This is a genomic window from Paenibacillus sp. J31R30 (assembly GCF_059692115.1).
Genome location: NZ_JCAUAV010000004.1, coordinates 115,343 through 230,685 on the forward strand (window position 1 = coordinate 115,343; position 115,343 = coordinate 230,685).

The 115,343-nt window shown below is 47.1% G+C and carries 102 protein-coding genes and 2 riboswitches (2 of these 104 running past the window's edge); of the genes, 29 read left to right on the forward strand and 73 right to left on the reverse strand.

The window, feature by feature from the left end:
* Both ctaD and coxB read right to left on the reverse strand, forming a co-directional pair.
* Nucleotides 1-561 carry the 5' portion of a cytochrome c oxidase subunit I gene (gene ctaD, locus AC58QO_RS17465; RefSeq protein ID WP_497268143.1) on the reverse strand. It extends 1,272 nt beyond the left edge of the window, so 561 of the gene's 1,833 nt are visible here — the first part of the coding sequence; the start codon lies at nt 559-561; its stop codon lies off the left edge, out of view.
* 66 nt (nt 562-627) lie between these two features.
* Nucleotides 628-1,644 (reverse strand): cytochrome c oxidase subunit II, encoded by a 1,017-nt coding sequence (gene coxB, locus AC58QO_RS17470; protein WP_497267701.1) that lies wholly within the window; start codon nt 1,642-1,644, stop codon nt 628-630.
* A 279-nt stretch (nt 1,645-1,923) separates the two neighbouring features.
* On the opposite strand from coxB, the gene AC58QO_RS17475 reads away from it, so the two are divergent.
* From AC58QO_RS17475 to AC58QO_RS17490, 4 genes are all read left to right on the forward strand, one after another.
* Complete coding sequence (locus AC58QO_RS17475) at nt 1,924-2,619, forward strand: YhcN/YlaJ family sporulation lipoprotein (protein WP_497267703.1); 696 nt, start codon at nt 1,924-1,926, stop codon at nt 2,617-2,619.
* Between the two features lie 210 nt (nt 2,620-2,829).
* On the forward strand, nt 2,830-4,845 hold the full coding sequence (locus AC58QO_RS17480) for a DEAD/DEAH box helicase (protein WP_497267705.1): 2,016 nt from the start codon (nt 2,830-2,832) through the stop codon (nt 4,843-4,845).
* Between the two features lie 154 nt (nt 4,846-4,999).
* Nucleotides 5,000-5,587: a guanylate kinase gene (locus AC58QO_RS17485; RefSeq protein ID WP_497267707.1), complete on the forward strand. Its 588-nt coding sequence runs from the start codon at nt 5,000-5,002 to the stop codon at nt 5,585-5,587.
* A gap of 114 nt (nt 5,588-5,701) precedes the next feature.
* Nucleotides 5,702-6,841 (forward strand): virulence factor, encoded by a 1,140-nt coding sequence (locus tag AC58QO_RS17490; protein WP_497267709.1) that lies wholly within the window; start codon nt 5,702-5,704, stop codon nt 6,839-6,841.
* An 87-nt stretch (nt 6,842-6,928) separates the two neighbouring features.
* On the opposite strand, the gene AC58QO_RS17495 is transcribed toward AC58QO_RS17490, so the two are convergent.
* Entirely contained in the window at nt 6,929-8,176 is a 1,248-nt protein-coding gene (locus tag AC58QO_RS17495; RefSeq protein WP_497267711.1) for a M48 family metallopeptidase, read from the reverse strand.
* 189 nt (nt 8,177-8,365) lie between these two features.
* On the opposite strand from AC58QO_RS17495, the gene AC58QO_RS17500 reads away from it, so the two are divergent.
* The gene (locus AC58QO_RS17500) at nt 8,366-9,238 is read left to right on the forward strand and encodes a C39 family peptidase (RefSeq protein ID WP_497267713.1); all 873 of its coding nucleotides are present in this window, start codon (nt 8,366-8,368) and stop codon (nt 9,236-9,238) included.
* 201 nt (nt 9,239-9,439) lie between these two features.
* Here the strand turns inward: AC58QO_RS17500 and AC58QO_RS17505 are convergent, their stop codons facing one another.
* From AC58QO_RS17505 to AC58QO_RS17520, 4 genes are all read right to left on the reverse strand, one after another.
* Complete coding sequence (locus AC58QO_RS17505) at nt 9,440-11,698, reverse strand: golvesin C-terminal-like domain-containing protein (protein WP_497267715.1); 2,259 nt, start codon at nt 11,696-11,698, stop codon at nt 9,440-9,442.
* A gap of 104 nt (nt 11,699-11,802) precedes the next feature.
* Complete coding sequence (locus AC58QO_RS17510) at nt 11,803-13,365, reverse strand: extracellular solute-binding protein (protein WP_497267717.1); 1,563 nt, start codon at nt 13,363-13,365, stop codon at nt 11,803-11,805.
* A gap of 41 nt (nt 13,366-13,406) precedes the next feature.
* A complete protein-coding gene (locus AC58QO_RS17515) occupies nt 13,407-14,267 on the reverse strand; it encodes a carbohydrate ABC transporter permease (RefSeq protein WP_497267719.1) in 861 nt (286 codons plus the stop codon).
* Entirely contained in the window at nt 14,261-15,145 is an 885-nt protein-coding gene (locus AC58QO_RS17520) for an ABC transporter permease (protein WP_497268144.1), read from the reverse strand. The genes AC58QO_RS17515 and AC58QO_RS17520 overlap by 7 nt, the downstream gene beginning before the upstream one ends.
* Nucleotides 15,146-15,422: 277 nt before the next feature.
* Here AC58QO_RS17520 and AC58QO_RS17525 point away from each other — a divergent pair, with 277 nt between their 5' ends.
* Nucleotides 15,423-17,693: a helix-turn-helix domain-containing protein gene (locus AC58QO_RS17525; RefSeq protein WP_497267721.1), complete on the forward strand. Its 2,271-nt coding sequence runs from the start codon at nt 15,423-15,425 to the stop codon at nt 17,691-17,693.
* 122 nt (nt 17,694-17,815) lie between these two features.
* Here AC58QO_RS17525 and AC58QO_RS17530 read toward each other — a convergent pair whose 3' ends face one another.
* Nucleotides 17,816-20,095: an FAD-dependent oxidoreductase gene (locus AC58QO_RS17530; protein ID WP_497267723.1), complete on the reverse strand. Its 2,280-nt coding sequence runs from the start codon at nt 20,093-20,095 to the stop codon at nt 17,816-17,818.
* A gap of 111 nt (nt 20,096-20,206) precedes the next feature.
* Here AC58QO_RS17530 and AC58QO_RS17535 point away from each other — a divergent pair, with 111 nt between their 5' ends.
* Nucleotides 20,207-21,019 carry a helix-turn-helix domain-containing protein gene (locus tag AC58QO_RS17535; protein WP_497267725.1) on the forward strand — a complete coding sequence of 271 codons (813 nt, stop codon included), beginning with the start codon at nt 20,207-20,209 and terminating at the stop codon, nt 21,017-21,019.
* Nucleotides 21,020-21,084: 65 nt separating this feature from the next.
* Here the strand turns inward: AC58QO_RS17535 and infC are convergent, their stop codons facing one another.
* On the reverse strand, nt 21,085-21,570 hold the full coding sequence (gene infC / locus AC58QO_RS17540; protein WP_497268146.1) for a translation initiation factor IF-3: 486 nt from the start codon (nt 21,568-21,570) through the stop codon (nt 21,085-21,087).
* Between the two features lie 119 nt (nt 21,571-21,689).
* Between infC and yxiS the strand changes: the two genes are divergently transcribed.
* Nucleotides 21,690-21,998, forward strand: a complete 309-nt coding sequence (gene yxiS / locus AC58QO_RS17545; RefSeq protein WP_497267727.1) for a protein YxiS — start codon at nt 21,690-21,692, stop codon at nt 21,996-21,998.
* Between the two features lie 12 nt (nt 21,999-22,010).
* On the opposite strand, the gene AC58QO_RS17550 is transcribed toward yxiS, so the two are convergent.
* The 4 genes from AC58QO_RS17550 to AC58QO_RS17565 all read right to left on the reverse strand — a co-directional run bounded on the left by AC58QO_RS17550 (nt 22,011) and on the right by AC58QO_RS17565 (nt 25,216).
* Nucleotides 22,011-23,042: an LLM class flavin-dependent oxidoreductase gene (locus tag AC58QO_RS17550; protein ID WP_497267729.1), complete on the reverse strand. Its 1,032-nt coding sequence runs from the start codon at nt 23,040-23,042 to the stop codon at nt 22,011-22,013.
* 124 nt (nt 23,043-23,166) lie between these two features.
* Nucleotides 23,167-23,724 carry a class I SAM-dependent methyltransferase gene (locus AC58QO_RS17555; RefSeq protein ID WP_497267731.1) on the reverse strand — a complete coding sequence of 186 codons (558 nt, stop codon included), beginning with the start codon at nt 23,722-23,724 and terminating at the stop codon, nt 23,167-23,169.
* A 78-nt stretch (nt 23,725-23,802) separates the two neighbouring features.
* The gene (locus AC58QO_RS17560) at nt 23,803-24,510 is read right to left on the reverse strand and encodes a phosphatase PAP2 family protein (protein ID WP_497267733.1); all 708 of its coding nucleotides are present in this window, start codon (nt 24,508-24,510) and stop codon (nt 23,803-23,805) included.
* A 40-nt stretch (nt 24,511-24,550) separates the two neighbouring features.
* Nucleotides 24,551-25,216, reverse strand: coding sequence for a TVP38/TMEM64 family protein (locus tag AC58QO_RS17565; RefSeq protein WP_497267735.1), 666 nt, complete (start codon nt 25,214-25,216; stop codon nt 24,551-24,553).
* 338 nt (nt 25,217-25,554) lie between these two features.
* On the opposite strand from AC58QO_RS17565, the gene AC58QO_RS17570 reads away from it, so the two are divergent.
* The 8 genes from AC58QO_RS17570 (at nt 25,555) to AC58QO_RS17605 (ending at nt 33,831) form a co-directional block, all read left to right on the forward strand.
* Nucleotides 25,555-26,985 (forward strand): FAD-binding oxidoreductase, encoded by a 1,431-nt coding sequence (locus AC58QO_RS17570; RefSeq protein ID WP_497267737.1) that lies wholly within the window; start codon nt 25,555-25,557, stop codon nt 26,983-26,985.
* 1 nt (nt 26,986) lies between these two features.
* Entirely contained in the window at nt 26,987-27,544 is a 558-nt protein-coding gene (locus AC58QO_RS17575) for an MFS transporter (RefSeq protein ID WP_497267739.1), read from the forward strand.
* Between the two features lie 256 nt (nt 27,545-27,800).
* On the forward strand, nt 27,801-28,826 hold the full coding sequence (locus tag AC58QO_RS17580) for a BMP family lipoprotein (protein WP_497267741.1): 1,026 nt from the start codon (nt 27,801-27,803) through the stop codon (nt 28,824-28,826).
* A 95-nt stretch (nt 28,827-28,921) separates the two neighbouring features.
* Complete coding sequence (locus AC58QO_RS17585) at nt 28,922-30,421, forward strand: ABC transporter ATP-binding protein (RefSeq protein WP_497267743.1); 1,500 nt, start codon at nt 28,922-28,924, stop codon at nt 30,419-30,421.
* Nucleotides 30,414-31,481, forward strand: coding sequence for an ABC transporter permease (locus AC58QO_RS17590; protein ID WP_497267745.1), 1,068 nt, complete (start codon nt 30,414-30,416; stop codon nt 31,479-31,481). Before AC58QO_RS17585 ends, AC58QO_RS17590 begins: the two co-directional genes overlap by 8 nt.
* On the forward strand, nt 31,465-32,388 hold the full coding sequence (locus AC58QO_RS17595; protein ID WP_497267747.1) for an ABC transporter permease: 924 nt from the start codon (nt 31,465-31,467) through the stop codon (nt 32,386-32,388). The genes AC58QO_RS17590 and AC58QO_RS17595 overlap by 17 nt, the downstream gene beginning before the upstream one ends.
* A 32-nt stretch (nt 32,389-32,420) precedes the next feature.
* On the forward strand, nt 32,421-33,098 hold the full coding sequence (locus AC58QO_RS17600) for a sulfite oxidase-like oxidoreductase (RefSeq protein WP_497267749.1): 678 nt from the start codon (nt 32,421-32,423) through the stop codon (nt 33,096-33,098).
* A gap of 1 nt (nt 33,099) precedes the next feature.
* Nucleotides 33,100-33,831, forward strand: coding sequence for a nucleoside phosphorylase (locus AC58QO_RS17605; protein WP_497267751.1), 732 nt, complete (start codon nt 33,100-33,102; stop codon nt 33,829-33,831).
* Between the two features lie 333 nt (nt 33,832-34,164).
* Here AC58QO_RS17605 and AC58QO_RS17610 read toward each other — a convergent pair whose 3' ends face one another.
* Nucleotides 34,165-35,016, reverse strand: coding sequence for a sugar phosphate isomerase/epimerase family protein (locus tag AC58QO_RS17610; RefSeq protein WP_497267753.1), 852 nt, complete (start codon nt 35,014-35,016; stop codon nt 34,165-34,167).
* Between the two features lie 143 nt (nt 35,017-35,159).
* Here AC58QO_RS17610 and AC58QO_RS17615 point away from each other — a divergent pair, with 143 nt between their 5' ends.
* Nucleotides 35,160-36,011, forward strand: coding sequence for an AraC family transcriptional regulator (locus tag AC58QO_RS17615; protein ID WP_497267755.1), 852 nt, complete (start codon nt 35,160-35,162; stop codon nt 36,009-36,011).
* 145 nt (nt 36,012-36,156) lie between these two features.
* Entirely contained in the window at nt 36,157-36,474 is a 318-nt protein-coding gene (locus AC58QO_RS17620) for an MmcQ/YjbR family DNA-binding protein (RefSeq protein ID WP_497268148.1), read from the forward strand.
* Between the two features lie 76 nt (nt 36,475-36,550).
* Here the strand turns inward: AC58QO_RS17620 and AC58QO_RS17625 are convergent, their stop codons facing one another.
* From AC58QO_RS17625 to AC58QO_RS17660, 8 genes are all read right to left on the reverse strand, one after another.
* A complete protein-coding gene (locus tag AC58QO_RS17625) occupies nt 36,551-37,666 on the reverse strand; it encodes an aminopeptidase (RefSeq protein WP_497267756.1) in 1,116 nt (371 codons plus the stop codon).
* Between the two features lie 3 nt (nt 37,667-37,669).
* Nucleotides 37,670-38,281: an ArsR/SmtB family transcription factor gene (locus AC58QO_RS17630; RefSeq protein ID WP_497267758.1), complete on the reverse strand. Its 612-nt coding sequence runs from the start codon at nt 38,279-38,281 to the stop codon at nt 37,670-37,672.
* 573 nt (nt 38,282-38,854) lie between these two features.
* Nucleotides 38,855-39,508: a thiamine phosphate synthase gene (thiE, locus tag AC58QO_RS17635; protein WP_497267760.1), complete on the reverse strand. Its 654-nt coding sequence runs from the start codon at nt 39,506-39,508 to the stop codon at nt 38,855-38,857.
* On the reverse strand, nt 39,505-40,347 hold the full coding sequence (gene thiD, locus AC58QO_RS17640; protein ID WP_497267762.1) for a bifunctional hydroxymethylpyrimidine kinase/phosphomethylpyrimidine kinase: 843 nt from the start codon (nt 40,345-40,347) through the stop codon (nt 39,505-39,507). The genes thiE and thiD overlap by 4 nt, the downstream gene beginning before the upstream one ends.
* A 235-nt stretch (nt 40,348-40,582) precedes the next feature.
* Nucleotides 40,583-41,350 (reverse strand): thiazole synthase, encoded by a 768-nt coding sequence (locus tag AC58QO_RS17645; RefSeq protein WP_497267764.1) that lies wholly within the window; start codon nt 41,348-41,350, stop codon nt 40,583-40,585.
* Nucleotides 41,351-41,354: 4 nt separating this feature from the next.
* Nucleotides 41,355-41,558, reverse strand: coding sequence for a sulfur carrier protein ThiS (gene thiS / locus AC58QO_RS17650; protein ID WP_056608183.1), 204 nt, complete (start codon nt 41,556-41,558; stop codon nt 41,355-41,357).
* The gene (gene thiO / locus AC58QO_RS17655) at nt 41,542-42,768 is read right to left on the reverse strand and encodes a glycine oxidase ThiO (RefSeq protein WP_497267766.1); all 1,227 of its coding nucleotides are present in this window, start codon (nt 42,766-42,768) and stop codon (nt 41,542-41,544) included. Before thiO ends, thiS begins: the two co-directional genes overlap by 17 nt.
* Nucleotides 42,768-43,388 (reverse strand): thiamine phosphate synthase, encoded by a 621-nt coding sequence (locus AC58QO_RS17660; RefSeq protein ID WP_497267768.1) that lies wholly within the window; start codon nt 43,386-43,388, stop codon nt 42,768-42,770. Before AC58QO_RS17660 ends, thiO begins: the two co-directional genes overlap by 1 nt.
* A gap of 144 nt (nt 43,389-43,532) precedes the next feature.
* Nucleotides 43,533-43,631: riboswitch (TPP riboswitch) on the reverse strand.
* A 128-nt stretch (nt 43,632-43,759) separates the two neighbouring features.
* Between AC58QO_RS17660 and hflK the strand changes: the two genes are divergently transcribed.
* From hflK to AC58QO_RS17675, 3 genes are all read left to right on the forward strand, one after another.
* The gene (gene hflK / locus AC58QO_RS17665; RefSeq protein ID WP_497267770.1) at nt 43,760-44,770 is read left to right on the forward strand and encodes an FtsH protease activity modulator HflK; all 1,011 of its coding nucleotides are present in this window, start codon (nt 43,760-43,762) and stop codon (nt 44,768-44,770) included.
* A complete protein-coding gene (gene hflC / locus AC58QO_RS17670) occupies nt 44,767-45,639 on the forward strand; it encodes a protease modulator HflC (protein ID WP_497267772.1) in 873 nt (290 codons plus the stop codon). The genes hflK and hflC overlap by 4 nt, the downstream gene beginning before the upstream one ends.
* 181 nt (nt 45,640-45,820) lie before the next feature.
* Nucleotides 45,821-46,804 (forward strand): bile acid:sodium symporter family protein, encoded by a 984-nt coding sequence (locus AC58QO_RS17675; protein ID WP_497267774.1) that lies wholly within the window; start codon nt 45,821-45,823, stop codon nt 46,802-46,804.
* Nucleotides 46,805-46,823: 19 nt separating this feature from the next.
* On the opposite strand, the gene AC58QO_RS17680 is transcribed toward AC58QO_RS17675, so the two are convergent.
* The 3 genes from AC58QO_RS17680 to AC58QO_RS17690 all read right to left on the reverse strand — a co-directional run bounded on the left by AC58QO_RS17680 (nt 46,824) and on the right by AC58QO_RS17690 (nt 49,642).
* A complete protein-coding gene (locus tag AC58QO_RS17680; protein WP_497267776.1) occupies nt 46,824-48,353 on the reverse strand; it encodes a methyl-accepting chemotaxis protein in 1,530 nt (509 codons plus the stop codon).
* A 75-nt stretch (nt 48,354-48,428) separates the two neighbouring features.
* Nucleotides 48,429-48,520: riboswitch (cyclic di-GMP riboswitch) on the reverse strand.
* Nucleotides 48,521-48,728: 208 nt separating this feature from the next.
* Nucleotides 48,729-49,367, reverse strand: coding sequence for an SdpI family protein (locus AC58QO_RS17685; RefSeq protein WP_497267778.1), 639 nt, complete (start codon nt 49,365-49,367; stop codon nt 48,729-48,731).
* A complete protein-coding gene (locus tag AC58QO_RS17690; RefSeq protein WP_497267780.1) occupies nt 49,364-49,642 on the reverse strand; it encodes an autorepressor SdpR family transcription factor in 279 nt (92 codons plus the stop codon). The genes AC58QO_RS17685 and AC58QO_RS17690 overlap by 4 nt, the downstream gene beginning before the upstream one ends.
* Before the next feature lie 170 nt (nt 49,643-49,812).
* Here AC58QO_RS17690 and AC58QO_RS17695 point away from each other — a divergent pair, with 170 nt between their 5' ends.
* The gene (locus AC58QO_RS17695; protein WP_497267782.1) at nt 49,813-51,153 is read left to right on the forward strand and encodes an MFS transporter; all 1,341 of its coding nucleotides are present in this window, start codon (nt 49,813-49,815) and stop codon (nt 51,151-51,153) included.
* A 78-nt stretch (nt 51,154-51,231) separates the two neighbouring features.
* On the opposite strand, the gene AC58QO_RS17700 is transcribed toward AC58QO_RS17695, so the two are convergent.
* A complete protein-coding gene (locus AC58QO_RS17700; RefSeq protein WP_497267784.1) occupies nt 51,232-51,687 on the reverse strand; it encodes a DinB family protein in 456 nt (151 codons plus the stop codon).
* A 129-nt stretch (nt 51,688-51,816) separates the two neighbouring features.
* Here AC58QO_RS17700 and AC58QO_RS17705 point away from each other — a divergent pair, with 129 nt between their 5' ends.
* Nucleotides 51,817-53,790, forward strand: a complete 1,974-nt coding sequence (locus AC58QO_RS17705; protein ID WP_497267786.1) for a hypothetical protein — start codon at nt 51,817-51,819, stop codon at nt 53,788-53,790.
* Nucleotides 53,791-53,837: 47 nt separating this feature from the next.
* Here the strand turns inward: AC58QO_RS17705 and AC58QO_RS17710 are convergent, their stop codons facing one another.
* From AC58QO_RS17710 to AC58QO_RS17735, 6 genes are all read right to left on the reverse strand, one after another.
* On the reverse strand, nt 53,838-54,380 hold the full coding sequence (locus tag AC58QO_RS17710; protein ID WP_497267788.1) for a GNAT family N-acetyltransferase: 543 nt from the start codon (nt 54,378-54,380) through the stop codon (nt 53,838-53,840).
* Between the two features lie 30 nt (nt 54,381-54,410).
* Nucleotides 54,411-55,499, reverse strand: a complete 1,089-nt coding sequence (locus tag AC58QO_RS17715) for a low temperature requirement protein A (RefSeq protein ID WP_497268150.1) — start codon at nt 55,497-55,499, stop codon at nt 54,411-54,413.
* Nucleotides 55,500-55,834: 335 nt separating this feature from the next.
* Entirely contained in the window at nt 55,835-56,236 is a 402-nt protein-coding gene (locus AC58QO_RS17720; protein ID WP_497267790.1) for a DUF1398 family protein, read from the reverse strand.
* Nucleotides 56,237-56,295: 59 nt separating this feature from the next.
* Nucleotides 56,296-57,516 (reverse strand): ATP-binding protein, encoded by a 1,221-nt coding sequence (locus AC58QO_RS17725; RefSeq protein WP_497267791.1) that lies wholly within the window; start codon nt 57,514-57,516, stop codon nt 56,296-56,298.
* A gap of 111 nt (nt 57,517-57,627) precedes the next feature.
* On the reverse strand, nt 57,628-58,053 hold the full coding sequence (locus AC58QO_RS17730; RefSeq protein ID WP_497267793.1) for a GTP pyrophosphokinase: 426 nt from the start codon (nt 58,051-58,053) through the stop codon (nt 57,628-57,630).
* Between the two features lie 76 nt (nt 58,054-58,129).
* On the reverse strand, nt 58,130-58,600 hold the full coding sequence (locus tag AC58QO_RS17735) for a GNAT family N-acetyltransferase (RefSeq protein ID WP_497267795.1): 471 nt from the start codon (nt 58,598-58,600) through the stop codon (nt 58,130-58,132).
* Between the two features lie 130 nt (nt 58,601-58,730).
* Here AC58QO_RS17735 and AC58QO_RS17740 point away from each other — a divergent pair, with 130 nt between their 5' ends.
* From AC58QO_RS17740 to AC58QO_RS17750, 3 genes are all read left to right on the forward strand, one after another.
* A complete protein-coding gene (locus AC58QO_RS17740; RefSeq protein WP_497267797.1) occupies nt 58,731-59,456 on the forward strand; it encodes a hypothetical protein in 726 nt (241 codons plus the stop codon).
* Nucleotides 59,457-59,915: 459 nt separating this feature from the next.
* Entirely contained in the window at nt 59,916-60,236 is a 321-nt protein-coding gene (locus AC58QO_RS17745; RefSeq protein ID WP_497267799.1) for a transposase, read from the forward strand.
* A gap of 35 nt (nt 60,237-60,271) precedes the next feature.
* Entirely contained in the window at nt 60,272-61,168 is an 897-nt protein-coding gene (locus AC58QO_RS17750) for an IS3 family transposase (RefSeq protein ID WP_497267801.1), read from the forward strand.
* A gap of 412 nt (nt 61,169-61,580) precedes the next feature.
* Here the strand turns inward: AC58QO_RS17750 and AC58QO_RS17755 are convergent, their stop codons facing one another.
* From AC58QO_RS17755 to AC58QO_RS17800, 10 genes are all read right to left on the reverse strand, one after another.
* Nucleotides 61,581-62,102: a type III secretion system chaperone family protein gene (locus AC58QO_RS17755; protein WP_497267803.1), complete on the reverse strand. Its 522-nt coding sequence runs from the start codon at nt 62,100-62,102 to the stop codon at nt 61,581-61,583.
* A gap of 14 nt (nt 62,103-62,116) precedes the next feature.
* Nucleotides 62,117-64,027 carry a hypothetical protein gene (locus AC58QO_RS17760; protein ID WP_497267805.1) on the reverse strand — a complete coding sequence of 637 codons (1,911 nt, stop codon included), beginning with the start codon at nt 64,025-64,027 and terminating at the stop codon, nt 62,117-62,119.
* Nucleotides 64,028-64,071: 44 nt separating this feature from the next.
* Nucleotides 64,072-65,031 (reverse strand): eCIS core domain-containing protein, encoded by a 960-nt coding sequence (locus AC58QO_RS17765; RefSeq protein ID WP_497267807.1) that lies wholly within the window; start codon nt 65,029-65,031, stop codon nt 64,072-64,074.
* A 122-nt stretch (nt 65,032-65,153) separates the two neighbouring features.
* The gene (locus AC58QO_RS17770; protein ID WP_497267809.1) at nt 65,154-66,551 is read right to left on the reverse strand and encodes a PP2C family protein-serine/threonine phosphatase; all 1,398 of its coding nucleotides are present in this window, start codon (nt 66,549-66,551) and stop codon (nt 65,154-65,156) included.
* A gap of 76 nt (nt 66,552-66,627) precedes the next feature.
* A complete protein-coding gene (locus tag AC58QO_RS17775; protein ID WP_497267811.1) occupies nt 66,628-66,963 on the reverse strand; it encodes an STAS domain-containing protein in 336 nt (111 codons plus the stop codon).
* Nucleotides 66,960-67,397, reverse strand: a complete 438-nt coding sequence (locus AC58QO_RS17780; RefSeq protein WP_497267812.1) for an ATP-binding protein — start codon at nt 67,395-67,397, stop codon at nt 66,960-66,962. The genes AC58QO_RS17775 and AC58QO_RS17780 overlap by 4 nt, the downstream gene beginning before the upstream one ends.
* Nucleotides 67,398-67,408: 11 nt before the next feature.
* A complete protein-coding gene (locus tag AC58QO_RS17785; protein WP_497267814.1) occupies nt 67,409-70,468 on the reverse strand; it encodes an MFS transporter in 3,060 nt (1,019 codons plus the stop codon).
* A 30-nt stretch (nt 70,469-70,498) separates the two neighbouring features.
* Nucleotides 70,499-71,002, reverse strand: a complete 504-nt coding sequence (locus AC58QO_RS17790) for a GNAT family N-acetyltransferase (RefSeq protein ID WP_497267815.1) — start codon at nt 71,000-71,002, stop codon at nt 70,499-70,501.
* Between the two features lie 15 nt (nt 71,003-71,017).
* Complete coding sequence (locus tag AC58QO_RS17795) at nt 71,018-73,786, reverse strand: adenylate/guanylate cyclase domain-containing protein (protein WP_497267817.1); 2,769 nt, start codon at nt 73,784-73,786, stop codon at nt 71,018-71,020.
* A gap of 16 nt (nt 73,787-73,802) precedes the next feature.
* Nucleotides 73,803-77,213, reverse strand: a complete 3,411-nt coding sequence (locus AC58QO_RS17800) for a stalk domain-containing protein (RefSeq protein WP_497267819.1) — start codon at nt 77,211-77,213, stop codon at nt 73,803-73,805.
* Nucleotides 77,214-77,431: 218 nt separating this feature from the next.
* On the opposite strand from AC58QO_RS17800, the gene AC58QO_RS17805 reads away from it, so the two are divergent.
* Together AC58QO_RS17805 and AC58QO_RS17810 are read left to right on the forward strand one after the other, a co-directional pair.
* Nucleotides 77,432-77,818 (forward strand): DUF4280 domain-containing protein, encoded by a 387-nt coding sequence (locus AC58QO_RS17805; protein WP_497267821.1) that lies wholly within the window; start codon nt 77,432-77,434, stop codon nt 77,816-77,818.
* A 37-nt stretch (nt 77,819-77,855) separates the two neighbouring features.
* Nucleotides 77,856-79,502: an MORN repeat-containing protein gene (locus AC58QO_RS17810; protein ID WP_497267823.1), complete on the forward strand. Its 1,647-nt coding sequence runs from the start codon at nt 77,856-77,858 to the stop codon at nt 79,500-79,502.
* Nucleotides 79,503-79,652: 150 nt separating this feature from the next.
* Here the strand turns inward: AC58QO_RS17810 and AC58QO_RS17815 are convergent, their stop codons facing one another.
* The 14 genes from AC58QO_RS17815 to rarD all read right to left on the reverse strand — a co-directional run bounded on the left by AC58QO_RS17815 (nt 79,653) and on the right by rarD (nt 95,234).
* The gene (locus AC58QO_RS17815; RefSeq protein ID WP_497267825.1) at nt 79,653-80,519 is read right to left on the reverse strand and encodes a tetratricopeptide repeat protein; all 867 of its coding nucleotides are present in this window, start codon (nt 80,517-80,519) and stop codon (nt 79,653-79,655) included.
* Between the two features lie 132 nt (nt 80,520-80,651).
* A complete protein-coding gene (locus AC58QO_RS17820; protein ID WP_497267827.1) occupies nt 80,652-81,833 on the reverse strand; it encodes an anhydro-N-acetylmuramic acid kinase in 1,182 nt (393 codons plus the stop codon).
* Nucleotides 81,834-81,857: 24 nt separating this feature from the next.
* Nucleotides 81,858-82,928: a serine hydrolase domain-containing protein gene (locus AC58QO_RS17825; protein WP_497267829.1), complete on the reverse strand. Its 1,071-nt coding sequence runs from the start codon at nt 82,926-82,928 to the stop codon at nt 81,858-81,860.
* Between the two features lie 344 nt (nt 82,929-83,272).
* Complete coding sequence (nagZ, locus tag AC58QO_RS17830; protein WP_497267831.1) at nt 83,273-84,895, reverse strand: beta-N-acetylhexosaminidase; 1,623 nt, start codon at nt 84,893-84,895, stop codon at nt 83,273-83,275.
* A 26-nt stretch (nt 84,896-84,921) separates the two neighbouring features.
* Complete coding sequence (locus tag AC58QO_RS17835) at nt 84,922-85,836, reverse strand: N-acetylglucosamine kinase (RefSeq protein WP_497267833.1); 915 nt, start codon at nt 85,834-85,836, stop codon at nt 84,922-84,924.
* Nucleotides 85,837-85,861: 25 nt separating this feature from the next.
* Nucleotides 85,862-87,001: an exo-beta-N-acetylmuramidase NamZ family protein gene (locus AC58QO_RS17840; RefSeq protein WP_497267835.1), complete on the reverse strand. Its 1,140-nt coding sequence runs from the start codon at nt 86,999-87,001 to the stop codon at nt 85,862-85,864.
* 88 nt (nt 87,002-87,089) lie between these two features.
* The gene (locus AC58QO_RS17845) at nt 87,090-87,791 is read right to left on the reverse strand and encodes a PIG-L deacetylase family protein (RefSeq protein ID WP_497267837.1); all 702 of its coding nucleotides are present in this window, start codon (nt 87,789-87,791) and stop codon (nt 87,090-87,092) included.
* A complete protein-coding gene (locus AC58QO_RS17850; protein WP_497267839.1) occupies nt 87,788-88,759 on the reverse strand; it encodes a GNAT family N-acetyltransferase in 972 nt (323 codons plus the stop codon). Before AC58QO_RS17850 ends, AC58QO_RS17845 begins: the two co-directional genes overlap by 4 nt.
* Nucleotides 88,760-88,789: 30 nt before the next feature.
* Entirely contained in the window at nt 88,790-89,650 is an 861-nt protein-coding gene (locus tag AC58QO_RS17855; protein WP_497267841.1) for a carbohydrate ABC transporter permease, read from the reverse strand.
* Nucleotides 89,651-89,667: 17 nt separating this feature from the next.
* A complete protein-coding gene (locus tag AC58QO_RS17860) occupies nt 89,668-90,573 on the reverse strand; it encodes a carbohydrate ABC transporter permease (protein ID WP_497267843.1) in 906 nt (301 codons plus the stop codon).
* A gap of 95 nt (nt 90,574-90,668) precedes the next feature.
* Complete coding sequence (locus AC58QO_RS17865) at nt 90,669-92,105, reverse strand: ABC transporter substrate-binding protein (protein WP_497267845.1); 1,437 nt, start codon at nt 92,103-92,105, stop codon at nt 90,669-90,671.
* Nucleotides 92,106-92,135: 30 nt separating this feature from the next.
* Nucleotides 92,136-93,050: an N-acetylmuramic acid 6-phosphate etherase gene (murQ, locus tag AC58QO_RS17870; protein ID WP_497267847.1), complete on the reverse strand. Its 915-nt coding sequence runs from the start codon at nt 93,048-93,050 to the stop codon at nt 92,136-92,138.
* Between the two features lie 177 nt (nt 93,051-93,227).
* Nucleotides 93,228-94,094 (reverse strand): MurR/RpiR family transcriptional regulator, encoded by an 867-nt coding sequence (locus tag AC58QO_RS17875; RefSeq protein WP_497267848.1) that lies wholly within the window; start codon nt 94,092-94,094, stop codon nt 93,228-93,230.
* A 246-nt stretch (nt 94,095-94,340) separates the two neighbouring features.
* Entirely contained in the window at nt 94,341-95,234 is an 894-nt protein-coding gene (gene rarD / locus AC58QO_RS17880) for an EamA family transporter RarD (RefSeq protein ID WP_497267850.1), read from the reverse strand.
* Between the two features lie 107 nt (nt 95,235-95,341).
* Between rarD and AC58QO_RS17885 the strand changes: the two genes are divergently transcribed.
* Complete coding sequence (locus AC58QO_RS17885) at nt 95,342-96,949, forward strand: MFS transporter (protein ID WP_497267851.1); 1,608 nt, start codon at nt 95,342-95,344, stop codon at nt 96,947-96,949.
* A gap of 73 nt (nt 96,950-97,022) precedes the next feature.
* Here the strand turns inward: AC58QO_RS17885 and AC58QO_RS17890 are convergent, their stop codons facing one another.
* The 17 genes from AC58QO_RS17890 to AC58QO_RS17970 form a co-directional block, all read right to left on the reverse strand.
* Complete coding sequence (locus AC58QO_RS17890) at nt 97,023-98,360, reverse strand: GH1 family beta-glucosidase (RefSeq protein WP_497267853.1); 1,338 nt, start codon at nt 98,358-98,360, stop codon at nt 97,023-97,025.
* A gap of 162 nt (nt 98,361-98,522) precedes the next feature.
* Nucleotides 98,523-99,404 carry a carbohydrate ABC transporter permease gene (locus AC58QO_RS17895; RefSeq protein ID WP_497267855.1) on the reverse strand — a complete coding sequence of 294 codons (882 nt, stop codon included), beginning with the start codon at nt 99,402-99,404 and terminating at the stop codon, nt 98,523-98,525.
* A 21-nt stretch (nt 99,405-99,425) separates the two neighbouring features.
* On the reverse strand, nt 99,426-100,307 hold the full coding sequence (locus AC58QO_RS17900; protein ID WP_497267857.1) for a carbohydrate ABC transporter permease: 882 nt from the start codon (nt 100,305-100,307) through the stop codon (nt 99,426-99,428).
* Nucleotides 100,308-100,489: 182 nt separating this feature from the next.
* Nucleotides 100,490-101,848, reverse strand: coding sequence for an extracellular solute-binding protein (locus AC58QO_RS17905; protein ID WP_497267859.1), 1,359 nt, complete (start codon nt 101,846-101,848; stop codon nt 100,490-100,492).
* A 95-nt stretch (nt 101,849-101,943) separates the two neighbouring features.
* Nucleotides 101,944-102,753 (reverse strand): response regulator transcription factor, encoded by an 810-nt coding sequence (locus AC58QO_RS17910; RefSeq protein WP_497267861.1) that lies wholly within the window; start codon nt 102,751-102,753, stop codon nt 101,944-101,946.
* Nucleotides 102,719-104,653, reverse strand: coding sequence for a sensor histidine kinase (locus AC58QO_RS17915; RefSeq protein WP_497267863.1), 1,935 nt, complete (start codon nt 104,651-104,653; stop codon nt 102,719-102,721). Before AC58QO_RS17915 ends, AC58QO_RS17910 begins: the two co-directional genes overlap by 35 nt.
* 971 nt (nt 104,654-105,624) lie before the next feature.
* The gene (locus AC58QO_RS17920) at nt 105,625-105,828 is read right to left on the reverse strand and encodes a hypothetical protein (protein WP_497267865.1); all 204 of its coding nucleotides are present in this window, start codon (nt 105,826-105,828) and stop codon (nt 105,625-105,627) included.
* Nucleotides 105,829-105,981: 153 nt separating this feature from the next.
* Nucleotides 105,982-107,070: a nitric oxide synthase oxygenase gene (locus AC58QO_RS17925; RefSeq protein ID WP_497267867.1), complete on the reverse strand. Its 1,089-nt coding sequence runs from the start codon at nt 107,068-107,070 to the stop codon at nt 105,982-105,984.
* 14 nt (nt 107,071-107,084) lie between these two features.
* Nucleotides 107,085-107,414: a hypothetical protein gene (locus AC58QO_RS17930; RefSeq protein ID WP_497267868.1), complete on the reverse strand. Its 330-nt coding sequence runs from the start codon at nt 107,412-107,414 to the stop codon at nt 107,085-107,087.
* 31 nt (nt 107,415-107,445) lie between these two features.
* Nucleotides 107,446-108,144, reverse strand: coding sequence for a pirin family protein (locus tag AC58QO_RS17935; RefSeq protein WP_497267870.1), 699 nt, complete (start codon nt 108,142-108,144; stop codon nt 107,446-107,448).
* A gap of 127 nt (nt 108,145-108,271) precedes the next feature.
* Nucleotides 108,272-108,970 (reverse strand): hypothetical protein, encoded by a 699-nt coding sequence (locus tag AC58QO_RS17940; protein WP_497267872.1) that lies wholly within the window; start codon nt 108,968-108,970, stop codon nt 108,272-108,274.
* Between the two features lie 228 nt (nt 108,971-109,198).
* Nucleotides 109,199-111,130: a ribosomal protection-like ABC-F family protein gene (gene abc-f, locus AC58QO_RS17945; RefSeq protein WP_497267874.1), complete on the reverse strand. Its 1,932-nt coding sequence runs from the start codon at nt 111,128-111,130 to the stop codon at nt 109,199-109,201.
* Nucleotides 111,131-111,237: 107 nt separating this feature from the next.
* Nucleotides 111,238-111,381, reverse strand: a complete 144-nt coding sequence (locus tag AC58QO_RS17950; RefSeq protein WP_171632188.1) for a hypothetical protein — start codon at nt 111,379-111,381, stop codon at nt 111,238-111,240.
* A 55-nt stretch (nt 111,382-111,436) separates the two neighbouring features.
* Complete coding sequence (locus AC58QO_RS17955; RefSeq protein WP_497267876.1) at nt 111,437-112,396, reverse strand: glycoside hydrolase family 43 protein; 960 nt, start codon at nt 112,394-112,396, stop codon at nt 111,437-111,439.
* 91 nt (nt 112,397-112,487) lie between these two features.
* A complete protein-coding gene (locus AC58QO_RS17960) occupies nt 112,488-113,333 on the reverse strand; it encodes a carbohydrate ABC transporter permease (RefSeq protein WP_497268152.1) in 846 nt (281 codons plus the stop codon).
* 5 nt (nt 113,334-113,338) lie between these two features.
* A complete protein-coding gene (locus AC58QO_RS17965) occupies nt 113,339-114,223 on the reverse strand; it encodes a carbohydrate ABC transporter permease (protein ID WP_497267878.1) in 885 nt (294 codons plus the stop codon).
* A gap of 99 nt (nt 114,224-114,322) precedes the next feature.
* A protein-coding gene (locus tag AC58QO_RS17970; protein WP_497267880.1) for an ABC transporter substrate-binding protein crosses the window boundary here: on the reverse strand, nt 114,323-115,343 show its 3' portion. It continues 281 nt past the right edge of the window; the window shows 1,021 of its 1,302 coding nt (coding positions 282-1,302); its start codon lies beyond the right edge, outside the window; its stop codon occupies nt 114,323-114,325.

The following is a 115,343-nucleotide window of genomic DNA, read 5'->3' on the forward strand; positions in this document are numbered from 1 at the left end:
CATTGGCAAACGCATGTATGTAAGACCAGGAGCACGCATGTTGATAATCGTTACGAGGAAGTTAATCCCCCCGATAAGTGTCCCGATACCTGCAATTTGCAAACCAAGTACGTAGAAGTCAGTACCTTGAATGTTGTTCTCTAGCGTTTGTCCCCAACTTGCGTCAGTGATCGAGGATAAAGGTGCGTATCCCGTCCAACCTGCGTCAGGAGCGCCGCCCAAGAACCAACTTGTGTTCATGAGCACACCACCGGCGAAGAATAACCAGAAGCCAAGTGAGTTAACGAAAGGGAACGCAACGTCCCTTGCACCAATTTGTAGAGGAACGATGGCATTCATGAAAGCGAAGATTACCGGCATGGCCGCAAAGAAAATCATCGTTGTTCCGTGCATCGTTGTTAATTGGTTAAATGCATCGCCTACGAAAATTTGTTGATCAGGATAAGCGAGTTGAATCCGAATCAAGATCGCTTCAAGTCCTCCGATAAGGAAGAAGAAGCCGCCCGCTAGTAAATACAGGATACCGATTTTCTTATGATCGACGGTAGTAAGCCAATCCATAAGACCGGTATGTTTTTTTACTGGATGAGAGTGAGCCAACGTATGAACCTCCTTTACATCAAGAGTTTATTTCAATGTTTGTAAGTACGTAACAATTTCTTTAATTTGAGCGTCATCTAATTTACCGTTAGCTTCTTTACCGAAAGCTGGCATTTTGTTGCCTGGTTTAAGCTCTTGCGGATTATGTATCCATGCGCTCATGTTCTCAGGTGTCTTCTCTAAGATGCCCGCAAGTGTGTCGCGATCCGCGAAACCTTTAAGGTTAGGTGCAACCCCTGGGCCGCTTGCATTCACAGCATGACAAGACATGCAATTTTCTTTAAATAGCTCTTCACCTTTTTGTGCAGTTGCCGGCACAGTAGAAGGTGCTTTCATTTTCGCAACCCAAGCATTAAAGTCTGCGTCAGACTTCGCTGCAACGGTGAAGTTCATCAAAGCATGCGATGCTCCGCAAAGCTCTGTACATCTACCTTGGAACGTTGCGATTTCATCAGCTTGCAAGTAAAGCGTGTTACGAATACCTGGGTTCGTATCGACTTTACCACCTAGAGATGGTACCCAGAATGCGTGCGCTACGTCAGCAGAAACAACATCAAATGCAATGATTTTATCCTTAGGAATCACTAGCTGTTGAGCTGTCGCGATACCAAGGTCTGGATATTCAAACTGCCACCAGAACTGATGCGCAGTGACTTTCACATGGATAGCGTCTTTGTTCTTGTTGTAATTCTCGGAGTGTTTGAACGTGTAGGATACTGTTGGCACCGCAAGTACTAACAGCAAGAGAATTGGAATTACTGTCCAGATAATCTCCAAAACATGACTTCCTTCGACTTGTTTCGGTATGCTTTCGTCGCCTTTACGCTTGCGAAAGCGAACTAAAACGTACACATAAATCGCAAATACGACAATTACGACAAAAATCATGATAAAGAGACTTAATTTCATTAAATAAAGCTGCTCCGTCGCTACAGGACCCTTAGGCACTAAAGCAGATAAGGTTGGGTCTCCGCACCCAGTTAGCATGAACGTCATCACCGCTAAAAGGGGTAGCAGACGCCAGAACTTTTTCAATTGACTCATTGTATCAACCCCACTTTTAAAACAATATTTTTACCACGAAGGCCATGCCCATGTCAATTCACTTTAATAACTATAAATTCGTGAAAACTTTTTGTCAATCGCTGTAGCAGAGTTCACAAATTGTTCTTAAACAGCGGTCTGTAGCGATATATTTCCCTTCATGGTTATTTCCATACACCCACCTCTTTATGCATAAAAGCCTTTATTTGTGAACACGAATAATTAGACAGAAACATCTCATCCTATAGACATTAAAACGCATTGGGAGGTCTGTTAACAATGTTCAGGAAGTTAGGTTTTCCGATTTATGGAATGATATTCCTCTTGCTCACATTATCTGCATGCGGCTCTAGCGGCAAGGAATATAGAGGCGATCGTGATGACTCTACTAGCTCGAATTTTGGCGCTCATGTCGAAAAAGCTGATCAGTTTGATAGAGCCTATCAAGTACAGCAGCTCTCTGGTCCAGTGACGCACAACAATACCAAACTGGAATACAGTCAATATCTCTCGGATCAATTGCACACCTTGGATGGGGTCAACACAGCCTTTGTCATGATTACGAATCAGAATGCGTATGTCGCATTAATGATGGATAGCAGTGCGATTGGTACGAAGGGCTTGACCAAAGAGACGAATAATCAAGGAACGACTAAAGGCTTCTACAACGATGATAATCCCTACGATGACTCGTTACCGGCTAATGATTTAAATAAAGGTTATAATAGTTACGAAACGGCTATTCATCATGATTTACTTTCTCATCCGTTTAAACAAGCCATTGCTGAGAAGCTTCGGGTGCTTAAACCAGATCTAATGGATGTTTACATTTCAGCAAATCGAGATTTCCTTAATAAAATGAATAGCTACGCACAGGAAAGCTGGAAGGGTCATTCCCTCATGCCATTATTAACAGACTTCAATCAGACGGTCACGCGTGTATTTGGGACTGCCCAGGTAATTCCTCACGACTAGTAAGATGGGGCTAGCCTCCTATGAGAAGCTGTTCTTCTACATAGGGGGTCTTGCCATGCCTTTTGGAGCACAACCAGCATGTATAACTTCTATTAATAAAGTAGTTTATTTCTGCATGTGGGTCGGCTCCTGTTTTCATTTGTCTTTCATTCCTGTACAATGAGGGAATCGTCTTTACTAAGAAGGAAAAAGGGAGCTGGCCAATTACCCATGTCAAATGGATTTGCCTCATTAGGTATTAGAGAACAATTAGTTCAAGTTTTGCAAAATCAAGGTGTCGTAGAACCGACCCCCATTCAACGAGAAGCGATTCCAGTATTGTTAAAAGGTTCGGACGTTATCGCACAAGCTCAGACAGGTACAGGTAAAACCCTTGCCTTTGTACTTCCTATATTAGAAACCATTGATGTAGAAAGCTCGGATGTTCAAGCGCTTATTCTTACCCCTACTCGTGAGTTAGCGATTCAAATCAGCAATGAGTTGAAAACCCTTGTCCCGATCACAGGTGCGAAGGTCCTAGCTGCATACGGCGGGCAAGATGTAGAAAAACAGCTTAGAAAGCTTCAAGGCAACATACATATAGTAGTAGGAACACCGGGAAGATTGCTTGATCATCTTCGCCGCGGTTCTATTAACTTCTATAAATTGAAAATACTCGTATTAGATGAAGCAGATCAAATGCTGCACATGGGCTTCTTGCATGAGGTCAAGGATATCATCGCTCAGACGTCACCTTACCGCCAAACGCTGCTCTTCTCTGCCACAATGCCTGAACAGGTCATCAATCTGTCTAAGGCTTATATGAAGGAAGCAAAAGAAATTAAAATTCAAAGTAAACAAGTTACTCTGACTGAAATTCAGCAAGTGCTTGTTCCTACGACGGATCGAGATAAACAGGATGCTCTAATTGCAGCAATCAAACAATACAGGCCTTATCTTGCGATGATTTTCTGTCGGACCAAAGCCAAAGCGATTGCGCTCAATGAGACTTTGCAAGAGATCGGTTTAATGTCCGATGAGCTGCACGGTGACTTGTCCCAAGCTAAGCGTGAGCAAGTGATGAAGCGTTTTAGAGAAGGACGCATCGAGCTCTTGGTCGCTACAGATATCGCAGCTCGCGGGCTGGATGTTGAAGGGGTCACGCACATCTTCAACTATGATGTACCACAGGATGCCGAAAGCTACATCCACCGAATTGGCAGAACGGGCCGTGCTGGTGAGTCCGGTGTTGCTGTAACCTTTGCTACGCAAAGAGATATGCCAACGATTGAACTCATCGAAAAAGGAATCAAAATGTCACTTCGCGGTGCTGACGGGCCACAAAGACGCGTTCGTTCAAACACGGAAGAGTACGTGGAACAAGAAGGCAGAGGGTCTGCTCGTAAAGGCGGAACTGGCGCTGCACGCGGCGGCAGACGCAATGACCGTGGCGGCGCGCCTGAACAACGCAGCGGCGGACGTGCTGGAAGACCTGGCGCACGTGAATTGCGCGGGGATCGTTCGAATATGCAATACGGCAGTGAGCGTAAAACAGGCTTTGGCGCCAAAAGTGACAAATTCGGTTCACGCGGTGGTGCGACTGGCGCAGCGCGTTCAGGCGAAAGACCAGCTAAAGTGAATTCGGAGCGTAATCCGAATACATGGGGTCGTGCGACCGTAGTCCATGAGTCTGCGACACCAAATTCAGCTCCAGCTCGCGGAACGAACATGGGCGCTGCGAAAGCACGTGTAACAGGTTCTTACAACGGCGGCGGTGAAGGAGCAGAACGCAAACGTTCAGCCCCTCATGGCGATAAGTCTTACTCGCCATACAACAAGTACGCTGGCGCAGGTCGTGATGACGCGGCAAACGCGTCTCGCACACTTCGCGGCGGCAAGGGCCGTGGCGATGGAGCAGCACGCGGTGCAGCACCTCGCGGCGAAGGCTTTGGCGCTCGCACAAGCGGCGCTCCTCGTGGTGAAGGCTTCGGCGCTCGCACGGGCGGCGCTCCTCGCGGTGAAGGCTTTGGCGCTCGCACAAGCGGCGCTCCTCGCGGTGAGGGCTTCGGCGCTCGCACGAGCGGTGCGGCTCGCGGGCGGAGTGATGAGCGAGGTGCGCGTGGCGCAACACCTCGTGGCGACGGCGGCGCGCCTCGCGGCGACAGACCGAGCGGTCCGCGCGGCGGGCAAGGCGGCGCACGTGGAGGTGCACCTAGAGGCACTCGCGGCGGTGGCGGAAAACGATAAAAGAAATGAAGCGATTTCATGCAAGACTTTACCGATGAAGCCTAACGTTGTAAACTATAGCTATGGTTAATTAAGATCTAATAGGTCAAAAATCGTTTCAACCCGTGCTCGCACGTAGGATTTACCCCCCATCCAATCAAAGGAGGTATGTTCCATGTACGCATTAAAGGATAAGGAAATGATTTTTGTATTCACTGGCCCACACGGGGCAGGCCGTAAAACCGTTGCGGAAATGTCTGGCTCCACGCTGGGGATGAAACAAGTGATTTCGTACACCACACGACCTCCGAAAGCAACAGAGGAAGATGGTCAAGATTATCACTTCATCTCACCCGCTCAATTTGTTGGGGCACAAGCTGGCGGCGAATTCATTGAAGTTAGTACCGTTAATGACCATCTATATGGAATCAAAAGCGCAGATATTGAGCTCATGTTCCAGCAAAGTGGCAGCATCTACTTGATCTTGAACCGCTTTGGCGCCGAAACGCTCAAAAAGCTATATGGCGACCGTGTCGTCCAAATCTTCATTTATGCCCAGAGGGACACACTTGAAGAACGGATGAAAGAAAGCGGAGATTCCGAAGAAGTCGCCTCAAAATATTTGTCCGACTATGAAAATGAATTAGCCTATCGAGACCAATGCGATCATGTTTTTGAAAATGTAGACTTGGCTCATACGGTTTTCGATCTTACGAAGACATTAGATCAATACTTAAATCGTAACCTTGTCGATTTAGACTAAGAACGAAGGGCACTAGATGCCGATAATAGGCCTGGACGGTCCCCCGTCCGGGCCTTTTCATATGATTAGCTTAGTTAATTATGAAGAGCTGATCCAACTAAGGAGTTGTACACGATGAAAATCATTTCCATCGAGCCCACACCCAGCCCCAATTCGATGAAGCTCAACATGGATGAGTCTTTACCAGCCGGTGTACGTGAAACGTATACGAAAAAAAATCTGACAGGCGCTCCGCCAGAAGTGCAAAAATTGCTTGCTGTATCTGGTGTTATCAGCATCTTTCATGCAGCGGACTTCATCGCGGTAGACCGCAGCTCGAAGGGTGACTGGCAGTTCATCCTGGCTCAGGCGCGCGAGATCTATGGCGAAGCCCAGCCATCGGCAGGCAGCAGCCTGCCAACCGAGCAGCCTGCGGCTGAAGCATCCTTCGGCGAAGCACAGGTGCTCGTGCAGATGTTTCGCGGCATTCCGCTCCAGGTGAGGGTGCGCGCAGGCGCAGAAGAAGCGCGCGTCGCCATGCCGGAGCGCTTCACGCAAGCCGCAGTCCGCGCAGGTACGGCTTCGCCGAACCTGATCAAAGAGCGGAAGCTCGAGGAGCTCGGCATCCGCTATGGCGAGCTCACGGACATCGCGGGCGAAGTCGTCCAGGAACTGGACGCTTCTTACGACGATGCCCGCGTCGAAGAGCTGGTCTCCCGCGCGATGCAGGAGACCACGGATGCCCCTGTGGAGGAGGCTCCCACAGGGGACCTTGTCGCAGCCGCGGAGCAGCTGCGACACAGCGATTGGAAGCTGCGCTACGCCGCGCTTCAGAAGATCCAGCCGTCGCTGGAGACGCTGCCGCTTCTCGTCCATGCCTTGCAGGACGAGAATACGTCGCTTCGGCGACTGGCCACGGTTTACCTCGGGGACATCAAGGAACCCGAGGTACTGCCCTACCTGTATCGTGCCCTCGAGGACGATACACCTTCTGTTCGTCGGACGGCAGGTGATACACTGTCCGACCTCGGTGACCCCGCCGCCATGCCAGCGATGGCCAAGGCGCTCAAGGACCGCAACAAGCTCGTCCGCTGGCGCGCGGCGCGTTTCCTTTACGAAGTCGGAGACAACTCCGTGTTGGCTGACCTGAAGCAAGCAGCTGACGACCCCGAGTTCGAAGTCCGGATGCAGGTTAAGATTGCCCTTGAGCGTATCGAAGGCGGCCATGCCGCTGAAGGCTCGGTTTGGCAGCAAATGACGCGCAGAAATGATTAACCTCTTAAAATAAAAGAAAGCACGAATGGCTCCTGCGCAAGTAAGCGAGCATTCGTGCTTTTTGAATTAGAATTTCTCGACCTACTACTACTTCGTAAACTGCTCGAAATACAAAATCCTCTCCTCAATCGTCGGATGAGAGCCGCGGAACCATTGGACCAGCTTAGGCTGAGTGACTGGGCTTAGATTTTCCTGCGCGATATGTTGAAAAGCGCGAATCGCCGCATCGCCATCCCCTGTCATTTGCATTGCATAGACATCTGCACGATGTTCGATCACTCTGGAGAAAGCGTTTTGCGCTGGTGCTGAGACGAAGCTCATCAGTGATAGGAGCAGCAGCAGAATCGGTAATGCGGCTAAGTCCCTCTCCCCCCGCATTCCCCACAAAGACCCCCAACGCTTAAGGATCAAGCGGTACGCGTGAAATGCGAGCCAGAAACCAGCAAAGCTGAGGGCAACGCCATAAGCAATCCCCCAATAAATATGCCGTTCTACGTAATGCCCCATCTCATGCGCCATCACAGTCAAGATTTCATCCGGCTGCAGCTTGTTCAGAATGGTATCCCACAGCACAATCCGGGCATTCCCGCCGATGCCATTCACGTAAGCGTTAATCGCATGTGTCCTCTCTGACATGTTGACCTCGTAGACTTGTTCCGTCGGAATGTGTGATTGGGCTGCAAGATCGAGAATTTGCGCTTTAAGCTCCTGATTTTGAAGTGGCTGGAAATCATTGTACAACGGGTCTAACACCACAGGCTGAATAAACGTTACGAATAAGATCAATGGAATTGAAATCAACCACAGCCACACCCACCAACGCTTAGGACTCCAGTTACTAATCCATCTGAAAATTCCTACCATCACGATCGTACCCACGATATCTATGAGAAACGTTTTTACATAATCCTTCAAAAAGATGATAGGCGTCTCCTTGGAGATGCCGTAGGCTTGATCGATTTTGAACAAAAACACATCAATCGGAAGAAATAGCACGTCCATAACGAGGGTAAACAACACCACAAATACAAGCATTTGCAGGAAAGTAGCTCGGAATACTTTCTCAGCGAGTTGGCGGAAGCTGACGGCGATGCCGAATAAAGCGACTGTCACCCCCATTTGCAAGGGAGCGCTTAAGAAAAAGGTTAAGGAATGAATCCGAGACAGTGTCTCCGCTTTCGCAATCTCTGCATGAGTCATGAACGTATTCGGATCCGCTGCAGTTCCCACTAACGTCGCTGGAATTTGAAATAAATCCCCTTTGATGAAATAGGCTATCACCATAGCTGTATAACATACAAAAGCAGCTGCACCCCAAAGATAGAAACGTCTCATTCCTTGCCTCCACAGTCATCCTGATATTTTTTCAATTATAACCTTGTTGTTCTTAGACATGCTTGTTTATCTAGTCTATGCGAGCACATGAGTGAGGTATGTATCTATGGGCCTATTTCGGATTCCATGTGTTGCATTCTCTGGCAACCCATGATGTAATAAAAACATCGACAGGAACGGACGTGCGACATGAAGAGAGCTATCACGCTTATTATGCTGGCATTGGTCAGCTTTACATGTATCCTTCTCATAAAAACAAGCTCCCCTAGTGGACAAACTGCATCGACAGCGCCAACATCCTTAATTGTCAGTGCAAGTCCGCTATCTACTACTTCTACTCCCGCACCTACAAACGCAGTAATCTCGACTACTCCCTTGTCAAACTACGCGTCTTCTGAAGCAGCACTAGCGGAAGCGACAATCACATCGATTTCGACGTCTTCAGAAGCTGAAGCCCCTACGCCTACCGAGCATCACTTTCAAATTAAAGTGATTCCCGCTCTGTCCCAGCTGCCCGATCTGCCAAATGGGTGTGAAGCCGTCGCTGCGACGATGCTGCTGAATTGGGCTGGACTGCCGATTACAAAAGAAGAAGTGGCTCAATCCTTACCCACGGGGGACATGCCCTACGAGAATGAGTTCGGAGCTTTCGTTGGCGCGAATCCCAAAGATGTTTTCGTTGGCGATCCGTTTGCGGTCGGCTATGGAATTTATCATACCCCCATCGCTAAGATGATGAATCAGTGGTTGCCTGGTCACGTCCGCGATCTGACTGGAACCTCCTTTGAAGATTTACTTGGCGTCATCGCAGCCGGCAGCCCTGCCATGATATGGGCAACCGAGCATATGGATACTCCCTATTTGGATTTGGAATGGGAAGACGAGACAGGTGAGCTAGTTCCTTGGTATCAGCCTGAGCATGCCCTGTTGCTAACTGGATGGGACGATGATTATGCCTATATGAACGACCCGATGACAGGTGAACAGGAAGCCTATCCATTGGCTGCTTTCAAAGAGGCCTGGGAGCTCATGGGATCTCAGGCTATTACGATTATCAGCTAGGATTAACAGTACTTTTTCCAGTTAAAACTTTTCGGTTAGCGAAGGTTGGGTAATTGGACTAACTTACTCAGGTCACCTGAGTAGCTTGAGTTACCACAATAAAAAACAAGGACAGCCCCTAGGGCTGTCCTTGTTAACTTACAAAAGATCCAGCTGAACAGCAGCTTTCTTGCCACTCAGCTGAATTCTTGACAAAGTGTATTAGTTCCCCCACACCTCAATCTCTAGCAATCGAGCATCCGAGTTGCCAGCCTGAGGCGTTCCATCTGTGATATACATCCTGATTTTATTCGTTGTCACTGGCGTGAAATTAAGATTGTTATACTGGCCATTATATCCGTCCTGTGTATTGTTAGTTACACTCGCTCCTGGGATATCTACCCACGAAGCTCCATCCCAACTTTGCATCTTAAAAGCGTATATTTGCGAGTTTGGCGACAACATATAACCGCTCCATACTTTCACATTGTTGATGGTCTTATTCGTTGACCAATCCAATTGAAACCAGTGCGGCTCCGCTGAACCGCCGGAGAGCCATCTGCTTGTGTTGTCATTGTTGATTCCATCTACCGCTTTCTCTTTGGTGTAGGTGCCATTCGTCGAATCGACAGTCAAGGTTGCAGATGGCGCAAGATTGGTCGGTGTCAGCGATACTTGCACGAACCTAACCGCATCCGCAACCGTATAACCCGTATCCGATGCTGTTAGTTTCACATAATCCCCGCTACCGCTGGCAAAGCTCCATTGTCCGATCTTCACCCACGTATTGCTATTAATTTGTTGATTCACTGTCAAATTTGCAATTCCTCCGTCATAATTAACCTCCACCGGGGCAGCGTCGGGACGGTCTGCCGCCGATACCCATCTCATATACACATCGTAGGTGCCTGTAGTAGTGATTGGGGAGGCCCATGTGGCTGTATCGGTTGATGTTCCTGTATCTCCGTCATGCAAATAGTCGCTGCCATAAAAACCAGGCAGGGTCGTGCTAGGTGTCCAAGAACCAGTTGTGCTAAATCCACTGCTTGTATTATCTACAATAATTTCTGTACTTTCAGTTAATTGTGCAACAGAGGAATAGACTCCGGCCACACCAGATAAATTATGCGCCTTCACCCTATACCATACATTCCCGGAAGTGGGTGCCGCAGTATCTACCCAAGGGGTTTGATTATCCGTGGCGCATTGATTGCATGCCACCGTCCAAGGCCCGGAAGACCCCGCAGTAGAGCGCTCCACCGTGTATTTGTCTGCACCTGCCGTCCCTCTCCATGCAATCGTTGTGTTGACTCCTGTGCTATTGCGGGTTGCGGATGTAATTAGCGGTGCGCCTGGCGTCATATGCGCAGGAGCTGTGAGGCCACGCATGCTATATGCATAGGTGCGTAGGCTCTGCGCACGGGCTGCATAATCCGGCGTATCCCCCGGATAATGCAAGGTGTACCCGTCATCATGCTGAACGTATCCTTGCGTATCAAGATGACCAAACAACGACCAGTACGTATATCCGGAGATATCTGGATTCGATAGGTTGTTCGCCAGCCAGCCGGCAAGCGGTTCCCCTCCCTTTCTATTATTCCACTCGAATTCGCCAGCTATGAAGACCTTGTTCGCTCCTGCTGCCGTACTGGCTAGGCTATTGATGGATGCAGCTGTCATTGGAAAATTAGTGTTATTAAAATGAGCACTGTACATGTCAACGTTGGTCAGTGAAAGAGCACTTGTATTCACGCCATAATTGCCATCCATAACAAGATGGTTGGTATCCACACTTTTGATATAATCAGCAATCTTCTGTGTCCAGCTGACTGGAGGGTAAATTTCATTCCCCGTTTCCCATGCCATAATCGTAGGATCATCCTTATAAGCAACACCTGTATAACTGTTGACTCTCGTCAGGATATGATTGATGTACTGCTTAACGTCATTAATAACCGTGGCATTCGTATAAAACTGGTTGTCTGCGACCCCTCTCCAATTTGTAAACGTATAACGTCCACCATGATAATAATCATAGTTATCTGTTAAGGGAATGATCAATCGTATACCGTTATCTCCTGCTTTTTTAATCGCATAATCGATAGCTTGAAAAGCCGCCTCACTGTATGTTCCTAATGTTGGCATCAAGCATTTGCTGCAGCCTACTGAAACACCCAAACTATGGGACCGAACGACATTAGCCCCCATTTCTTTGGCAGTGTCTAATGCATCATCCACACGGAAATGCGTGGGATAATCCACCGAGCCAACCTTTGGGTCGAGCCCCAACCAAAAAATATTAGCTCCCGCATACCGAAACGTAGTACCGCCAAGCATCAACTTATTTCCATCTCGTGTTACGAAACCGCTGACGGCTGCTTCCGCTTTACTCCCTCCAGCCATCGAATTCATCCCGATGGGGCTTACACATAGCACCGCAATGGACAACATCCAAACCAATATTTTATTAACTATCCTCATTAACCTCACACCCTTTATCCTTTTATTAAGCGCTTACAATAAGTGGGAAAGACGAGGGCAAGGTCACAACCGAAGCTGACTACTTGCCCTTCGTCGGATTCACTTTACTTAATTAACCCATTTTCTTTAAAAGCTTTCGTAGCTTCATCCAGATACTTTTGCAATTGGTACGTGGTGTTAAGCGTTTTAGCGAAATCATCGAATTGATCTAGCGGACGTTTTCCAAAAATGAATTTAATGATTTCTTCATTCTCATAGCGATCTTTATCGGACTTATTCAAGCCTTCCGGAATTTTGGGGAAGCTATTAAACACTTTGATATACGGTTGTTTCACAGCAAAATCAATATATTCCTTTTGCTTTGGAAATTTGGTATACAAATATGGAAGCTCTGCTCTTCCTGTTAGTTGTAGTTGAAACGTAGTACCTAGCTCGGTAGACATCGCAGGAAGAGGCGTGATCGTGCTGCCTGCTTTGGTATAATGTTTGCCTTCAAAGCCGAACATGACCATGTTCTGACCTTCGGCATCACCAGTAATGAAATCAAGATAGGCAAGTGCTTTTTCCAATTTCTCTGGTGATTTCTCCAACGTTTTAGGTAAGGCTATGCGCCAATCCGCTGTGCTATCGTCAAATGCTCCCATATACTGACCACCAGGTCCAACAGGTGCTTCGATGGAGATGAATTTTGCATTCGGATTCGTCTCTGTAATCAGTTTAATGTGCTCGTCCTTAAACATATCCGACCAATTCGAATAGATGATACCCACTTGACCTTTTTGAGCCTTAACATGTGCCGTAGTCCCTTTGTTTGTCAGCAAATCCGGATCAACAGCCCCTGAAGCATAGAGATCACTAATAAATTTCAGTGCTTGTTTGGTTTCCGGCTGCGTCGTGGAATAGATGGCTTTATTGTCCTTTACGGTCAAATTCCCAACTGTAAATGGCGCATTATAATAGCCATAACTGCTGCCGAAAGCACCAAAAATAGGTGCGAATGCGTCAAGACCAGTACCCGTTAAACCATACGTATCTTGTTTGCCGTTACCGTCTGGATCTTTGTCATGAAAAGCTTTAATAACGGCAGCCAATTCCTCTACTGTCTTCGGAACAGACAGGTTCAATTTATCCAGCCAATCTTTACGAACCATTAAGGCTCGATATGGAACAGAGGCTCGTTTCGGAAGAGTCATCAGCTTGCCGTCCACTTTCCCTTTCGTCAAGTCTGCCTCGGTGTAGGACTTCTTCACATTCGGCATTTTATCCAAATACTTCGTCAAATCCAAAATAGCTCCTTGCTTAGTGAACTCCTGCATCTGATCATTCGTTACTGTGAAAATGTCAGGCGCGTTTTTGGAGGCAACTCGAATGTTAATTTGATTCGCGTATTCATTATTACTACCCGCTGGAATGACATTAAAGTCAAACTCCACGCCAAGCTTTTTTCCGATTTCCGATTGAATTTGTTTATCAACATCACTTAGCCCTGCTCCAGCCACCACAATGCTTAATTTAGCTGGACCACTTGCCTTCTCTGGCGATACAGTCGCTGTAGTTGGTACTGGACTGCTCTGAGCACCCGACTCTGGCTGGGTTGTTCCACAACCGCTAAGCACCATACTCAAGGTTAATCCGGAGGTAGCACACATCATCAATAGCTTTTTCATTTAGACATCACCCTCATTTTTTTTATTATATATGTAAACGGTCATCCTTTCACAGCTCCTACCAGCATTCCTTTTGTGAAATACTTTTGGATGAAAGGGTAAACCATTACAATCGGCAATGCCGTGAGAATAACTCCTGCCATTTGAAGCGTTGCTGTGGGCACTGCATTTTCTCTATTCACTTCAGAGGACATAGATGCTGATAAAATGCCTCGCAACACCACTTGCAGCGGATATAGCTTGGTATCTGTCACATACATGATCGAATTGAAAAATTCGTTCCAATGCATGACACCATAGAAGGTACTAATGGTAGCGACGACGGGTATGGACATTGGCAAAATGATACTGACCAACACCTTGCTTTCGGAAGCTCCATCAATTCGTGCTGCCTCAATTAAAGATTCAGGTATTTGCTCGAAAAATGTTTTCGTAATCAACAAGGAGAATGTCCCTACCGCTGTAGGCAGGATCATGGACCATACTGAATTTAAAAGACCTGTTGCTTTAACGATCAAATACGTTGGAATAATACCGCCGCTAAACATCATCGTGAAGATGACGAGAAATAAGATAAAAGACCGTCCTGGTAATGTTTTTTTACTTAATGGATACGCCATAAGGACGGTAAGCGCAACATTCAGAAACGTTCCTACAATGGTGATGAAGAAGGAGATTCCAAAGGCTCTTGGAATTGTCGAATCCTTCAGGAACATCACATAAGCAGCCAGCGTGAAATCCTTAGGGATGATTCGGAAGCCTCCGTTTTTCATTAATTCGCTGTAAGGAGTCAACGATACGGATAGAACATACAGTAGAGGGAATATAAAACAGCTCGCCAAGAGCAGAAGGAAGATATAAATAGAAAGTTCAAAGCTGCGTTCTTTCCAATTCATTACCATATACTCCCCCCCCAACGTTTCGCGAGTGAGTTAGCCCCAACAACCAGAATGAGTGCGATAATGGATTTGTAGAGCCCAACGGCTGCACCTAGACTGAAATTAAATTGCTCAAGCCCCGTGCGGAAAACCCACGTATCGATAATATCTACCTTTTGGTAAACCTGAATATTGTACATGACATAAATTTGTTCAAAACCCGCATCCAAGATCGTCCCAAGACGCAAGATGAACATCAAAATAATTACATTCTGGATACCTGGCAACGTGATGTGCCAAATCATCCTTAACCTGCTGGCTCCGTCTACTCTCGCCGCTTCATATAGGGTAGGATCAATGCCTGCAATAGCGGCTAAATAGACTATCGCTCCCCAACCTAGATTCTGCCATATATCCGTTCCTACGATTAAGGAGCGAATCCATTCATTGGAGGTAAGGAAAGGAACCGTTTTAATCCCCCAATCCTTCAGCATCATATTAATCAGGCCGTCAGCTTCCGAGAATAAGGCCAAGGAAATACCGAAAATGATCACCCATGAGATAAAATGCGGCATATAAAGGATAGACTGAATGAAGCTTCTGAAGGGCTTCCACCGAATCTCTGACAGCAGGATGGCTAATAGTATACAAGGAGGCATGAGCCAAAGTAATTTATACAGACTAATTAGCATCGTATTCGTCATGATTTGTGTGAAATAAGGCGAATCATAAAAATACTTAAAATGTTTGTACCAGGGATCAGCCCAAGGACTATTCCAAATTCCGCCTGAGATACTGAAGTCTTTGAATGCAATCAAAGCACCATACATGGGCACATATTTGTAGATCACAAAATATAAGAGCCCTGGAAACAGCATGAAATAATGAATTTTATGCTGCATCACGGATTGAACGATTTTACTCTGCAACGATTGTCACCTTCCTCTAGATTCGATTGTATAAGTGGACATGCCAGCTTCGAATCGGTTGATAGGCCCTACCTTAAACCATCTTAATCCACCTGTATAGTTCTCAATGTCACGATGGTTCTGAAAGTAACAAAAGCGGGTAGTACGGGTTTTCACTATGGTTTTTATATTCAAGATTGGCCCTTCTATTATTGCTTTTTGAGGCAACTCTTGAGAAAATGAAGCATATCAAATGAGGGAGTAACTACGTATGCTGAAGCTGATTCATATCCGAGAATTATACATGCGCATCTTTCTCTTCATGGCGATCATTTTTATAGGTATGTCCTTGCTGTATTCCTATTTTTTAACTAGTCAAATTTCCAGTTATGCGGTTAATGAAGTGAACAACGTCACGTCCGTTAAACTGAATCATTTTAAGAGTAGTTTGGAATTGACGCTGCAGAAGCTCAAAGTATCCGGCCTCCAACTATATCAGGATCGTAACATCGGTTACTGGCTCAATCAGAATGAAAAAGATCCCTATTTAAGTCATTTGGTCGATACACGATTAAATGAGTTTTTGGCATCGGAGCGATTGTTCGCTGATGTTTATTTAATGAACGAACATACCAAAGAGGTACTTACCGCACGAGGCGGAGCCATTTCGTTCTCAGCGTTTTCCGATCAAATGCTGCTTCACCATTACATAGGAAACCAAAGTGGACCCAGTCATTTTTTCAAACAAACCGTGAATGGCCAGATAGAGCTTGTGTTCACCCTGCCAAGTGATGGGATTAATCAAACGACACACGGACGTCTTCTTATTGTGTTAAACCGAACTCAGCTAGCCGAAGACCTTCTGCTGGGTAACAATGAGTTTGAAAGCAAGCTATTAGTTTTGGATACTGATGACGGTACAGCAATTATGGGTGAGACGGACCTCCCTTTCGTTGAACAATTCAACCAATTGTTGAGTAGACAAGAGGGAAATACGGATTCCTGGACTTACGATGGAGAGAAGTGGGGGGTGCAATCTTCGCAGCTCGCCCCTGAGGGCTGGCGTCTATTCCTCATCTCGCCACAGGGTATCTGGAAGAACAAACTATTTGTATTAAATTTGAAAGTATTAGGTTCATTCTTCTTCTTGATCACTGTACTGTTAGTCACTCTTTATGTACTATCCAAACAAAACTACAAGCCTTTTACTGAGATATTACATAAAATACGTACCTTCACAGGCGGCGACAAACATACCGATGAGGTAATGTCTTGGTCCTCCTTCAAGAAAGACTTTCATCTCATTCATACGGGCATCGATACCTTGTTTAACCGTGTAGAAGAACAAGATCGCAATATCAAAATCAGTAGTCCAATTGTGAAGGAGGAGCTCCTCCGACAATGGCTCTTCAGTGACTTTGTCGGACCTTCATTGCGCGAGGAACTGCGATTGAGGATGAGAGTAAAGCTAGATGAGCCTATCCGATTTGCCGTTTTTCGAATTGAAAACTATAGTAATTTCTGTGAGAAATACAATTTTCAGTCCCGTAAGCTTATCAAGTATGCGCTGCAGAACATCATCGAAGAAGTAGCCGGAAGTCACAACTTACATGCTGAAACTTCCGATATGGGAAGTGATCACATTGTCTTCATATTCTCCGCACAAGAGGCCGAACAATTGACCGACGCTGATCTCCTAACTATATTAACGGAAGGCATAAATCAAGTGATACGTTGGGTGAAAATCTCCGTCTCTGTCGGATTAGGTGACCCCGTTGCACCTATTGATCATATTCATAAAGCCTATCGAATGACTTATGAGTTATCAGAGCTATCCTTTATTACCGGTAAAAGCCAAGTCTATGTTCCTACTGATATGAAAGAGTTAGGCGAAGCGCCTTACGGTGGTTTAGATGTCGAACAAATGTCGGCGCTTATTCAATCGATACGTGTACGAGATAAAGAAGCGGTTCAAGCCTTTCTCCAGCAGTTATTTAATCAATTGCTGACCTTACCTGCCAGTGAAAGCAAACTCCATCTAATCCAGCTCTTGTACACATTGCAGAGAACTTTCAAACAGCTGCCAAATCCAGAAGGAATGGTAGGGATTGGCGAACAATTGAATCAGTTTAGCAGCCTGAAGGAGCTTCAAAGCTGGATCGAAAATTTGTTGTTCAAGCTGATGGAACAAATGACGGGGCGACGCCCGCTGAAAGAAGATATTTTCCCGGAGATCGTGGAATACATCACCACTCATCTTCACGATCCCATGCTAACCGTTGAGGATATCGCGGGTCATGTCTCCTTTTCCGCTAACTATCTTCGTCTTCTATTTAAAGAACGTAATGATATTTCAATTTCCGATTTTATTCTAAAATTAAGAATTGAAAAGGTGAGGGAATTGTTAATAAAGACGAACTGGTCCATCGCTGAAATTTCAACCCAATCCGGTTTTCAGTCCAGAAGTCATTTCTTTACAGCCTTCAAGAAAGCAACAGGCATGACACCTAATCAGTTCCGAGATGAACAGGCTGCGAATTAAATGGAGAATATCCATAAAAGTATTTCCTTTCGTTAAGTCCCTCCCTTTCCTCATTGAACATAAAAAACCTCCAATACCACTATCTTCGTGGTTTGGAGGTTCTTGGCCATTCTCTACGACTATCACCTATATACTCTTACTTCATAGACGGATACAGCAGGATCTCCATTCGTTGCATAAACCGTTAGACGCAGCTTATTCGACTGGATTGATTGGGTAAACACATGATTTCGCTGTCTCTGATAGTTGTTCACTACTTTCTCTACAACCACCCATGCACTATCCAGCCAAACGCTAATCTCATAATCACGAACGCATTGCGGATCTTGATATAGCGGAGAGGTGAAGCGGTAATCCCGCAGAAGATTGCCGGAGAAGGTAAGCTGTACCTGCGAGATGGTTTGCTCCGTATTCCACGTTAGTTCTAGCCATTGAGGCTGCTCACGTATGTCGTTCGAAGAGCGCCAATGATTCGTATGCTGGTAGGGACGCGTGACACCGCTCGCGATATGCTGCACTGGGTAAATCAATTGCTCCGGTTCGATCGCAAACGAAAGCGTCTCTCCATTCCCATACCGGCGCATGAGTCCGGTGCCCATGTCATAAGCAGCGGGCAGGCCAGGTACAATGTCGGCCGCCTCATGCCAGCAAATATGCTCGCTTGGTCCAAGCTCCAGTCGAATATATCGACTTGGCGCTACCTCGTCGGGGAAATGTAAATCTAAGTCCCAACGAATCCACTGGCGCTCTCCCGGGGGAACTAACAGTCTCGTGCTTGCAAGCTTTGCAGACACATTTACCGAATAGTCCCATATATGACGAACAGGAACAACCGCCGCATCCACCCATTGATCACTTTCTGTTAGATTACTTAAGCACATATAAAGAGCGTCCACCTTTTGCGTAGTGAGCCCAATCCACTGTCCTCGCATTTCGGTTAAACGTTCTCTTCTATAGTCCCCATCCCTGACATCTATACTAGATGGCTCCACACGCTGCAGTTTGAGTTCACTACTAGCCGTTAGTTTTGCTTGCCTAGTTAAATCAGCAGGATCCTCATTCGCCGTATGAAGTAGAAAGCAATCCTGCTTTAAAAGCTGCTGCTTCAATTTAGTCAACGTAGTCGAAGATAGCGTGCCTATGCTTTCACCACTTTTTAGCGCAAATGCAGCCGCAGTTCCCGCAGCCTGTCCAAGCAACGCTGTTGTCCCCATAACTCTAGTGCTGCCTAGGGCCACATGAGTGACACTAATATTGCGACCTGCCATCATCAAATTAGACGCATCCTTAGCGATTAAGCATCTCAGAGGTATCCCATAAGGGGCAATATAACTTTTTTTCATATAATCGGACTCGTGTCCCTCAGCCGCCGCCTGTTCACTATATTCAGCAAGAAGTCCCCCGGCTTTATGCAAATCAATATACCAACCACCGTAAGCAATCTCATCTTCAAACACAGTTTGATTCACAATATCCAGCTCTGTGAGCACATATTGCCCCATAATACGGCGACTTTCCCTTTTACCGGGTACTTGCCCTATCCAATCGAGTGCATAATTTTGTGCTTTTTCTATCAGATTAGGATCCTTATTCTTAATAAAATCCCAAATTCCCAAAACATGCCTCGTCAGCTCATGCCGAATCGTTTCATTTTCTGTAATCGTATGCCAAGGCACACTAAGCTCAATCCACCAGTATCCACCTTCTGGATCATGGGGAACACGACCGCCCTTGTAGAATACATCAGGATCATCATAAGGATACGCCCAGCTAGGTGCTTGATACGAAATGGGTCTACCCACATCCTTTGCGCGAAAATGGATCGAGCTACCCATCACATCGGTACTGGACTGCATAGGAGCATGCGGCTCACCGTATTGTTCACGGCCTTCTGTCCCCATTCGCCATTCACAGCCCGTCAGCTCGGCCAACAGCCCATCCCCGGTACAGTCAATAAAAAGACCTGCATGTAACTCAATTTCCACTTCGGCATTGGCTGTCACCGCTGTAAGGAATTGAATCTTTCTATCCTCTCCCATATGAACAGCTTTGGTCGAAGTGTTCAAGTGGAATGACAAATTAGGTGTGCTGCAAATCTTATCATATAAGAGCATATCCCAGACACTATTCGTTCGCCCATTCTCCTGATTGGGTTCATGATTCAGGGCACGTTCTTCGATAAGCAGCTCGGAAATGATGCCTGTCTCTCTGGCATAAGCGTGGAAGTTCGCAGCACCTTGTGGAAAAACACGAATTTCAGAGGAGCTGTTCCCTCCAAATACAGGCCTATCCTGCACGATACAAGTGAGTGCTCCATTCCTTGCGGCAGCTACTGCCGCACATACGCCAGCCAACCCGCCTCCACATACGACGACATCATAGGACTCAACTATTTTCTTCATTGGCTCGCAGCCTCCCAAAGTAATTGCTATGATCATCATAGTGGATTCTCTTTTCATTTCACATGCACTGTGCTATCGTTTTTTATATACTTTCTTTCAAGGAGAAAACTAATGGAAGTGAATTTAGACGCCTGGAATTACGAGCCTCGGATTATACGTTATCACTTCTTTTCACAAAAGAAGCAATTTGAGCTTCCTGTTGATCTGCACGAAGAGTGGTCAGCCTTTGCAGTTGAGCAGGGAAGCTTCACTTATCAAATAGGAGGAATACGAGGAGAGGCAGGAACCGGCGATGTCGTCTTATGCCCACCTCAGGTCCCCTTTGGTCGGGTAACAGCGTATCCGATTACATTCCATTTCTTCGTATTTCAGTGGGTCGATGCAGACGGACGAACCTTACCTGCCCAACATGCTCCGCCCGAAGTAAAATTAACATTCCGAGATACGAAACGTTTTTTTTCTTCCCTCACCCTGCTTCGTTCTTCTTTGTTAACACCTCAACATGAAGCTGAACGTTGGAGAAATCATCTCCTTCATGACATCCTTCGACTATATATAACGGAGCAAAGGCAGACGATGCATACCTATCCTACGGCTTCCCACGACCCCTTAATGATGCAAGCAGTTGCCATCATCGAGGAAAACTACCATCAACTTGCCCATGTGCAAGAACTTGCTCACACGATTGGTTTAAGCCCTGTTCAGTTTTCCCGCAGGTTTAAACTCTCTTTTGGGCTAAATCCATCCGACTACGTCAGCCATCTCAAGCTACAGAAGGCCTGCCGTTTGCTTACGCATACAGAGGACACCATCGAGGACATCGCCCTGCAATGCGGATACAGCAACGGATTTTATTTAAGCCGCGTATTCTCTGCCAAAATGAATCTAACACCCTCCGAGTATCGCAAAGCTCACTGGGTATGAATCGCAAAAAGGACCATCAAGGATACTTCATCCTGATGGTCCTTCGATTCTACTCCAACAGCCGCTTACAAAGGATCCAACTGAACCGCAGCTTGCTTGCCGCTCAGCTGGATGCCTGTATGCTTTTTGCCGTGGGAGGCGAGCTCCTTCACTAGCCCCTCCAGCAGTTCCTTCGCTTTCGTGCCTTCCTTGCCGGAGATCTTAACGACCAGCATTACAGCGTCTCCGCCTTTCAGTATACGCTCTGCCTGCTGGCGCTTCGTCTCAAGATCGTGATCTTCGATGTTCGCCGTCAAGCGAAGTTCTTTGACCTTCGGGCCCTGCTCTTGCTTCCGTGCCTGCTGTTTTTCCTGCAAGGCCTCTTGTTTGGCTGCGCCTGCACCGATCAGCTTGCAAGGTGGGGGGCTGCTCATAAGCGAGGTGCAGACGAGGTCAACTTTTAACTTTTTCGCCAGAGTAAGCGCTTCTTTCGTAGACATTACGCCCAGATCCTCGCCTTGCAGTCCAGTAAGCTGAACTTCAGAAGCTTTAATTTTCTCATTCTTAATAATCATTGTGAATACACCTAATCTTTCGCTATAATGAACCCATCCACTTGTAGGTCGATAGAAGTTGGCCTAGATAGTAAGCGTGTTGCAAAGAGGTTGTATAAGGAGAGATCTGTTACCCTATGAACAATAAGCAATTAGAAGAGCAAATGATCGAAAATTACAAACGTGAAGAGCATATGATGATACTGGTTTTTGCACAGTGGTGTATTAACCATGGTCTAGACCCAGCAGCACTTTATCATAGCGCCTACCCAGACCAGCCGAATAATGAAGGGCTGGAGAAAGCACTAGAATTAACGGTGCCGAAAGAGGAAGCCGGCGAGGTGCCGGACGACACATTGCTTGGCGTGCTTTCCCTCTTTGGCAATGAAGAGCTTGCGTTTATTGTCACGCAAGAAATCGATAAACGACCGAAGCGCACGCGCTAAGCGATCGCTCTACTAGATCACGTAACTGTGCTTGTGGCACAATTCAAAAGCTTCCGCCAACAACTCCACAGTCCGCTGTCTCGTTTCCACCTGATGGCCGCCTGCGACGATCATCACTTCGTCAACACCATAGCTTTCGGCGAGTCGCAGGATTTGTTCCCTGACTTCGTTCGGATTGCCCACGATCATCCGCGAGCGATTGTCTCTCACGCGAGTTTGATCCCAATCGGAATAGTCATATTCCGCAGCTTCCTTCGGCGATTTCACTCCGGTGAACTCGCCTTTTTCCATTTGCAGAATGCGCAAATCGATCGAGGTCGCGAGCTCCTCCGCCTCCGCTGACGTTTCGGCGCACAGCACATAAATACACACTGTCGCCTGCGGCACGACATTCAATGCGGACGGCTGGAACGAGCTGCGGTAGCTGCGCACCGCATGCTGCCCCCCCGCTCCGTTGATGAAGTGCGCAAAGCAGAAGGCTGCGCCTGCCTGCGACGCATACACCCCGCTCTGCCCAGTGGAGCCGAGCAGCCACACCTGAGGCATCGAGGCCACCAATGGGGTGGCGCGGATGCCCTCGAACACATGCCCGGATTCCACCGAGTCGGTGAGGAACCGCAGCAGATCCTTGACTTGCGCAGGGAACCGCTCCAGTCCCTCGAACAGATCAGCGCTGACGCCACGCAGCGCTTTGGCTGTATGCGGCGTGCCGCCTGGCGCACGCCCGATCCCAAGGTCGATGCGCCCCGGATAGAGCGCCTCGAGCATGCGGAAATTCTCAGCGACCTTGTAGGCGCTGTAATGAGGCAGCAGCACGCCGCCGGAGCCAAGCCGAATTCGGCTTGTGCGAGCAGCCAGCGTGGATAATAAAACCTCTGGCGAGGAACCGGCAAGCCCAGCTGAGTTATGGTGCTCCGACACCCAGAATCGGGTGTAACCGAGACGGTCAGCGAGCTGCGCGAGTGTAATGGTTTGTTGTAATGCCTCACTATGGGTAAATCCGGATGATACTGGTGACTGATCAAGAATACTTAACTTCAGCATAGTCATCCCTTCTTTCTGAGTCTTCTGCAGGGTGATGATGATAATTATACAACGCCCAGCTCACAAAAGAAAAAAGGACAAACCGAAGTGGCGTTGTCCTGTTGGGCGAGTTTTAACGTGGTAGTCATATAATACGGTTATTTTTTTCAAGAACAAATCGAATGCACCATAAGTCGCTACCATAATAATCAGAAGTAATGGCATTATCAGGCTTGGTAAAGTTATGATCTCCAGCCAACTGTAACCCCGCATCCGCAATCAAACTTAAAAAAGTTTCAATATTTACATCAGGATAATCAACGGTAATAATCAATTTTCCTTGGTCTTTCAAAACGCGCTTAAACTCTTTCAGGGCACGAAACTGCACCTCAATATCCTCGATATGTTCCATGACAGAAATACAGAATGCGACATCGAACATGGCGTCTTCATATGGCAAATTTGAAATGTCAGAAATAGCGATATTTGGCATACTTAAAGTGGAAAGGTTAATTTGATCTATATTCTCTTTCCCAATGTAATATTCCAGCTCTTTGATGATTTCGTTAGTATCTAAAATGCGTTCATCCATGTCGCAAGCGTACACTTGTTTACATTTGTCTGCTAGGTAGTACTTAAATGGATGACCCAAGCCACATGCAGCATCTAGTACAACGTCACCTTGGCATTCATTCCAATTCACTATGGATATTCTCTAAGAAGGTCATCTTTCCTTTTCAAAGCGATCTCCCCCTATTCACACACCAAAATTGGTAGTTTACTAGGAAACGTTATGACTTCCTTTTCCTTGATAACTTAGCTTGCTGTCAATTGTCCTCGTTTTTCTACTCCCAATATACCGAACCAGATGCATACAACCCATAAGACCAGCACCGCCAGCCGTGTAGCCCGCCAGCACATCACTTGGATAATGAACACCAAGGTAAATACGGCTGAGTCCAATGCTGAAGACAATGACAACAGTTAACACAGGTATCACCCAAGCCGCTCGCCACGATTGTCGTACATTTAACCATATTAAATAAGCAAGCAGCCCATAGAATAGAATAGATACCATCGCGTGACCGCTTGGGAAGCTGAACCCGTCTACCTCGACAAGCCAACCCTCTGCGGACGGGCGTTCGCGCTCAAATAGCTTTTTCAGTGCTGTATTAAGCCCCCAAGCGCCAAGCACACCTAAGAACATGACAAGTGTCTCCCACTTATGTTTGAATTTGAAAATCAACAGCCCCGCAACCAGAAAAAAGAGAATAAATTCCGTCGATCCGCTCCCCATGAAGGTGAATACCTTGGCAATAGGCGTCCATAGATCACCTCTCTGACCCTGTATGTAACCGCCTACATGATGATCGAAAGCTTCGAGCCATTTCGACGAAATGCTCTGCGACAGCACAAGAAAGATAAGGAGCAGAACACCCGCTCCACCTATGCGCCATATTCTATACCTATCCACTACGTTCCCCTTCATTTTCCCCTTACCTCCCACGATGAATTGTTCAATAAAAATCTTATGCTGTTTGGCGCAACCTGCGTTCCTTCCTTTTCTTTATCAACAGCGGAACCACAGCAAAAACTACATACATCCCAACTGCTCCAAGGAACTTCCACGACCAAATATCATTTAAGGACGCGCCAAATACGTTATACACAATAGCTCCAGGTATGATCCCGATGAATGTTGCCCATGTATAGTCCCAGAAGCGAATTTTCGATAATCCTGCGCCGTAACTGATCCCATCGAAAGGAAAGAAAGGCATGAGCCGCATATAGAGCACGACCATGAAGCCCTTTTCCTCTGCCTTTTGATCGAAAGATAACAGCTTAGGACTTCGTAAAATGCGCTGGAAGCTGCCGCGGCCCCACTTGCGTGTAATGTAGAAAGACAGTAGTGCGCCTGCACCTGCCCCGATAATATCGTAAATCGTCCCCCAAAATGCACCAAATACATACCCCCCGTAAAGGGTCAATGGTGTTGCCGGAAACAAGACTAACGGTCTGAGTGTATACGCAAGGATATACAGTATTCCGCCTAGTGGGCCCAAATCACGCAGCCATCTCGTGACCCAGTTCAGATCCACATGCTTCCATACACCTGTCCATTTCAGTATCAATAACCCGAGAATGGCAACAACGAACCAACTAATTAGCAACCAAAGCGGTTTTGAACGCGCCATGGCTCGCCTCCTTCATACGCCTAATTCCATTCCCAATTCTTGCAGACGGATCTTTCCCTCCATCTTACACAAATATATCGGTCGATATCAACTTAGCGAGAGCGTTGGGTATTTCGTGGGAATTTACTTTAATCAATAGAAGTAAAGTTCATAATCATATAAATAATAAATGCTCCATATAAAACACCAAGGAATAGATTTAATACTAAAAATCACTTCATTTCAATTGACATATGAAAAGGTGTGAACTTACACTATAGGAATAATTTAGGTTATTTATCTCGATGGCGTCAAGCCCCGCAAACGTTGTTAAATCCAACAAGTTGGGAGATACGCACATGAAGAAGATTGGTATTCTACTACTCTTAATCGCGTTATGCCTGTGGCAGTATGTAAGAACTTCCGTTGCTGGAGAGGATCCTTTCTTGCGATCGGATTACAGTAAGCTTCGGCCAGTGAAGATCGAACGGGTCATCCCAAGCAAGGAAATCAAGCAGCTTCAAGAGATTGTTACGGATGCTCGCGCAAAAGGGCTCCAGATTTCAATTGCTGGCAAGCGGCACAGCCAAGGCGGACATACGTACTACAAGGACAGTATTGTGCTGGATATGACCCCATTTAATAAGATTCTTGCCTTCGACGAGAAGGCCAAGACGATTACCGTTCAAGCTGGAGCTACATGGGCGGATGTGCAAAAGTATATCAATCCGTACGGACTTGCCGTGAAAACCATGCAATCACAAAATATTTTCACCATCGGAGGCTCGATTTCGGTCAATGCACATGGACGTGACATTCGAAATGGCTCACTCATCCGTTCGGTCGAATCCTTCCGACTATTGGGGGCTGACGGCGATATACGAAATGTTTCACGCTCGGAAAATGCGGACCTATTCCCGCTGGCACTAGGCGGATATGGTTTGTTCGGAGTCATCTTGGATGTGACATTGTCGCTAACAGATGACGAAGTGTACGAGATGACAAGTGACACAATGACGACTGACACTTATTGGGATTATTTCCTTAACCATGTTAAAAAGAATACAGACATCCACATGCATCTCGCACGTATTTCTGTCGCACCGGACACCTTCTTATCGGAAATGTATGCTACGAATTACATGTCACGGCCTGATCTCCCCCTCATCGATTACAATAAGTTAAAACTGAAAGACAGCTATGTTTTGCCATTGAAGCTTCTGTTTGGACTCAATCGATCTTTCGATTGGACGAAGAATGCATTTTGGGACTTGCAGCGGTATTTCCTCACTGACCGGAGTACGATTCTAACGCGTAACAATGCGATGCGATCTGAATCTGACTTTATGGACTATAGCTCGGCTACCAAAAATGATCTCCTCCAGGAATATTTCATACCCGTGGAACATTTTGCAGCGTTTGTTAACCAGATGAAACCCATCCTGCAAGAGGAACAGTTAAACCTATTAAATATTACGGTTCGCTACGTTAATCAGGATGAAGAAGCGACGCTTTCGTATGCAAAAAGTGACATGTTTGCTCTTGTTTGTCTGTTCAATACCCCGCTAAGTGAAGCGGCGCAAGCTCGTATGACTAAAGGCATTCAGCGGATCATCGATCAATTAATTCCCTTGGGCGGCTCGTATTATTTGCCCTACGCTCCCTTCCCTTCGGTCGATCAGTTCCAGACGATTTATCCAAAGGCGGAAGCCTTCTTCCAGGCCAAAGACACATGGGACCCACAACATGTTTTTATGAACCAATTCTATGACGATTATAGGGGGCATTAGGATGAATGTTCGACTGCTCATCAGATCCCAAAGCTTAGCGACATTGGCGGCAGGGATGATTTATCCGTATTATTTGTTGTTTTTGAAAAATCTCGGCAGTACGTATTCCGCATATGGCCTCGCTTTTGCCGTATTTACCATCAGCTCTGCGGCTTCGGCTCTCTGGTTGGGAAAGCTCGTAGACCATGCCTCAGTGAAGCTAATGGCAGGAAGTTCGCTCGGCATGATGGCAGCGATGCTCGTCTTCCCTTGGATTCCTTCGTACGGCTTCGTCTTACTCATTCAAGCTTTCATGGGGGTGTGCAACGCCATGCAGAAAATGAGCGAGCGGGGGCTGCTCGCGGATGGAACAGCGCATGGACAACGTGGCGGTACGCTTAGCAATTACCATTTCTGGACATCGGTATCCTCCGGATTTGCTGTACTTATCGGCGGGTATATCATTGATTGGCTAACGATTGATGTCTTATTTTATGTGAGTGCCGCGATATATGGCTGGAGTGCGTGGATGACGCTTCGAATGCGTAATCGCACAGCCGAAAAACAACCACATTCATGAATTCACAAAAAACCTTCATGACCGCAACCTCGCGGTTTTGAAGGTTTTCCCTTTGTTCACAGTTGCCAAGTAATTCTTATGGATTGTGATCGTGCAATTTAGTATAATAACCGTTGTAATTTAACTTTGTAGAAAAATGTTTAATTTTGTCGAATTGGAAAATAACCCCTTTGACTATATCCGACTTTTTTAGTAGGATATAAAGAAGTCATCGGTTCATTCAATATACATAATAGATATAGAGGAGAGAAACAACATGAAAAAAGCGATATTTTCAGTTCTTGCCGCAACTGTCTTACTAACAGGCTGTGGGGCAGCAAAGACAGACACAGCATCACCTGCAGCATCGGGTGCGCCAGCAGCCAAATCAGATAAAAAGATTATTCTTATTACGCCTGAAAAAATCGGTGTAAACCCCTTCTTCACACAAATGGATGAGGGTGTAAAGAAAGCTAGTAAAGAATTTGGTGTTACCGTCAAAACCGTAGAATCCGCAGATGCGAGCGCTATTGAGCAAAACTTGCGCGCTGCAGTCGCTGATAACTATGATCTGATTATTACAAGTTCCTTCACAGCTGAAGATGCACTTAAAAAAGTAGCAACTGAGAATCCGAAGAAATCCTTCGCGATTATTGACACAGTTGTTGATCTTCCGAATGTTCGCAGTGTTGTCTTCCGTGAGCATGAAGCAGCTTACCTTCTTGGAGCAGCAGCTGGCCTATCTACGAAGAAAAATGTAGTAGGTATGGTTGCAGCCGTAGATATCCCACTTATCAAGAAATATACCGTTGGATTCCAAGAAGGTTTGAAATCAACAAATCCAAATGCGAAATTCATCGTTAACTATGTAGGAAGCTTCACAGATCCAGCTAAAGCCAAAGAATTGGCGTTAACACAATTCTCGCAAGGCGCAGACTTCATTGCAGGCGCATCGGCTGTAGGCGATCTTGGTGTATTTGAAGCAGCGAAAGAAAAAGGCTTCTTTACTTCCGGCCAAGATATTGACCGTACAGTAACAGATCCACAACATATCGTGCTTTCCCAATTGAAAGGAACAGATGCTGTTGCTTATCAAACCGTGAAAGATTTCGTAAATGGCACGTTCAAATTCGGTGCTGTTGACTACGGTTTGAAAGAAGATGGCGTTGGTCTTACATTTGTTACAAGAGAAACGAAGTCTGCACTAAGTCCTTTTGTTGGACAAGATGTTATTACGAAGGTAAAAGCTATACGTGATGATATCGTTTCTGGTAAAGTGAAAGTAGAAAATCCAGTAAAATAATCGTCAGTATAATAATCACATAGGTTTGACCTGGAGACTGTTTACGGCGACGTAAACAGTTTCCTCATGTCTAGGTAGAGGAGCGAAAAACCGTTATGCTGCTTCAAATGCGTCAAATAACAAAAACATATGGCAATTTAACAGCTAATTTGGGCGTTGATTTCTCGCTGCGTCAAGGTGAAATTCATGCATTAGTCGGGGAAAATGGCGCTGGCAAAACAACCCTAATGCGCATCTTGTACGGCATGGAGCAGCCTACGGCTGGCAGCATTCTTCTGAATGGCAAAGAAGTTGTTTTTACCAATCCCACGGACGCTATTCGTCATGGAATCGGTATGGTGCATCAGCATTTCATGCTATTCCCTTCGTTTACCGTGGCTGAAAATATCGTGATTGGCAACGAACCCAAAGCTGGTCTTGCCTTTGACCGTAAAAAAGCGATCTCACAGGTTGAAGAGCTTTGTGCGAAATATCGCTTACCGATTGATGCGCGCAAGAAGGTAGCAGACTGCCCGCTAGGTCTGCAGCAGCGCGTTGAGATCTTGAAGGTGTTGTACCAAGGGGCCGACATTATCATTCTGGACGAGCCCACTGGGGTACTTACGCCGCTGGAGGCCAAGGAGCTGCTCGTCATTATGAGAAGCCTGGCCAATCAGGGCAAGAGCTTCATCATCATCACGCACAAGCTGCATGAAGTGATGGAGGTTGCCGATCGGGTTACCGTGCTTCGGGACGGGAAGGTGACGGGAACCGTTGACGCTAGTGCTACGAACATTGAGGAACTATCCAAGTTAATGGTTGGACGAGATTTGAAGCAGCTGAAGAAACGAGCGTTGACGACAGGTCAAACTGTTCTCCAGGTTCAAGACATTTCCATTCTTGGCGAAAAAGGAAAGCCTGTGCTCGATCGAGTTAATTTGCAAGTAAAAGCCGGGGAAATCGTTGGTATTGCTGGTATTTCAGGAAACGGCCAATCGGAATTGATTCAAGCGATTTCCGGCCTCCAACCGATTGATCAGGGAGAAATTCAATTATTAGGTAAACCTGTTCGAGGGCGCTCCGTTCGCGAAATCAGAGAAATTGGGCTTTCCCATGTACCTGAGGATCGCTATCAATGGGGTGCTGCCAAAGAAGGCACTGTGTTAGAAAATGGCACGATGGGCCATCATAAAACCAAAAGTCGCTCAGGCTTTTTGCAAGGCTCGGGGCTCCGTCACATGGTGAGCGGCTTCATCCAGCAATTTCAGATTAAAGCTGGCTCTCAAGATACCAAAGTGAAGTTCCTCTCCGGCGGTAATTTGCAGAAGCTTATTGTAGCCAGAGAGATTGCGCAGAAACAACCTTTCCTCATTGCAGCCGAGCCTACTCGCGGTGTCGATATTGGGGCCATGGAATTGATTCATGAAGAACTCCTCCGCAAAAGAGATGAACAGGGAGCTATTCTTTTAGTCTCCTCCGAATTAACAGAGATTCTCAAGCTGTCCGATCGGATCGTTGTCATGTATGAAGGACGAATTGTCGGCGAATTATCCGCAGAAGAAGCAACAGAAGAGCAAATTAGCTTATGGATGGCAGGAGGAAATTCAGATGCTTAAAAGTCGACTCAATCTAAGCGCTTGGATTCAACCGCTGCTAGCCGTTATTATTGGTTTACTCGGTGGGGCGATTGCCATTACGCTGATTGGCGGGTCCGTCGTTGAAACATACACCGAGATGTGGAAAGGTGCCTTCGGCAACTTCTTCTATTTCACGAATACGTTAACACGCGCCACGCCACTCATTCTTGTTGGGTTAGGCGTTTCCATCGCCTTTCGTGCTGGATTTTTCAACATGGGTTCGGAAGGCCAAATGATTCTTGGCGCTTTATCCAGCGCCATGGTTGCTCTGTATCTGCCCGGACCTCCGCTATTTAAATTGCTGGCTGCCATCCTTGGCGGCATTCTAGCAGGCGGCATATGGTCAGCGTTCGCAGGCTGGCTTGACGCTAAATTCCGAATGAATTTGATCATTACAACGTTGTTGCTTAATTATATTGCGGCTTTATTCGCAGGATATTTAGTTGCCTATCCGCTCAAAGACAAATCAGGTTCAGCAGCGCTCGCCCAAACGATGATGATTGATAAGAGCGTATGGCTTCCCAAGTTGTTTCAAGGTATGAGCGTTCATCCTGGCTTCATCATAGCGATTGGATTAGCCATTCTCCTGTTCTTGTTCATTAAATATACCGTTGCTGGTTATGAAATTCGGATGCTGGGCTATAACCCGCTATTTGCAGCCTACGGCGGAGTAAATAGACGAAAAGTCATGCTAACGAGTATGTTCGCCAGCGGCGGCTTCGCTGGACTTGCTGGAGCCATCGAGGTGCTCGGCATGCAGTATCGCTATACGGATGGCATGATATCGAATCCAGGCTACGCTTGGTCAGGCATCATGGCGACTCTGCTTTCGGGAGCTCACCCCTTAGGTACAGCCATCGCCTCTCTTCTCCTTGCTGCCTTGCAGACCGGAGGCATGGGTGTTGAACGGAATACAGACATTCCACTGCAGATATCCAGTGTTATTCAATCATTGCTCATTCTTTTTGTAACTGCTAAATTCAGCTTTACCCTATGGAAACGTCGGAAAGGAGGCAAGAGCGATGGAGCATCTTCTTGATGTGTCTTTATTTAACTCCATGCTTCGCATGGTCGCTCCCATTCTTCTTGCAGCACTCGGCGGGGCGATCTGTTCGCGGGTCGGATTGTTTAATGTCGGCTTGGAAGGGTTCGTCTTGGTCGGCGCCTTCTCGGCAATAGTTGGCAACTACTACACAGGCAACGTATTCCTTGCCGTGATCATAGCCATTGCCGTAACCATGCTGTTTTCACTGATATTTGCTTATATGAGTATCCATTTGCAAGCGAATGTCATCGTCGTCGGTATTTCATTCAACTTCTTAGCCTTAGGATTAACCGCTTTTTGTTTGAAAGCCATTTTTAATGTCAAAGGCGCTTACTATGATAAAAATATGATCGGACTTCCGAAGTGGGACATCCCCTTCATTCAAGATATCCCTGTTATTGGCGGGATCATTTCCGGACATTCCCCTCTTGTTTATCTAGCTTTTGTGCTTGTATTCGCACTTCAGTATTTACTATTCAAATCAGTAATCGGCTTCCGTATGATCGCTGTCGGGGAAAACCCGGTTGCCGCGAAAAGTATCGGTATTAAGGTCAATCGGATGCAGTACTTGGCTGTTCTCATCTGTGGTGTCCTTTGCGGACTAGCTGGCGCACAGCTTTCACTGGGCCAAGTGACCATGTTCACCGAAGGCATGACCGCAGGCCGCGGCTTCATCGCACTCGTTGCAACCATGCTGGGACAGGCCAATCCGATTGGCGTCATGGCTTCCAGCTTGCTGTTTGGTTTAATGGATGCGTTCAGTATCCGACTTCAAGGCTTCTCATTACCAACCCATTTCACACAAATGCTGCCTTATATCGTGACATTGCTTGCGATGCTGTTCTTCCGTAAAAGCAATTACTTGGCGGATGCCCAGAAAGCGAATGGCAGTTCGCGATAAAAGAGATACGCATAAGCTTAGGAGGATGGCAGATGCATAAAGACACCAAAGCGGAACGCATCAAGCGCATGCAAATTCCCGCTGTAGAAGTTCCACTAGAGCTTGCTGGTCGAATTCCGCCAGGCCAGGCGGTTACGGAACGCTTCCCCATTTTGCATGAGGGCGAAGTACCGAACTATGATATGGCGGAGTGGTCACTGCGCGTTTTCGGACAAGTAGCCGAAGAGAAAACATTCAGCTACGACGACATACTGGCCCTGCCTCGCACGCAAATCCAGTGTGATATTCACTGTGTAACCCGTTGGTCCAAGCTGGATACGGTATGGGAAGGCGTGCGCTTCAGAGATTTCCTTCAACTAATCGATGTTAAACCAGAAGGCAAATATGTCATGATTCATGCGGACAATGACTATGAAACGAATGTGCCGCTCGCTGATCTGATGGGTGACGATATCTTATTGGCTATGACCTTCGATGGCAAACCACTCACGCTTAAGCATGGCTGGCCGCTTCGTCTCGTCGTCCCTCATCTCTACTTTTGGAAAAGCGCCAAATGGATTCGCGGCATCGAGTTTATGGCGGAAGACCGCGAAGGCTTCTGGGAGCGCAATGGCTTCCATAACGTCGCCGATCCGTTCCAAGAGCAGCGCTTCTCAGGTGAGGCTATTCCCATCCCAGAAGACGAGTGGGTCAGAAAGGAGTTCGATTAAGTTGCTTTTACCTATCTTACAAGTCAATTCGGAAGACTTAACTCCTTATGCCATCGTGTGCGGCGACCCGTTCAGAGCAGAAGCTATTTCGCGCAAGCTGGACAACGCACGCGAGCTTTCCTTCAGCCGGGAATACCGGACCTTCGTTGGCGAAAAGGAAGGCGTTCCTATCACTGTTGTCAGTCATGGTGTCGGGTCGCCAGGAGCGGCAGTTTGCTTCGAGGAGCTCATCAAAGGTGGCGTCACGACGCTAATTCGCGTCGGCACTGCTGGATCTTATTCCGCCGATGTGCCACCTGGGAGTCTCGTTGTAAGCACCGCAGCGGTACGCGAAGAAGGCTTAACTCGCCAGTTGGTGCCACATGGCTTCCCTGCGGTTGCTGATCACACGGTTACCCGCGCGCTGTACGAAGCCGCTTCTGAAACCGACGGACTCGTGAAGCAAGGAATTACCGTGACCTTGGACGCTTTCTTCCAAGGCGTCGAGGAATTCCCTCATCGTAAATACAAGCAAGCTGGCGCATTAGCGGTCGAGATGGAAATTGCCGCCCTCTATGTCATCGCTTCCCTTCGTGGTGTGCGTGCTGGAGCCATCGTCGCCTTGGATGGCTATGCCGATGCCGATCTGCGGGAAGTATACAATCCGCATACGGATGTCGTTTCTGGCGCTATCGAGCGGGAGATTGATGCTGCGATTCGTGCGATTGTGAAGCTGCATACGGAAGGTAAATAGAGATAGATAAGCTATCTATTCAGTTAGCAGCTCCACCTTATTGCAACCACCAGCTTACATGCACCACCTTGGCTGAGAAGTGCAAAAGTGCATCTTTTTTCTAATAAATCAACGATTTCGGCTGAAATTGATGCGAAAAGGCATCAATTTCTACGATTTCAGCCCTTTCAAGACCTTTCCGATCCAAAAGGATGCTTTTTTGCACTTATTTAAAACGTTCAAGTTCATTCCCCTGAAAAGGATGCTCTTTTGCATTTTTGCCACCAAATAACCAAACAAAAAAAACCTTCAATCCCACTTACAGTGATTTTGAAGGTTTTTTCTCTTATACAATTATGCCAACCATTGCTTCACTTTCGCTGAGAAGTTATTCAGCATCTCTTGTGAACCAAATTGACCGCTGAAATCTTCGATTCCGAGGTAGCCGTCGTAGCCGACTGCTTTCAAATCGCCAAGTACTTGCTTCCAGTTCACGATACCCGCATCAATCGGTGCCCATTCGCTTTTCCAAAGCTTAATGCCGTCTTGTTCCTCGCCTGTAAGCGTCCATGCGGCATTCTTAACATGCACGTGCGCAAGGTAAGGTCCGAGCAATTCAAGGCCCATACGGTGGTTCTCGAAGCCCTCATGCACCATGTTACCTGCATCGTGAAGCACACCAATGTGGTCGGGGTTGAAGCCAGAAACGAGTCGGTGCGCCAAGCTTGCGCTGGTCGAAATCGTTTGGTGATGGATTTCAATCAAGCCTTTCACGCCATACTGCTGCGAAAGCTCTTGGCAATGGTGAAGGTAGTCCACCGCTTTGGCGAACAAATCGTTGTAGTTTTTGCTTTTATCGTAACCAGGCACGCCTACACGAATGAACGGAACGCCTATTTTTTGAGCTGCTTTGAAGACATGCTCCGTTTCTGCTACATCACAGTTATTCAAATACGGTGTAATGCTCAGATTCACTAGGTTTTCATTAAGCGCCGCTTGCTTGAAGCGGTCTAGTTCTGCATCCGAAGCCGATGGATCGATGGAGCACAGATTGTTTCTCCAGAAGGATGGAGTCTCTCCCACTGCGTCCGCAGGGATATCTTTGAAGCGCCACTCAATGCCAGTAATACCAGCAGCAGCGGCCGCTTTAGCAAGCTCTTCAGGTGTTAAATCTGGTGTTGCGACAGTAAATACGGATAATTTCATATATAATCCTCCTTAAGTATAAGCAGATCAGGTTGAATGTTTAACTCTCCTATATTTTGCAGTATAATAAAAACGTATTCATTGCATTAATTGGGCAAAAGTTTGCTTATATTGACTAGGGCTCATATAGAGGAGATCTTCACATGCAGGAAATATATAACAATCTCAATCGGATGATCAGTTTTCGACATGCGGTCACCCATAATCCAATCCCGCTGGATTTCCACCAGCACCAGGATCAATATGAAATCTACTTCTTCCTTACAGGTGACGTTCATTATTTTATCGAAAAGCAAGTATATCCCCTGCAGTATGGCGACCTGCTGATTATGCATAGCAATGAGCTTCATCGGCCTAATTTTCAATCGAAAAAACAGCGTTACGAGAACGTCGTTATTCATTTCAATCCCGCTCTGTTGCAGCAATTCAATTCTCCACAGTTCAACCTGTTGGACTGCTTTGATAACCGCGTTTTTGGTGAGCAAAATCGGATGAGACTGACGCCGCCGCAAATCGACGACATCATGAAGCTCTATGAGCGCATGGAAATGTATCGGCGTCCTCAAGCACTTCCAGGATCAGAGATCCTGTACGTTTCGACCTTCATTGAACTGCTCGTTTTTATTAATCGGATCTTTCAGAATCAAGGCAAACAAGAAGAGCAAGTCATGATGCCAGACAAGCTCTCCTCCCTATTCACTTACATTGACGAAAATCTAGATCAAGACCTCTCCCTCGAGGTATTGGAGCAGGTCGTCTACATGAACCGATCGTACTTATGCCGTCTGTTCAAAAAACATACAGGCAGCACGATTCACGAGCATATCCTGTTCAAGCGTATTGCCAAGGCGAAGCATTTGCTGCGCGAGGGCTCCACAGTCACCGACACTTGCCAGCTCGCAGGCTTCAATGACTATTCAAACTTTATTCGCACGTTTAAAAAGGCTGTCGGACTGCCGCCGCGGCAGTACCAATCGCAGCAGCGACGAGTTTAAAAGGCCGAAGCTCACCTTGGAAAATCGCAATCCCCTTTGAACATTCAAATCCATCCGTAGGAGTTGATTCCATCTGTCACACGATCAAATTCAATCCACTCAAGGACTAGCCCTTCTTGCCCGAATCCGTGAGTATTGCACTACGCTGCCAGAAGTAGAAGAAAAGGTAGATGGCTTTGGCCACACCACCTTTCGTGTCAAAGACAAACCTTTTATTTTTATGGGCGAGACCGATGGCCAAATCTCAACATCACTCAAAACGAACCTTACTACGCAGGAGTTCCTCTTAGGTCAGGACGGCACAGCTTATCACAAAACGCCTTATATTGGCCGTCATGGCTGGGTTAGCATTTTGAACGTTGAACTCGTGCCATGGACAGAGATTCAGGACTTGATCGTGGAAGGGTATGCGCGAACTGCGCCAAAGAAGCTCGTCCAGCAGTTGAAAGTCACAATGTCATAAAGCTTGTTTGCAACAAAAAAGAGGTTGCCCACGTCTATAACGACGATGGACAACCTTTTTTCATAAAACGGGCAACCTATTTCAGGTTCTCCGGATTCAATACGAGAAGCTCTGGCAATACGAACAGGCCGTCCTTACGGATCAACACATCGTCAAACCAAATTTCACCGCCGCCGTACTCAGGACGTTGAATGTTGACCATGTCCCAGTGCAACGAGGATTTATTGCCATTGTAGGCATCATCATAACAATTCCCTGGTGTGAAGTGGAAGCTGCCGTCGATTTTCTCATCGAACAGAATATCCTTCATCGGATGCTTGATATAAGGATTCACGCCAATAGCGAACTCACCAACGTAGCGTGCACCTTCGTCCATATCGAAAATTTCGTTGATGCGATCCGTGTCATTCGCTGTCGCTTTAACGATTTTACCATTTTCGAAATGAAGCACAACGTTCTCAAAAATAAAGCCATCATGCGGTGAAGGCGTGTTGTACGAAATGATACCGTTAACGGAATCACGCACTGGAGCGGAGTACACTTCGCCATCTGGAATGTTCAGCTCTCCATCGCATTTCACGCCGCCGATGCCTTTGATCGAGAACGTCAAATCCGTGCCAGGACCAACCAAACGCACTTTGTCTGTGCGATCCATAAGCTCTTTCAACGGATCCATCGCTTTGGACATTTTGCCATAATCCATCGTACATACATTGAAGTAGAAATCCTCGAACGCTTCTGTGCTCATACTAGCCAGCTGCGCCATGGACGACGTTGGGTAGCGAAGAACAACCCATCTTGTATCTTTAATACGGACATCAAAATGAACCTGTTGATAGTACACGGAATTGTACAACTTCATTCGATCAGCCGGAATATCCGACAGTTCATAAATATTTGCGCCGCCGCGTACACCTATGTAACCTTGCATTTGTTTCATTTGGAACGCATCAGCATCCGCCCACGTTTGCATTTGAGCTTCAGTACCGTTCATAACGAGCTCGCGAATCACCGCATGATCACGCAAGTTTACGAAAGGATGCGCGCCAGCAGCGTGAACCTTTTTCACGATTTCTTTCACCAGCGCAGAATCAATGCCGTACGCTTCAATTAAAATATTTTCTCCAGCTTTCGCTTTCACGGAGTAATTCACCAATACATCAGCAAGCTTAGTTAATCTAGGATCCAACATGTGTTATCTCTCCTCTTCGGTGGCGGGTTCGACGGGGTCAAATCCCCTCTCATGCGTCTGAAAGCCGACCGTCGTCAAATAGAACCAGTCCCCATTCTCTTCTTGCTCAGCGTCCAGCTCATAGATTAAAGCGCGGAATTTCCTCAACCATTCGGTAAATTTCGCTCTACTCATCTGCACTTCAACCTGCGTCATAAGAATAGGCCATTGGGATCTGTCGGGGGACGGAATTTGAAACGCCTCTTCTGGCGCATGAATTGCTCTGTTTCTAGCATGTCCAAGTACGCTCAAAGTACGTTCTCGGTAATAATTTTCTACTTCCGAAACATATGGGAGCAAGTTCTCGCCAGGCACAAAACCACGTGCTACAGCACGATAGAATTTTTGTACAATACCATTCTTAAGCTCCGTACGAACAACAAAAATTAAATTATGACGCTCAAGCTCATTCAAATGATAATGCACCTTTGCGCGCGCCATCCCTAACAGTTTAGCCAACTGCTGGCCGGTATAAGCCTTCTCTATGAGATAAAGCAGTACTCTAGCGCGGAGTGGATCACTAATTGTTTTGAGTTGTTCGAGTTCTTCAATGATATAAACAGGTTGCAGTTTCATCGTGGATCCGACCTCCCTCTCTAGTACCAAGTTTAACGTAGATGCCATCTACTAGAACGAGTGTATTAAACTCGAAAAAGCCCTCCGACATGCACTTCCTGGTCAACTTTTAATCTCTTATCAAGATTAATTAAACGACGGTCAAATCTTTTTAACCGTATCATAATGCTAAACAGAATCTATGTCAATTGCGGTTTAACTACCTAATGATTCAGTACGAGACCTTTTTCCATGCGACATTTCACCGCTTTAAAGGATTACCGAAATTAAGCTTTCTACTATGGTAGCAAAAAGGGACGTTTCTGTCACCAATAAAGGTAGAAACGTCTCTAAGAAAGTGAAAAGCCGGGCTGAACTAGCCAGTTCATCTGTTATTCGTTATCCTAGTACGCGAAAGTGAGGATGGTATAGTTCCGGCAGAAACTTTGGCGTATTCATCTATCAATTGTTTAAGTCTAGTAATTTCAACGAACAAATAATGATATCAGATACTCAAAACCACACAATTTCAACGAACAAATAATGATTTTTGTCATTCGTTACTCTGAGCGTGGAATGAGGGGTGGTAAGTAGCTACTTGCAGAGCAGCTTGCGTAACGCCTCGGCAGCTTCACGCGGTGAGCGCGCACCCGCGATGGCGCTAACCACCGCCACGCCGTCCGCCCCAGCGCGGATGACGGCGCCTGCATTCGTGGCATCGATGCCCCCGATGCCCACGAGCGGCAGCTGGATGCCGCCTGCGCGCATCCGCACAATAGCGGCAGGCCCCTGGACCTCACGCGCATCGAGCTTCGTGCGCGTGGCGTACTGGGGGCCTACGCCGAGATAGTCGGCGCCTTCGGCCAGCGCCGACTGGGCTTCGCCCAGATCGTGGGCCGATACGCCCACGATCATATTAGGCAGCCGCTTCCGCACGGCAGCGGCCGGAGCATCCTCTTGGCCGATGTGGATCCCATCGGCCTCAAGCTCTAGAGCCAGCCGTTCATCATCGTTCACGATGAACGGGATCCCGCGCTGCGCGCAAAGGCGGCGCAGCCGTGCGCCTAGCGCGAGCAGCTCCGGCCCCTGCAGGGCGCCGGGGCCCTTCTCGCGCAGCTGAAACATCGTGATGCCGCCGTCGATGGCGGCTTCCAGCACTTCATACGGGTCAGCCCCTGCACAGTTAGGGCTGCCCATCACCAAATACAACCGCAGCGCCTCGCGCAGCTGCACCTCATTCAAGTTCATAGCACACCTCGCGTGGCAACATCTTTGATATCAACAGCACGAACACCCTGCTGATACGCCCAATGATTCGTCGGACCATGCCCGCTTCCGATATGTAAAGGCTCCGAAATCGCAGCCTGGATGAAGCTTTTTGCCAGCTGCAGGGACGCCTTCGTTGTAAGTCCCTGCGCCAATCCCGACGTCAAAGCGGCCGCAAAAGTACAGCCTGTTCCATGCGTATGCGGGGTAACCAATCTTTTCGAAGTAAACTCGGTAAAAGAAGCTCCATCATACAGGAGGTCCGTCGCCTGCTCAGTATTCGCTTCATGGCCGCCTTTGATCATCACGTGCTTGCAGCCGTATGCATGAATTCGTATCGCTGCCTTCTGCCGGGAGTCCCCGTCCGTAATCCGCATCCCGCTAAGCGCCTCTGCTTCAGGGATATTCGGTGTTACTACATCAGCTAGCGGCAGCAACTCCTGAATCATCGCGTCAATCGCCTCTTGCTGCAAAAGTGAAGCCCCGCCCTTGGCTATCATCACCGGGTCTACAACAATTTGCTTCCAGCCATATTGATTAATCGCCGCCGCCACAATGCGAATAATCTCTCCGCTGAAAAGCATCCCCGTCTTCAAGGCATCAGGTCGCAAATCTTCCCCAATGGACGCCAGTTGGCGCTCGATCGCTTCCGCGCTCATCGGGTAGACCCCTTGCACCCCCAGCGTATTCTGTGCGGTTACTGCCGTAATCACGGACATGCCGTACACGCCGAGTTCTTGAAATGTCTTTAAATCCGCCTGAATGCCAGCTCCACCGCCACTGTCGGAGCCGGCAATCGTCAATGCTTTGTAAATCGCCATGGTTCTCCCCCTCTCGCACTAACCTTCGGAATTATATGACCTAACGGTCAAGACAGACACTATCGATATTCGCATAACTATCTCCATAATCTAACGGACACGACAGCCGTTATACAGCCGAATTCTCCAAGTAATCGGGAAATTCTACTATATAGCGACCTCTGTGTCCGTTAGTGTTTCAAAACATTATATATAAACCAAATAACGTATTCTGTGCCCGTTAGCCAAAGCCAACCTACACCCGGCTCAACCCATCCATCGGACTGCTCGCCGACGCGTAGCGCTTCTTCGGAATACGCCCCGCCTCAAAACCAGCGCGTCCCGCTTCGATCGCGAGCTTCATGGCGTATGCCATTTTGACAGGATCCTTCGCACCAGATACTGCCGTGTTCAAAAGCACACCGTCTGCTCCCATTTCCATCGCCAACGCCGCATCCGAAGGTGCACCAATCCCTGCATCCACGATCACGGGAACTGTCGCCTGCTCGATGATGAAGCTCAAGTTCAGCGGATTAATGATCCCCTGCCCCGTCCCGATCGGTGATGCGCCAGGCATAATCGCATGTACACCGAGTGCTTGCAGACGTTTAGCCAGCAATACATCATCCGATGTATACGGAAGCACGATAAAACCTTCCTCCAGCAGCATTTCTGAAGCTTTCAGCGTTTCAACTGGATCGGGCAGCAGTGTCATTTCATCGCCGATGACCTCGACTTTGATCATGTCGCATAGGCCTGATGCCTTCGCTAGTCGCGCGATGCGAACGGCTTCTTCGGCCGTCTTGGCACCAGCGGTATTCGGAAGCAGCGTGAAATTCGCTGTATCCAGCATCGACAAGAAATTCGGCTGACTCGCCTCAAAAATATTCATCCGCCGTACTGCAAACGTCAAAATTTGGGACTCACTGATATCCACCGCTTGTTTTTGAATCTGAAAATCAGGGAACTTCCCCGTACCTAGCAGTAAACGTGAACGAAACTCATATGGACCGATTTTTAACATGTGTTTATCCTCCTCCAACGAAATGAACGATCTCAATTTTGTGACCTTCTGCAAGCTCGGCTCCAGCGTGATCCTCTTTATGTAAAATGGCTGCGTTATGCTCCACCACGAGCATTTTGTCACTTAAATCGAAGTGAGCGAGCAGCTCCACAACGGTCCGAATCGTATCGGGCACGTCTACTTGTTGACCATTAATGTGTAGTTTCAAATCTAATCAATTCCTTCCCTGTGGCTGAAAATACGTCCTCAACCTGATGACTCACTCGCGTAGTATCTGGCGAAAAATCTGGGCTGAAGGCCTCCAACCAAGGGGCTAACGCTTGTATCCCTTGTTGGCCTACGCCATCTCCGCCTACAATCCAATCCGCCATCACCTTCCCGGTGATCGGACTTAGCAGGATCCCGTTGCGGTAATGCCCGCACGCTGTATACAAGCCTTCCACCGTCGGCACTTTGCCGATGTAAGGCAGTCCGTCGGCAGTCTGCGGGCGCAGCCCCGACCAAGCCTTCTCCCACTCTGCGTCGCCGAGTGCGGGCATCAGCCCCCTCGCGCGTTCCATCAGCTCGGCTATGCCCGAGAGCGACACCTTGCGGTCATAGCTGTTCGGCACGACGGTCGCGCCGACTACCAGCCGTCCGCCGGCTTTCGGAACGATATAGCACCCTGGCGTGAACAGGGTTTTCTTCAAGACAGGCTTCGGCGTCCTAACGGAGAAGCACTCGCCCTTCACGGGATACATCGGCAACTCTATGCCGATGCTCCCAAGCAGCTGACCGCTCCACGTGCCTGCGGCGACGACGACGTGGTCGCTGTAGAGCGGACCGGCGGCCGTCAGCACGCCGATGACGCGCTCCTGCGCGGTCAGCAGCCCTTGCACCTGGGCGAACGGTTGCACGTTCGCCCCAAGCACCCCAGCCGCCTGCGCGAATGCCGCCGCAAGCAGCGGAGCATCTACCTGCCCATCCTCGGGCAGGTAGAGGGCTCCGCGCGTTGCTCCGCTCAGCGCGGGCTCTATGGCCGTGGCTTCAGCAGCGCTGAGCCACTGGGCCTTCTCGCCCGCCGCGTGTTGGAGCTTCTCCCGCGCGCGCAGCTCTAGCTCTTGAACGTCGCTGAGCGCGACGTTCAGCAGCCCCTCACGGACGAGACCGATGTCGATGCCCGTGAGTTCTCGAAGTTCCCCGCTTAGCTCGGGGAACATAGCACGGCTCTTGCGCGCCCATTGGAACAGGGCGCCGGTGTCCTCCATCTCGGACTGCGCGCCGAGCATGCCTGCTGCCGCAGCCGAGGCTTCTGTGCCCAGCTGGCTGCGCTCCAGCAGCGTGACGGTCTGGCCTCTTTTGGCCAAGTAATAGGCGATGGATGCACCAATAACACCACCGCCAACGATGATGACATCTGATCTAGTTGTTGCTGACATTAACTCACCTCTATCTGCCTAAGCTCATCGTGATAGGCTTGAACGGCTCCGAGAGGATCCGCCGCTTCCCATATTCCGCTCATGACTGCGATGCCAGCTGCTCCTGTATCCAGAACAGACCTTACTCTCGCAGGCGTCATTCCGCCAATCGCAATCACCGGAATATTAACGTGATTAACTAAATGTCGTAATGGCTCCAAACCTCTTGGCGGCACTCCCTGCTTCGAGTTTGTCGCAAAAATATGGCCGAACATGACATAGTCGGCTCCTTCTTTTTCACGCCATTTCGCCTCATCTGCCTGATGCACAGAGACTCCGATGCGCTGTATCCCTCGACACAATTCATCTTGAATAACAAGCGATGGCGTCGTGCCTGGAAGCTGAAGCCCCCCTGTCTGTAAGGCTAGCGCAATAGAAGGGAAACCATTGATGTACAGACTTTTAGCTGGAATCCCTTGCTCCAACAAGTACTGTACACCGATAAACACTTCGTCCAAGGACTTCGTTTTCTCACGAATATGAATTGCTGTGACATACGGATGAATCTGTGCCGCAATCTTCGCTATCTCTGACCATGTAATCTTCCCATTGGATACGACATGCAGCTCTTTCTCCGACACCTACAGCCCACTCCTCTCCACCAAATATCACTTGTGCTCATAAGCAAGCAAACCATCCTGACATCGCCGTTAAATATAAAAAAACCACTTTCCTCCGGAAAGTGGTTGTAGGCTGCCTCATCATAAACAGATATTAAATCGGCTCCAAAGCTCGTTCCACTTTCCTCCGCTGGCATAAACCAGATCAGGTTCAAAGGGTTCAGTCTACACTGTCTCAGCCTCACGGCGCCCCTAGGGATTCATTCGTATGCAATTACTCAATATCATAGCATGACAGCCAACACTTGGAAATAACAAATTTCCTATTGAAACCATTTCCAATACTTCTCGTATAGCATATCAGTAAATCTTATATTAAAGGGGTGTTTTCAATGGAACCATTTGTACTGCCTGAACCCGATCGACGAAGACCAACTTCGCTTCCGCCAGGCTTGATGACCAAAATCATAATCGGCCTTATTGTCGTTCTCGTTCTTATCTTTGGTAAGTCCACCTTCTATACGGTGCAGGAGCATGAGAAAGCGGCCATTTTGACATTAGGCAAATATACGACGGAGAAGGAAGCCGGGCTTCACTTTAAACTCCCTTTCCCTATTCAACAAGTCATTGTACTGCCTGCCAAAAAGACACAGCGTATCCAAATCGGCTTCCGTGAAGCCAATGGTAAAATTACACCCGTCGAAGAAGAAGCGATGATGATTACGGGGGATGAAAATATTTTATCCGCTGATGCCGTTGTCGAATGGAATATCAGTGACATGCGTAACTACTTGTACAACATTGATAATGCCGAATTGTTCCTTCGCAATTCCGCGAGTGCAGCGATTCGTTCGGTGATCGGCGCTACAGCGCTCGACTTTGCCATTACAGAAGGAAAAACAGAGGTCCAAGGCAAGGTCAAAGAGCGATTGATTGAGATGCAGACCAAATATCAAACAGGCATCCATATTGTCGATTTGAAGTTCCAAGATATCGAGCCGCCAGCGGGCGATGTGCAAAATGCTTTTAAAGACGTAACGAATGCTCGCGAAGAGAAAAACACGAAGATTAACGTGGCGACGAAATACGAAAACGATATCCTTCCAAGGGAGCGCGGTAACGCTCAGGCTCTTCTTGAGAATGCCGAAGCTCAGAAGAAATCACGGATTTTGAATGCGCAGGGGGATGTAGCGAAGTTTAACGCCCTCTATGCGGAGTATGCGAATAATAAATCAGTCACAGAGAGCAGGCTTATCATCGAGACGTTAGAGAAAATATTGCCGAATGCCAAAATTTTCATCAGCGATAGCACCGGCGAAACGGTTAAATATTTACCAATTAATGAGCTGCTGCGCACACCTGCTGCTGCAACAGGCACGACACAAGGAGGGACTGCGAAATGACCTTACAAGGCAAATGGATTTTTAGATCCATCATTGGTGTCGTTCTCGTCTTTTTCTTCCTGATCTCCATTTTCATCGTCAAAGAAGGGCAATACCGCGTCGTTCTCAAGTTCGGAGAAGCCGTTCGAATTCAAACGGATCCTGGCATTCATTTTAAAATTCCATTCATTGAATCGGTTCGTACGCTTCCCAAATATCAGATGGTGTATGATAGCAAGCCTACTTCCATTTTGACCAAAGATAAAAAGCCGATCGAAGTTGATAACTATACGGTATGGCGGATTGTTGATGCTCAGCAGTTCCTGCGCACGATTCAATCGATCACTGGCGGGGAAGAGCGCATTGATGCCGCTGTGTATAACACCGTTAGACGAAAGTTATCGGAGATCAATTACAGCGATATCATCAGCGAAAACACGCAACGTGGTAACCTCAATGATGAGATTACGAAGGAAGTTTCGGAGTTGATGGAGCGCGATAACTACGGTATCCAAATCGTCGATGTTCGTATCAAACGTACCGATCTGCCGGATTCCAACAAGCAAAGCGTGTACAAACGGATGATTTCTGACCGTCAATCCATTGCGGCGAAGTACTTATCCGAGGGGGATGAGGAGTCCAAGAAAATCACCTCCAAAGCCGACAGACAGGCAAGTGAGTTGATTGCTCAAGCCCAAGCAGATGCGAAGAAAATTGTTGCTGCAGGCGAGCAGGAGGCCGCTCAAATTTATAACACCGCTTACGGCAAGGACCCTGCCTTCTACAATTTCTATCGTACGCTGGATAGTTACTTGGTCTCATTTAAAGGAGAGCCGGTCATCATGCTGCCTATCGATTCTCCTTACACGAAAATTTTACTTGGTAAATAAATTGGTTATCTCTCAGAGCATGTCATCTACGGATGGCATGCTTTTTTATATTCATGTCATTAACCTTCCTCCAATCGACTCTTATCTTATGTTAATTGATCTGCTACAATTGTATGATCATCATCAATTCGGCTTACGTATGCACCCGTTCTGAACTGGTCACGAAAGGATGTTCACCTAGATGCTGCCTCAGTTAAATCGTCAATTAGAAAAGATTTTGCCGCTCATCACACCCATCAGTGTCCTTGTCGGGGTTCTACTCGGGAGCCACTTATCTGGATTCACCTATTTATCACCATGGTTATTTGCCTTCATGACCTTCTCGGGGAGTATCTCCTCCAGCTTTCGGGAGTTCATCAAGGTTGTCGTTCAACCGCTGCCGCTCCTTGCAACTTTATTTATTCTACATGTCGGGATGCCGCTTATCGCGCTCGGTCTCGGACATGCTGCGTATAGTCACGAACCACTGACCATTACGGGACTTATTCTAGCCGCAGCCATTCCAACTGGGATTACTAGCTTTGTGTGGGTGGCGATTTATCGAGGCAATATTGTGCTGACGCTTTCGATTATTCTGATGGATACGATCCTTTCACCTTTCGTCGTGCCGTATACGCTGTCTGTGTTGGTTGGTACCAAAGTTCAGCTAGATACGTTTGCCATGATGAAAGGTCTCTTCTTCATGATCGTCGTTCCTTCACTCATCGGGATGCTGTTGAATCAATGGACGCGGGGGAAAATTAAGGAGCAATGGGGAGGCCGTTTAGGCCCTTTTTCCAAAATATTTATGGGCATCGTTGTCGCGATTAATAGCTCTGTCATTGCACCATATTTGCGGGACTTCAACGCAAAATTGCTCGGATTGGCAGCATTTGTGCTCATCGTAGCCTCGCTGGGCTACATGATCGGCTGGCTTGTCGCTAGATTGTTCCGCTGGGAACAAGATGTCGTGGTCGCCCTTACTTTTAACAGTGGTATGCGTAATATTAGTGCGGGCGCGGTACTCGCTGTAGCTTATTTCCCGCCACCCGTTGCGATTCCTGTTGTGCTTGGCATGCTGTTCCAACAGTCACTAGCTTCCCTCTTCGGCTTTCTGCTGAATCGGAAATATGCGTTGAAAAGCGATACATCCAGCTTACAAGTTAATAGCGTTAAAAACATGTAAATGGGTTGTCGACGACCGTCTATGTCTGGGAGAATGACTGCTCTGTCGTCTTCATAATGTCATTTAATTTATCACTTAGCGCACCTAGTAAATCCGCAAGCTGTGACGTTTTGCAAATGAGTTGATCCTGCTGGTCTGTACGTTTACTTACGGATTTCACGTTCTTCGCTAGCTGTGTAGATAGATGCGAAATTTCCTCCATTGTCACGCTGAATTGCTGTGTGCTTGCGGATACCTGCTGGGATGCTCCTTGAACATCGCGCATTTGTATAGCAATGGAATGGACTGCTTTCAGTATGTGTTCAAAAGCGCGCCCCGCAGCAACGACAGCATCGTTACCATGCTCGAAGGTTACAATCACACGATCCATCGAATCGATGGATGCCTGATTATTGGATTGAACATCCTGAATGAGATCCGCGATCTGTTGGGCAGAGGAGCTCGTTTGTTCGGCTAGCTTACGGACCTCACTGGCCACGATGGTGAAGCCTTTCCCGTGCTCTCCCGCGCGAGCAGCCTCGATGGCTGCATTCAGGGCAAGCAGGTTGGTGCGTGAAGCAATGTCTGTAATCAAATTAACGATTTGATTAATTTCTTCAGAGCGTTCGCCCAGCACTTTGACCTTTTCCGCTGTCGTATGAATTGTGCTGTTCATCGATTGCATTTGGTGAACCGCTAATTGGATCAATTCATTGCCTTTCTCAGCTTCCAGTGCAGCTTGATCAGAGATGTCGGATATACTCGACGAATTTTCTGCGATGAGAGAGGTATCTTTTAACATCTCGGTAACGGCATGTCTGCTGATTTCCACCCCTTGTTCTTGATTGATCGCCGCTTGCTCTACCTTGTGCATGGTTTGAACGACTTCAGAGGTTAAGCGATTCAGTTCGGAGGACTGTGTAGAGAGTCCATGTGAATTCATGCGAACTTCCTGTGACGTATCGGAGAGACGTTCAATAATGTCTTTGACGGTTTGCTGCAGTTTATCGTTTTGTACTACTTCGAAGGCTCGTGTGGTTTTGCGATTCGAGACGATTTGGTAAAGAACTGCACTAATAAATAAAATCACGAACACCAAGTGGATGGCAACCATTGAAAACGCATACACTTTTGTCCCATACACCAGTTCAGGAAAGAACAAATATCCCAATAGGTGCTGCGCTGCAAATAACACGGTACTGATCAATAGCAGCTTAATGTTATCATAATACATAAGAATAGCCAGCACCATGAAGATCGAAAAGTGGTACTCAACCATGCCTTTCCCCCCGGCAATAATAGAGAAACTGCTGAAGGTAAGGGATAACGCGTGAAGGATGGGTATCCAGGCATGATCTTTATTAAATCCATACAAAATAACACTCAGACTGACAAGCGCAATGGGCATCCAAAACAGCCACTGTAGTAGGAATACTGATGCGGGAGAAGGTGCTGTCATTGCTTCATGATGCATAGCCCCTTCTGTAAAGCTCGATAAGCCATGAACAAGTAAAGCCAAGATCAATGTTCCGATAACAATGAATTGCATGACACGTTTTTTTGCTTTCATGACAAGCTTCCCCCTAGATATGTTGATGATTAGAAAAGAAAAAGGACCACCCGAATGAAGGATGATCCTATCGAACTCGGTAACCTGTCAACCGTAGCATACAAAATGAATGCGTTAGGCCATGGCTTTGCGTCTCATTGTTTCCAAATGATTTGCCTTTTCTATGAGGTTAGTATGCTAAATAAGAACCCGCTTATCCGTCCATCTATTACTTAAGACACCTGACTTAAGTCACATTTCCTATTGCTTATTATAGGTAGCAAGCCCATATGTGTACATAGCGATAATTGTAATATTTTGTCGATTTGGTAAAAAAATTGACCGCATGTGAAAAAGACTGCTCAGCGATTCGCTGGCAGCCCGTGTGAATCCTATTTACTTCTTAAGACGATTAAACAATATATAGGAGTAAATGACTGGAATTAAGGAACTGATTGCAATAGCTGCTAGGAAGACGGTGATCGCGACGGAGCTCATTAAGAACGCAGCGATAAAAGCAACAACGCCGCCAATCAACATAAGCGGACCGCCCAACCGATGCGTTTTTCTCCAAACTTCTTCATTGGCAAGTGTCCACGGCGTCCGAATGCCAAACGTATAGTTAGGCTTCACCTGCGTCAAAAAGTTCCCCATAACAGCAAACAGCACGCCTATTAAAATCATGGTGATTTTTTGAAAATCAAAGCTGTATCCCAAATTAAAGCAAATGACTGCCCAACCTACGACAGTTAGAAGAATGGTAACCCCAACCCGCGTCACCTCAAAAGCCATAGGGAATTTCTCGAAATTCGCTTTCTTCGGATCGATGAATCTCATCACCCGTATGAATAGCGGCAGCAAACCCAGCAATACCAGCATGAGTAGCGACATTTCTTTGCTCATCGTTCCGTTCACTTCATTGTTCATGTCAAAATGGCTCGCCATCGTATCCGGAAGACGATTATACAGTACTAAGCCCCCTATCGCCGGGGAAAGGCTAATCACAAGTAATAAAATCTCCTTCCATTTCTTCATGACTGTTCCTCCTCATCTTTTTTGTTAAGGATGTTAAACATCCATCCAATGACGTCTTCAACAACGGTCGTGTGCAGCGTATACATAATATGTTGTCCCTGACGTTCATCCAGTACAAGCCCCGCCTGTTTAAGCAGGTTCAAATGATGCGATATGCTCGGCTTACTAATCTTGAAATGATCAGCTATATCTCCAGCATTCATATTTTTTTCCCGCAACAGCTGTAGAATTTCACGACGAGTCGGGTCTGCTAGCGCTTTAAATGCCTCATTCATATGGCCGATCCTCCTCATTTAGACATTTATCTAAATATATAATTAAGATATTACCTCCATTTTTCCCACCTGTCAATTGGCATGTGCCTTCATCTGTTTTGGCTATTAGACTATGTAGGTTTATAATAAAGAAATCAACGTACTTCTCGCGTCAGACAGGATGGGTCCACATGAATGATAAAATTGTAATGCCCGTTTGGACGATTGGCTTGTTCATTGTTGTTATGAATACGACGATGTTCAACGTTTCCATTCCCAGTATTATTCAAGATCTCAGCATCACGGCGGATCTGGGGTCTTGGGTCATTTCCAGCTATTCTATTGGCTATGCCTTATCTACGGTTATATACAGCAGACTCTCGGATGTGGTACAGATACGTAAACTCCTCACCGTAGGGCTAGTTGTGCTTGGACTTTCTTCGATATTCGGACTGTTCGCAAGGGAGTTCCACACCCTGTTGGCGGCACGTATACTCCAATCCGCAGGCGCAGGGGTGATGGCCGGTCTTGGATTAGTACTCGCCAGCCGGTATATTCCGATTGAACGAAGAGGCTCCGCGATTGCCATGATTTCCGCGGGGAGCGCCATGGCCTTCGGACTCGGCCCAATCGTTGGCGGCTTGATAAGTGAATACTTTGGCTGGAATGGGTTGTTTGCCATTACCTGTCTGGTCTTAGTCATTCTTCCCCTTCTCTTACGCTTACTGCCCAAAGAACAGCCAGTACCGTTCCGATTTGATATGCTAGGGGCGCTATTGACGGTAGTCAATGCCGCGAGCTTGCTACTCGCGGTCACGCAGATTTCCGGCGTATGGCTTGCCATCAGTGCGATTTCCATTGGTGTACACGTTTGGCACCTAAGACGTTCAAGTAACACGTTCATAAACCCCTTATTACTTGCGAATCCAGCGTTTCGTAAGCTTGTAGTCATCGGGTTCTGCATCTTGGTTCTGAACCTTGGGAATCTATTTCTAATGCCACTCGTTCTCGCTAAGGTGTTCAATCAGTCCGCTATGATCATCGGTTTAACGATTGCACCAGGAGCGATTCTGTCCGCGTTCCTAACCCGCTTCGTCGGCCGCTGGATTGATCGGTTCGGCAATCTGCCGTTTCTACTCATCGGCCACGGGGTGTTATCTCTGGTGATGATCGCATTCTCGACGTTGCTTGGTGCTTCACCGCTTGTCGTAATGATCGGTTACCTTTGTTTCTCGCCTGCATTTTCCGCGACAATCGCATCGTTAAATAATGAGACTTCACGCATCCTGCCGAAGCATTTAATTGGCTCTGGCATGGGACTCATACAGCTGATCCAATTTTTTGGAGGATCCATGTCGGTAGCGATATGCGGCATTCTACTTGAGATCCAGCGGAATACGTCGCTCCTACTTTCGTACAAGCATGTTTATGGTTTGTTATTCGTCGTTGGGATTTGTTCACTCGGAATGCTTCTGTGGTACAGGCTCTCAGAGATGCGGGTAGGTATCGAGGATAGCTCAGCAGCCAAATAACAACGGAAACACGTATGAAACAAGGCACCTTTGTTCCCATCTTGGGGTGAAGGTGCCTTGTTTGAGTACGAAACCCGGTTATTTTAATACTTTCAGCATCGAAGCAATCATGCCCTCGTGATTAACCTCATGTACAATACTCGAGAGAATCAGTTCATCGATCGTCTTTGCTTTGAAAAAGTTCTCTTTGACCGGTACAGCCAGCTTATCGTTCAAATTCGCACGAATCCGCTCAGCCTGTTCCTTCAACTGTCCCACAATGACGTCCCAAGCAGGCGGTTCTTCTTTCCAATCCGCTGGTTTAGTGCCATTGCTGAAAAAAACCATATAACTGGCAGGAAGCACTGTCGGTTGCTCAGTAAAACTGAATATAATTCGTTCGCTCACAGTCAGGATATGCCCAATATGCCAATGTATATGATTATTAAAGCCAGCAGGTACAACATCACGCTTATCCGCCGGACATCCTTCAACCAACTTCAATAACCGTCCCCGATGTTTGTCTACCAAGTCGAAAACAAAAGAATCCCTCATCTTTCTCAAGCCTCCTGAATGAATATTAGTTTGATTCACTACTTTATGTCAGCTTAGCACAACTTCTCATCCATTTTATAGTAGAACTTACTAAGTGCTTGAAATCATACGATGAAGGAGTGATACACGATGTGGAAAAAAGTGATATCCTTAGGACTTTGCTGCTTAGGCTTGCAACTCAGTCTATTTGCCTCTTCAGGAAACGCCTATGAATATGCAGATACACCAACGGAAGCCGCGGACGGGATCCATATTCCTACAAAGCTGACCCTACTAGAAGATATCCCCTATTATGTGATACCGAATGCGCTGCTTAATAAAGCGGAGGGAGCTTTCTCCCCCCAGACAGTTGACGTCATCGAAGCTGAAGTTAACTGGACCACATCCCCGAATTGGTGGAAAATACATACCGCTGTCGGTGATCGATGGATCAAAACAGCTCCTTGGCAAATCGAGGCTCCGCCACCCCCTACGATAAGCTTGATGACCGAGACACCGATCTATGCGAAACCTTCTGAAAAGATAGAGCCCTCAGCAGCTCTTTCTCCGCAGGACGTCAGCGTCGTAGACGCAGAAAAAGGATGGTTCAAGCAAGAGAGCACAGATTATAACCCCAAAAAGTGGATCAAAATACACACCACATGGCTTGGTGATCAATGGGTTCATTTGCATCTAGATCAGATTGGCTCTTATAAGCCTTTAGATCAAAAAGTCTATTTCTCGCATGTTTATTATAATCTTGAGCCTCACTTTGATCATCAAACCTATCATGTCGACGGAACCCTTGAGAATGAGTTCCTCCATCAAATTGGCCAATTCCGTTCCGTTTTAGGGAGTTATTATAAGGTTGAAGTCGATGGTGGTACGAAATGGGCACTAGCCAGCGGTCTACGCGTTATTCCTGAGACGAAATCCCTTATACGAGCTCATCCGATCCCACTTTATACATATCCTTCCCCTTATGAAGTGCCGATGCTAGTTCCTGCTGGAAACCTGCATATCTTTGAGAAACTAAGCAAAGAAGCAACGAACGACTCCGTTGGCGAATGGTATCATATCCGAACGGATCAAGGAGAAGGATGGTTTAACCCAACCTTTGCAGAACCAGAGGATGCTGACATAGAAACAGCAACCATTCAGCTGAACAATGTTGTTACGAAGCTATACCGTTATCCAGATACTGATATCTCACTCGAGAATGGGCAGCTTGGACCGCAGTCGATTCATCCGCTATCTGCCTGGACAGCTCCGAATGGCATTCGTTGGTTCCAGATCAATTCCTTCGTAGGTAAGGCTTGGATTCAGCTAGACCCCCGTGAAGATCGTCTTGTTCTGAAAGACCGTGCGTCGGATATGCAAATTAAAGGCGATTCCTCTTATCAAGGGGCACTTTATAGAAAAGATGGCAACTATACTTTCGGTACTGAGACCATTGGATATGACATAGAGGGACAACCTTACTTCAGTAGTACTTTTCTAGCAAACCTGTATCCTTTCAACTTAACAGGTCCAGATGTACAAGGCTGGTGGACATTGACGAACGAAGCAGGTTATTCTTTTCAAATTAAACCTGGCGAGCTTAAGGCTAGAACCTTATGGAAGGGTAACATCGCGAAAATCGTGACACTAGATTCACCACCCGCTTCCTCTGACAAAGAAGGCTCCCCTATGCTAAGTCTAGCCGATATAAGGACATTATTCGGTGCCACCTCAATGGTCTCAAGGGACAACGCGGAAGTGGTGCTCAGCGCACGGCAATATGAAATATCGCCCTTCCAACTGCCTATAATTGCAGACGGGAATCAAGTTCACCTATCTGGTCTTGTGTATGAGACTACCTATACCTATACAAATAACAGTAGCACTACTACCTCTCAAACCTTACAGATAACCGTTGCAGACCAGGATACAGGTGAACCCTTGAACAAGACGAACGCTTCGGCAACAAAATTGCTCTACAATTTGAATAATTATGCAGGTCTATACGACATTTCACTTGATCAGCCGCTTAAGCCGGGAATCAATCATTTGACCGTCAGCTTCAAGGTCGGAGAACGGATCATTTTGCAGCGTGATTGGGATGTTGTCGGTCCTGCACAATAAAAGAAAGAAGCAGGTTGCCTAGGCAACCTGCTTTATTTTTTAACCTTTTAGCCCTGTCGCCACTCACGCTTCAACATACCATACACAATCAGATCGATATAATGATCATATAACCACGCGGCATCACGAATCTGGCCCTCTCTTGTAAACCCTAATTTCTCCGGGATGGCCCGGCTTTTGAAATTGTTTTCCCCACATCGAATTTCCACTCGATTTAGGCCAAGCTCGTTAAATGAATAATCAACAATCCATTGACAAGCCCTTGTCATAATACCATGACCCTGAAAACCTTCCCCTAACCAGTACCCTAAACTGGCACTATGATTAGCCCAATTAATCGGGTGAAATCCGATGCAGCCGGCGAACTCCCCTCTGAACCAAATGCCCGCATTGAAGCCATTATTGGCTGCTTCTTGCGTTTGACAGTGTTGTATAAAAGCTCTTGAATGATCGCTATTCTGAGTCGCGTCCACCCATGGCAACCATTCTCTCAGGTAGTCTCGACAGCTGTTCGTAAGTGCGAATATGGCTTCGGCATCCTTTGGCTCCAGTGATTTAAGGGTGAGGTCACTATCAAATTCTTTGATCATATAATCCTTCCTTCCGTTAGATTAGATTTTTCAAGTCGTTCCCTTTGCATAAACAGCAAAAAATAACATCATTTCTCCGACGATGACGTAATTCGGCATTTCGAACATCAGATCCAACCCAAGAAATGCAGCTATTATGCCAAGAAATAACGCTAAATGGGCTACTTTTAATCGTTGATGTGCATGTCTATACTTATGGAAAACCAGTGATGTTGAGAAAAAGTACAGGAGCACAGAACCAAAAATAAAGCTAAGCATAAATCCATAATTCAACTGCTCCAAGAATAACAGCTGGATCGATGCGGCCATCATGCACAAGGATAAATATATGAATAAATGGCCATAGATGATCGTTTGCCCGGCCGTTTCCAGTGCCTTATTCACTTTCTTCTCTACATTCTCGAAATACTGCCACCATATCGCGATGATGAATAGAAAGGTGATGGAAGCAAACACAATGGATTGCCATGTCCAATCACTCGATTGCAAGACAGCAAGAATGCTAATAACCGATTCACCCAGCAGAATAAGGGTAAATAACGAGAAACGTTCTAATAAGTGATGCGTGTTAATCGGACTTTTCACCAAATATTTACGCCCTATTAATGGGAGCAGGATATCCACCATGATGCCCGCATACAACACCGCGTATCGAATCCACGAGTCAAAGAAAAGGGAGAGCGCGGATATCGCCAGCCCAATCCAAAAGCGGCTGCCTAAATAACGGGCGGTGGAGCGTCGATGTTCTTCCTCTTTGTTATGTACAGCTAGGTATTGAATGGCCGTCATCGCCCGTAAACCTAAGTAGCCAACTAGAAATGGCACAAAATATTGATCAAAATCGACTGACAAGCTAGCCGTCATAATTAAGACGAAAAATAACTGCAGTATTAGAAAAACGCGATGCGAGGTGCTATCCTTACCAAAGCGATTCACAAAAAGGGACTGCCCCACCCAAGCCCACCAGATCGGAATAAAGATAAGGACGAATTTGCTCAAATACTCGAGCGGGATCGTTCCATGATGCACATGCAGCAGGACATGACTCGCTTTGGACACGGCCGCGACAAAAAGCAGATCGTAAAACAACTCGAGCCAAGTCACCTTTTTCTCGACGATTGCCTTGATGTGGTGCAGCCCTGATGGGTGATTATTCATCTTGATGACTCCTTTATGTTAAATACCCTCTTGCTTGGCATTCAACCTATATCTTTCATTCCTCCTAATATCCGTAACAATCTCATCCATTTGTTCAGATCCGTGATGACTAGTATCCAGAACATGTTTAGGATCTAATCCCGCACTCTCAAATTCATCAATGAGAATAAGGCAACGTTCACCCCTAAAAATGCCGTCTCCAAGTATTCGAGATGGAAATGGATAATCCTGTCGCCTCCACCATTCGAAAAAAGCCACGCCCCTTTGAGGACGCAGCTTAGCTACGCATCACACTCCTATTCAAATACAGGAATAGACTCCGTATACGACTCTTCCGGTCTGCCGCTGGTGTATGTAATCTTTCGGCCAGTCATGTCGACGATGTAATACTGTACGCCGGCTTTCGCCATATCCTTGAGGAAATCCGCAAAGGGCGTTAGATGCTTCTGATGATACTGCAGTCCTCTTTTCACTTCATCACCTTGGAAAATATCTGCGATTTCCGACTTCTCGGACATTGAGGAATTCATGTCCTCATATCGATCATCTTGAGCACCCATGTACACCGTGAAATTATCGGCAACTTCTATTCGATATGAGGTCACGCCTGCATCCACTAGCGCTTGAAACGTGCGGGGATAGGGCCACCGTTCTTTTTTAGATACATCACTAATTCGCTTCACTTCTTCAATGTTCATGTTCTGGGCCCCTCTCAATGGCTAGTATACCCAAAAATTACTAGTCCCTATAGTACCCATTATAGTGCCGCCATCAACCGTTGTCGCTCCTCTGAACCTACCAAATGCATCAGGTGCGCAAGCACCTTCTTCTGCTCCGGATTTAATCTAGCAAATACCTTGGGCTCCGCATGGCACAACTCTCGAATCGCAGTTTCCAACGCGTCCCGATGGCTAGCAGCCTCAGGATCACCTGTAAATGCTGGGAACGCCTTAGCTTCAGCAAATTCCTTGATGACCGCATCGGATAATTTACGCAGATAGGGCTGCCTTTTCTCACTAATAAACGTGCCCAGCTCATCCAACAGAAATTGAAAAGCATCGCTTTTCCGACTCGCCCCGAATGTAAACGACTGCTGCCCACTAGCATCCTCACTACTAAAATCAAACTGATCAAACAGCTTGCTCTGAATATAAACGCTATGGTAAAAGGAGTCTCCTTTATTGTTAAACGTTGTTGGCTGTTTATGCTGCTCTTTCTTCTTCGAGTCGATAAAATAGAGCTTCGAATATTCATGATTCATCCGATCAGCCCATCGAATATAAGTGATGCGAAATTTCGTATGCGACATCGGATGCACGGTTGTAAAGGTTTCCTTTTCTGCGATTAAGCTAGCATAATCCAAGGGGACACCATCAATACGTATCGTATACGGCTTGTCCGCGTGTAGTTCCAAGAACCATCCGAATTCTCTGCTCAAAAAGGACATAAAGTCCTCAATCACGAACTCCTTGATGATATTGTTGAACGTGACTGTCGTCCCTCTGTCCTTATCTGTTAAATCCGGCTTCGTTACATGATAGGCATCTAAGCGATTAGCTTGAATGCGAATGTTATACGTGTTTTTTAGTAGAAGACCATCTTCATAGGTGGTTTGCCAGATAGCCTCAGAAGCGAAATGATGGAACGTTAAGCGACCGATCCCATTTTTACCGTGCATGGCTGAGGTCGTTCTGCCCCGTTTATCTGGATCCACGCTCTTCTCCGATTCATAGAAAGGCGTAAACTTTCCCTCTAAATCCTTCAGCTTAATGCCATAGCCGTTATCCGCAATCACAATTTGATCAACGCCGTCTAGTATGTTTTTATGAAGGGTGATGTCTATCGCCGTAGCCTCAGCGTCGAAACCGTTCCAAATGTATTCGGCAATAGCTTGCAAATAATCAAATTTCCGAAGCGCTTTTTCGATACCTTTTGAGGATATTCTTATGTTATTCATGGCGATCAACCCTTTCTTCATTAGTCAGCTCTTGCTCATAAGCTTATCATATGGCATAAAGCTCATTTCGTATGTCGATTGGTGTCCGCTCTATACAAGTGTTTTTCGACAAAAAAACTGACACCTCAGGTGTCAGCTTCCAAATTTCAATTCAGCTATCGCTTTCTTGTATTTATCGATTCTTTCATAGTCTTGACGGGTAGGATGTTCAATTCGACTAAGATCACAGTTATCTTCTAGGTCCAGAAGCTTCACAAACGAGGCTAATGGATTTACTTTGATTCTCTTAACAAATCCCTCATACGATTCATCTGGCCTTCTTGTAAGGCAATCTAGCGCTTCTAGGATAGGTAGACTAAAGCCTTCTTTTTTCAAATCAAATAGGGTAAGATTGGAGTCTTCTACAACATCATGTAAGACAGCAACAATGGATTGTTCTGTCGATTTGGCCCTGCTCGCTAGACGAATCGGATGCAAAATGTAGGGGCTGCCCCCCTTGTCTACCTGACCATCATGTGCCTTAGCCGCTATTAAAATGGCTTTCGTTAATGTGCTCATGGATGTCTCCCTCTCACATTGTTCATGAAATAGCTTTTTCACCATTTATAGCATAACTCCTGGTTTTTGCATATGCCTACAGATCTTTAACCATCCGCCATACAGGATTAGGTTGATCTTCTTCTTTTTCTAAAATGCGAAAGCCGCATTTCTCGTACAAATGCATAGCTCGCAGATTCGTTGGCGCCACTCGTAAATGGTACGATTTTACCGCATATTTCTCAAAAAAATGCTCCGCGTACGCGATTAACTGCCTTCCGTATCCTTTCCCTCGATAAGAAGGAATGAGGTAAAATAAATTCGCATAGCCGATATAGTTTCCCTCATGCAGAACAATTTGGAGCTCCAATTGGCCGATAGGCTGTCCCGCTTCTTCAATCAGCACGAGCCCGTCTGGGAATCGTCTTGCGCGATCGGCGATCCGTCTGACATATTCATCCTCGTCCCCAAAGCCTTCTTCACTGCCGAAGCTCACCACATAGGAATCTTTGCGAAAGGCAATAATCGTTTCTCGATCCTTCTCCACATCAATCGTTCTAAACTCCATTTGACGCCTCCCTCATGGCATTTCGATCAATTAATTTTAAGCTGGCTTTCAGGTTATTTTCTCTATTCTTTCATAATATCATCGTACAATGTGTAGGTGGAATAAAATAATAGGAGTGATACATACAAGTATGAATATGAAAAAACTAGCAGGCTTATGCATCCTGATCCCTATTCTACTAGCTGGCTGCGGGAATCAATCTGACACCCAGACTGCAGCTGCAGGCACTACTCAGCCTAGTCAGCAAACAGAGAAGGCTGCAGGAGATGGTGGGCAGAACAACCAAGCAAATCGTCCCGCAATGGACCCAGCACAGAGACAGCTTTTCAGTACTTTTCAATTGCTGACGATGCTGGATAAGGCCGATGGGCTCTCCATCACGAAAGAGCAAGCACAAGCCATGCTGCCTGTCGCTCAGGATATTGTCGCGAAGAATGAGCTCAGTGATGACAATAAAACCAAGCTGCTGGCTAAGCTGACAGACGCGCAAAAGACCTTCCTCACTGACGCAGAAACACGTATGGCGAATCGCGGTAATGGCGGTAATGGAGGTCCGAATGGACAAGGGAATCCTGGAAGAAATGGACAAGGTCGCAATGGCGGTTCGGGCGATGTTGGCAAAGCTCAGACTCCTGATGCTTCTGCTGTGCCTAAAGCTAATGCGACGGATGGAACAGGGAATGGCCAGCAAGCAGGCGGCCAAAGGCCGAGTGGCAACGGAGGCGGTAATGCCAATGGCGGAGGCCAAAACGGTGGAGGCGGAGGCGGCTTCGGTGGTGGAAATCGCCCTGCTGGCGGACAAATGGGAGATATCGGTAAGCAGTTCATTGAACTGCTGCAAAACAAGGTGAAATAAGTCGAATATTTCCGAGGAAATGAAGAAAACCTCCTCTCGGAAGTCATTCGAGAATGAGCTACCGCTATTCTCCCCCACAAAGTGAAGCTAATCGAAGTAAATCCCGTCCGCCAACGAGTGGTACTTATTCGGCGTCTAAACTTCCCTAATTAGTTTGGATGAGTAATTAGACATTACTTTGTGGGGAACCCCAAGTATCGGTAACTCATACATGCTTATATGACGTGAAGCTGCGTGATGTAACTTGCATGAGACAACCTCCAGGCTGCAAACGGCAACCAGCATACTCACCATCTACTGAGAAATGCAAAAGTGCAAATTTTCTCTATCAAACACACGATTTCACCAAAAATTGATGCAAAAAGGCATCAATTTTTGTGTTTTCTCCTAGGCCCCCTAATGAAACTGGAGTCTTCCTACCCATTTTATTAAAATAGGGATAGAGGGAGATGATCCGGTATGGGAAAAAGGTTGAAACCAGAAGAACGTCTTAAAATCGTTAAAGAAGCATTGGCTGGAGTTAAGGTTGGGGTGCTAGCTCGTATGTACGACATTCACCCAGAAACCATCCGCGAGTGGATTAGGGAGCACCGCGACTCCATTCCACAAGAAGAAATACCTATGGCAGATGAGCATTTGCAAGAACTTCAACGACTACAAGAAGTCGAAGAGCGCTATCAAACGGCCTGTAAGGTGCTTGGTGAAAAGGAACTAGAAATCGAGATGTTACGTGAGCTACTAAAAAAGAAGAACCCCGCTTATCTGAAAAATTTGAAGTAGCAGACCTATTTATTAAGCGGGGAACAATAGTTGCAATGGTTCTGCGCATACTTGGATTATCTGAATCCACCTACTATGACCGAAAAAAGCGAGCTGCACAGCCGGAGCCAAAACGCCCGACAGTTGCCGTAAAGGGGCGCCCTGTGCCTGGTTACTCGCATACGGAAACAGGTAATACGGTTAGTGACGAACAAATCAAAGAGTGGCTTCTAGAACTCCTTGAAGGCGAAGAACATGTCTACGGCTATAAACTTCTAGCACAATGTGTGCGCAACCAACATGGCGTAAGACTGAACAAAAAGAAGTCGTATCGCTTGTGTAAAGAACTAGGTATCCTTCAAAAACAACGCAAACGGATCCAAACGCATCCTCGCAGATTAGCGAAAAACAGATCCATAACAGGGCCTAACCAGCTCTGGCAAATGGATATTAAGTATGGCTATGTCATTGGACAGGAACGTTTCTTTTATGTGCTCAGTATTATTGATGTGTTTGACCGTGTCGTCGTTGGGCAATACAAAGGCCGGGTATGTGAAGCGAAACACGCTGTCCAAACATTGGGGAACGCGTTACAGAGTCGTACAACGGCTAACGAGAAGTTACCAGTCGTTCGGACAGATAACGGGCCTCAATTCGTTAGCAAGTTATTTCAAGAAACATGTGAGAGCCTAAGTCTAGTTCATGAACGCATACCGCCACGAACTCCGAACATGAATGCATTCATCGAGTCGTTTCATAGCCTACTAGAACGCGATCTATTCAGTCAAAGAGATTTCATGACCTTTGATGAAGCGTACAAGGAGCTCGATGAATATATGGACTTTTACAACAATCGTAAGATGCACGGTAGTTTGAAATTAATGCCACCAAAGAAGTTTTCAGAATGGGTAAAGACGCTCGAAGATTCTTCAGCATTTCATAATTCAATGTAAACGCTCGAAATAAAGAGCATTTCTAAGAATGCGCAATCACTGTAGGCTAAGACTCCGGATTAAGGGGGTCGGACCGTTTTCTGCTCTGTTTAGACATCTCCGCCCCCAAAAGATGCCTTTTTGCATTTATTTAAAACTTTGAAGTGAACTCCTCTGAAAAGGATGCTCTTTTGCATTTTTTCCATATGTGAACCGAACGCTTACCCCAAAAACTTATATATTCTGATATTTTCAAGAAAGAACTGAGGCATATGTCCTCAGTTCTTTCTATTGCTGTCATTGTCCGATTCATCGTAATAGCGTATAAATTCATCTATACAAAACGGCACTTCTTTCAAGGGTTTGCTAGATAATTGAAAAGACCTCCAAAACCACAATATGTGGGTTGGGAAGTCTTCTTCGCTGTTCAATGCTATGATCTTAACGCCTGAATGACCTGCTCGGCATTCGCTTCACCGCTGGCAACCTGCTCAATGTGCTCTGCAAACATATCACACATATATACGAACAGGGTAAGGACTTCCAATACTTCATCACTATCGAACGTTCGTGAAGCTGATATACTGTACACATAGCGATAGTGGATCTCGCCTTCCTCATTCACTCCAAAGTGACCTATTGGCAGGCGTGTATTAATTTCTAATAAAAGCGCGGCTACACCTTCTCGAGCACCTGCTTGAAGATGAAACGGCAGAGTACTGTAGATTTGCAGTAGTTGAATCGCAACAATGTCCTCATCATTCAACGGTAAAAAGCTAAAGTGGAGGAAGCGATCGCGCCCTTTACTATCCTCTTGAAATCCTGCCATGAGAACATGCAGTGGAATAGCTTCGGATTTCTCTAATAAATTCGTGGCAAGCTCTGCCTCATCCAAAACCTCTTTCAATTGCCCTAATTGCGCCAAATGACGCGCATGTGCAAGCTCTGTCAACATGTCTGTTCAATCTCCTATTCTCTCTTGCCCATCGCTTCAACAATGGCGCTTTTCAGCTTAGCTGGATCACTCTCGAACTTATACAAGGCTTGAATGCTGATACCAGCTGCCTCTACAAAGCTTTCAACTTGTTTGTAACGTGTGACTACTGCTGCATCCGTTTCGTTGTATACAGGGAGCTTCATGAACATATCGAAAATAAGATCTGTGTCGTGAGCTCGTTTTTCAAGCTTTTTCTCGGTCGATTTATCTGCATTGAAGACCGCTTTAGTAATACCCCAAGCGCCTGCCTTCGATGCGCGATCACGTCCTGCTTGCTTCAAGGATCTGGCAATTGGCATCGCTACGCCGATACCTGTGGCAACGATTTTGAGCGGAGTTCCTACTTGAGCTCCTACCCCTGTTAGCGTTGCAATATCTGCCGCAATTTTCGTGAGTTCGAGCCCGATTTGAATAGCGCCACGGTCTGTTCGTTTCACGTTAATTTTTTTCATTTCTTTGGCTAGCTCGTATTGGGCGATTTCATCCAGTTGTTTATTTGCTGCTGCAACTTTAATAGGATCTCCGGATGCAATATCTGCTTGCAGTTGCTGCTTTTTCGTAGCTAGCTTCGCTTTGTCTACACCCGCATTTCGTGTATACCAGCGTTTTTCTTTGAGAATATCGGCATGCTCCGCTTTGCCTTTAAAATCTCGCTTCATCGTGGTCATCGCACTGCGATTTAAGCCGGCTTTGATCACATCAACCGTTTTGATCGCAATTTTCACACCGCTGACGGCGATACTTACGCCAGGGATTACGGCTGTTAAGCTAGCTGTACTGGTCTCCATGATATCCATGATGCCTTTCGCCACTTTGATACCAGATTGTGCAGCCTGAATGGCATTGCTAATGACCTCAATAGTCCCTCTGGCTTTCTCGCCTTTATCCAGACCGCCATTTTCGGAGTGCTTACTGTACATATCGTAAATGGCTTTAACGGCCATAATCGTATTTTTGACAGCGGAGATCGCTTCCGCCACTGTGCCCGTATAATCACTGACGGAGGAAGAACCACCGACCCCTTTGTCATGCCCCGTTGATTTGGCAGCTTTATCTACAAGCCCAGCCGAACCGCTGACCATTTTACCGCTCGACTCGATCATGGACGATCCTGTGCCTGCATATTGCCAACGTTTGTTATGACCCGTTCGGTTGGCATCACCAGATACATTGAGTGTCTCTCTGATCGCGCTCATGATTTGGAAAGGCCCGCTCACGATATCAGCGGTTGAGGCAACTGCCCCCATGGTGGCTGACTGCTGCGCTGTGCCGGCATCCTTCGTTTTGTCGTAGGACTCTTTCAAATCATCCGAGCGTTTGCCGAAGCTGTCACTGAATGTGGAAGAGACACCTGAGGCCATGTCTACATTGTCCTTGGTATCGTCTCCTGTAGGATGCAAAGTAGAGGCGGAAGGGATCACTGGAGCTACCAAAGTGGGTGCGGGTGTTTGTACAGTGCCTGTTTGTGTTGGAGTCAAGGTTGTTGGGGCTGGTGTCTGAGTCGTCCCCTGCGGTGCTATTACCGTAGTTGGCGCAGGTGTAGATGCCACAGGCTGTGGCGGTGCTCCAGTCCCTGACCTGCGGCGGTGGAAAGCCACCGTCGGTGCCACGGTAGGCGCTACGGTAGGCGCTACGGTAGGCGTAGGCGCTGACGTCTGCGACGCCACCGGCACAGTTTGCGTCCCCGGAACGTTACGCTGAATGAGCTGATTCGCGTAAGCCTGCGTAGCGCGATTACCCACCGTGCGCTGCATCTGCATGAAAATATTTGTCCCTGGTGGGACTTGTGCTGCAGCAGTACTTGGCTGAGCCATTGGTGACTGCTGTGCATGTTGATGCGAGGTGCTCGGCTTTTTGGTAAGGGCCTGTCTTCCTTGTGGCATCCGTACATATCTCCTTTATGGCATCGAATCACGCATTAGCTACTCTACTTGCCGCCTCGTTGTTGCACAACATGGGTCAATTCGTGACCAAGTAGTTCCTGCCCCTCACGCGTATCTGGGTTATAACGGCCTTCTCGGAAAAACACATCATTCCCCGTTGCAAATGCTTCTGCACCTAAGGATCGGTTAATCTTGGATGACTCCGAATCATTATGTATATTTACGTTGCTAAAATCGGTTTTGAACGCCGACTCCATCTTCGCTTGAATGCTGGCATCCATTTTGCTGCCGCTGCCTTGCTTCGCTTTGATCTGCGACTCAATCCCCGCATCCGCTTCAAAGCCGCCTTCCGATGATGACTTCATCTGCAGTTCCTCTTCCTCCGACTCGCCACCTTCCGAACGTTGAATCGATTCTGTCGATGGCTTCATCTGCAGTTCCTCTTCCTCCGACTCGCCGCCCTCTGAGCGCTGAATCGATTCCGATGATGACTTCATCTGCAGTTCCTCTTCCTCCGACTCGCCGCCTTCTGAACGCTGAATCGATTCCGATGATGGCTTCATCTGCAGCTCCTCTTCCTCCGACTCGCCGCCTTCTGAACGCTGAATCGATTCCGATGATGGCTTCATCTGCAGCTCCTCTTCCTCCGATTCGCCACCTTCTGAGCGCTGAATCGATTCCGATGATGGCTTCATCTGCAGTTCCTCTTCCTCCGATTCGCCGCCTTCTGAACGCTGTACATCAGGCTTAGATGATGCACTGCTCTCCGCTGCGATATGGTCAGCCGCCGCTTTCCCCATTTGATCCGCTTCTTGCTCATAGGAATCACCAGCCGGGCCCACTGTCATTTTTGTCTGAATTGTCAACATATTCCCCATAGCGCGATTGCCGATAGCTCGTTGAATATTCATCAAATCGGATGATACCGGTGTATTCGGTTTGTTGCTGATTTTATTCGTATGCAAAGAAGAATCTGGTTGCCGGTTAATATGGGATTTTTGCATGGCATAACCCTCCTAGCGAGCTTTTAATGAAAGCATTCATTCCTGATTTGCACATCTACACTGTCGTCCCTGCGTGTAAGTAGTCTGTCTATTTACTATATCACAACGCTATGAAGCGGAGTTTACAATTTAATAGGAACCCGTTCCACGATAAGCACGGCAATATCATCGGATTGCACAGCGCCATCTGCGAATAAATCCACATCCAGCACCATCTGACCAAGTAATTTCGCAGGCTCACTCGCTTGTTCCCTCACTAATACATCCTTGAGACGGGCAAAGCCATATTGAGCTTGAAGTTGGTCCTCTGCCTCCGTTATCCCATCCGTGTACACAACTATACGATCTCCTAGACCTAACATAGCCTCATTATCCATATAAAGCATATCGTCCATGACGCCAAGCGGGAGGCCTTTTTTACCTTTCAAAAGCTCCACTTCACCGCTTGCTCTCACAATGTAAGGAGGACAATGACCGCCATCACTATATAACAGCTGACCTGTAACCACATTCAAAACCCCACAAAAAATCGTCGCAAACATCGTCGAATCATCCTTGTAGAGCTCTTGATTGACGGCCGTCAGCAGATCGCCTGGCGTCAATTCGGCGGACATCTTTCCTTTGAGCAATGTCATCGTCACCGCCATAAATAAGGCAGCAGGAATCCCTTTGTCGGAGACATCACCAAGCACGAAGAATAGGCGATCCTCATCGATGCGAAAATAATCATAGAAATCGCCGCCAACTTCACGCGCCGGTCGAATAATTGCCTGCGCATTCGCCTGGGTAATAGCAGGCTCGCTTTGCAGACTTAAGCTCTTCCGAGGTAGAAACCCCATCTGAATGTCTGTTGCGATGCGCAGTTCACTTTCCATGCGTTCCTTAGCTGCCGTCGTTACTTTCAAGGCATGTATCGACTTCTCTAGCGCGTCGTATAGCATTGCATTCTCTAAAGCCGCTGCCGTTGGAGAAGCAATCGATTCCAATAACTGCAGGTCTCGATCCGTGAACGGTGCCTCGCCTCGTTTGTTCAAAACCTGCAGCACGCCAATGATTTTCCCTTTGCTGACAAGCGGTACACAGAGCATATTGCGAGTTGGATAATCGACACGTTTGGCGACTTTCGACGACCAGCGTTCATCGCCGGCAGCATCATCAATTTTGACCGACTTCCCTGTCTGCGCGACCCAGCCTGCAATGCCTTCGCCGATCTTGAGGCGGATCTCACGCACTTCATCCCCTTTGGCACCGAGCGCGAGGTCGAAAAACAATTCACCCTTCTCCTCATCGACTAAAATGACAGAAGAAGCCTCTGCATGCATGATCCGGGATGAGGTTTCCATGATTCTGACAAGCAGGTCCTGTTTGCGAATGGTCGAGTTCACTTCCAAACTCACATCAAAAAGCTGCATCGTCCGCCGAAGCTCCAGCTCTGCTGCTTGACGCTTTCGATTGCCAAGCTGCCACTGGATGACTGCCACAATACAGAGGATTACAAGTACGCCCGCTACAACGTCCATCCAGTTCAGCTCCTTTTATCCCATTATTTAACCAGGTTAACTAACCCAATCCTATCGAATGCTTGCAAAAATAAAATTATTTAACCGCATGAACAGCTTCATCCTCAGTCTCATATAGCTTGAAAATACTGCTAAAGCCCGACATATCGAAAACTTCCTTCACATGCTCATTCATGCGAGCCAGAGCTAGCTTGCCCTGAATCACCTTGACCATTTTGGCAGCGGATAGCAAGCTTCTAAGCCCTGCACTGCTGACATAATCCAGTCCCTGCAGATTAAACACAAACTTGCCATTGCCCTGCTCAACCAGCTTAGCAAAAGCAGATTCCAAGCTTGCCGACGTATTGCCGTCCAACCTGCCCTGTAGACTTACTACCATGATGTCACCTTGTTGCTGCTCAGAAATGTTCATGAAACACCCTCCTCTTGGATACGATTTTTCTTCATTAGAAGCACGTTCTCCTCATTCAAGCGCTCATAGCGCAGTTCATCCATAACTTGCCTGACAAAATGGATACCCAGCCCGCCGATACCGCGCTCATCGATGCCCAAGTCGGTGCGTGGGCTGGATTTTAACAGTGGATTAAATGGAATGCCGCGATCGGTCAGACAAAGCTCCCAACCTTCTGCCGCTTGCCCCACCTCAAGCCGAATCGTATGCAGACCTGTTTCCTCTGCTGGGTAGCCATACAGAATAATGTTCGTTACAAGCTCATCGCAGACCAAGTTGATTTGAAACAGAGACTTCTCATCTATGCTGAGGGTCTCTGACAAGCCCTGAATAAAGGTCGCTAGACGTTCTAGCTCTTGTAAATCGTTGCTCAATACGATGGACTCTATAGCCACTACGATCACTCCTACGACATTTTCAACAGCATGTTTTCAAGCAATCGTACTCTTGCACTTGAAGCGTGAAGCATCCCGATACCTATCTCCGGATATAGTCTCACTAAGCGAGACAAACTCTCCCCTTGCAAGGTAAGGACACGCACCTCATCAAATATCACTTGTGCGGTAACGGACGATGGGGATCCGTCTAACGCCGTCGTTTCGCCAACTGCTTGTTTAGGTCCCAGAACGCCAATGGTTGAGGTTTCTCCAACACCTGTCTCATTGCTTAATTCAACATGCCCCTCAATGAGGAGATACATGGCCGAGTTCGGTTCGCCCCGACGCAATAGGTAGGTTAAATCTTCATGTACTTCTTCTGTCGCAATACCTGCGATTAAACCTAGTTCATCCACGGACAAATCGGCGAATAAGCTGACTTGCTTCAAGAAGATGACTTTATCCAGCATCGTTAAGAATTTGCGATCTTCCTTCATATCTGCACGCTCCAATGCGCTTAGTGCGTAGATGGCAATATCCTTGAGCCAGCTATCTGCCCATGATGTTGCCTGTTGAAGCAATTGAAGAGGCTGTATTTCCTCCATCACGTCAACCTTGCTATCTTGCTTCAATTGATCTAATAAAGCATAAGCCAATTTGCGATCGCCGAGCCCCTCCGCAAGTACTTCCAAGCCGTTCTCACGAAGTTCAACGTTCTCGTCTTGGATAGCTTCACGCAGTGTCATAATGATCCGCTCATCGACGAGTTTAGCCATGACGGCCCATGCCCCATCAATAAGTGCATCATGCAGCTCTCCGCATCGTTCCTTCGCTAGTTCCGCAAGACCCATCAGGTCAAGCTTCTCCAGCGCAGTAGGCAGCGCACGCTCCTGTGTCGATGCTTGCAGCCGCTGTACGCAAAGTTCAACGAGAATTGAACGTAGTCTACCTTCATCCAGCAGCTCAGCTAGCGTTGTTACGACCGCATTCCAAATGAATGGATTCGGATGGAGGCTATATTCCAGTAAGGGCTTCAGCGCTTTATCACCCATATCCACAAAAGCTTGCAGAATGGCTTTGCGCAGCTCTTGATCCGCCATGGTTACCATACTAAGCATAACGGGAATGCTTTCGACGTGCTGCAGCTTACCGATACAATGCGCTGCTGCCACCTTCACAGCGGGACGCTCCTCATCCAGTAAAGACACAACCCATGCTGCGTACGATTCCAATTTCAGGTCAGCTACAGTATGGCAGCCATAAACAGCCCATTCGCCGCCAGTATCCAACATTTTGATGATCGCCTCGTCACATGCCGCGAAGCTTTCTTCACTTTCCAATGCATACAGAGCTTTCACGCCCTCATGCACAACCTTCGGATGACTATCCAGCAGCTTCACTCGGATAAAGAAATGAGACTGACTTTTTAGATGGACCGCCTTGGAAATCAGCTTTACACACTCGGCACGCACCTCCGGATCCTCATCCTCCAAGAAGGAAGCGACCTGCACGAGGTCCTGAATAGTGGCACCCTGCAAGTTCATAGCACGTAATACCGCAATGCGAATCCGCGAGCTCTCTTCACCAATCATTTTGATCAAATGCGGCAGGAACGCGGAATCTTTGGCTTTCCCGATAATTTCTAAGGCTAGCTCCCGCACATAATCATTCGGATGCTTCAAATAATCTAGAATAGCCGACAAAGCTTTGGAGCTTCGTATGCCCCCAATAAAGGAGCTCGCAATTTCTGACAAATCTCCGTGTAAGGATTGTACGCTTTTGACCAATTCACGAATGTAGAGGTTTCGTCCGAACCAAGCAACAACAACCAGAATCCCCGCAATGACCACGCCAACCCATGCCAGCGGTGACAATTGAAGGAGTCCAAACGAGTGAAGCATGGAGAGAAGCGAGCCGATGAGAATCCCGCCAGAAGCAGCAACCCCTTGCGCGAAGTAACGATAACCATCCCGCTTGGAGATTGGCATCATTTTGAAGAAAAGCTGATAACAAGGCTCTGCAATGTAATACAGTAAAATATAAAACACTGCATACGATCCAGAAACCATCACTAATCCAAGTGATTGATTCATGAATAATGCTGTGAGACCAAAGCCGCCGAAAAAGAGGACCGTGATGCCTAATAAAATATTGCTGGCACCTAACCAATTCATTAATCGGGTCGATACCGTTTGGAGCAATAAACAGAAGGTAAATTGTATGGCGGTGATCAAGCCATAAAATGAGGTTAAATCGCCCTCATTCGAGAACTTATATTCTGCAGCCGTAAAATATTGATACTCCATCATAAAATAAACAGCTGGCATAAGCGTCATCAGGGCAACCGCGCACAGCAGGAACGGACTTCTCAGCATCTGCTTCGCATAGTAACCGGAGGACTGCTGCTTCTCTTCTTCAGACAGGGAGACTGGCTGGGTCGTCTTCAGTCTCTTGTCTTCCTTCAAGGTGAGAGGAACTAAATAGCGCATCAGCGCCCGTCGGAAGAAAATGAACCCGAAAACCATGAGGATAGGCGCGAGCGCATACACGGCTTCCGTGCCAAGCAGCTTTCCTAGCTGATGAGCGAGCAAGCCTGCTGTAATTCCGCCCGTCGTTGTAGCAGCGATAAACACGGGCATAAGCCGTTTCGCCTGTTGGGTAGGACACAAGTCAAACGCTGTGCTCCATAAGAGCAAGGTCAACTGTCTCACAACAAAATTGGAAGTTAGAAATAGTATCGGATAATAGTAGCGATAGTCGATGCCGCCGAGCTTAAAACCAAGTAATATGGCACCATTCAGGAAGAGCAGCCCCATCAGAATGAGATATAGCGTGCTCATCATCTTAGCCTTCGGCAGCCGGTTCGCCAGCTTCGCTAAGAGCCAGCCTTCGAGCGGCATAATAGCGGCTTCAACCATATAGATATAGGGCAAATACTGCACGCCGAAACGCTGATTAAAAAGTGCCATGAACGCTGTGTAATTCAAGGATTCAGCTATTCCGCTAAAGTAAAAGATCGGCAGCATCATCCATAACTTACGACTGTCTTCTGTGCGCAGCCCCATCCACCCTTTTAAGGTTCCTTGCATCTCATCAGGTCCAATCTATTAGTCTATCTGTCAAGTGGACAGCGGTTTATAAAAGGCCAATCTAGCTTCACCTTCATAATAGTAATTCGGGTACGTGCCAATTAATTCGAAGCCATTGGCTTTGAACATCTTTTGAATCGGAAAATATTCGGGCAAATCACATGTGTAGGTTAAAATGTAACGTCCTTGAGCATTCCTAGCAAACGTTTCTAACGCTTGAAATAGCACCTTAGCAAAGCCATGTCTGCGGTAATCTCGATGCACAGCCAAGTAATCCCAGAGAAATCCGCCCGATTGATGCTCATTCTCTTTGCAGCTCGTGACCGCGATAATGTCACCAGCCTCATTCTCAATATACCAATGTCGGTGATTGCGCTGAGATAAGCTAAGCATCGGCGCATGACGGAAATGTTCCAGCTCACCCGGTGTGTGTCGCTGATCATCAAAGGAGACGGGTGATAGGTAGAAATCTGTAATCCGCAAAGCATCTTTCTCAGTTATCAATTCATGTACGGTCAAATTACTTACCACCATGCCGCAATCACCTCTTTACGAAACAGATAACGTACCATTCCATTCACCTGTCGTACCCTGTTGGAAATACTCATCACACATATAAAAATACAGCTGAGCTGCTTTATCTTGACGATTCTGCTTGAGAACCATTAAGAAAGCTTCACGCGCATCATAGAACCGTCCGACCTGATAGAACGTAACTGCCTGCTCGAACAGTGCTTTCGTCTTCTCTTTCAAGGCACGGATGGTATCCGCATCCCCTTGATACACATCGAACAAATGAAGCGGTTCTTGCACCCCATCCACTTGTATCAAGCCAAGATCTCGATATAGAAAGTCAGAAGGTTTTTCTAAGGACTTTATAACCGAATCCGTGATAAGAATCGATGATCCTAGAGGCTCTGTCATTTTCTCCAGCATCGTCGCGAGGTTCACACCATCAGAAATAACATTTCCTTCCAAACGCTGCTCCTCCCCAATGATGCCTAAACGAAGAGGGCCTTTATGTAAGCCAATGCCGAAATCAAGCGGTGTATAGCCTACACTCAATCTATGCGAGTTGTAGGTATCTAGCTCCTTGCGCATCTCCACACAAGCGAGCAGCGCTTCATCAGTCTGATTCGGGAACAGCGCCATAAAACCGGCGCCCAAATATTTATTCATAAGTCCTTCATGCTTGCGGACATACGGTCCAAATCGTTTCAAGAACGAATTTACGAAATTGAAATTTTCTTCTGGCGACAGCTTTTTGGATAATTGGAAGAACCCTCGGATGTTAAAAATCAGAATGGACATGTTCTGCTCTACTTGGTCGCCTAGTTCGACATCCAGAATGCTCTCTTTGTTCAAGAAGCGCAGAAACTGCTGTGGAACGAATCGATAATAGGATTGACTGAAATTCTCAACCTTGGTGATGTAATCGCGAATCCGAGCAGCCATCGTGTTGACACTGTCGCCCAGGTCCGACACTTCATCCCGGGTATTAATCTTAACGACTGTATCCCAATTGCCTTTGGCAATCTCACCCACGCTGTTGCGGAGCTTCCGAATGGAAGACATCAGTACATAGGTCATGATCACAAGCACGAGCAGCAAGCCAATCGAGATAAATGCAATATTGCGAATAATCGAGTTTAGTACGGATTGACGATGCTTCAGCAAGCCATCTAAGTTCTTACTTGTTTCGAAAACACCGACAATTTTACCCGCTGAGTTGAAAATAGGTGCGATCGCATAGCGCCATTCTCCGGAGAAATCCTCCCATTGGCCCGTTGCAGTCTTACCTTCCAGAACAACCTGTTGATTCTCTGGGGTTTGCTGGAATGGATTAAACATATGCATGCCGTCATCGTCTTCCAAAATGCGATAAATGACGCCATCCTCATATTTGTAAACGGCCTTGTAGAAGCCTTGATTATCATCTCGTACATTATTCTCAAAGACAGATTGAATCTTCTTGCGGAACGATTGATAGATGGTGCCTCTATAATCCAAAGGAGAAGTGAGACTTTCGAGCTTGTCTCCATCGACTAGATTTTGACCGTTTTTGGCTAGTAAAATCAGCTCACTGAACGTCTCTTCTTCCATCTTCTTAGAAAAGCTATTGTAAATAACGGTAGAGAGGAGAATCATGGAGAAAGCAATGACCGGAATTAAAATGAAGATTTGCTTCACCATTAGAGGCAGTCGCCGCTTAAGCAGGTTAACGAATATGATTCTGATTGCAAGGAGCACCAGTAAAATAAAGGCTACAGCAATCGACCATACCAAGGTTGCGTGGTTTTGAGCGGATCGGCTAAATTCGGCTTCGATTAAAGAAGGCGTGATTGTGCCATCCGGAAGCCGCCGATTAATTTGAGCAGACTCAACGATAATGAGACTGCCATCTGGGCCAATACTGCTCGCTGTCGTGTCAAAAGCGAGCTCCACGCCACTCGTTTTCGCCTTCTCATCGTCAACAAGACCTTCCAAAACATAAGGTTGCTTCGGATCAAGTCTAGTAATCATGCGCGTGTTAAAATCAATAAAAATCAAACGTCCCTGATTGTCCAGATGCAGACTCTCCGGGAAATTGCGTCGCGTGCGATCTACACCAGGCAGTGGATACACGAGCTCGGAGCGACCCTCGCTAAAAGCACGATAAATTTCACCGCTGCGTGTGGAATAATAAATTTCGCCTGGCGTATAACCATCCGCTTCTGAAACGTATTTGTTGTCAGGCAGCGTAATCGTATACTTAAGCTTGGGCTCTGTGCTAGAACCTTCGCCGATCGGTGTTTCGTATAAGGATAAATGCTTCACTTCATCATTGAAAAAGTACACCATTCCCTCGTGTACTTGCACATTGCGTAAGGAACCAAGTCGGTATCTTTTGGACTGAGAATCACCATATTCCTGTGTAAACAGGCTGCGATCGAATTCACCGTTCGGTTTATATCGCACAATTTGCTCGGACTTAACAGCAATCCCATACGAGTCTAGTAAAGTACGAATTGTATACAAATAGCCCTGGCCATCGACGGCCATATCGTTAAAACGGTACACTTCACCATTCTTACCCGTTTCACTTGTAATGGAGAACTGCAGAATCCCCTGGGCATCCAGCTTGTGGATCGTTTTCTTGGCATTATCGATGACGAATAAGTTGTTCTGTGAGTCTGAGATGGCCTTCGATAATCCGTCGAAAGGCATGCTTTTCTTCCATGGCCACAACTGGAGGCTTTCTCGGTGTGCACCAAGGTAAGTTCCTGCAGCACCCAGAAGCAGCAGGACGAGCAGCAATGCCGCAATCGATTTCTTCATCGCTTGTTATCTCCTCTTAATTTGTAATCTGAATGATTTGCATAGCTGCGTTCCAGTCGACACCTAGGCCTAAGGACTCTGAAATGAATCTTAACGGCACATAGGTCCTACCATCTAGCAGAAGGGATGGTCCATCTATCACAATAGCTTGGCCATCTATATAGGCCGTAACTTGATTGATTGAGCTTGTTATGGTTGTATATTCGGTGCTGACAGTGACTGTAAAGCTCTCAGGGTCCCAATCTACCGCCGCTCCAAACGATTCGGAAACGGATCGAATAGGTAGATAGGCTTGTCCATTTATTATAACAGGCGGAGCCGCGAATTTGATAGAAATATTGGAAGAAAGCACGTTTTCTGCCGAAAGTGGTTGAATCGTGACAGGAACCTCAGCAAGATCGGAAGAAGCAGGAATGGACGTTATGCTCGCCAAGCTTGCGGCGATATCCGTGAGAAGTTGAAGTTCTTCTGGCGAGTACTTCAACTTCTCCTGCTGCTGCAGCTCACCCAGCAGCTTCTCGACTTGCTGTTCCAGCTGCGCTTGTACGACCGCGTTTGCTGGCAGCTCTGCCAGCAACAGCTGTACCGCGTCCAGCTTCGCGAACAGCGCAGCCTTCTGCGTCGACAGCTTTGCTGCGTCGACGGCCTCGAGTGAGCGGGTCAGCGTAGCCACCCGCTCGGTGTCCTGTTGCGCCTGCGCTGCGCTCAGCGCAGCTTGCAGTTTCTGCTTCGCTGCTTCGAGCGAAGCCAGACCAACGGAAGCGCCAGTCTGCGCATCCGCGAACTGCGCCTGCGTCGCGAGAAGCTGCTGCAGCAAGGCTGCAGCGGCTTCGGGCTCGCCGGCGGCGAGGGCTTGCTCCAGCTTTTGCTGCTGGAGCGCGGCTTGATCGGCCAGCTGTTCCTCGCTGGCCTGACCATCATCAGTGGCGGGGGTCCCAGCGCCGCCATTAGACCCATCGCCCGGCTCTGCCGGCGATGCTTCCTCGGACAGCGCTGCGATCAGCTCGTCCGGGTTGTTCACCAGCGACATCTGCGAGAGAGCGGCTTTGGTGTCGCCACGCAGCAGCGCCTCCAGCATGCCGAGCTGGGCCTGCGCATCCTTGAGCTGAACAGCGAGATCAGCGATCTCGTTCAGCTTCATGGCCGCTACAGCCGCATCTTTCGCGGCTTCAAGCTTCACAATGTCTTGCTTTAAGGTATTGATCTTGCCTTGCAGCTGATCTGGTGTTTCTAAAGAAGCTATTGTGCCAGGTTCCTTGATTTCCACAGTCACCTTGAGTGCCTCTACGGCCTCTTTGGATAGGATGGAAGAACTGGCTGGATTCGTTAACGCATCCGAATCTAAAGCGTCATCCATGCCAATCCAAGGTGCGCCTGGGGTATCCGATTGATACACCATGCCTTGTCCAGATGTCGCCATAGTAGCGGTAGCCGCATTAAATGCCGCTGGTGTCAACGCCTCCAGCTTCACTTTGTAGGAGCCAATAATGATGGTTCCCAAGCCTTCCTCTTCATTGGCGGAGCTTTCACCATTCTCGGAGTTTTCCTCTGTTCCGTTACCATCTGCACCATTATCAGAACCCTCTGTACCATTCGCGCCATTGGAACTGCCAGCACCTGTACTTCCAGAATTTCCAGTACTTCCGTCACTTCCTGCTGGTCCATCGTTACCTGCACTTCCATCAGTACTCAAGCTTCCATCCGTACTGGTCCCCCCACTGGCGTCCCCTGTACTCGTACCGCTTTCCGCACTCGCAGCAACCAACTGCCCCGTACTGCCTTTCCCGTCCAGAGGCAGCGTTTGAATCACTTTACCCTTCTTATATAGGACGACCTTAAGCTGATCCATTTGACTGAATTTAAGCGTTAAATTTCGCACCGACTTATTGATTTTAGTCCGCTTCCCGACACGTTTACCGTCTTTCGTAAATACGGCATAGTCCGTAGCGCCCAGCTTTTTGCTTACGCTAATACTGAAATCGCTAAGAAGCTGTCCTACCGCTGGCTTAAGCTTCCAAGTGCCCAATGGCGCTTGTGGCTTCTTAGGCGTAAGCGGTGACAAACCATCGTCTAGATTTTGATACGGCACCATGCCTTCGCGAAGCGTACGATTTACAGCCCCGCCGGTTGCTAGATCTAGCTTGCCAAGGGCCATTTTGTAAGCTATTTGCGCAGCCACAATTTGTTGACCCGCTTGCTCTACAGCATCCTTATACGCCTGAAGCTCCTCTGCTTTCATCAAGCTTAGCTTCAGCTTCTGATTGGCCTTGGAGAGGTTCGCTACTGTATTATCCCTATCTCGCAAGGCCTGGGCGTAGCTTTCTTCGGCTCCCTTGGCTTCCAAAAAAGATTGCCGAACATCCGCAATCACAGCGTTACGGCTTTCTTTTTCCTGCAGCTGCGCCTTATTCTGTTCCATGGTTGCTAGTGGCAGTGCATTTGTCAGATCGTCCAAATAGCGCAGCCCATCAAATTCTCCTTGAAGCAGTGACTTCGGAATTGGAATGAATCCTAGCAGCATAAAAAATCCCTGCCAATCCTCCTTCACACGCCCCAACGTTTCGTCATAGCCCGCCTGAAACAGCTCCATATCGATCTCTTGCTCTTTAAATAACCCATCCATCACCTTCATGCGGGCTGGGCCAAACTTGCCACTATATAGATTACGGGTCGTGTTCAGCTTCTCATCCGCCAAACGACGAGCCTCCGTATCTCTTAGAAGACTTAGTGTAGTCTTTTGACCCATTGCTATATAAGTAGGAAGCATCCGTTGGTCCAAATCCGCGTAATCAGGTTGAAACGAAAGCTCCACTTTATTTTCCATATCGAGTTGAAGTAGTTTGCCTAATGCCAAACGGCTAGACTTCGCCGTCAATTGGGCTTGTTTGTAATCTGATGCTGCCTTCTCTAACGCTTTATCTACTTTCTCTTGTTCCGCAGCATCTGCGAGATTGTATTTCCGCTTCTTATTAACCGTATCGACAGCTGCTTTGGCTGCGTCATATTTCTTCCGAGAAAGTTCCTCCGCAACAGCATCTTGATAGGCGGTTAAATAACTTTTCTCGATATCATATCGAGCTGTATTCGTGGACTGCCGCAATGTTTCCTGGGCAATAAACAACTGTGACCTGGCGTCTGGCACCTTCAAACGGGTGGATATATCCTGGCCTAAATTATGTGGCTTTGCGAATAAGCCAGATGCTTTCGCCTCTTCATTATTGACCGTATGCTGAGCTTGCTCTAACTCGATCCTTTTCTTCAAAACATCCGTTCTGGCGTCGCGCAGCTGGGAGCTCTTCTGGAGCCCCTGTTTGACAGCTTCACCCATGGTCAAAGCCTTTACCGTCGCAGCTTCGGCCCGAACGCCAATTGCCATGAATGAGGATGTTGCCACAACGCATGCCAGCCCTATTTTCGCAATTTTCAAACCAATCAGGATAAACCCCTCCGCTCACGTACTTCTCTCTCTTTATAGTACAATATCTCTACCACTCTCGCATCCATTCTTTGGAGAAAAATAGCGAAAACAATCGAATAGAGGATTAGATTGCCGCTTATTCCCTTTTCTAGTAGTATAAAAGAATGAGATAAGCGAAATTTGCCGAATATTGCACGGGAAATAATTTCAAGGAAGGGGCATCCATAATGGGGAATCTAGTCTGCGGCGGTGCGATGCTGCAATGCACATTCGGTGCTGCACCTGGCTCGTTAATGGTGCTTCCTGCAAATATGGTCATGACCGCCATGCCGATTGCCAACATTATGGATAATAAGCCCATGGTAAATATATTGCCGTTTGGCATGTGCAATTCAATGGCGAATCCGATGGTCGCAGCTGCAACAGCCGCAGCTTTTGGTGCATTGACACCGATGCCTTGCATCCCTGTCACCGCAGCCCCTTGGGCTCCCGGGTCTCCAACTGTCCTTGTCGCGAACATGCCTGCTTTAAACAACAGTTCCAAATGCATGTGCAATTGGGGCGGAGTTATTTCAGTTCAACAACCTGGTCAGATGACGATTCAGGTCCCATAAATTCTTCTTTTTACCATTGAAATAAGGAGTGAGAGCATTGGAGCCGATCAAAACGATTGAGAAAGTGCTAAGGCCTATCGTAGCACCTTTCATCGGACATGTTATGAAGGCTATCTTGACCGTTGGAAGATTGCCTAAGCTAGCGATTATTAAATTTCAACAAATGATGCGGGTCATGCTGCAGACGCGCGAATCCTCTTTAAAAAACTACGTTTTGCTCGGCTCCTACTACATCTCCAAACGACTTCTTGTTTTCATCCTATTGTTCATCTTAGTTTTAATTTTCTTCATTTTTATCCGACCTCCAAAGATCGTCAACAAATGGTTCAACCGCGTGCCCGTCTTGCAACAAGACACAGCTAAGCTTACAACGTTCTCCGGTAATGGAAAAATTGTCGATCCCAAGAAGGAAGCACGCTACGTAGGCGATCTTGTAGATGGTCTTTATTCTGGCAAAGGTAAACTGTATCATACCAACAGCGTTCTCGCGTATGAGGGTGATTTCGAGAAAGGTCTGAAAACTGGAAACGGCGCTCTCTATGACGAGCAAGGACACCTGACCTATAAAGGCGCCTTTACTGCCGATGTGTATAATGGAGCTGGCACTTTGTACGATGAGAAACAGAAAGTGATTTATAGCGGTGAGTTTCAAAATGGCAAATTCGGCGGTGCGGGCAAATTGTTTGTACCGAGCGGCGATCTGCTCTATGAAGGAGCCTTCAATGGCGGCATGTATAATGGCGCTGGGAAGCTGTTCGCCCCAGGGGGCATTGCCCAGTATGAAGGCGAATTCGCCGCTAGTTTATATAACGGGGCAGGTAAGCTTTACGATGCGAAGGGGATCCTCATCTACGAAGGCGGTTTTAAGAATGGCAGCTATTCGGGCGAGGGCACGGAGTTTTACCCTAGCGGCATGATGAAATATAAAGGCCAATTTCTTGTAGGCCAGTATAACGGCGAGGGCACCTCCTTTGATGAAAAAGGCGTGCCGCGCCTCAAAGGCGCCTTCCAGAGCGGCGCCCTGACTGGCGCTGGTGAAGCGTATGACGAGTTAGGCAAACTCGTCTATAAAGGCGACTTCAAAGCCGGCGTCTATGACGGCCTTGGCACGATGTTTGACGCAGACGGCGCGCCGCTGCTGCGGAGCTTCTTTGCAGGCGGCGCAGTCAGCCTGCAGGGCTTCATCGGTTTGTCCAGCAAAAAAGTCGAAGACTTGCTGGGCAAACCGGCGGAAGTGACGCTGCAGGATGACAGCGTCATGCTCGCGGGCCAGGAGGCGGCTGTCGCAGACGCCTCCGACGGGGTGCCAGCCGCAGAAGCAGGTGCGGCTGATGGTGGGGCAACGGCGTCATCAGTGCCGACAGGCGTGAAGCTGCTGCTGAGCTATCCGGCCTACCAGCTGTCGCTGCTGGTAGAGCCGTCGAAGACGAACCCGAAGGAAGCGGTCGTTACGTCGCTTAGCATTTGGGGTTCGAAGCCTTTGGCGCTGCTGCAGCCTGGCATCGAGACCTTCAAGAAGCTGAACGAGCCCAATGATGCTGGCTATCGTGTTATGGAGTTGGAAGTCGGCGCTGGTGCTGGCGCGTATAAGAATACCTACTTTAAAGGTGATTTCCTCTTCACACTCACCCATTTTAATAGAACGAAAGAAGCTCACCTCCTGCAGGTGAGCTCGACGAAATGAGAAAAGCCGGGGGCCGAAGCCTCCGGTTTTTCTGTGCATGCCCATTCGGTTAGACTAACGGACACAAGGAGCGTTATTTGCTGATTAGTGTGCTCAAATATGCCTTCTGAGGGTAAATAACAGCCGTGTGGTCCGTTAGAATTTGCTATCTTATTTTTTCGTCAAATAACGGTTATCGTGACCGTTAGAAAGAACTTCCCCAGCCTCATCCTTATCTAATTGACTAGCAAACAACACAATATCCTCCTTGGTTAAAGGAGTAACGAGCGCTAATTCCTTCCCCAGCGCTGTTTCAATCTGCTCACGAGCTTCCTGCGTTCGACCGAGTTTATGAAGTGTTTGTGCATAGAAATAATAGGATTCCGCGTGCTTAGGCGTTTTCGCAATCACCTTGGTGTACATCTCATCTGCTTCTTCCAGACGACCGAGCATATAGTAGTTTTGCGCTAAGTTATCCATAATGGTTAGATCGTTGTCATTGTACGCGAAAGCCTCGAGATTATAGATAAGCGCTGCTTCCAAGTCTCCTTGCAAAATTTGAAAATAACCATAATTCCCATAAACCAGCGTATTCTTGACCTCGTTCGCCAGCTCCTGTAACAGGTTCAAAGCCTCGTCCCGCTTGTTCTTCAACCAGTACACCGTTGCCACATTGAGCCTCGCTTGTATACGGATATCCGTAGTATTCGTTGATTGTAGAACCTCTTCGAACATTTGCTCAGCCTTGGTAAGATCACCTGTCTTCATTAACAAATAGCCATATCCAATCTGATGTTTTGGCAGAAAGGCTTTGGAGACATACGCTTTTTCCATCCAAACCAACGCTTGTTCCCGATCCCCCTTCATATAGGCCAGATTGCCTCTATGAGCATACATAGCAGATCGGTTCACAAAAACAAAATAGCCTAGAATGATTAAGATCGCAGCTACCCCAACTAGCCAGTTAACCTGAAAACCCATGACAATCACGACAATTACAACGATTATTTTAAGAAGACTTTTGAGGATAGGCGGCATGCATACTTCTCTCCTTTATTAACTCTAGTAAGTTAGCAACATTGTACCAAAAAAATAGACACTTCTCCTAACTAAAAAAAGACCAACACCGCTCTGTTGTTCAGATGGCGTCGGTCTCGGTCTCCTTACATCCTACGGCAAAGCCAATTTCCCCATGATCGTCGGTCTCTCCGCTCCTGTTGCAGCAGGAATATTGTTCGGCTCTCCTTGGATGAATGCATTGCCTAACAAGGCAAAAAGCATCGCTTCCTTCGCATCGCAGGAGATGCCGAGCTCGTCTGATGTGAGAATGGTCTGGTCTGGCAGCAGCTCACCAAGCATACTAAGAAGCGTGCGATTATGAGCCCCGCCTCCACTTACAATCACTTCCGCAATATCATGCTGTGGAAAAATAAATTCCTGATATCCGCGAGCAATGCTGTGCGCAGTAAAAGCTGTTGCCGTCGCAACGATATCCTCCTGTGGAACACCTTGTTCCACAGCAGATGCCAGCCATGCTGCGGCATAGGCTTTTCCGAAGATTTCGCGTCCTGTCGTTTTGGGAGGCGGTTCTTGGAAGTAAGGATGTGCAAGCATATCCGCTAGCAATTCCTTATGTACCTTGCCTTTTGCTGCCCAATCTCCGTTCGCATCGTACGAAATTCGTCCCTCAGATAGCTCGTATACGACTTGATCCATGATCATGTTTCCCGGGCCCGTGTCAAAAGCAATCATCCCGCTAGCCGCAGCAGGAATGGCTGTGCAATTCCCGATCCCGCCTATATTTTGAAGGATGCGCCCTTTGATCGCGTCCCTAAAAAGAAGATAGTCACCGTATGGAACAAGCGGCGCGCCTTGCCCGCCAACGGCGATATCCGCTGTCCTGAAATCACCAACGACAGGTTTGCCTGTTCGTTTGGCGATCACAGATAGGTCCCCGATCTGCAGTGTCGATTTGGGCAGATAAGGATTCGTATCATCCGCTGTTGGGATGTGCCAGATCGTCTGCCCATGCGAGGAGACGAGGTCGATCTCCGCCATGCTCATGTTGGCAGCAGCGGCTGTTTGAATGACGGCATCTGCGAAACGCTCCGCAATGGCAAAGTTCATACCGCACACCTGCGCCACATCGGAGTGTTCGATCGTGCATAACAGCTTGAGCTTCTCGCGAATTTCCGCTTCATAAGAAAAGCTCTCGAAATGGAGCAGCTTGATGCTTGTATCCAGACCGCGACCCTCCATGCGGACGATAGCGACATCGATGCCATCTAGGGAAGTGCCCGACATAATCCCTGCTATGGTCAGTGAAGTTTGATTCAGAAGTGTTCGAAGCAAATGATTCATCTCCTTGGAATTGCGTTACTTTAATTGAGAGAGAATGAGATTGTGCAGCCTTGGCCGAATCTGTAAAATGTGCTCCGTTCGACCGAAATGAACCCGATTTGTTAGCAAGATGATTTGCAAATCCTGCTCAGGATCGAACAAAAGGCTAGTACCTGTAAACCCCGTATGACCGAATGAATTCTCGGATATATAGTCACCGCCGAACCAGAAGCTTCTCGGATTTCTCAGCAACCAGCCTAACCCCCGAAATTCTTGATCTTGAGGGGTAAAGTTACGAGATGACAGCTCGATGGCTGCCCTGGAAATAATTCGTCGGCCCTTAAAGACACCCTTCTGCCGAATCATTTCAGCATAATTCGCCAAATCGTGAGCCGTTGAGAACAACCCCGCGTGACCGCTTATGCCATTCATAAGCTCCGCTTTTTCATCGTGAACAATGCCTGACTTGTACGCTTGACGCTGTTCTGCAAACTCGGTAACCGCATAGCGTGTTCCTTCGAATTTCGGGCAAAAACCTGTTTCCGACATCTCAAGCGGATCAAACAGCTCCCGTTGGAGATAGGTGGCAAACGCTTCGCCAGTCACGGAATCAATGATGAGGTAGAGCAATATCATACCAATATCACTATACACAACCTTTGTCCCTGGGGGATGAAGCGGCCGTTCGTTTAAGATTCGCTCCACCAGCTCATCCCGGGATAGATGCATCATCCCTCTGATACCCGGGATATCCGCCTTAAGCCCTGAGGAATGCGTAAGCAGATGCAAGATCCGGATAGGTTCTTCCTGAAGGAGGCGAAATTGAGGTAAAAAGACCCCGATCGGATCAGCCAAAGAAAGTTTTCCTTGATCCATCAATTGAAGCACCGCCGGCAGCGTTGCAACCACTTTGGTCAGTGAAGCCAAGTCAAATACCGTATCAGTGCTCATTGGAGCCGTTACCGGATATACAACTCGACTGCCATAAGCACTTTTCAGCAGTTCCTTCCCTTTATGAGCTATATAAAGAACTGCACCAGGTAGATGTCCTGCATCAATTTGTTGTTCGATGAAGATGCTTATTTTTGCAATATCCATATTGGACATAACGGCTGAGCTCCCTCCACTTTCTTGACTAAGCGGCACAGCACGAGAAGTTAGTTGAAAGAACCTAAAAATATCGACTTACTCATTCCAATAACCTGTGTCGCGCTCGTGCAAGTCGAAATAATCGACTTAATCACTCCATTAGCCCATGTCGCGCTAGCCAAGTCGAAAAAATCGACTTACTCACTCCAATTGCCCATGTCGCGCTCGCGCAAGTCGAAATAATCGACTTACTCACTCCAATTGCTCATGTCGCGCTCGCGCAACTCGAAATAATCGACTTACTCATTCCAATAACCTGTGTGGCGCTCGCGTAAGTCGAAATAATCGACTTACAGCTTCCATTATTGTCCGTTCTCCCATCGCCAGCCTGCAGGATAGTCAGCGCCAAGCGCCACCGGCAAACGGCCTTGCGGTGTCAACATTCCGAGCAGGGAACGTGCCGTACTATTCAGCGCCAACGGTCGGCTTTCATAAGCCGCGATGAACGTGGATACGTCTGGGAACTCCAGCAAATCATAAGGCACGCGCAGCGCGACGACGACAAGCGGCTTGCCGAGCGTTTGCAGCTCGCGTACCAGCTCGACCTGCACAGGATGGAATCGGGCGTTATACGTCCCGATGACGATCTGCTCCGCAGCTCCCGCATCCGCAAGCACATCTGCGCGGAGCTCGCTCACCTTCGCAAGCGGGAGCACGCGATCGATCACGTCCAAGCCGTTTTCGGCCAGCGCAGCTCCCAAGCTTGTGACACCGGCGTAAGCTTCGTCTACGCCCGACGAAACCGCCGCGGCCACGGTGACCACAAGCGTCCGTACACGCGGCAGCGGAAGCAGCTGTTGCTCGTCTTTGACGAGCGTAATGCTCGCTTCGCTGAGGCGCTGAGCGACCGCACAATGCGCCGCGGTCCCGACTTCTTGCGCAGCTGTCGCATGTGGCTGCTCCGCGATTACCCCGCGGCGCGCTTTCAGCGCGAGCAAACGCTGCACAGAGGCGTCAATATGTGCTTCAGTGATACGTCCTTCCCGCATAGCTTGCTCGATTGCTTCTATGGCACCAACCTGGAGGTCGCGGCGATGGCTGATTAACACGAGATCAGCACCTGCTTCGATCGCCATGACAGCAGCGGCAACCGTACCGTAGTGCTCGGAGATCGCGTGCATCTCCATGCAATCGGTCATGATGACGCCATCGTATCCAAGCTCCTCACGAAGCAGTCCAGTCAGAACTGTCTTGGACAGTGTAACAGGCAGCTTGCTAGGCTCTAATGCTGGGAAATAAATATGCGATGACATAATCGCATCGACACCGCTCTCTATTGCTGCTATGAATGGCACAAGCTCCACAGCGCGAATCCGCTCTTCATCGTGCGTAATCGTCGGCAAATCCAGATGGGAGTCCACATTCGTATCCCCATGACCAGGAAAATGCTTAGCGGTTGCCACAACATTCGCATCTTGAAACCCCCGTACAGCCTCTCGGCCATATTGAGCCACTAGCTCTGGAGATTCACCAAACGACCGCACGCCAATAACCGGATTATCTGGGTTATTGTTCACATCCAGATCCGGTGCAAAGTTCAAATTAATACCGAGCGAACGCAGCTCTTTCCCCGAAATAAGGGACGCTTCATAAACGCCCTCTGGACCTGCATCCCCCGCAGCCAGTGCCATAGATCCAGGCATAAGGGCAACCCCTTCAGTAATGCGGGCAACCATACCACCCTCTTGATCGATGGAAATCCAAAGCGGCAGCGTACCGTTACGCTCCGCAATAGCCTGCAATCTGCCGGATAACTCAGCAACCTGCTGGGTATTCTGTACATTCCGTGCAAAATAAATAACACCGCCGATGCGCTGTTCCGCGATTAGCGCTTCCAGCGATTCCGACGGTTCTAGACCATCAAATCCGCAAAGAATCATCTGTCCGATTTTCTCTTGCAGCGACATCTCATGAATTTCTCTCATGCTCCCTACCATCCCTCGTCACATAATCACTGCAAACGGTTAAGCGCCATTTGTGCGGCACCGCTAGCTGCATCTCTCTTCGGTGTTATACAGGTCATAGCTGGATAACGTTCTTTTAGCAAATTAATAAAAGTTGTCTGTATAAAGCTATTCTTTAGCAGCGCGCTCCCAGCTATCGCCAGGCTTCCTTCTTGCATCGATAGTCTTTCAGCTACCGGTACAACCAGTTCGAGCAACGAACGCGCACTTTTGTCGGCGATAGCCAATGCCGCTTCATCCCCAAGTTCACAAGCTTTCGATAAAATAGGCGCCAATGCAGCGATATCCTTTTTATTGGTCTGTTTATCATAGACAAACCCGATGATTTGTTGAATGGTTGTCATACCTAACTGTTCAAACACCATCTTCGTAATCACAGTCTCAGGCAACCGTCCATCATGAGCACGTACAACAACAGAAAGCAGATCCCTACCGATACTGTAGCCGCTGCCCTCATCATCGATGAGGTAGCCATAACCGCCAGCACGATGGATGTCACCAGCTTCATTTTTGCCATAGCAAATCGAACCTGTACCTGCAATTAAAATGATCCCGAGCTCCCTGTTATGTGCGCCGCAAAGCGCAGTATCTTGATCACCGGTTATGAACAGCCCACCTTCGTAGCCGCATGCCCGAACACTGGACTCCAAACGGGTCTTAACCGTTGGATTGCTAATACCAGCCGCCCCGATGCACACTTGCGCGCAATGCTGAAGTCCATCGCATACGCTAGCAATCGTACGAAAGATCTCCTCTAGACTGGCCCCAACACTCGTCTCGTCCTGCCCATTATAGTTAATGGCCCCCGACGTAAACGTGTGAACCTCGTGACCGCTCTCGTCGAGAATGGTTACTGCGGTTTTCGTACCTCCGCCATCTAGTCCCACTGCATATCTCTTCATCTATTAAACGTCACCTCCTAATGCTCTAATATAGATGATACTGCTGCTTTCTTTTTGCAAATTCAAGGCTCTCCTCACGGAATTGTTCCAGCATAGCCGGAATATCAACCTGAGTCTCGCGGTAGTGGCTGCCGCCAGCAAGTAAATCAATGAAGGGTCTTGAGCCCTCTTTAAAAGGAGGTAAAAATGAAAATTGCTCATAATTTTTCTTAATCGTGTACATCAGCGTAACGCCAATATCGATGGGACGAACCGCGCGGTTGTCGAGTACATGAATTTGCACGCCTGCGCATTGCTCTCCCTGAAATTTGGAGAATGACGGCTTAAAATAAACAGGACGGAACACGACGCCAGGCAACTTTTTCGCATTCATTTCATCTGCTAACTGGTGCGCATCAATGAACGGAGCACCTACGATCTCAAACGGGGCTGTCGTTCCTCTGCCTTCCGATAGATTCGTTCCTTCAATAATACAAGTGCCGGGATACAGCACCACTGTCTCAAATCGAGGAATGCCGATGGAAGGCATAATCCATGGACGTCCTGTATCCGAGAACAGCATGTTGCGTTCCCAACCTTCACAGCGTACGACATGCAGCTTACAATTCAATTTCCTTTCATCGTTCGCCATCATAGCGACTTCTCCTGGCGTCAGTCCATATCGCACACTGAGCGGGTAGTTGCCGACAAAGGATTCGAAGCCGCTTTTGAGCACATTGCCTTCTACTGTTACGCCATCCAGTGGATTGATGCGGTCCAGAACGACAAATTCTTTGCCAGCTTGTGCACAATCTTCCAAAGCATAAAGCATCGTATAAATGAAAGTATAATAACGGGTCCCTACGTCTTGAATATCGTAGACGATGATGTCGACCTCATCCAGCATTTCCTGTGTCAGACGTTTGGAATCTTTCCGATACAAGCTATAGACGGGAATTCCCGTCAACGGATCCACATACGTATCGACTAGCGCACCTGCTGCTAGATCCCCACGCACGCCATGCTCTGGTGAAAACAAGGCAACCAGGTTGAACTTCTCATGAAGGATTTGTATGGTCGATACAAAATCCTTGTTTAATCCAGTAGGTGCTGTAATCAGTCCTACCCGTTTACCTTCGAACAAATGAGCATACCGTTCTATACAATCGATACCATTTAAGATCATCGCTGCCTCCCCAAATCGCCTTGATTTTAAAATGACTGCAACAAGCTCCACGTCTCGTTACAGTCATTTTAAGTTTTAATATAGAGATTTATAATTCCGTTTGACGAAGACGCATCGTCTCTTCTGGAACCATGAAAGTTTCTGCATATTGCTTTCTAGCTTCGATTCCGCGCACTCTTGCCAAATGCTTATAGTACTCCAAGTAAGGGAACGACTTACTTCCCGTCACGAACCAGTGAGTAGATACAGCCTTCACCCATAGATCATAAGCTTCTTCAGAGAAATCCACGTACACGTACGGGCGATAATCGACAGCATCTTCCCAGTTCTCGGCATAATACAATTTAGCTGCAAAATGAGCTGGAAGCTCGCGTTCAAATGTAGGTAAAGCTGCATAGAAACGGGCATCATTTACGATGCGATGAGTGGTCATATGATCTTTGTGCATACTGTTTTTGAAATGCGTAATAATCACATTCGGTTTCACCTGACGGATCACATCGCAGACTCTGTAGCGCATATCATCATTATCTTGTAATTCCCCATCGGGAATATCAAATACGATCGCCTCGCCGCCTAGCATTTTGGCAAATTCATTAGCCTCATTAACCTTCTGCTCGCGGTATTCGGACATGGATCTACCTGCGGGAACACCTCGCTCACCTGCTGTTAGCGCTAAGGTCACAACACGATCACCTTTCAACGCATGACTTGCTAATACGCCGCCTGCCGTGAGCTCCATATCCCCCACATGTCCGCCAATACCCAAAATAGTTAGCTTCTCACTCATGATTCAAACTCCCTTCTCATAACAGCAAATTGTTTAACAGTTTGAAAGCCAGCTCGCTCGTAAATACGAATCGCCGGATTCGCACTGCCTGTATATAGTGACATATAATCGGTCCCAATCGCTTGAAAAGCTTCGCATAGCTTAAAGAAAAGAAGGCTCCCTAAACCATGGCCCTCATGGTCAGGAAGCACACCGATGCCGGCAAAATAACCACGTCCATTCGCTTGTCGAATGACCGGTCCTGCGAAGCCAATCGCTTTGTTTCCGAAGGCTGCAATGAGTACGGGCACACCTTGCACCGTCGCTCCACCGATCTCCTTTTGCCATAACGGATTCCCGAAGCCCTCCAGCATGTCTTCCACACCAACGTGCTTACCCGGGTCGAACATCGTGATCGTGTACCCTTGGGCGCTTGCTTTTGCTTCTTTCACTCCGATTTCCTCGGGAATCATGAACTCGGACAAATGGAGATACATGGCACATTGCTTCGCACGCTCCACATAACCACGCTTCAGTAAAAACGCATACAGCTTGCTTTCCACAGGTACACCTGGGGCATTGTTATGCTCATGCTTAGGCGTTCCTGGGATATACCAAGGTAATAACATCGGGTTGAAGAAGAGGACATCTGCTTGCTTTTTACCCAGCTGTTTAAAACGGTTCTCCAAAGCAGTTAACAGCATAAAATAATTGTCATCTGTCTCCAAGCCGTTCGCTAACACGATACATGTGATATATCCAGCCACATCACCTAGGGGAAGATCATCGCCAGCGCACCCGCAGGCAAAACCGATGACCTTACCATCTGCAAGCAGTAAAAACGTTCCAAGTCTATCAAAATAAGGATTTCTCGCAAAAATATGATCAAAGCTTTGTTCAGTAAGTTCCTTATAGCCATCCTTCACCGCGGCTTCATTCCATAATGCGATGACGGCGTTACGATACGAATCGTCCCAAGTTACGAGCATGGTTGCAGCAGCCTCCTTTTGACCAAAGCCTTAGCCCTTTACCGCACCTACAGTTACGCCTTCCAAGAAGTATCTTTGTAGGCTAAAGAACAGAACAAACATAGGCAGTGCCGAGATTGTTGCCCCTGCCATCATTGGCGCGATCATGGTTGTATTTGCAAATCGGAAGCTCTTGAGACCGACTTGGATCGTTTGCATTTCCATGGAGTTAGTCACAAGCAACGGCCAGAAGAACGTATTCCAGCTCTCCATAAACGTCAGAATTGCCATAACAGCCATAACAGTTTTGGACAAAGGCAGAATGATTTTCCCATAAATCTGGAACTGATTGCAGCCTTCAATTTTCGCGCACTCCAAAATTTCGTTCGGGATGCTGCCCATAAATTGTTTAGCAAGGAAAATATTAAACACAGTAACTAAACTCGGTAAAATCAAGGCGCTGTACGTATTTTGCAATTCAAACACGTTGACCATCAAAATGTATAGCGGCACAAGCGTCACTTGAGTTGGAATCATCATGGAACCTAGCAGTAAAGCAAATAGAAAGCCTCTGCCTTTAAATTGAATTTTGGAGAAAGCGTAGCCCGCCATACTCGCAAAAAGAACGTTCGAAATCATTACCGTGACTGCAACAATAAGTGAGTTCAGCAGCCAACGAACGGAATTCTCGTTAAAGTCAAAAAAGTATTTGTAGGAATCAAGCGTAAACTTTTTAGGAATGATCGAATACTCGATCTCTCCGACCGCAACTGGATCACTAAGCGATGAAATGAACATGAAGTAAATCGGAAATACCGTCGCCGCAGCAAATAGAAGAAGGGCGATAAAAATGATCGCATTTCGAATCTTTTTCACTTTGGGCTTGCCTGCGTGAGTGCTATACAATGCCATTTATTATCCTCCCTCTCCTAATACTCGACGTCTTTACCAGCGTATTTAAACTGAATAAATGCAATGACGCCAATCACGACAGCCAGTAGCAGTGATTGTGCTGCTGCTTTACCGAAATCGAATATCGTGAACGCATTATCAAAAATGAGCAAACCAACCATCGTCGTTGCGTGATTCGGTCCTCCGCCTGTCATCAGGAATGCATTCTGGAATACTTGGAATGAACCGATGACGCCCGTCACCAATAGGAACAGTGTAGCTGGACGTAGACAAGGAATAACGATGTGCCACAGCTTCAAAAAGAAACCTGCGCCATCAAGCTCTGCCGCTTCGTAATACGTTTCGTCAATACCTAGCAAACCTGCTAAGTAAATAATAATGCTTGTGCCATGACTGGATAGCCAGGACATAAGAACCAAGGAGAACATCGCCGTTGCGCTTTGGCCAAGCCAGTTCTGATTCTCGAAACCAAAAAGAGCGATGAGTTGATTCATAATTCCGCCATCCATCGGATCGAAAATCCAGAGCCATACGACTGCCAAGGCGACACCCGAAGCTACCATCGGCAAATAATAAATACCTTTGAAAAACGACTGCGTTTTCTTCTTCAGCGGCAAAATCAAAATAGCAAGCACGAAAGAAAGAAACAAGTTAACAGGAACCGTTAACAGGGTATACACAACTGTATTGCGCATCGCTTTCCAGAACAATGGATCCGTCAATGAATTGACGTAATTGTCGAAGCCAACGTAGGTTGAGCCGAGCGGCTTGTATTTTTGCATACTAATGATGAAAGCACTAACGACCGGGTATGCATGAAACAACGCAAACACGATTAATGAGACGGCAATGAATGCATAACCCCACATTGCATCTCCACCTTGAAACTTCTTTCTTTTTATCGGTTTAGCGATATTATTCATACTTGTCACCCCCCTTTCAGAAACTTCCGCTTTAAAATAGTTCGGATAGCCGCGCAGCATCTGCTGCACGCCTATCCGAAGATAACGCTATGATATTAGTCTTTTGCAATTCCGTTCTCGCCAAACTCCTTGATTGCTGCCGCTTTCACAGCATCGTACATCGCTTGAGGTGTAATTTCACCTGCAAGTAGACCTTGGAATTTAGGAACGATAACTTCTGTTTCTAACTTAATTGCTTTTGCAGCCAAATCTGTCGGGATATCCGTACGGTTTGGCGTTGCATTTTTAAGCATGTTATCCACAGCTGCAATGTTGTCAGGATTTCTGTCAATCTTCATGCTCTCAGCAGCTTTTTTCGCGCTTTTCGTAATATGCGCAGCGAACAAATCGTTATTCGTCGCAGCTGCAACGTTACCGCTAGCCAAGAAGTAAGCTGCTTTTACAATGTTTGCTTTATGCTCAGCAGTCGGCTCTTTTTTACCGCGGAACGTCATGTAACCATCAACAACCGTGTTCGCGGAAGCTTTCGCACCTTGGAACGTTGGAGCAGGCAATACGATGTAGTCAACAGGAATACTGTCTTTTACAGCACTTGCGTCATTCGCTTTAAGCTTAGCATTGTTAGCCTTAGCGGAGTTTTCAAATACAGCAAGACCTTTACCTGTGATCATCGTTTGACCCGTCAAGAACATGCTCCAACGTTTACCTGCGTCTACGGAGCTAAGCTCTTTCGGCATGGAACCGTCGTCGATCAGTTGACGAAGATCTTTAAGCAAGCCTAGGTAGTTTTTGCTTGTGTACGCATATTTCATATCAGATGTGAATGCGTAAGGCATACCAGCGTTTTTCGCCATAATACCCAAGTAGTCAACCGCAGCTACACCTTTTACTGCAAAAGTAAAGCCATAACGCGTTTTACCGTTTTCAGTTACTACGCCTTTTTTGATCGCTTCACGGAATTGATCGTAAGTCCAGCCACTTGTCTGTACTTTTTTCCAATCAATGCCTGCTTTCTCCAAGAACTCTTTGTTACCGCCTAGTGCATGAACCTCCATGTAAGCCGGGAAGCCATATAGACCTTTACCGCTTTTCATGTAATCCAATGCCGTTTTATCGTAATCGCCTGTCATCTCAGCTGTAGCTACATCCGAAATGTCCATTGCCAAGCCTTGTTCAATATATTTAGGAATCGTGCCGGATCCACCGAAAGCGATATCTGGAGGGCTTCCTGCGTTCACTTGCGTATCCAGCTTTTGTTTCATATCTTCCCAGCTAGCTGGTTCGATTTTCAACGTTAGATTCGGGTACAATGCTGTGAAATCTTTAGACAATTGTTCGAAAGTCTTTTGGTAGTTCGGCGAAACCGGTGGAAGCAATGCTGTAATGGTATCTTTTGCAGTACTTGCAGTAGCTGCTGGAGCAGTTGTACCTGCAGGTGCAGTTGTTTCTTTCGTACCGGAACCACCACCACAAGCTGTTAACGCCATAGTTAGAGCTACAACAGAAGCTAATACGGGCAATTTACTTTTCATAAAAATAGACCTCCTAATAATTTCAGTTATTTACACAACTTGAACATAAGTACGTATGGCCTTCTTCAAACTACCCTCACACTGTGCTAATGCTTCTTCTGCTTCCTTTACTTCCATTCCGGTTTTGATCATCATAATCGCAAGCTTGCAATTCATAGATGCTTTCTCGAGATGGGCAATCGCAGTGGACTCATCCACCCCAGTCGCAATCCGAATGATGCGAACAGAGCGATCGTACAATTTGATATTACTAGCCTTCATGTCAACCATGAGATTATTATACGTTTTCCCAAGCTTAACCATTGTTCCGGTTGTCAGCATGTTAAGAACCAGCTTCTGTGCTGTACCCGCCTTCAGACGAGTAGATCCCATAATCACTTCCGGCCCAACCACTGGCGCGATGCATACATCAGTAACAGCTACCAATTTGGAATTTTTGTTATTCACGACGCCAATCGTTGCGGCACCAATTTCTTTCGCTTTCTTTAAACAAGCGATAACGAACTGTGCACTTCCGCTGGCCGTAATCCCAATTACCGCATCCTTCTCTGTCACTCCGCATCGTTCAATGAGAGCGACCCCCTCCTCAGCGTTGTCTTCAAAGCCTTCCACTGCTGTTCGCAATGCGCCATCGCCACCGGCGATATGACCTTGCACCAACATTGGATCAATGCCAAAGGTTGGAGGACATTCAGAGGCATCAAGCACACCGAGTCTGCCAGAAGAACCAGCTCCTACGTAGAACATCCTGCCACCGTTTTTGAGAACTTGATGCAATATATCAACCGCTTTCATAATCTGCGGTATTTCGGCTCCGACTGCTGCTGGAACCAATGCATCCTGTTCATTCATCATCCGAAGCATTTGCTCTGTTGAACATTCGTCAATTGTCTGTGTCTTATCATTAATCTCTTCCGTAGTTAAACCCGATAGATACTCATCCATAGCTGTCCTCCTGCCTGCTGTACTCTTTACTGGTCTTATACTAACGAAAAATTTCATATCGGTCAATAGTTTTTGAAATTTTATTTTATGGTAAAATAAAATACTGGTTTTTTATTTCTTATTTTTCGACAAAAAAAAACGACGTCTGAAATGACATCGTTAGTTTGTTCTTAACGTTTATTTTCTATGCTTACTGCTGGCAATAATGTCGTGCGTTTTGGCCAAATACTTCTTCACATGCTTATACTCACTGCTCGCTACCCCGGCAAAAAGCATATCTATCACCGTCAGCATCGCGATTCTTGAGCCCATGGCGCCGCTTCGAATCGTCACTTCTGGTGTCGAAATACTAAGGACGATATTCGCATTATCCGCTAAGGCGCTTTTGTTATATTTGGTAATGGCGATAATCGTGGCACCATTCTTCTTCGCAATTTCCAATGTATCGAGGATCTCAATTGTGCTCCCCGAGTTCGAAATGAAAATGGCAACATCGCCTTTACCTAACAGCGTCGCTGCTGTCAGTTGACTATGTCCATCCGTATACGTGTGACACATCTTGTTGATGCGTGAGAATTTCTGCTCCGCGTCCATCCCGACCAAGCCGGAAGCACCGATCCCGAAGAATACGATCCGGTTGCATTCGACTAACACTTTGACCGCTCGGGCAACTTCATTTCTATCAATGACACTAAGCGTGTCCTCAATGGATTTACTGTTATTATGTGAGATATTGGAAATAATCGTATTGAGATCATCTCCAGGTTGAATATCGGTGTATTGGTCCTTCTGCTCCTCATCCATTGATCCCAGCGAGGCCGAAATGCTCACGATAAAGTTGCGATATCCCTTATATCCCATCGTTTTGCAAAAGCGTAGAACAGAGGCATCACTCGTTTTGGTGAATTGTGCAAGGCTCTTAATCGAAAGATGTGGAATCTCGTCCACATTGTCAAGAATGTACTCAGCCACAAGCTTCTCTACAGGAGTGAGGCTGTCTTTCATATCACGGATTTTGATTAAAATATTATCATTTATTGACATATCGGTTCCCTACTCACCATAGATTATCTGTGTTGAAATCACCTTCATCATACGTATAATTGGGCGAAAAAACAAGATACGCGTGCAAAAGAATTGTGAAATTATGTCGGTCTCAAGAAATTTTATTTCGAAAACTACAGCGTTTAGTGAAATTTATTTCCAATAAATACGAGAGCTAAACGTGGTCCGATTAGGAAAAAAAAGAAACCCCCAACTTTAAAGGTTGGGGGCATTTTTTATGCAGTATTAAGTAAGCGAAACATCCTGTTTGGCCAATCGCGCCACTTTAATCGATGCCAATGCATATACCACGAGTGCGCTCCAGATAAACGCAAAGCTAATGAACAATACAGGCGAGAACTTCTCTTTAAACATAAAGATGCTCAGCAGCAGCGTGATCGACGGGCCAATGTACTGGATGAAGCCCAGCATGGAAAGGGGTAATCTGGCCGCGGCTTTGGCGAACCAGAGCAGCGGCATCGCGGTAGCTGCACCTGCAAGGAGCAGCAGTACGAAATGCAGCGTAGGCAGCGAGCCTGCCGTCGATTGATGCGTCGCATAGAGATAGACGATGTACGCAAGCGCCAGCGGGAAGACGACCGCTGTTTCCCCTGCAAGTCCTATCGACGCGTCGTAGGATACTCTCTTTTTCACCAGACTGTACAAGCCGAATGAAGCTGCAAGCGAGAGTGAAACCCACGGGAATCGACCATAGTCGATCGTGGCGATCAGCACACCGATGCCGGCCAAGGCAACAGCCAGCCATTGCGCGCCTGTCGGTTTCTCTCGGAGAAACAGCACCGCGAGCATGATATTAAATAGCGGTGTAATATAATAGCCGAGACTTGTTTCGATGACATGGCCATTGTTCACGGCCCAAATAAAGATTAACCAGTTCGCGCTAATCAGCACAGAACTTGTTCCTACAACGAGCATCGTTCTCGGATTCGTGAGCATGCTCCAGAGCTGTTTCGCCTGACCTTTTCCCACGAAAATCAGAATCAGCATAAAGACGAATGACCATATCACGCGGTGCGACAAGATCTCACCCGCCATCAATGAACCAAAAAGCTTCCAATACACAGGCAGCAGGCCCCAAGCAATATACGCAATAATGGCATACCCAAGCCCTTTTTTCATCGCAAAAACCTCATTTCACATACAAGTAACACAATTCTATGAACCATAAAATTTGTCCGTTGGTTAATAACATTGCTTTATTGTAACATAGCTTAGGTGCAGCGTGTGTGAACAATGAGCATTGGTTAGAAGGCCTTCCCTCGTACGAATTGCTTCTGGGCGTTGAATACGAAATATTTGCCATCTATCCCTATGAAAGCGCTTTATGTTATGGTATTCGTATAGTCCATCCCTTTAGCATTGGAGCGATTGTTATAAGCGGTATCGTTTCAACTCCCACACGCGAACTGACAAACCGGCAAAAGTTTTATTTGTCTTTTCCTACAATGCCCGGCAATCTAAGCAATGTACTCATTCACAATGCTTTCTTGAAATACTATACCGATATCATCGGTTTGGACCCGAAGTTCGTGGGTCTCATCTATGCGATTTTTGGTATTTGGAACGCCATCAATGACCCGGCCATCGGCGTATGGCTGGACAGACGCAAATTTAATGAAAAAAGAGGAAAATACGTTTATATCATGCGGATGTGTGCGCCCGTCACTCTATTCGCAACCTTCGCCATGATTTTCGCGCAGCCTTCTTGGAACGAATGGATGATTTTCGTATTTCTGCTTCTCTTATTGTTCATTTATGATACTTCTATGACCACCTTCTCCATAGCGCACGCCAATTACAAGCTCATTGCGGCCAAAACGAATAAGGAACGTGTGGACGTAGCTGTCATGACGACTTATGTTGCGAACATCGGCGGCTTTTTAGGTACGTTGATCCCCACTTTACTGCTGGTCGGAAGCCACGATAAACGTTTGACCATGATCCTGTTCTGTGCAGTTCTTGTGATCAATTCCATTCTCTACTTCATTGCACTCAAACCATTAAAAGAAACAAGAGCGATGTACTTAAAAGAAAATTTGCAAATCGAGGAAAGAGGAGGCGTCTTCGGAGATGTTGCAGCCAACTTGCGTGATGCCTTTAAATCAAGAGCATTTGTAACCTTAGTTCTGTTTCAGATTTTAGCCATGGGTCCATGCGCCTTCTACTTTACACCCTTTCTGTATATGTCGGATTATGTGTTGAAACTCGAGGGCTTTCAGGCTACGCTGATGGATGTGACTATGGGTATTTCGCTATTCCTGACCGCGCCGTTGTGGGGACTATTGATCAAAAAGTTAGGAATGAAAATGTCCATTATGTCGGCTCTGCTCCCCTGTGCCTTGGGTTTTCTCCTTCTGACTTTCGTACATAATTTCTTCCAAGCCTTAGTTGCGTACATCATCATGTACGTGTTTGCGCAAGCGATCAGTATCGCGCTTAGCCCGATGATGGGTGCCATTATTGATGAGGATGAACAGCGAACCGGCCAGAGAAAAGCCGGCATGTTCAACGGCCTTGACGCTTTGTTGACCATTCCAGTATCCGGCATTCAGGCTTCGCTCTTCATGGCCACGATCAGCTATTTCGGATTCCAGTCCGGAACCAAAATTCAAAGTGATCAAGCGCTGATGGGAATAAAAATCGGCGCAGGCATACTCCCCTTAGTATGCTTATTGCTGGGTATCATTCCGCTCTTGTTTTTCCCGATTAACAAGAAAAAAGAACAGGAGCTTTCAGAATTCTCTCGTAATAGGCAAATGGAACTTGATTATTCTGACGAGTATGAATTCAAACAAGCCCCCAGCAAACGAGAAGACCATACACCTTCCTTATGAGAAAACCTCTATCAAGTCAATAATCGAAGGGACTGCTGAACGACAGATCGTTCAGCAGTCCCTTTTCTTTCTTCTACCTTCTACTTGTCTGATGCGCGATAAGATCCCGGAACCAATGCCCGCTATCACGAACGGTACGTTGCTGGGTCCTGTGATCCACATGGAGGAGGCCCATACGACAAGATAATCCGGAATTCCACTCAAAGTTATCCAACAGCGACCAATAGAAATAACCTCTGATATCAGAGCCCTCGTCAATGGCTTCTTTCAGCGACTTTAAATAGTAGGTCAGATAGTCGATACGATCCTTATCCGCGATCTCCTCTCCTACCGTACCGTTCTCGGTTATGTAGACGACGGGGTTACCGTATTCCTCACGATAGCGCTTAGATAGCTCCTTGAAACCTTCCGGATAGCCATTAGCACCGAGTATTGGATGCGAATAGCGATCGTCGGTGTAGCCTCTATCAACCCACGTTTTTAAGAAAGGAATATACCATTTTCTCGCGGCGAACACTCGACCGTAATAATTAACCCCCAGAAAATCAATAGGTTGCTTTATATTTTCCATATCACCTTGATGAATCTTGGGCGCGATCGGCCACAGCTTCGACAACAGCTTCTCCGGATATGTGCCTTTAAATACGCCATCCAAGTAGAACCGGTTAATGAACATATCCGCCATTTCGACCGATTCCATTTCCTTTTCATTAGCCTCATAACTAGCCGGGTAAATCGGAAACTGGCTTAGGGTAACACCGATGTTCAAATCTTTGTGCACGCTTCTCATCGTCTGCACGGCTAGACCGTGTCCAAGAAGTTGATGATGCGCGACTTTGAAATAGGTCCATGGATTTCGGATGCCCGGCGCGTGCTCACCAAGAAAGTGCCCCATCATGGCATGCTCCCAGGGCTCATTCAGCGTGATCCAATCCTTAACCCGGTCTCCGAGTCTTTGAACGACAACCCCGGTATATTCCGCAAAGTACTGCGCCGTTTCCCTGCTAGCAAATCCCTTATATTTATCAAATAGCGCATACGGCGTATCCCAGTGGAAGAGCGTTACGAACGGCCGTATCCCTTTTTCGAGCAAAGCATCCACCAAACGGTCGTAATAATCCAGACCCTGCTGGTTGACCCGTCCCCTGCCCTCTGGCAATACTCTCGACCAGCTGATCGAGAACCTGTAAGCATCCATGTTGAGATTGTTCATGATCTCGATATCCCTCTGAAAATCATGATAGGTATCGCAGGTTATATCACCGTTACTGCCATCTCGAATCTTTCCTTTCGTATGGGAGAACACGTCCCATATGGATAAACCCTTGCCGTCCTCATTCCAGCCCCCTTCGATTTGGTAAGCGGCCGTAGCAGTTCCAAACAGGAAGTCCTTGCTAAATTGCGTAAACATAGTTGGACGACTCCTTCTTTGTATTTATGTTTTCACTCAGCAAATGGAATCGCTTTCAATTTTCTTTATCATTTTATCATTTATCCAATTTAAACGAAATATCGTTACGTCAATAAACGGTAAAACGCAAAAAATCCCCTACAAGGGGACTTTTGAACTTCTTTATCCTTTTACAGAACCTGCCGCAATGCCTTCTACGATACGGTTACTCAGCAGGATGAAAGCGATCATGATTGGCAAAATACTGATCATCAAGGTAGCACCAATCGCTCCCCAATCGGTCGTATATTGGCCAACGAAATTCTGTACGCCAACAGTTAACGTTTTGTACTTTTCCGAGGAAATGAACGTATTCACGAAAATAAACTCGTTCCAATTGTAGATCATGTTGATGATAACAGCGGTAGATAACACGGACGCCGTCATCGGCAGCGTGATGCTGAAGAAGATGCGATTCACGGAGCAACCGTCCATAACGGCTGCTTCTTCCACTTCACGCGGCAGCGTGTAATAAAAGCCGAGCATGATCATGATCGTAATCGGCAAGTTAAAAGCAATGTAGGACAAAATGATCGACAACGGATGGTTGGTTAGGCCCATTTTCGTAAAGAGACTGAACAACGGAATGAGTGTCGAGTGTACAGGAATCATCAGCCCAACCATGAATAGTCCCAGCACGAACGATTGCAGCTTCCAAGTCATCCGGGTCAAGGCGAATGTGACCAAGCTGGCCAGTATGACCGTGACACCTACAGAAACTACTGTCATCCAGACACTGTTAAAAAAGTAGCTGTTAATATGGCCCTGCGTCCAGACCTTCTCGTAATTCTCCCAACGCAGTCTTTCGGGAAATGCCATTGGAGCAAGATTGAATATTTCCTCATTATTTTTCAGGGAGAACAGCATAAGCCACAAGAGTGGAAAAATCTGAATCACGGCGACAATCGTCAACACGACGTACAGAACGCCATATCCGATTTGTTCAGGAAGCTTGCTTCGCGGTGTTAGCGCCTGTGTCTGACCACGGGTAGTTTCGATTTGCATCAGTATCGGAGTCTCCTTTCATTACGAATATTGGATATCATCTTTGGAAGCTGTCGCTTTACGAATTAACCAAGTAGCCACAAGGCAAATCAAGAGCAAGAAGAAGCCGATGGCACTGGCATAGCCGAAATCATAGCCTTTGAACGCTTTGCGGTACATGTAGGACGCCATTACTTCACTAGAGCCGTTAGGTCCGCCGCCTGTCATCACGTAGATCAGGTCAAAATATTTCAACGATCCGACAACGGCTAGAACGACCGTCACTTTCATTACTTCTGCGATTAACGGAACGCGAATGGATAGCGCAATGCGCCATGGGCTGGCACCATCGATACGCGCTGCTTCGATCAGCGAAGTCGGCACATTTTTCAAAGCGGCATAATAGATCAAAATATAAAATCCGGCGTACTGCCATAAGATCGGCATAAAAATCGCGTATAAAACAATGGATGGATTGGACAGCCATTCGGGTGTATGCGTGACCCCCAGAGAAGTTAGGATAGAATTCAATACCCCGTTCGTTGGGTGGAATATTTTCAACCATAGTTGAGCGATTGCAACTGAAGAAAGCAGCATAGGAATTAGATAGATTTTACGGAAAAAATTAGCCCCGCGGATGTTCGCGGATAGCACCAATGCAACTAGGAGATACCCAAGCAAGGAGATTGTTGAGAAGACCGCCAACAAGAACGAGTGCTTCGCGCTTCCCCAGAATAACTTATCTTTAAGCAGTTCTGCGTAATTATGCAAACCAATGAAACTCATTTTGCCTACGCCATCCCATTTCATTAATCCGTAATAACCTGTCATCAAGATCGGCATATAGATCAAGGCTAAAAGCAGGAATAACGAGGGAATCACGTAGATCGCAATCATGGATTTATTAGACATGACTTTATCCATAAGTAGGCACTCCCTTTCTCAACCGATACAAAATAAACGGCTACGCTGTCCTATAGGACTAGTGCGTGTATCTAAAAATATAGCCGCCTTACCATGTGAAACAACTAATTCCTAATAGTATGACAAAGGACATACCACTTTGCAGGGATATGTCCTTGCCCTTATCGCTCGTATTCGTAAGATTACTTGGCTTCCTTCGCCAAGGCATCCTCATGATTCTTCGCAAAGACTTCCGGTGTCACCGCTTTACCATACAAAGCTTGAATCATATTCAAGTGAACTTCTGCGGAAGCAGGCTTCATTTGAACATCTGCGAACAGCGTAATGTTGCTCGCTTTGTTCAGCTCATTCAATAGGTCGATATACATTTGCGGCAGTTTCACTTTGGACGTGTCTACTTTCGTTGCTGGAATTACACCCGCTTCAGAAATAGCGTGCTCGCCCCACTTCGATACGAAGAAGCTAACGAATTTCTTGGACTCTTCTTTCACTTTGGAGTTGTTAGCAACGAACAAGCCTACGCCTGGTCCGCCAACCCAGCTATCCATGTTCCCTTTACCGCCTTCTACCGCTGGGAATTTAAAGAATCCGATTTGATCTTTGAACGCTTGTGGAACATCTTTGTTCGTTGTGTAGTTCGGTAATTCCCATGTTCCCATCATGTACATAGCTGCTTTACTGTTCATGAATTCAGCTTTACCTTCATCGTTGCCAAGTCCGTTAAAGCCTTTGTTGAACGCATTCATGTCCACAAGCTGGGAAACTTCCGAAGCTGCGCGAACCAAGCCAGGATCGTTGAAAGAACCTGAGCGGTCAATCGCTTTCTTCAATGTTTCTGGTCCGCCGATACGATCAGCAAGGTACATGTACCAGAGTGAACCTGTCCAACGGTCTTTGTTACCAAGTGCGATTGGTGCTACACCGTTCGAGCTAAGCGTTTTCACTATGTTTTTGAACTCATCGTATGTCTTAGGTGGTGTAAGATTATGTTTGGCAAAAATAGCTTTATTGTAATATACCGGAACGATGTTCAATTCGACTGGAAGACCATACGTTTTGCCGCCGAATGCGTAAGCATCTGTTGTGCCTTTAACGAACTTATCCTTCAAATCACCTTGAAGCAAGTCATCAAGTGGAGCAAACATGTCGCCTTTTACATAAGGATCCATGTAGCCTGCAGCCCATGTGAAGCCTACATCTGGAAGCGCATTCGAAGTGGAAAGCACTTTCATTTTATTCTTATATTGTTCATTCTCAAGCACTTCTTGTTCGATCGTAACATTCGGATTAGCCGCTTGATACTCTTTGATGATATCGTTTACAATTTTGTTTTGTGTTGCCGAGTTTCCAGTCGGCCAGAGGTGCATCATTTTAATAGTCACTTTTTTGGCGGGTTGAGCACTTGCTGCTTCGGTTGCTTTCGCTGATTCTTTAGGCGCTGTCGTTTGACTCGCATTATCTGTGGAGCTAGAGCACCCCGTCAATACCATGGATAGGCCAAGCATCGTTGTAAGCGACAATGTAAGCGTTTTTCTTACCATTTTTGTTTCCCCCTCAAATCATTTGTGTGCTACGTGTTTTATTGTAGCGCTTTCATAGAGGCCACAGGGAGTAACAGCTATCGGGTAATATTCCACTATTTCGAGGTATCTATCCGATCATCGGCATCCATAATCTGTTTCCGATACTGATTTGGACTTGTCCCTTCGTACTCTTTGAACAGCTTGATGAAATATTTCGACGTCTGATAACCGACTTGCTCCGAAATATCGGCGATGGTTAGCCTTGTTTGCAGCAGAAGCTCCTTCGCCTTCTGGATCCGGCTTCTCGTAACATATTCACTGAAGGTGAAACCGGTTTGCTCTTTGAAAAGCGCGCTGAAATAGCTCGGATTCAGATGAATATGGCTAGCCACCTCGCTCATGCCAAGCGGAGCTTGTAAATTTTCTTCAACATAAAGTACTGCCTGTTGGACAGGCGCACTGTAATTTTTGTCAGCGGTCTTCGCCTGCATCAGGCGAGTGTCCACCATTTTCTCCATCGTTTCTACGCGGCCGCGCTCTTCTTCAATGCGCAATGCTTGCTCAACGGCATCGATCAGCTTGCTCTTCTGGATCGGCTTGAGCAGATAGTTAACAACACCCAACTCGATGGCCGTCTGTGCGTATTGAAAATCAGGATGTCCCGAGATAATGATAGCCACGGGCTTATGGGCGAAACCGCGGGAACCTTCCACGACCTGCAGGCCGTTGATCTCAGGCATACGGATGTCCGTAATCAGTAGATGAACGGGACGTGAATGGAGCAGTTCAAGTGCCTCAGTCCCATTGCTGCAGCTGAGTATGGAATACCGACCAATCGACCAGGCTTCTAATGTTTTACGTATGCCTTCTCTTGTTAATGGCTCATCGTCAACGATGAGTATAGTTTTCCCCGATTGAATCATCGTTCTCCTCCTTATAAATCGGAATATCGAAGCTCACGCTTGTCCCATGACCAGGACTGCTAGTGATCGTTAAACCGCGATATTTATCTGGCAGTGATGGGTAGTAGAGTTGGAGACGCCGCTGTACATTGGAAATCGCCATGCCTTTTCCTTTGGAGGTAGTGGCATTGGTGTTAGGTGCTGTAGAGCCTGAGTTTACACTCGCGTTTGAGCTAGGGATAGGGCTGGATGAGCCAGATGTTTGGCCAAATGCAGAGGCAGAACCAGGGCCTGATCCAGATCCATTTCCAGATCCATAACTAGTCGCTGCGCTTCCGCGTTCCATCGACTCCTGCACAGCTTGGAGCGTCTGTTCATTCATCCCCGGACCATCATCTCGTACAGTTATGCGGAGCTCATCTGGTTCCAAAGGTGACGGCTCCACGCGAATCGTAATCAGCCCCACGCCAATTTTACCTTCCAAACCATGCAAAATCGCATTCTCCACTAACGGCTGAATAAGCAGCTTCGGAATATGCACGTGACTGTACATCTCCTCGCTGTCAATTTCCCAAATGAGACGCGAACCGAACCTTACACTCATGATGCTTAAATAACGCTTAATGTGCTCTAATTCGTCTGATAAGTTGACCCACACATCCTTGTTCGGATTCCCGATGACATAGCGAAATAAATCAGACATCGATACAACAAGATCCGCGAGCTCTTCTTCGTCTTTCTCCTGCAAGGACCAGTACAAGGCTTCCAATGTGTTATATAAAAAATGCGGATCAATCTGCGCTTGCAATGCTTGCAGCTCTGTTCGGCTTTGGATCATTTCCTTCTCGTACACGAGTTTAATAAGTCGATTAATATTGTCTACCATCTGATTGTAGGTCATGTTCAAATCGTTCAACTCTGTGGTGTAAGACTGCGTAAGATTGGGCGTCAGCACCCCTTGCCTTGTATTTCTCATGGCTCGCATCAGCCGCAGAATCGGCCTCGTAATCATCGAGGAAAGTAAAAACGAAAGAATGATAAATAGTACCAATCCGATCGCCCCAGACACGATAATCGCCCAGCGCAACACGGAAATCCCATCGGTAATATCACTCACCGGATACAGAATCATCAACGTCCAGCCCGTCTGGTCCGAATGCTGCTTCACCAGAATGTACCTCTTCTGCTCCAGCGTGACCTGCTGTGCGACAGTAAGCATTAGATCACTTATGTTAGCCTGCGCCTCACCATCCGAAACGATCGGCCTAGCCGAGCTATCGGCTAGCAGCATCAACTCGCGGTGTCCCGTATCTGGCAGCTGGCTTTGGAAATCAAAATAGCTGCGATTAATTCGCACCATTAAATACCCGCCATTCGAGAACCACCGGTCAATCAAATTGATCCGACGAATGGCTAGAACCGATTCTGGATTTTTGGGGTCGTTCCCAATCCAAACCAGCCTGCCCTTCTCACGATCCGCCTGCTCAATCCAATTCGGGTCAACGCGATCCGTTAACTTCTGCTCATCCAGTGGAAACATGCGCTCAAAATCAGTGGTATACAGCTCCACGTTGCTTACGCCGCTATAGGCTTGGATGTGATTGGCGATTTTCAAAAGCGATTGACGTTCGCTGAAGCTCATTGTTCTCCCTTGAACAGCTGAAAGAAACACTTGCTGGAGATAAACATCATTTACAGCTTGCAACGTTAGCGTATCAATTTGTGTTATGAGCGCTTCCAGCCGGCCATTGGCTTGGCTGGCGATTTGCTTCATCTGCGTCTCCGCCTTCGTATTGAGAAGAGTCGACACCGAGTTGTACGTAATAGCGCCTGCACAGACCAGGACGATGATCATCACGGCAATAAATCCCGCTAACATCTGATTGCGCAAAGTATTCCAGTTAGCTACCTTCTGCCACAAGCGGAGTTCCCCTTTACATGTATAGTGAGTGATTCGAGTGATTCGAGTTCAAGTGATTCGAGTGCTTTCAATATGCCAAATCATACTACATACGAGTTAGTTTGGCTATTAAACTATTGTGGATTTGCGCGTAACACTTTAAATCTTCACCAGAAGTTACGTTAGTCCGATATCTCCGAATTAATTCGGAGTTTACTTGTAAAAAAAGACCAATAGTCCGATTTTGCCGACTTATTTAACATCTTCCCGGCATGAGCAGTGTATTCATCGATTTAGTTCGGCTATTTATGACTAATTCGGATTTAAAGGTGCAGTCAATGAGATTAGTTCGGTAAATTCGGACTAATGGCTGGCTGCAGCGGAGTTATCCGACTTGGGCTAGTCGTAAAATCGGATAACTAGCTCAAATTGACTTGCGCTTGCAGTCATAAGCTTTTGAAGTCTGTAAGTCGATTTTTTCGACTTACACGTGCAGTACATGGGCTTTTGGAGTCTGTAAGTCGATTTTTTCGACTTACACGTGCAGTACATGGGCTTTTGAAGTCTGTATGTCGATTTTTTCGACTTGCACGTGCAGTACATGGGCTTTGGAGTCTTTAAGTCGATTTTTTCGACTTGCACTTGCAGTACATAAGCTTTTGAAGTCTGAAAGTCGATTTTTTCGACTTGCACGTGCAGTACATGGGCTTTTGAAGTCTGTAAGTCGATTTTTCGACTTGCGCTTGCAGGACATAAGCTTTTGAAGTTTGCAAGTCGATTTTTTCGACTTGCGCTTGCAGTACATAAGCTTTTGAAGTCTGTAAGTCGATTTTTTCGACTTACACGTGCAGTACATGGGCTTTTGGAGTCTGTAAGTCGATTTTTTCGACTTACACGTGCAGTACATGGGCTTTTGAAGTCTGTATGTCGATTTTTTCGACTTGCACGTGCAGTACATGGGCTTTTGAAGTCTGTAAGTCGATTTTTTCGACTTACACGTGCAGGACATAAGCTTTTGAAGTCTGTAAGTCGATTTTTTCGACTTGCACGTGCAGTACATGGGCTTTTGGAGTCTGTAAGTCGATTTTTTCGACTTGCGCTTGCAGTACATAAGCTTTTGAAGTCTGTAAGTCGATTTTTTCGACTTGCGTATGCAAGGACATGGTTTTTTGGGTGTGTGTAAGTCGATCTAACACGAAAACTACACCTTATAGTTTAACTATAGGGGTGACGATGGAACATTTGTCATGGCTGTTTTTTCGACTTATTTCCCAAACAACAAAAAAGCCTACCCCCGCCCTCACACAAAGTGTGGGTACGTGAGTAGACTTCATGACTTGAAAAAAGGCTTAGCGCTTTTTACTGCGATAAAAGAAATTCGGCAGCTTCGCTTCGTTCGAGTAATGCTGGTGGAAAATATGCGTCGTTGCCGGGGACAGCGGCGGAATCAGCCACGTCCAATCACCCGTGACGTCGCGCCCGCTCTTCTCCTCGTTGTCCTCGAAGCGTTTGAACTGCTTCGCCGCCGTGTGGTGATCGACGATGGCGACACCCTGCAGCTGAAACGAATGCAGCACCGCTACATTCAGCTCAACCAGCGCTTTGTCCCGCCATAAGGAAGACTCGCGATGCGTATCGAGCCCCATGATTGACGCTACCCGCGGCAGCATGTTGTACCTGGCCTCATCGGCAAAATTCCGCGCGCCGATTTCCGTTCCCATGTACCACCCGTTAAAGGGAGCCGCGGGATAGATCACGCCGCCAATCTCGAGGTACATGTTGGAAACCATCGGCACCGCATACCATTGCAGGTTCAGCTCTTCGAAGGCCGGCAGCTCCGGATGGGTGATGGCGACTTCCAAAATCAACGATTGAGGGATCTCAAACAGTCGCGGCGCTCGATCTCCCACTTGAATCATAAGCGGCAGCACATCGAAATGCGTACCTGCCCCTTGCCAGCCGAGTGCCTGACATTCCTTCGTGAAGGCTAGTGAAACAGGATCGCCCACGATGCCATTCTCGGTCTCATACCCAGCATAGCGAATCAGCTGCTCGTTCTTGATCTGGACGACAGCCTGCCCTTCTCTCGAAGGTGGGAATATCGTGATAACGGGGCGGATTTTGCCGCCATTCGTCGCTTCCTCGATATGCCTGAAAAGCGCGTCGGCCGCTGCCTCTTCCGTCTCTATATGACGAGCATCGTAAACACGGAGCGACTCCCAGAACAAGCGGCCAATGCAGCGGTTGCTGTTGCGCCAAGCCATTTTTGCACCATGGGTCAACTCTTCTAACGTGTGCTCAAACTCACCTTTATACTGAATGGCTTGTGTGATCTCAGCAATTCGCGCGCCGATTTGAGCCTGACTTTTGCCTAATTCGGTGTAGCATTCTTGTATAAAGGGGATCGCTTTCTCTAGTTGTTGATCCTGAACTTTCATGGGGATAACTCCAATCACTTCGCACTAAATTGGTCGGGAATATAGCTGATATGGGAGGTTGCGATAATCGTTAGCTCGCCTTTGTCTGCGTTATACTGAACGGCATCATCACCAACATAGAACCATAATTTCCGTGTAGGCTCATTCTCAAACTCTTGGAAAACAAATACATTCAGTTCATCTTTCCATTTCAAAAGCTCCGCAATCCGCTCTGGCTGATCGATCTGAACGCTGAACAACCATTGTTCGCCTTGCTGCTTCCACTCATAGGGCACGGGGTGCTTGCCGGTATCGATAAATGCACGTCCGCCAACCGCATGCTTCACTAGAAAAGTTTCCTTCATCGCTGCAACCTCCTCTATCTCCGTTATCTTCTTAAGGCAGATCAATAAGCATGAAATGTGTATCTTCCAGCGCGCGAATCGTCAGGATCGATTCATTTTGCATACGCGCACTATCCTTCGCTTCAAGTACCGCATCATTGGCGGAGCACTTCCCGCTCACGAGCATGAGGAAAATACGGCGATTCTCGCCTTGCTCGAATTGCAGCTCCTTACCCGCATCCAGCTTGCTGAGGTAAATGCTCATGTCTTGATGGATTTTCGCGATGTGAGGACCTCCCTCTGGTGTTACCACTGGCAAGAGATGATTTATCATCGCCTCCGGCTCATAGGTGACATTTTCAAAAGAGGGCTCCATACCCCGTTTTGCTGGCATAAACCACAGCTGGAATAGACTCATCGGCTCCGTTTCCGATGCATTATACTCGGCGTGAATAACGCCGCTTCCTGCGGACATCCGCTGCACACCATTAGACGCCGTTATGGCAACATGGCCGAGACTGTCTTCATGCTTGATCGCTCCGCTGAGCACGATGCTGACAATCTCCATATCGCTATGGGGATGTGGGCCAAAGCCCCGCCCTGCTGCGATATCATCGTCATTACAAACTCGCATAACTCCGAAACTGACATTCTCTTCATCAAAATAATCGCCGAATGAGAAGCTTTTGTGGCTCTTGAGCCACCCCATATCGGTTGAATTACGCGTGTTGGCTGGGAAAACTTGTATCACAGCAAATCGCCTCCTACTTTTAGTACCTTTAGCTTATCACACTCGGGTTCCTAACTTCCATGTCAGATCGGTGGCGAAACGAAGCCAGTTCTGTGACGATCCCTGTTCATGAGGGTGTTGCTTGCACTTAATTACTCTTTTCAATTAACTCCACTACTGTTTGATTCATCTGGTTATTATCTGAGCGCAAGTTGGAGAACTGAATAACACCAAGATCAGGAGTATACATATTGTTTTTATCGCCTCTAATCCAAGTAGATAGATCCAAATATTGCACTACTTTTTCATTCAAAACAAAAACGAGAAGACTGCTATTTTCGTCTGATAAGCGCAAAGAATTTCTCGTCCATATGTACCCTATTCGGTCATTGATTTGGGTAGGCGTTGTATAAGGACCGAACAGATATAGCTTATCCCATGAAAAGTCAGTTAGTTCTTTTATACGCATACTAGTTATCCCATTAATATGTACAGAATCGATGTGCAAACGGAAATTTCGAATTAAAGTTTGATGTTGAAGTTTATTGACACTCTTTGACTGTTGATCAATTAGTTTAATTACCGATAGACTTGTAGGAACTGACAGTAGAATCGAGAGCGCAATCATCCATAGTACTTTATACGATTGACGTAGCGTTAACAGACGAATAAGTACATAAGTAATAGACAGGGATACGAAAAATGGCAGTAAACTGATCGTAGTGTTCACGAGGCCAAAACCATTCTCCGTAACATCTAACACCTGATTAACAATTTGATAAACAAAATAGTAAAGGATTGATAAGACGATCCAAATAGTGCCGAAAATCACTTTCTGCGAATGCATGCTCTTACCCCGCTCCAAAAATCACGATTTTTCCCATTATCGCACATAAATGGCTTTTAGTTACATCTTTTTAGAGAGGCAGATAACCTCAGTACCTTATTTGTTGGGAAAATGCCGAGAAAGACGAAAATCGGGCAAATAGCGCACCATTGTGACGAAATATGGGAAGGGACTGTCTACAAGTAGATAAACCTACTTGTGAAACAGCCCCCTGATGCAGCTATGAATTTATTCCTCCAGTAACATCCACTGCTCATACAACGCATCCAACTGTCCCTGCACACTCTCCCGTTTCTGCCAAAGCTCCGCGAGCTCCGACGCAGTCAGACCCGCGCTCTCCTGCTGTAACCGAAGATCCAACACGGCCAACTCGGCTTCTACGCTCGCAATCCCTTTTTCCAAGATTGCTTTCCCTGGCGCGGCCGCTGGTTTACTCGGTTTAGCCCCCGATGCCTCGGGCTGCTTCGCTTTCACTTTCCCTATATCAGCGACCCGCCGCTCCTCTGCCAGAAGCAACTCCCGAGCGCGAATCTCTCCGCTCTTTTCTTTGTACGCATCAAAATCACCCAAATACATGGTAATTTTGCCTTTATCCAGCTCCCATATTTTGCGAGCCAACCGATTCATAAAATACCGATCATGCGTTACCGCCAGCACCGTGCCTGGGAATTCATCGAGTGCATCCTCCAGCGCTTCGCGTGAAGCGATGTCCATGTGATTCGTCGGCTCATCCAAGATGAGCAGATTCGGCTTACGCAGCACAAGCAGCGCTAATCGTAATCGTGTCCACTCGCCGCCAGACAAGGAGCTCACCGACTTGAACACATCCGCGCCATAAAATAAGTAGGCAGCGAGTCGCCCCCGCGCTTCCCCTTCTTCCAGCTTCGCTTCCTCGCAAAAGTAGGCTAATACGGATTTCTTATTATCCGCAGGATACGCTTGCTGCGCCAAATATCCGATGTCGACGCGAGCCCCGAGCTCGAGTTCCCCGCCATCGGGCTGCACTTCACCGAGCAGCATCTTCAGCAGCGTGGTTTTGCCGGAGCCGTTATGCCCGACGAGCATTACCTTCTCACCGTATTCGAGCGCTCCTCCCGCTTGCTGCAACAGTACCTTATCACCATATCGCTTGGTGACATTCTCAAAGCGCAGTACCCTCCGACCGGAACGGTCCTCCGGCTTCAAATCGAAATCAGCCGCCTTCGGATCCAGAACGGGACGTTTGAGCTTTTCCATCCGATCCAGCGCCTTCTGCATGGAGAACGCCCGGCAAAAAAACTTTTCATTCCCGCCTATACGCCCCCACTCGATCAGCTGTTTGATCGTCTCTTTCATCTTTTTGATAACCTTCTGCTGTTCTTGGTACTCCGCGAACTGCTGAAGCAGACGTACTTCCTTCTCCTTCACATAGCCCGAATAAGAGCTGTGATACGTAGTCGATTCACCGTCTTCTAATTCCACGATTTTCGTGACAACAAGGTCCAGAAAATAACGATCATGGGAGACAATGATACAAGCGCCGTCATAATGCTTGAGGTACTCCTCCAACCATTCCACGCCTGCCAAATCCAGATGATTCGTCGGCTCATCCAGCAGTAACAGATCTGGTCTTCCAATTAACTGGGAAGCTAACGTGATCTTTGTTTTTTCTCCCCCTGACAGGGAGGCAAAGCTCCGCTCATAAAACCCCTTCGCGATACGAAGTCCATTCGCTACCTGATCTATGCGCGCATCAAGCTCGTAGCCGCCTTCGCGCTCGAAACGCTCTTGCAATACGGCGTATCGTTGCAGCAGCTGATCCATCTGCTTCTCATCATTCATGACCGCCGGGCTCGACATTTCCTCCTCGAGCTGGCGCATCGTTGCGCGGCACGCAAGCAGCTCTTGAAAGCTCGCAGCCAGCACATCATACACCGTGTAGCTTTCCCAAGCGCTTGGGATTTGGGCCAAATACCCGATCCCTGTATCCTTCCGCACCGTAAGCTGCCCTTCATCAGGCTTCTCCATCTTGGCGATAAGGCGCAACAGCGTTGATTTCCCACTGCCATTGCGACCGACAAGTCCGACACGTTCCCCTTGATGAATTTCAAACGTAACATCCTCGAGCACCAGCTGTGCACCGTGGTATTTTTTTATATTTTGACCATTAACAATTAACATAATGAAGGATCCTCCTTGGTATGAAGACAGCCCCCACCTTAATCTTGGGTACACAAAAAGGCCGCAGGAAAAAATTCCCACGACCTTTCGGATACTTCCGTAGAGGGTTAAGGTAGGCGCCTTTTCGTGAGTTGGTAAACCGTATGCGCATAAGTGGACAGACCTCTCGCGTCTTTGACTTCTGCATGAACGATGCCAGCCATCGCAATGGGTAACTGGCTCACACGGTTGTTTACGAACTCTCGATTCATCCTACCTTCACCTCCTTCAAATTACACTCTGCTAAAATAGTACCATAACCAACGGTCAATTCGCAATGGACCCCGCAAAATCTGGGCTGCCATCGGCGTTGTATTTCAGTACACGTACGAAGGTGTGCCTGTTCGGATCATACAGCGGATCGCCTACAATTTCTTTATAATTTCTAGCATGGAAAACGAGAATGTCTTGGGTCCCGTCCTCCGAGACCGTGAAGCTATTATGACCAGGTCCAAAAAGACCGATGCTTTCGTTGGTAGTAAGCACAGGGCTTGTTGTTTTCACCCATGACTCCGGATCCAATAAATCCGCATCCTCTTGAGCCGTCAATAGCCCCATGCAGTAATTGAAGTCGGTGGCGCTTGCCGAGTAGCTGATAAAAATCCGACCATTTCTAATCAAAACAGCCGCTCCTTCATTTACCTTAAACCCGATGATCTCCCAATCAAACTCTGGCGTTGCAATCATGACTTGCTTACCGCTCAGTGTCCATGGGTTACTCATGGCTGAAATATATAAATTCGAGTTACCTACGATTGCAGGATCCTTCTGTGCCCAAACGAGATAACGCGTACCGTTATGCTCGAATGACGTCGCATCTAAAGCAAAGCTTTCCCACGCCGTTCGCAGCTGCCCTTCCAGCTGCCAGCTGCCTTCGAGTGGATTAGCCTCATCTGTCGTTAGCACAAACATCCGATGATCGAAGAGACCTTCGTTGGTTTCGGTCGTTCTCGCTGCTGCGAAATAAATGTACCAACTGCCTGCTATGAAATGGATCTCAGGTGCCCAAATATTCGCGCTTAAGGGACCTTCCGTCGGTTTACGCCATACAATTGCAGCCTTCGCTTCCTTCAAACCCTCAATTGTAAGTGAGCGTTTAAGCTCAATACGATCGTATTCCGGCACGGAAGCCGTGAAATAATAATATCCGTCTGTATGTTTATATACCCATGGATCAGCACGCTGCTCCAAGAGTGGTTTGATATAGCTAGTCTCCAATTTCTCCATGGTTACTCTCCTTTAATTTCATCCGTCTAAGTGCCCCAGATGTTAATGTCTTGCTCCTTATTCCTATAACTACCATGCGTCTCCCTTGCAACTACCCTTTCACGCCGCCAACCGTAAGACCTGATACAAAGAAGCGTTGGAAGAAAATAAATACAATTAGAATAGGAACGATTGCCAACACAGAGCCAGCAATGAGAATATCGTAGTTATTTCCGTAAGGGGTTACCAGACTCGCTAGTCCGATTGGCAGTGTCAGCTTTTCCCCTGTTTTGAGAACAATTAACGGCCATACAAAGCTATTCCAGCTCGCCAGCGCTTGCAAGATTGCCATAGCCCCGAAAGCAGGCGTCATTAATGGCACCATGATTTTGAAAAAGATACCATACTCCGAGCAGCCGTCGATTCGCCCTGCATCTAGAAAATCCTTAGGCAGCCCTTCGGCATATTGCCGGAAGAAGAAAATTGGCAGCGGTGCGACAACGAATGGGAGAATCACGCCGCTAAATGTATCAATTAAATGAAACGAAATCATCTGCTTATACAACGGAAGCATAATAATCTCAACTGGCACCATCATGACCAAAAGAACGAAGACAAAGATCAGATTTCGTCCTGCGAAACGGTACATCGCAAGTCCATAGCCAACCATCGAGGACAGCAAGAGACAGAAAACCGTATAGACTAGGGAGATCAGAACACTGTTCTTGTACCAGAGCAAATATTTCTTCGCTGATGCTGAAAATAGGAAGGCATAATTATGCATGGACAGCAATTCCGGTTGCAGCTTTACATTCAGCCCATATCGGAGCAACTCCTTCGAAGGCTTGAGCGAAGCCAAAGCGAGACTATAGAACGGGAAGAGCGCGAGGCCCGCTAGGACTAGAAAAAGCATCAAAAGCAGGAAGGAAGGAAAAGGCCTTTTCCGTTGTTGTGTGATCATGCTTAATCCTCCTTCCTGAATAAGCCGAAAAATCTCAGCTGAATCACATTAATCACCATCGTAATCGCGAGCAGAGTAATTCCAATGGCCGAGCCAAAGCCTAAATTATTTTTCTCGATCCCTTCGCGATAGAGAAGACCTATCATCGTAAGACCCATATCATTCGGTGAACGGTTGCCATTCCAAAGAATGTAGCTTTCCGTAAACATCGAATATCCGCCGTAAATAGAAATGGTGATCACATAAATCGCAACCGGCTTCAACAGAGGCAAGGTGATACGCCAGAACCGTTGCCATGCATTCGCGCCATCAATCTCAGCTGATTCGTACAGTTCATGCGGAATACTTTGCAGCGCAGATAGGAAGTAGATGATATTAACACCTGTAAAGCGCCATGTCGCCAATATAACCAAAACAAGCATCCCTGTTGTCGAATTCGCCAACCAGTTAATCGTCGGCATGCCTAAAAGATGACGGAATCCATTCATAACTGAATCATCCAAGCTGCCGAAAACAAGCCTGAAAATAGTTCCAGCGACAACAACAGAAGTGAGTGATGGAATAAACAAGGCAGAACGGAAGAATGCGCTTGCCTTCGTTAGCTTCGAATTTAAGAAAACAGCAAGAATAAGAGGAAGTGGAATGAGTACAAGCAGCGTCCAGAACGTATATCGGCTGCTATTTTTAAGCGCAGCAAAGAAAGTCTCACTCCATAGATTCTTATAATTAGCGAGACCAATATAATGAGTCTGCCCTGGCAATACTTCTTGAAAGCTCATATTGACCGTGGTAATTACCGGATAAGCAAAGAAAATCAGAAACGATAAGATAAAAGGCAAAACGAACACGTATGGGGCTACCCGAGATGAATACAGAAATTTATTCATACTGTTCGATCGTCACTCCTTTCTTGAAGCACTGAAAGCTTAACCCGAGGGACATTGGACCCTCGGGTACAGCCTGCAGCGGAACGCTTGGCGTTCGGCTTACTTAATATTTTTAACCGCATCAGACAATACTTGTTTAGGATCCTTCATGTCATTAAGTGCTTGGAACATCGCTTTCGTCTTAATATAATCCGACACAGCTGGTGTTCTTTCTTTGACATTCGTTGGCGCGATTTCACTCTTCACACTAATCAATACATCCCATAAATTTTTGCCGAAATAGGAAGTGAATTTATTGTCAGCTTTCAGTGCTGGATCGGACCAAACGTCAGAACGGATTGGATCAAAGCCAAGTTGGGACCAAATTTGGATATTGCCTTCTTTGGAAAGCTTTGCATAGGAAAGAAATTTTTTCGCGATGTCTTGATTTTTGGATTGCTTAGTAATGACAGTTCCCGTACCGCCCATACCGGATGAACGCATTTCACCTTGTTTAAATACTGGCATCGGTTTAATGATAATTTTGCCTTTCAGATCAGGCATGTAATCCGTGAAACGACCCATGTACCACATTGGCATCCAGACGGAAGCTGCGCCGCCTTTGTTCATGAAACCGTAATACTCTTCGGCATGGTGGAAACCGCCAGGAGCAGCCACCGCTACTTTATCTTTAACTAGCTTCTGTAAGTAGGTAAGTACCTCTGTATTGGCTTGATCCCCTAGTGTTACATTCCCGCTCTTATCCAAGAAGTCTGAACCATGCTGTACCACCATTGGCCAGTAAGACCACTGATCCGTCGTTTCTACGGTCGCCATGGGCTTGCCGGTTTTCTCAAGAACCTGTTTGCCCGCCTTTTCGTAATCGTCCCATGTCTTAATATTGTCAGCATTCACGCCTGCTTTATCGAGAATTTCTTTATTGTAGTAAATCACTTGAGCACCGACATGATAATCGATCCCGTAATATTTGCCGTCCTTCGCATAATTGTCCAGGCGAGACATAACGAGATTCCCTTTTTCTGGCTCTACGATATCATTCAAAGCTGCCAGTTGTACGTCGCCTTTTAGGTAGTTACCGATTTTGCTGATCTCGATATCAGCCATATCCGGCGCGCCTGTA

Bases quoted from the DNA above. Each gene is read 5' to 3' on its own strand.
- AC58QO_RS17565 (WP_497267735.1), bottom strand. From the start codon at position 25,216: ATGGCGCGTTCAAAACCGCTTTGGTTGCTAATTAGTTGGTTCGTTGTT.
- AC58QO_RS17690 (WP_497267780.1), bottom strand. From the start codon at position 49,642: ATGAATGAGGCATTTAAAGCGCTAGCAGACCCGACTCGTCGTGAAATT.
- AC58QO_RS17770 (WP_497267809.1), bottom strand. From the start codon at position 66,551: ATGGACGTTGTAGCGGGCGTACTTGTAATCCTCTGTATTGTGGCAGTC.
- AC58QO_RS17860 (WP_497267843.1), bottom strand. From the start codon at position 90,573: ATGAATAATATCGCTAAACCGATAAAAAGAAAGAAGTTTCAAGGTGGA.
- AC58QO_RS17535 (WP_497267725.1), top strand. From the start codon at position 20,207: ATGGAAGTGAATTTAGACGCCTGGAATTACGAGCCTCGGATTATACGT.
- AC58QO_RS17825 (WP_497267829.1), bottom strand. From the start codon at position 82,928: ATGTCCAATATGGATATTGCAAAAATAAGCATCTTCATCGAACAACAA.
- AC58QO_RS17675 (WP_497267774.1), top strand. From the start codon at position 45,821: ATGCTGCCTCAGTTAAATCGTCAATTAGAAAAGATTTTGCCGCTCATC.
- AC58QO_RS17550 (WP_497267729.1), bottom strand. From the start codon at position 23,042: ATGCTGAAGTTAAGTATTCTTGATCAGTCACCAGTATCATCCGGATTT.
- AC58QO_RS17760 (WP_497267805.1), bottom strand. From the start codon at position 64,027: ATGCCACAAGGAAGACAGGCCCTTACCAAAAAGCCGAGCACCTCGCAT.
- AC58QO_RS17705 (WP_497267786.1), top strand. From the start codon at position 51,817: ATGTGGAAAAAAGTGATATCCTTAGGACTTTGCTGCTTAGGCTTGCAA.
- AC58QO_RS17625 (WP_497267756.1), bottom strand. From the start codon at position 37,666: ATGTTGGATCCTAGATTAACTAAGCTTGCTGATGTATTGGTGAATTAC.
- AC58QO_RS17560 (WP_497267733.1), bottom strand. From the start codon at position 24,510: ATGAAGGGGAACGTAGTGGATAGGTATAGAATATGGCGCATAGGTGGA.
- AC58QO_RS17725 (WP_497267791.1), bottom strand. From the start codon at position 57,516: ATGAAGAAAGGGTTGATCGCCATGAATAACATAAGAATATCCTCAAAA.
- AC58QO_RS17730 (WP_497267793.1), bottom strand. From the start codon at position 58,053: ATGAGCACATTAACGAAAGCCATTTTAATAGCGGCTAAGGCACATGAT.
- rarD (WP_497267850.1), bottom strand. From the start codon at position 95,234: ATGAAAAAAGGGCTTGGGTATGCCATTATTGCGTATATTGCTTGGGGC.
- AC58QO_RS17490 (WP_497267709.1), top strand. From the start codon at position 5,702: ATGAAAATCATTTCCATCGAGCCCACACCCAGCCCCAATTCGATGAAG.
- AC58QO_RS17900 (WP_497267857.1), bottom strand. From the start codon at position 100,307: ATGGATAAAGTCATGTCTAATAAATCCATGATTGCGATCTACGTGATT.
- AC58QO_RS17855 (WP_497267841.1), bottom strand. From the start codon at position 89,650: ATGGCATTGTATAGCACTCACGCAGGCAAGCCCAAAGTGAAAAAGATT.
- AC58QO_RS17765 (WP_497267807.1), bottom strand. From the start codon at position 65,031: ATGCAAAAATCCCATATTAACCGGCAACCAGATTCTTCTTTGCATACG.
- AC58QO_RS17890 (WP_497267853.1), bottom strand. From the start codon at position 98,360: ATGTTTACGCAATTTAGCAAGGACTTCCTGTTTGGAACTGCTACGGCC.
- AC58QO_RS17585 (WP_497267743.1), top strand. From the start codon at position 28,922: ATGCTGCTTCAAATGCGTCAAATAACAAAAACATATGGCAATTTAACA.
- hflC (WP_497267772.1), top strand. From the start codon at position 44,767: ATGACCTTACAAGGCAAATGGATTTTTAGATCCATCATTGGTGTCGTT.
- AC58QO_RS17865 (WP_497267845.1), bottom strand. From the start codon at position 92,105: ATGAAAAGTAAATTGCCCGTATTAGCTTCTGTTGTAGCTCTAACTATG.
- AC58QO_RS17910 (WP_497267861.1), bottom strand. From the start codon at position 102,753: ATGATTCAATCGGGGAAAACTATACTCATCGTTGACGATGAGCCATTA.
- abc-f (WP_497267874.1), bottom strand. From the start codon at position 111,130: ATGTTAATTGTTAATGGTCAAAATATAAAAAAATACCACGGTGCACAG.
- AC58QO_RS17965 (WP_497267878.1), bottom strand. From the start codon at position 114,223: ATGAATAAATTTCTGTATTCATCTCGGGTAGCCCCATACGTGTTCGTT.
- thiD (WP_497267762.1), bottom strand. From the start codon at position 40,347: ATGGCGATTTACAAAGCATTGACGATTGCCGGCTCCGACAGTGGCGGT.
- AC58QO_RS17955 (WP_497267876.1), bottom strand. From the start codon at position 112,396: ATGGAGAAATTGGAGACTAGCTATATCAAACCACTCTTGGAGCAGCGT.
- AC58QO_RS17590 (WP_497267745.1), top strand. From the start codon at position 30,414: ATGCTTAAAAGTCGACTCAATCTAAGCGCTTGGATTCAACCGCTGCTA.
- AC58QO_RS17930 (WP_497267868.1), bottom strand. From the start codon at position 107,414: ATGAAGGAAACTTTTCTAGTGAAGCATGCGGTTGGCGGACGTGCATTT.
- coxB (WP_497267701.1), bottom strand. From the start codon at position 1,644: ATGAGTCAATTGAAAAAGTTCTGGCGTCTGCTACCCCTTTTAGCGGTG.
- AC58QO_RS17570 (WP_497267737.1), top strand. From the start codon at position 25,555: ATGAAGAAGATTGGTATTCTACTACTCTTAATCGCGTTATGCCTGTGG.
- AC58QO_RS17485 (WP_497267707.1), top strand. From the start codon at position 5,000: ATGTACGCATTAAAGGATAAGGAAATGATTTTTGTATTCACTGGCCCA.
- AC58QO_RS17815 (WP_497267825.1), bottom strand. From the start codon at position 80,519: ATGCCGCCTATCCTCAAAAGTCTTCTTAAAATAATCGTTGTAATTGTC.
- AC58QO_RS17680 (WP_497267776.1), bottom strand. From the start codon at position 48,353: ATGAAAGCAAAAAAACGTGTCATGCAATTCATTGTTATCGGAACATTG.
- AC58QO_RS17940 (WP_497267872.1), bottom strand. From the start codon at position 108,970: ATGCATTCGCAGAAAGTGATTTTCGGCACTATTTGGATCGTCTTATCA.
- nagZ (WP_497267831.1), bottom strand. From the start codon at position 84,895: ATGAGAGAAATTCATGAGATGTCGCTGCAAGAGAAAATCGGACAGATG.
- AC58QO_RS17520 (WP_497268144.1), bottom strand. From the start codon at position 15,145: ATGCAGCATAAAATTCATTATTTCATGCTGTTTCCAGGGCTCTTATAT.
- AC58QO_RS17845 (WP_497267837.1), bottom strand. From the start codon at position 87,791: ATGAGTGAGAAGCTAACTATTTTGGGTATTGGCGGACATGTGGGGGAT.
- hflK (WP_497267770.1), top strand. From the start codon at position 43,760: ATGGAACCATTTGTACTGCCTGAACCCGATCGACGAAGACCAACTTCG.
- AC58QO_RS17950 (WP_171632188.1), bottom strand. From the start codon at position 111,381: ATGAATCGAGAGTTCGTAAACAACCGTGTGAGCCAGTTACCCATTGCG.
- AC58QO_RS17500 (WP_497267713.1), top strand. From the start codon at position 8,366: ATGAAGAGAGCTATCACGCTTATTATGCTGGCATTGGTCAGCTTTACA.
- AC58QO_RS17795 (WP_497267817.1), bottom strand. From the start codon at position 73,786: ATGAAGAAATCGATTGCGGCATTGCTGCTCGTCCTGCTGCTTCTGGGT.
- AC58QO_RS17785 (WP_497267814.1), bottom strand. From the start codon at position 70,468: ATGCAAGGAACCTTAAAAGGGTGGATGGGGCTGCGCACAGAAGACAGT.
- AC58QO_RS17525 (WP_497267721.1), top strand. From the start codon at position 15,423: ATGCTGAAGCTGATTCATATCCGAGAATTATACATGCGCATCTTTCTC.
- AC58QO_RS17835 (WP_497267833.1), bottom strand. From the start codon at position 85,836: ATGAAGAGATATGCAGTGGGACTAGATGGCGGAGGTACGAAAACCGCA.
- AC58QO_RS17740 (WP_497267797.1), top strand. From the start codon at position 58,731: ATGAATATGAAAAAACTAGCAGGCTTATGCATCCTGATCCCTATTCTA.
- AC58QO_RS17600 (WP_497267749.1), top strand. From the start codon at position 32,421: ATGCATAAAGACACCAAAGCGGAACGCATCAAGCGCATGCAAATTCCC.
- AC58QO_RS17755 (WP_497267803.1), bottom strand. From the start codon at position 62,102: ATGTTGACAGAGCTTGCACATGCGCGTCATTTGGCGCAATTAGGGCAA.
- AC58QO_RS17475 (WP_497267703.1), top strand. From the start codon at position 1,924: ATGTTCAGGAAGTTAGGTTTTCCGATTTATGGAATGATATTCCTCTTG.
- AC58QO_RS17575 (WP_497267739.1), top strand. From the start codon at position 26,987: ATGAATGTTCGACTGCTCATCAGATCCCAAAGCTTAGCGACATTGGCG.
- AC58QO_RS17775 (WP_497267811.1), bottom strand. From the start codon at position 66,963: ATGAACATTTCTGAGCAGCAACAAGGTGACATCATGGTAGTAAGTCTA.
- AC58QO_RS17615 (WP_497267755.1), top strand. From the start codon at position 35,160: ATGCAGGAAATATATAACAATCTCAATCGGATGATCAGTTTTCGACAT.
- AC58QO_RS17685 (WP_497267778.1), bottom strand. From the start codon at position 49,367: ATGAAGAAATGGAAGGAGATTTTATTACTTGTGATTAGCCTTTCCCCG.
- AC58QO_RS17745 (WP_497267799.1), top strand. From the start codon at position 59,916: ATGGGAAAAAGGTTGAAACCAGAAGAACGTCTTAAAATCGTTAAAGAA.
- AC58QO_RS17840 (WP_497267835.1), bottom strand. From the start codon at position 87,001: ATGATCTTAAATGGTATCGATTGTATAGAACGGTATGCTCATTTGTTC.
- AC58QO_RS17515 (WP_497267719.1), bottom strand. From the start codon at position 14,267: ATGGTAATGAATTGGAAAGAACGCAGCTTTGAACTTTCTATTTATATC.
- AC58QO_RS17850 (WP_497267839.1), bottom strand. From the start codon at position 88,759: ATGCTCGTAACTTGGGACGATTCGTATCGTAACGCCGTCATCGCATTA.
- AC58QO_RS17720 (WP_497267790.1), bottom strand. From the start codon at position 56,236: ATGAACATTGAAGAAGTGAAGCGAATTAGTGATGTATCTAAAAAAGAA.
- yxiS (WP_497267727.1), top strand. From the start codon at position 21,690: ATGAACAATAAGCAATTAGAAGAGCAAATGATCGAAAATTACAAACGT.
- AC58QO_RS17645 (WP_497267764.1), bottom strand. From the start codon at position 41,350: ATGTTAAAAATCGGTCCATATGAGTTTCGTTCACGTTTACTGCTAGGT.
- AC58QO_RS17480 (WP_497267705.1), top strand. From the start codon at position 2,830: ATGTCAAATGGATTTGCCTCATTAGGTATTAGAGAACAATTAGTTCAA.
- AC58QO_RS17895 (WP_497267855.1), bottom strand. From the start codon at position 99,404: ATGCAAATCGAAACTACCCGTGGTCAGACACAGGCGCTAACACCGCGA.
- AC58QO_RS17695 (WP_497267782.1), top strand. From the start codon at position 49,813: ATGAATGATAAAATTGTAATGCCCGTTTGGACGATTGGCTTGTTCATT.
- AC58QO_RS17790 (WP_497267815.1), bottom strand. From the start codon at position 71,002: ATGGTGGTAAGTAATTTGACCGTACATGAATTGATAACTGAGAAAGAT.
- AC58QO_RS17530 (WP_497267723.1), bottom strand. From the start codon at position 20,095: ATGAAGAAAATAGTTGAGTCCTATGATGTCGTCGTATGTGGAGGCGGG.
- AC58QO_RS17595 (WP_497267747.1), top strand. From the start codon at position 31,465: ATGGAGCATCTTCTTGATGTGTCTTTATTTAACTCCATGCTTCGCATG.
- AC58QO_RS17875 (WP_497267848.1), bottom strand. From the start codon at position 94,094: ATGTCAATAAATGATAATATTTTAATCAAAATCCGTGATATGAAAGAC.
- AC58QO_RS17505 (WP_497267715.1), bottom strand. From the start codon at position 11,698: ATGAGGATAGTTAATAAAATATTGGTTTGGATGTTGTCCATTGCGGTG.
- AC58QO_RS17495 (WP_497267711.1), bottom strand. From the start codon at position 8,176: ATGAGACGTTTCTATCTTTGGGGTGCAGCTGCTTTTGTATGTTATACA.
- AC58QO_RS17905 (WP_497267859.1), bottom strand. From the start codon at position 101,848: ATGGTAAGAAAAACGCTTACATTGTCGCTTACAACGATGCTTGGCCTA.
- thiE (WP_497267760.1), bottom strand. From the start codon at position 39,508: ATGAACTTGAATGAGGTGCAGCTGCGCGAGGCGCTGCGGTTGTATTTG.
- AC58QO_RS17805 (WP_497267821.1), top strand. From the start codon at position 77,432: ATGGGGAATCTAGTCTGCGGCGGTGCGATGCTGCAATGCACATTCGGT.
- murQ (WP_497267847.1), bottom strand. From the start codon at position 93,050: ATGGATGAGTATCTATCGGGTTTAACTACGGAAGAGATTAATGATAAG.
- AC58QO_RS17735 (WP_497267795.1), bottom strand. From the start codon at position 58,600: ATGGAGTTTAGAACGATTGATGTGGAGAAGGATCGAGAAACGATTATT.
- thiO (WP_497267766.1), bottom strand. From the start codon at position 42,768: ATGTCAGCAACAACTAGATCAGATGTCATCATCGTTGGCGGTGGTGTT.
- AC58QO_RS17750 (WP_497267801.1), top strand. From the start codon at position 60,272: ATGGTTCTGCGCATACTTGGATTATCTGAATCCACCTACTATGACCGA.
- AC58QO_RS17925 (WP_497267867.1), bottom strand. From the start codon at position 107,070: ATGAAAGTTCAGGATCAACAACTAGAGAAAGCGATCCCCTTTATACAA.
- AC58QO_RS17580 (WP_497267741.1), top strand. From the start codon at position 27,801: ATGAAAAAAGCGATATTTTCAGTTCTTGCCGCAACTGTCTTACTAACA.
- AC58QO_RS17630 (WP_497267758.1), bottom strand. From the start codon at position 38,281: ATGAAACTGCAACCTGTTTATATCATTGAAGAACTCGAACAACTCAAA.
- AC58QO_RS17610 (WP_497267753.1), bottom strand. From the start codon at position 35,016: ATGAAATTATCCGTATTTACTGTCGCAACACCAGATTTAACACCTGAA.
- AC58QO_RS17510 (WP_497267717.1), bottom strand. From the start codon at position 13,365: ATGAAAAAGCTATTGATGATGTGTGCTACCTCCGGATTAACCTTGAGT.
- AC58QO_RS17700 (WP_497267784.1), bottom strand. From the start codon at position 51,687: ATGAGGGATTCTTTTGTTTTCGACTTGGTAGACAAACATCGGGGACGG.
- AC58QO_RS17710 (WP_497267788.1), bottom strand. From the start codon at position 54,380: ATGATCAAAGAATTTGATAGTGACCTCACCCTTAAATCACTGGAGCCA.